Here is a 112671-nt window from a genome sequence, read left to right on the forward strand (position 1 = left end):
TAGTCCACGCACAGATCCAGCATGTGCGCGCCCTCACGGATCTGGTCCCGGGCCATCTCCACACAGTCGTCCCAGCGGGCCTCCAGCATCGCCTCACGGAACTTCTTCGACCCGTTCGCGTTCGTCCGCTCACCGATCGCCATATACGCGGTGTCCTGACGGAACGGCACCGTCTGATACAACGACGCAGCCCCCGGCTCGGGGCGCGGGTCCCGGACGGCCGGACTCAGACCACGCACCCGCTCGACGACCTGGCGCAGGTGCTCGGGCGTGGTGCCGCAGCAGCCGCCCACCAGCGACAGGCCGTACTCCCGCACGAAGGTCTCCTGCGCATCGGCCAGCTCGGTGGCCGACAGCGGGTAATGCGCCCCGTCCTTGCCCAGCACCGGCAGACCCGCATTGGGCATGCACGACAGCGGGATGCGCGCGTTGCGGGCCAGATAGCGCAGGTGCTCGCTCATCTCCGCCGGACCGGTCGCGCAGTTCAGCCCGATCATGTCGATGCCCAGCGGCTCCAGCGCCGTCAGCGCGGCGCCGATCTCCGACCCCAGCAGCATCGTCCCGGTCGTCTCCACCGTCACCGAACAGATCAACGGCACCGAAACACCCAGCGCCTCCATCGCCCGGCGGGCACCGATGATCGAGGACTTCGTCTGCAGCAGGTCCTGCGTGGTCTCCACCAGCAGCGCATCCGCACCACCCGCCAGCAGCCCCTCCGCATTGACCTGGTAGGCATCCCGGATCGTCGCGTAATCGATGTGCCCCAAAGTGGGCAGCTTCGTGCCCGGACCCATCGACCCCAGCACCCACCGCTGCCGGCCCGTCGACACCGTGAACTCGTCCGCCACCCCGCGCGCGATCCGCGCACCCGCCTGCGACAGCTCGAAATTGCGGTCGGAGATGTCGTACTCGGCCAGCGCCGCGAAGTTCGCGCCGAACGTGTTCGTCTCCACGCAGTCGACGCCGGCCGCGAAGTACTCCCGGTGCACGTTCGCCACGATGTCGGGGCGCGTCACGTTCAGGACCTCGTTGCAGCCCTCCAGCTGCTGGAAGTCCTCCAGCGTGGGGTCCTGCGCCTGGAGCATCGTCCCCATCGCCCCGTCGGCGACGACCACTCGGGTGGCCAGAGCCTCTCGGAGGGCATCGGCCCGGGTCTGGGTGTCTGCGGGCGGGTTCGGCAACGAGGCCATGGTTGAGCTCCCTGGGATGCGACGGCTGTCGGCTTTGCACCCCCTCTGTGTCAAGGGTGCACGCGGTCAGGGTAACCGCGCGGCACCGGCCCCGGTGGGGGCGTCCCACGTGGCGGACTGCATTCTGTGCGCGGGGGTCCGCAAGAGGTCTCCTGGTCGACGATGGCCTGAACGCGCGCCCAACCATGCGCAGAGTCGACATCGACCGATAGTGTTCAGCATTGTCGAACTACGTCAGCAGGAGGCTGCGCCATGGCACGGAACATCCAGTCGCTCGAACGAGCCGCTGCGATGCTGCGACTCCTGGCGGGCGGCGAACGCCGACTGGGCCTGTCGGACGTGGCCAGTGCCCTGGGCCTGGCCAAGGGCACGGCGCACGGGATCCTGCGCACCCTGCAGGCCGAGGGCTTCGTGGAGCAGGACGCCGCCTCGGGCCGCTACCAGCTGGGCGCGGAGCTGCTGCGCCTCGGCAACAGCTATCTGGACGTGCACGAGCTGCGGGCCCGCGCCCTGGTCTGGACGGACGACCTGGCCCGGGCCAGCGGCGAGAGCGTGTACGTGGGCGTGCTGCACAAGAGCGGGGTGCTGATCATGCACCACGTGTTCCGGCCCGACGACAGCCGCCAAGTGCTGGAGGTGGGGGCCATGCAGCCGCTGCACTCCACGGCCCTGGGCAAGGTGCTGTCGGCGTACGACCCCGTCGCCCACACGGAGGCGGTCGAGGTGGAGCGGGAGGCGTTCACGCCCCGCACGGTCACGGACGCCGCCGGCTTCGAAGAGGTCCTGGACCTGACCCGGGCGCGCGGCTGGGCCTCCGATGTGGAGGAGACCTGGGAGGGCGTCGCCTCGGTGGCCGCCCCCATCCACGACCGGCGGAGGATGCCGGTCGGCGCGGTGGCGGTCGCGGGGGCCGTGGAGCGGGTCTGCGGCGAGGGCGGGGAGCCCCGGGCGAGCCTGGTCGCGTCGGTGCGGGATTGCGCGCGGTCGGTTTCGCGCGACCTGGGTGCAGGCCGCTTCTGACCTTGCTTTGAGTGCATCCAGGGCGACCCTGGTCGCCATCTGGCTGCATGTGGCCATTTTTCGATCGATAGTTGGCCGGATTTGGGCGATCACACCGAGCGGTAACGATCCGGATCTGTGACCTGCCCAACCCTTGACGCGTTCTTCACCAGGGCGGAAAACTGCCGTTCATCGGTCGGCATTGTCGAACACCTACCGGCAATACGCGCTAGGGTGTGACAAGCCAAGGACCGGTGCAGCACTCACCGAGTGCGGTGGACCACCGGAGGGACCCGGTGTCCGCCCACCCCCTGGACGTAAGACAAAGGAGTCGCGGGTGTCCAGCTCCGACATCTTCATCGGCGAGACCATCGGTACCGCCCTGCTCACCCTGCTCGGCGGTGGCGTCTGCGCCGCCGTCACGCTCAAGAGCTCCAAGGCCCGCAACGCGGGATGGCTCGCGATCACCTTCGGCTGGGGTTTCGCCGTCCTGATCGCCGCGTACGTGTCCGCGCCCCTCTCCGGCGCGCACCTCAACCCCGCGGTCACCGTCGGCATAGCCGTCAAGACCGGCGAGTGGGGCGACGTGCCGGTCTACCTCGCGGCCCAGCTGCTCGGCGCCATGATCGGCGCGGTCCTGATGTGGGCCACCTACTACGGACAGTTCCGGGTGCACCTGGCGGACCCGGAGCACATCCGTGACGCCAAGCTCGGCCCCGAGGACCCGCACCCGCACGACGTGGCCGGCCCGGTGCTCGGAATCTTCTCCACCGGACCCGAGATCCGCAACGTCGTCCAGAACCTGCTCACCGAGATCATCGGCACCGCCGTCCTGATCCTGGCGATCCTCACCCAGGGGCTCCAGGACGGCGGCAAGGGCCTCGGCGTCATCGGCGTCCTGATCACCTCCTTCGTGGTCGTCGGCATCGGCCTCTCCCTCGGCGGACCGACCGGTTACGCCATCAACCCGGTGCGCGACCTCGGCCCCCGCATCGTCCACGCCCTGCTGCCGCTGCCCCATAAGGGTGGCTCGGACTGGGGATACTCCTGGATCCCGGTCGTCGGCCCGCTCGTCGGTGCCGTCCTCGCCGGCGGTCTGTACAACATCGCGTTCGCCTGATCAGAACCGGCACGATCGCAAGATCCGCACCGTCACACTGATTCCGCCTACTTCGACACCTGCCAGGAGCAGCCACCATGACCAGCAGCACCGGCCCCTTCATCGCCGCGATCGACCAGGGCACCACGTCCTCCCGCTGCATCGTCTTCGACCGCGACGGCCGCATCGTCGCCGTCGACCAGAAGGAGCACGAGCAGATCTTCCCGAAGCCGGGCTGGGTCGAGCACGACGCCACCGAGATCTGGACCAACGTCCAGGAGGTCGTCGCCGGGGCCATCGCCAAGGCCGAGATCACCGCGGCCGACGTCAAGGCCGTCGGCATCACCAACCAGCGCGAGACCACGCTCCTGTGGGACAAGAACACCGGCGAGCCGGTGCACAACGCGCTGGTCTGGCAGGACACCCGGACCGACACCCTGTGCAAGGAGCTCGGCCGCAACGTCGGCCAGGACCGCTTCCGCCGCGAGACCGGCCTGCCGCTGGCGAGCTACTTCGCCGGCCCGAAGGTCCGCTGGCTGCTCGACAACGTCGAGGGCCTGCGCGAGCGCGCCGAGGCCGGAGACATCCTCTTCGGCACCATGGACTCCTGGGTGATCTGGAACCTGACCGGTGGCGTCCAGGGCGGTGTGCACGTCACCGACGTCACCAACGCCTCGCGCACCATGCTGATGAACCTCCACACGCGGGAGTGGGACGAGCGCATCGCCGAGTCCATGGAGGTCCCGCTCAACGTCCTCCCCGAGATCCGGTCCTCCGCCGAGGTCTACGGTCACGTCAAGGACGGCGTGCTCGCCGGTGTCCCCGTCGCCTCGGCGCTCGGTGACCAGCAGGCCGCCCTGTTCGGCCAGACCTGCTTCTCCGAGGGCGAGGCGAAGTCCACGTACGGCACCGGCACGTTCATGCTGATGAACACCGGCGACAAGATCATCAACTCCTACAGCGGCCTGCTGACCACGGTCGGCTACCAGATCGGCGACGAGAAGCCGGTCTACGCCCTGGAGGGCTCCATCGCCGTCACCGGCTCGCTCGTCCAGTGGATGCGCGACCAGATGGGCCTGATCAAGTCCGCGGCCGAGATCGAGACGCTGGCCTCCTCCGTCGAGGACAACGGCGGCGCCTACTTCGTGCCCGCCTTCTCCGGCCTGTTCGCCCCGTACTGGCGCTCCGACGCCCGCGGTGTGATCGCCGGCCTGACCCGGTACGTCACCAAGGCGCACATCGCCCGTGCCGTGCTGGAGGCCACCGCCTGGCAGACCCGCGAGATCACCGACGCCATGACCAAGGACTCGGGCGTCGAGCTCACGGCCCTCAAGGTCGACGGCGGCATGACCTCCAACAACCTGCTGATGCAGACCCTCTCGGACTTCCTGGACGCCCCCGTGGTGCGCCCGATGGTCGCCGAGACCACCTGCCTCGGCGCCGCCTACGCCGCCGGCCTGGCCGTCGGCTTCTGGCCCGACACCGACGCCCTGCGCGCCAACTGGCGCCGCGCGGCGGAGTGGACCCCGCGGATGCCCGCAGAGCAGCGGGACCGCGAGTACAAGAACTGGCTCAAGGCCGTCGAGCGGTCCATGGGCTGGATCGACGACGAAGACGCCAGCTGACCGCATTCAGCTGAGTCAATCGACGAGGAGCTAAAAGATATGAGCACCCTGCAGAGCGTTCCCACACTGGGTTCGCACCCGACCGCCGGCTCGAACGCGAGCCGTGCCGAGACCCGTGAGCAGCTGGCGAAGGCCACGTACGACCTGCTGGTCATCGGCGGTGGAATCCTGGGCACCTCGGTGGCCTGGCACGCCGCGCAGTCGGGTCTGCGGGTTGCCATGGTGGACGCCGGCGACTTCGCCGGCGCCACCTCCTCGGCCTCCTCCAAGCTGGTCCACGGCGGCTTGCGCTACCTGCAGACCGGCGCGGTCAAGCTGGTCGCCGAGAACCACCACGAGCGGCGGGTGCTGGCCAAGGACGTGGCCCCGCACCTGGTCAACCCGCTCACGTTCTACCTGCCGGTCTACAAGGGCGGTCCGGTGGGTGCGGCCAAGCTGGGCGCGGGCGTCTTCGCCTACTCCGCCCTCTCGGCCTTCGGCGACGGCATGGGCAAGGTCATATCCCCGGCCCGTGCCGTCGCCGACAACCCCGGCCTGAAGACGGACAACCTGAAGGCCGTCGCGGTCTACTACGACCACCAGATGAACGACTCCCGCGTCGCCGTCATGACGGTCCGCGCGGCCGTCGAGTCGGGTGCGGTCGTCCTCAACCACGCCGAGGTCACCGGCCTGCGCATGACGCGCGGACGGGTCTCCGGCGCCGAGCTCAAGGACCGCCTGGACGGTACCGAGTTCGGGGTCGACGCGCGCGTCGTGCTCAACGCCACCGGCCCGTGGGTGGACCACCTGCGGCGCATGGAAGACAAGCACGCGCTGCCCTCGATCCGCCTGTCCAAGGGCGCGCACATCGTCATGAAGCGCAAGTCGCCGTGGAAGGCCGCCATGGCCACCCCCATCGACAAGTACCGCATCACCTTCGCCCTGCCGTGGGAGGACCAGCTCCTGCTCGGCACCACCGACGAGGTCTACGAGGGCGACCCGGCGGACGTGCGCGCCACCGAGAAGGACATCCAGCAGATCCTGGACGAGGCCGCGTTCTCCATCAAGGACGCCGACCTCGACCGCTCGCTAATGACGTACGCCTTCGCGGGCCTGCGGGTGCTGCCCGGCGGCCCCGGCGGGGTCGAGAAGGCCAAGCGCGAGACGGTCGTCTCCGAGGGCGCCGGCGGCATGCTGTCGGTGGCCGGCGGCAAGTGGACGACGTACCGCCACATCGGCCGCGTGGTCATGGACAAGCTGGCCAAGCTCCCGGGCAGCCCCCTGACCGAGGACATGGAGCCGGTGAAGTCGCTCGTACGCCGGGTGCCGCTGCCCGGTGTCGCCAACCCGAACGCCGTCGCGCACCGCCTGCTGGTGGACCGCGAGCCCGGCGCGCGCATGGACCCGCTGACCGCGCGGCACCTGGCCTCGCACTACGGTTCGCTCGCCTTCGACATCGCGCGGATGGCGAACGAGGACCCGGCGCTGGCCGAGCGGATCCACCCGGACGGGCCGGAGATCTGGGCCCAGGTCGCGTACGCCCGGGACAACGAGTGGGCCGAGACGGTCGACGACGTGCTGCGCCGCCGCACGACGGTGGTGGTCCGCGGCCTGGACGACGCCTCCGTGCGGGCCCGGGTCGAAGAGATGCTGAGCCGCAAGGCATAGCTCTCCCGCAGGTGGGGAAGAGGGGCGGTTCCGGGGGGAACCGCCCCTCTGTCGTGGGCTGTGGCTGGTGTCCCCACAAGGATTAGGCTGGCCCACGTACACAAGGGAACTTCGGAAGGAGACCTGGGTGATCGAGCTTGAGGGCGTGCCCGAGCTGATCGACCCGGTCATGGTGGCCGCGTTCGAGGGCTGGAACGACGCGGGTGACGCGGCCTCCGGTGCGGTCGCGCACCTGGACCGGGAATGGAAGGGAGAGGTCTTCGCCGCGCTGGACGCCGAGGACTACTACGACTTCCAGGTCAACCGGCCGACGGTGTGGCTGGACAACGGGGTACGGAAGATCACGTGGCCGACGACGCGCCTGTCGGTGGTCCGGATCGGCGGCGCGAAGCCGCGTGACCTCGTGCTCGTACGGGGCATCGAACCGTCCATGCGGTGGAGGTCGTTCTGCAACGAGATCCTCGGCTTCGCGCACGAACTGGGCGTGGAGATGGTGGTGATCCTGGGGGCGCTGCTGGGCGACACGCCGCACACGCGGCCGGTGCCGGTGAGCGGGGTGACCTCGGATCCGGACCTGGCGCGGACCATGGACCTGGAGGAGACCAAGTACGAGGGCCCGACGGGCATCGTGGGCATCCTCCAGGAGGCCTGTACGCATGCGGGCGTCCCGGCGGTGTCGCTGTGGGCGGCGGTCCCCCACTACGTCTCGCAGCCGCCGAACCCGAAGGCGACGCTGGCCCTGCTGAACCGGCTGGAGGACCTGATCGACCTCCGGATCCCGCTGGGTGAACTCCCGGAGGACGCACGGGCGTGGCAGCTGGGCGTGGACCAACTCGCCGCCGAGGACAGCGAGGTGGCCGAGTACGTCCAGACGCTGGAGGAGGCGCGGGACACGGCCGACCTTCCGGAGGCCTCGGGGGACGCCATCGCCCGGGAGTTCGAGCGGTACCTGCGCCGGCGCGACCCGGCCGCCGAGGCCGGTGACGGCTCGTACCTGCGGGACACCGCGAGCGGTCTGACGCGCCCTCCGAAGCGCAAGCCGGACCCCTCCGGGGAGGAGCCCGCCGCGCCGGACGAGGACGACACCCCGGAGCAGTAGCGCGGTGACGGCGTGACGATGCCCCCGGGCCCGGAAAGGGCCGCGGGGGCATCGGTGCAGTGAGCCCTAGAGGGCCACGCCCAGCAGGGCGTCGACGGTGCGGGAGACGAGGCCCGGGGCCGATTCGTCGTCGCCGCCGGAGGCGAGCTGCTGCTCGACCCAGCGGTCCACGGCCGCGAGCGCCGCCGGGGCGTCCAGGTCGTCCGAGAGCGCCGCCCGGACCTCCTCGACCAGGGCGTCGGCCGGGAGGCCGTCGGGCCGGGACACGGCCGCGCGCCAGCGGTCCAGGCGGGCCACCGCCTCTTCCAGGACGGAGTCGGTCCACTCCCAGTCGGCCCGGTAGTGGTGGGCGAGCAGGGCGAGGCGGATGGCCGCCGGGTCGACCCCGGCCCGGCGCAGCGCCGAGACGAAGACCAGGTTGCCCTTCGACTTCGACATCTTCTCGCCGTGCAGGGCGACCATGCCCGCGTGCACGTACGCCTTGGCCATCGGGTACTCGCCCGTCAGGACCTGCGCGTGCGAGGCGCCCATCTCGTGGTGCGGGAAGGCCAGGTCGGAGCCGCCGCCCTGGATGTCGAAGCCCATGCCGAGGTGGTCGAGGGCGATGGCGACGCACTCGATGTGCCAGCCGGGCCGGCCGCGGCCCAGGCTGGCTCCGTCCCAGCTCGGCTCGCCCGGGCGGGCGGCCATCCACAGCATCGGGTCCAGCGGGTTCTTCTTCCCCGGACGCTCCGGGTCGCCGCCGCGCTCGGCGGACAGCAGCCGCATCGCCTCGGCGTCGAGGCGGGAGACCGCGCCGAAGTGGGGGTCTGCCTCCACCGAGAAGTAGACGTCGCCGTCCAGCTCGTAGGCCGCTCCCGCGTCCCGCAGCCGCTCCACCAGCGGCACGATGCCCGGTATGGCCTCGACGGCGCCGATGTAGTGCTGCGGGGGCAGGATCCGCAGGGCGGTCATGTCCTCGCGGAAGAGGGCCGTCTCGCGCTCCGCGAGGGCGGTCCAGTCATGGCCGTCGCGCTGCGCCCGCTCCAGCAGCGGATCGTCCACGTCCGTGACGTTCTGGACGTAGTGGACCTGCCGCTTGGTGTCGAGCCACACGCGCTGTACGAGGTCGAACGCGTTGTAGGTCGCCGCGTGACCGATGTGGGTCGCGTCGTACGGGGTGATGCCGCAGACGTAGATACGGGCGACGGGACCGGGGTCGAGGGTGATCGTCCCCTGGGTCGCGGTGTCGTGGATCTGGAGGTCGCGGCCCTTGCCGGGCAGGGCGGGGACCTCAGAAGCGGGCCAGGCATGCATGTGTCGAGCCTAACCGGACGCGTGTTCCGGAAACGAACCGGACCAGCACTGTTGGCTTGATCAGCACTCTTGCGGTCTGGCCGGTTCTGTGCGTTCCGGCCGTGGCCGGATCAGACCGGTGGCCAGGGGATGGACGGCCACTGCCCGGAGGGCTGCGGGTGCACTCCGGTGAGCAGCAGCCGCTCCACCCGCGCCCGTACGGCGGCCAGCTCGACCGGTGTGATCAGCTGGGCCAGCCGGGTGGCGAGCGGTTCCCCTTCGGCGAGCCGGGAGCGCAGGGAGCCCAGCACCTCGCGCGCCTCGTCCGTGAGCGGTTCACCCGCCCAGCCCCACAGCAGGGTCCGCAGTTTGTCCTCCGTGTGGAAGGTCACCCCGTGGTCGATGCCGTAGAGCCGGCCGTCGGCGCCGGGCAGCAGGTGACCGCCCTTGCGGTCGCCGTTGTTGATCACGGCGTCGAGTACGGCGAGCCGGCGCAGCCGCAGGTCGTCGGCGTGCACGAGCAGGGCCGTGCGGCCGTCCCCCACCTCGGCGAGGGCGACCGCCTTCCAGCCCTCGCCGGCCTCCTCGCCCTCCACCAGCGCGAGCAGCTCCGCCCCGGGGTTCTGGCCCGCCTCGATCCACTGCTGGACCATGCCCTCGCCGTACGGCCCGTCGCGCAGCACCGTGGGAGGCACCAGGCCCCATCCGGTGGCCTCGGAGACCAGGTAGGCGGCGACCTCGCGCTGGGCGAGGCTGCCGTCGGGGAAGTCCCACAGCGGGCGCTCGCCCTTGACCGGCTTGTAGACGCAGTCGGCGCTCACGCCCTCGTACGCCACCGTGCACAGCAGCACGGCGTTGGACGCCTCGCGGATGCGGCCGACGACCGTGAGCTCACCCTTGGTGAGCAGCTCCTCGCGTTCCCCCGTCGCGGTCACACCTGGCGCCGGTAGCCGTTCTGCCGGGGGCACACGTGGCCCTCGGGGTCCAGCGGCAGACTGCACAGCGGGCACGGCGGGCGGCCGGCGTTGACGACGTCGAGGGCCCGTTTGGCGAAGGCGCGGGCCTGGGCGCCGGTGAGGCGGACCCGGAGCATCGGCGGGCCGTTCTCCTCGTCCTGGAGCAGCCGCTCCTCCGCCTCGGCGAGATCCTCCTCCGAGTCGACCTCCAGCTCGACGAGGGCCTGTGCCTCCACGATCATCCGCTGCTCCTCGCCGTCCCAGGCGAGCGCCATGGTGCCGACGCGGAACTCCTCGTCGACCGGGACGTCCAGCGGAGCGGTGTCGGTGGCCTCGGCGGGGGCGACGGCGGGGACCGGGGCGTTGCCGCCGGTGCGCCGTACGACCTCGTCCAGCAGCTCGTCCATCCGCTCGGCCAGTGCGGCGACCTGGGTCTTCTCCAGGGAGACGCTCGTGACGCGGGGGCCGGAGGAGGCCTGCAGGAAGAACGTACGGCGTCCCGGCAGACCGACCGTGCCGGCCACGAAGCGGTCCGGCGGGTCGTAGAGGAACACCTGACGGGGCACGTCCAGTCTCCAAGTCTCGGCGGCGGGTTGTGTAGGCCCATCCACCCTACTGCGCCGTTCGATCAGGCCGCGCCCGCGCCGCCTCCCACGACCGCGTTCCCGCCGTCCTCGGTCGCGCTCTCGAACGTGGCGGTGTCGGCGGCAGCGGCGTCCGGTGCGGGTGCGGGCCGCGGGGCGAGCGAGCCGAAGTCCCCCGTGTCGCCGAGGCGGAGCAGGAACGGCCGGGTCGGCGTGTAGCGGACGACGGTGACCGAGCAGGGGTCGACATGGATGCGCTGGAAGAGGTCCAGGTGCATGCCGAGGGCGTCCGCCACAAGGGACTTGATGATGTCCCCGTGCGAGCACATCAGGAAGACCGCGTCGCTGCCGTGCTCCTCCTCGATCCGGGCGTTCCACTCCCGTACGGCGTCCACCGCGCGCGCCTGCATGGCGCGCATCGACTCGCCGCCCGGGAAGGCGGCGGCCGAGGGGTGCTGCTGGACGATCTTCATCAGGGGTTCGTCGGAGAGTTCGGAGAGTTTGCGGTTCGACCAGTCGCCGTAATGGCATTCGCCGATCCGCTCGTCGGTGTGCAGCGCCAGCCCGGGCCGGGCGGCGAGCAGCGGGGCGAGGGTCTCCCGGCAGCGCTGCAGGGGGCTCGTGACGGCGGCGGCGATGGGCACCTCGGCGAGCCGTCCCGGCAGTGCGGCGGCCTGCCCGGCGCCGCGCTCGTCGAGGGCCACGCCCGGGGTCCATCCGGCGAGCAGCCCTGCGGTGTTGGCGGTGGACCGCCCGTGTCGTACGAGGATCAGCGTGGCCATGGCGCAAGCCTAACGGCGGCGGCATTGTGCGGGCGGGGTGCGGGCGGGGGAGAATGCCCGGCGTGATTGTCGACTGCGCGATGTACCGGGACGGCCGCCGCTCCCCTGCGCCCGGGGACTTCTCGGACGCCCTCGACGAGGCGCGGGCGACCGGTGACGCCTTCCTGTGGGTGGGCATGCACGAGCCGACGGAGGAGGAGTTCGAGCACGTCAGCCGGGAGTTCGGGCTGCACAAGCTGGCCGTCGAGGACGCGCTGACCGCACATCAGCGGCCCAAGCTGGAGGTGTACGACGACTCGCTGTTCGTCGTCCTGAAGCCGGTGGTGTACGACGACGACGCGGACACGGTGAGCACCGGCGAGCTGATGGTCTTCATCGGCGACTCGTTCGTGGTCACGGTCCGGCACGGCGAGGGGGCCGCGCTGGCGGCCGTGCGCCACCGGCTGGAGCAGGAGCCGGAGGTGCTGCGGCACGGCCCGACGGCGGTGCTGTACGCGGTGTCGGACGCGGTGGTCGACCACTACATCGAGGTGGCTGCCGAGCTCCAGGCGGACCTGGAGGAGCTGGAGGCGGAGGTGTTCGCCCCGCACGCCACGGACACCAAGAACACCGCCGCCCGGATCTACGGCTTCAAGCGGCAGGTGCTGGAGTTCCGCCGGGCGACGAGTCCCCTGCTCCAGCCGATGGACCGGCTGGCCTTCGGGAACGTGCCCTTCGTGCACGGACACGCCCTGCCGTTCTTCCGTGACGTCGCCGACCACCTCACCAAGGCCAACGAGTACATCGAGGGCCTGGACCGGCTGCTGTCGGACGCGCTGGCCGCGCACCTGGCGCAGATGGGCGTCCGGCAGAACGACGACATGCGCAAGATCTCGGCCTGGGCGGCCATAGCGGCGGTCCCGACGATGGTGGCGGGGATCTACGGGATGAACTTCGACCACATGCCGGAACTCCGGCACGCCTGGGGGTATCCGGGGGTGCTGGTGGTGATGGCCGCGGCGTGCCTGGGCCTGCACCGGCTGTTCAAGAGCCGCGGCTGGCTCTGAGCGCCGCCCGCGCCCGACGCCGGCTCCGGCGGGCGCTCGCGTTCAGGCGAGCCCGGGCACGCCGGTGGGCGCCCCGCTCAGGGCGCCCAGCCGCTCCGGCAGGCGCAGGCTGATCATCCGGTGCCAGCCGGCGAACCGCTCGTACGCGTACATCCCGCGGATGCCGGCGGCCAGGACGGCGGACTTGGCCGTGGGCCAGTGCAGCAGCCGGCCCATGTGGTCCATGACGGCGAGGCTGACGTCGCGGTAGATGGCGATCTCCGCGAGGGCGCTCTCGCGCAGCACCCGGTGGATGGTCCGGCCGTGCCCCTCGCGGGCGAGGCGGAGCAACTCCTCGTGGCAGTAGGAGAGGTGGTTGTCCTCGTCATGGCTGATCATGCGGATGGCCCTGCCGACGTCGGGGTGGTCCCCGAAGTGCCGCACGAGCATGGTCATCTGGTCGGCGGCGCGCTGTTCCGTGACCCGGCTGTGCGCGAGGTAGACGACGATGTCCTCCTCGGTCAGCGGCTCGTCGCGGCGCAGCTTCTCGTGCGTGAGGCCGATGCCGCGCTGCTCCAGCAGCATCGTGTAGTCGGTCTCGGGGGGTACGGGGACGGCCGGCAGGCCCCGCCTGCGCAGCAGGGCCTGGAAGATCCGGCCGTGTTTGTCCTCGTCGGCCCCGTGCCGGGTGATCTTGGGCGCGAGGTCGCGCATGCTATCGGGTACCAGGGCCGCGATCCGGGCGTTCTCCCAGCCCCCCTGCGACTCCCCGCTGGCCGCGATGGAGCAGAAGAGCTGGAAGGAGTCGTCGTGGTCGACGATCTCCTGGAACAGGCTGCGGGCAGAGAGCATGCATCGAGTCAAGTGCCGATCGCGGGAGCGGGCAACCTGATGGCGGGGCCGCTCGGCCGAATGAGCGAGTACGGCGGGCGGGGCCGCGGGCGTAACCCGGCGGGCCCCGCACGCGTTGTGCGGGGTGTCGGCCGTGGCGGGGAAGACCCCCGAGCCCCCACCACGGCCGCAGGCTTCCCGCCCGCGCGTCGGCCCCCGGTTGCGGCGGGCCCGCGGCCGGGCGCGGCCGGCGATCGGGCGAGGTCCGCGATCAGGCGAGGCCGGCGCGCTCCAGGGCCTCGGATCCGGTGCGCAGGGCGGTGATCCGCTCCTCCAGGGTGAAGCCGGCCGGGGCGAGCGTGAGCGTGGTGACCCCCGCCTCGGCGTAGGCCCGCATGCCGTCCGCGATCCGCTCGACGGAGCCGAGCAGGGTGGTCGAGTCGATCAGCGCGTGCGGGACGGCCGCGGCGGCGCCCGTCTTGTCGCCCGCCAGGTACTTGTCCTGGATCTCGGCGGCTTCCTTCTCGTAGCCCATGCGCTGGGCGAGCTGGTTGTAGAAGTTCTGCTTCCGGCTGCCCATCCCGCCGACGTACAGGGCGGTGTACGGGCGGAACATGTCGGCCAGGGCGCCCACGTCCTCGCCGACGGCCAGCGGCACGGTCGGGCAGACGTCGAAGCCGTCCATCGTCAGCCCCGCCTTCTCGCGGCCGGCCCGGATGTGGGTGAGGGCGGTGGCCTCCAGGTGCTCCGCGGCCGGGAAGATCAGCAGGGCCCCGTCGGCGATCTCGCCGGTCTGCTCCAGGTTCTTCGGGCCGATGGCCGCGATGTAGAGCGGGATGTGCTCGCGCTCGGGGTGCACGGTGAGCTTGATCGGCTTGCCGGGGCCGCCGGGCAGCGGGAGGGTCCAGTGCTCGCCCTCGTAGGTGAGCCGCTCCCGGCTCATCGCCTTGCGGACGATCTCCACGTACTCCCGGGTGCGGGCGAGCGGCTTGTCGAACTTCACGCCGTACCAGCCCTCGGACACCTGGGGGCCGGACACGCCGAGGCCGAGCCGGAAGCGGCCCTTGGTGAGCGAGTCCAGGGTGGCGGCCGTCATGGCCGTCATCGCGGGCTGGCGGGCCGGGATCTGCAGGATCGCCGAACCGACGTCGATGCGCTCGGTCTGGGCCGCGACCCAGGCCAGCACGGTGGGGGCGTCCGAGCCGTAGGCCTCGGCGGCCCAGCAGACGTCGTAGCCGAGGCGGTCGGCCTCCTGGGCGACCGCCAGGTTGTCGGCGTCCATGCCAGCGCCCCAGTAGCCGAGATTGATGCCGAGCCGCATGTGTCGTCCCCTTACCGGTTTACCGATCAGTAACGTTCGTGTGCCGGGACTGTAGCGTGCCCGGCTCCCGTGCGGCAGTGCCCCAGTAGTCTCAGCGCTCATGGAGCAGAGGCATCTCGGCCGCACCGGACTGCGCGTGTCCCGGCTCGGCCTCGGCACCCTGACCTGGGGCCGGTCCGCGGAGGGACCGGACGAGTCGGGCGCGGCCGAGCAGTTGAAGGCGTTCTGGGAGGCGGGCGGGACGCTCGTCGACACCGCCGACGTGTACGGCGGCGGGGAGGCGGAGTACATCCTCGGACAGCTCATCGGCGGGCTGGTGCCGCGCCGGGACCTGGTCATCGCGACCAAGGCGGGCAGCGTGCCGGACCCCGGACGGCGCTTCGACGGCTCGCGCGGCCATCTGCTGGCCGCGCTCGACGACTCCCTGGCCCGGCTCGGCACGGAGTACGTGGACCTGTGGCAGGTCCACGCCTTCGATCCGTCGACCCCGCTGGAGGAGACCCTCCAGGCACTGGACCTGGCGGTGAGCAGCGGCCGGGCCCGGTACGCGGGGGTGTCCGGCTTCAGCGGCTGGCAGCTGGCGAAGGCCGCGACCTGGCAGTTGGCGGCGCCGGGGGTGCGCACGCGGCTCGCCTCGACCCAGATGGAGTACTCCCTCCTCCAGCGGGGCGTGGAACGGGAGGTCCTCCCGGCCGCGCTGGACCTGGGTGTCGGCCTGCTCCCCTCCTCCCCGCTGGGCCGCGGGGTGCTGACCGGCAAGTACCGGGACGGCATCCCGGCGGACTCCCGCGGCGCCTCCGCCGCGATGGGCGGCTTCGTGGACCCGTACCTCGACGATGCGGCGAGCCGGATCGTCGACGCGGTGGCCACGGCGGCCCACGGGCTCGCGGTAACCCCGCTCCAGGTCGCCCTGGCATGGATCCGGGACCGGCCGGGGGTGGTCGCCCCGATCGTCGGTGCGCGGACGTCCGCGCAGCTCGGGGCGGCTCTGTCGGTGGAGGCCCTTAGTCTTCCTGAGGAGATCGGCCGGGCGCTGGACGATGTGTCGGCGCCCGTGCACCGCTATCCCGATCAGGACTGGAGCACGCTGTGAGTACGGACCGCCCCGCCGCTGCCGCGCAGGACCCGGCACCCGCCGACCAGCCGGCCACCCCCGCGCAGGCGGCCCCGACCGACCCCGGCCCGCAGCCGCCTGCCGACCCCGCGGCCCCGGGCCCGGAGGACACCCCCGGAGCCGACGAGGCTGCGGACGACGGGGCGGCGGCAGCGGACGGCTCCGGCGGGGACGCGGCCCCGGCCGCGCCCGTGCTCAGCGAGGCCGAGGCCGAACTGGCCGCGCAGAAGATCGAGCGGGAGCGCATCGCCCGGCGCAAGGCCGAGCGACAGGGCCCGGTCGACGCCGGCGGCAAGCTCAGCGGCAAGGCCGCCGACCTGCTGGCCGCCGTACGGGCCGTGGAGAGCGGCGAGAAGCCGGCCCCGCGGTACTTCGACGAGGCCCCCACCGCACCCCGCAAACCGGCCGCTCCCGCCCCCGCGGCCGCTCCCCCCGCCCCGGCCAGGCCCGCGCCTCCGGCGAGCGCCGGGGCCGTCGACGGCGTCCGCGCCGTGCTCGCCCGCGGCGGCGCCCCGGAGGCCCTGGCCGGCGCCGCCGCCACCGCCCTCGGCGAGGACGCCGCCGAGCAGCTCACCGAGAACCCCTGGCGGCTCCTCGCGCTCGCCGGGATCCGCCCCACCCAGGCCGACGGCTTCGCCCGCGCCCTCCTCGGCCCCGAGGCCAGACCCGGGGACGAGCGGCGCGCCGCCGCCCTCGTGGGCTGGCTCCTGGAGCAGGCCGCGCTCAAGGGGCACACCGCCCTGGAGGCCCCGGTGCTGCGCTCGGCCCTGGCCCAGTACGGCGTGCCGGATCCCGACCACGCCCTGGAGGCCGCCATCGGCGACGGCGCGGTGCTGGTCTTCCACGAACCGCTCGGCCCGCCGCCCGCCGACGGCGAGGAGGCGCCCGTACGGATCCTCGTCGGCCTTGAGGGGTACGCCCTGGCCGAGGAGAGTCTGGCCGACGGCCTGGCCCGGCTCGCCAACACCTTCGACGCCCCCGCCGACTGGGACGAGGCCGCCACCGGCCCGGCCGCCGAACTGATCCGGGCCGCCGCCGCGCACGGCCTGGTCACCCACACGGGAGGCGAGGCCGCCCGCGCCGAGCCGCTGGCCCTGGTGGCGGCCGCCCGGCAGCTGGGCCTGCGCGTCTGCCTCGCCGCGCACGTACCCGGGTCCGTGCCCGGCTCCGTCGGCGTGGCGGACCTGCTCGCCGGAACGCAGGGGCCCGGCCGGGACGCCGACGGGCAGTTCGCACTGGACCTGCTCGTCGTCCTGGACGCGCCGCAGCTGGACGTCGAGACCGCGGCCGCACTCGTCGAGTCGGTGCCCGACGGGGCCCGCCTGGTGCTGTCCGGGGACCCGGGCGTCCTCGGATCCGCCGGACCGGGCCGGGTGTTCGCCGATGTGCTCGCGGCCCGCGCCTTCCCGCAGCTGGTCTCCCGCACCCCCGACCCGGGCCCCCTCGGCGAGCTCGTCTCCGGGATCGGGATCGGCGAGCTGAACCAGGTCGACGCCCCCGGCAAGGAGGTCGTGATCGTGCCCGTCCGGGACGCCGGGGAGGCGGTGCACCGCACGGTGCAGCTCGTGGCCGAGTCGGTGCCGCGCGCGTTCGCGATCCCGGCGGAGTCGGTGCAGGTGATCACCCCGGGCCACGGCGGCTCGGCGGGCACCCGCGCCCTGAACGCGGCCCTCAAGGAACGGCTGAACCCCGGCCCCGGCCGGTTCGGCGGGTTCGACCCCGGCGACCGGGTCGTGCAGGTGCCCTCGCCCGGGCGGGCCGTGCCCGCGACGGTGGTCTCGGCCGACGCGGAGGGGCTCCACCTGGACGCCGCGGGCGGGCGGATCGTCGTACCGAGGGAGCAGGTGGAGTCACAGGTGCGGCACGGCTGGGCGGTGACGGCGCACCAGGCCGTCGGGGCGCGCTGGCCGGCCGTGGTCGTCGTCCTCCCCGGTGACGCGGCCCAGGCCCTGTCGCGGGACTGGGTGTACACCGCGTTCGGGCGGGCCGAGCGGCACCTGTCCGTGGTGCACGGCGTCGACCAGGCGCTGGCGCACGCCGTCGCGCAGGAGCTGCCGAAGCCGCGTACGACCCGGCTGACAGGCCTGCTGCGGACCCTCGTGGCGGCGGCGCAGGAGCAGCCGGAGTGACGCGCCTGCGGCCCCGCCCCCCCATGAGGGGACGGGGCCGCAGGGGCGGTGTGCGGGGCGGGTCAGGCCGGGGCCAGCCCCGGGAGCTCCGTCACCCCGTCGTCCTCCTCCTCGTCGTCGTCGACCTCGTGATCGTCGACTTCCTCGTCGTCGAAGACGGAGCTGATGTCGAAACGGTGCAGCACGTCCTGCTGGTCGATGTCGCCGAAGGGCGAGCCCAGCCACTCCCCCGGTTCCGGGACGTCCTCGGCGGCTGCGATCCAGAGGGTGGAATCCCCTTCCTCCAGGCCGAACTCCTTGTACCGGGAGGCGATCTCGTCCGGCTCGTACTCCCCGAAGAGCACGCCCAGGGCGCCCGCCGAGTCCTCCACGGGCTCGGCGTCCCGGTCGTGCGCGGCCACCCGCTGGGCCTGGGCCACCAGTCTCTGCGGTTCCACGACGGCGTAGTCGCGGCGGATGAGCACGCTGAAGGCGGTGGGCTCGGCGGGGCCGGTGTACGGGACCCCGTCCTCGGGCGTCGGGATCTCGAACGGGGTGACCTCGTCGTACCGGTCGTAGAGGAGTTCGTCGTACTCCTCGGCGGCGGCGGCGAGTTCGTTGAATGCGGCGTAGACGGCCGGGTCCTCGTCCCCGATCCTGCTCTCGACCGCGGCGAGGTGGCGGTCGAGCGCGGCCTTGACCGCCTCGGCGGCGGCGCGTACCTCGGCAACAGTGGGCAGAGCGGCATCAGACATAGTGCAGACGCTATCCGTAGCAGGCGTGTGCCCGCACAATAGATGCGATGCCGGAATACGAATTTGTCGACGTGTACGTGCCTCGCGGCGTCCCTCGCAAGGAGGCGACCCGCCTGCTGACCGACCATGCCGAGTACGGGAACTGGGAGCTCGACCGCCTGACCCTGCACCGGGACGGCAGCCGCCGCGTGCGGCTGCGCCGCCGGATCATCCGCCAGGTCCGGGCGACCTGGTGACGCGGGTCCCCGTACGGACGCGCCGTACGGGGACCCTCGCCATGACGGCCCGTCAGGCGGCGTTGCGGGCGCGGCGGTAGAGCACGGCTCCGGCCAGCAGCATGCCGCCGGCGAGCGGGACGGCCACGCCGAGGGTGTCACCGGCACCGGTCGCGGCAAGGCCCGCGCGCTGCCCCGGCGCGATGCCGGTCCCCTGGCCGGGGGTCACGGGGGTACTCGGAATGCCGGGCCGGCCCGGAGTGCCGGGCTGACCGGCCGTGCCGGGCTGGCCGGGGATGCCGGGCTGGCCGGGGATGCCGGGCTGGCCGGGATGGCCCGGAGTACCGGGCGTACCGGGGTGCTCCGGAGTCCCCGGGGTGCCGGGCAGGCCGGGGTGCTCGCCCGTGCCGGGGTGCTCCGGGGTGCCGGGGTGCCCGGGGTGGCCCGGCGTGCCCGGGTTGCCCGGATGGTCCGGGTGGTCCTCGTCGCACGGCTCGTCCGGCCCGTCGGGCCCGCCCGGCTGACCCGGGTGGCCCGGAGTACCGGGGTGTCCGGGAGTACCCGGGTTCCCCGGGTGTCCGGGAGTGCCCGGATTGCCCGGGTGGTCCGTCCGGTCCGGGCCGTGGGAGCCGTTCGAACAGTGGTTCCCGAAGGCCGGGTTCAGGCCTCCCACCACCGTCACCGAATTGCCGCAGACGTTCACCGGGGCGTCCACCGGAGCCTGCACGTTGTTCCCGGACAGCACGCCCGGGGAGTTCGAGGCATGGCCGGACGCGCCGGAATCCGCGTGGGCGTACCCTCCGCCCAGCGCCAGAACACCCCCCGCGGCCGCCATGGTGATCAGGGTCTTCCTGGTCGTGCTCGCTGCATGTCGTCGCATGTGTGTCATCCCCCTGCTGTGTAAGAACCGGGCCCCAAAGCCCGGCAGCCCCGGAGCGCTGGAACGCGCTCCGGGGCCGAAGACTTCAGGTACCTCAGCGGTTGAGGCAGGTGTTGCCGAAGGCCGGGTTCAGCAGGCCGATCACGTTCACCGTGTTGCCGCACACGTTGATCGGGATGTGGATCGGAACCTGGACGACGTTGCCGGACAGGACACCGGGGGAGCCGGCGGCGACACCCGAGGCGCCCGCGTCGGCGGCGGCGACGCCCGCACCCGCGAGAACCAGACCACCGGTGGCAGCCGCAGCAGCGACAACCTTCTTGAGCATTGTTCCTCCTAGTTGGCAATGCGGTCCCAGCCGCGGACCGCACCACCTGTAACGAGGAGGGATCACCAGGGCTACGAGCGTATGAGCGCATTCACTCTTCTCAGTGGAATGCGCACACCTTCCCGAATTTCAGCAGTTGTCAATGAATCGGTCGAGCACCCGCACGCCGAACGTGAGGCCGTCCACCGGCACCCGCTCGTCCACTCCGTGGAACATCCCGGCGAAGTCGAGCTCCGGCGGCAGCTGCAGCGGGGCGAAGCCGAAGCAGCGGATGCCCAGGTCGTCGAAGGACTTCGCGTCCGTGCCGCCGGAGAGCATGTACGGGACCGCCCGCGCGATCGGGTCCTCCGCCTTGAGGGCGCCCTGCATGGCGTCGACGAGCTTCCCGTCGAAGTCCGTCTCCAGGGCCTTGTCCCCGTGCACGTCCTCGCGCTTCACCCGCGGGCCGAGGATCCGGTCGAGGTCGGCGAAGAACTCGTCCTCGTAACCGGGCAGGAAGCGCCCGTCCACGTGCGCGGTGGCCTGGCCGGGGATGACGTTGACCTTGTAGCCCGCGCCCAGCATCGTGGGTGCGGCCGAGTTCCTCAGGGTCGCGCCGACCATCTTGGCGATGCCGCCGAGCTTGGCGAGCGTCGCGTCCATGTCGTCCGGGTCGAGCGGAGTGCCCAGCGCGTCCGAGAGCTCGTCCAGGAAGGACCGTACGGTCTTGGTCACGCGCACCGGCCACTGGTGGCGGCCGAGCCGGCCCACGGCCTCGCACAGCTCCGTGATGGCGTTGTCGTTGTTCGTCATCGAGCCGTGGCCCGCGGTGCCCTCCACCGTGAGCCGCATCCAGTGCATGCCCTTCTGGGCGGTCTCCACCAGGTAGAGCCGCAGGTTCTCGTTGACGGTGAACGAGAAGCCGCCCACCTCGCCGATCGCCTCGGTGACCCCCTCGAACAGACCGGGGTGCTTGTCCACGAGGTACCGGGCGCCGTGGATGCCGCCCGCCTCCTCGTCGGCCAGGAAGGCCAGCACGATGTCCCGGGGAGGCTTGCGCCCGCTGCGCAGCCGGTCGCGTACGACGGCCAGCGTCATCGCGTCCATGTCCTTCATGTCGACGGCGCCGCGGCCCCACACGCAGCCGTCGGCGATCTCGCCCGCGAAGGGGTCGTACGTCCAGTCGGCCGCGTTCGCCGGCACCACGTCGGTGTGCCCGTGGATGAGCAGCGCCGGACGTGAGGGGTCCTCCCCCTCGATCCGGGCCACGGTCGACGCGCGTCCCTTGTGGGACTCGAAGATCTGCGGCTCCAGCCCGACCTCGGCGAGCTTCTCGGCGACCCACTCGGCCGCCTTGCGCTCGCCCGGGCCGGAGTGGTCCCCGTAGTTGCTGGTGTCGATCCGGATGAGGTCCCGGCAGAGGTCGACGACCTCGTCCTCGCCGGAGACGGTCCTGCCCGCGCTCGAATCGCTCACGCTGCTTCCTCCCACTGATCGGTGCCGACTGCTCCATCCTCCCGCTTCGGCCCGCCGACCCCAAGGGCGTTGCCCGGCCGCAGGGGGCTGCCGGGGGCCGTGAGGGGGGTGTGATCGAGGGCCCCGGAATGTTTGGTAATGTTTTCCACGTCGGAACGGCCACGGGCCGCGAGACAGACACCTTGTCCGGGTGGCGGAATGGCAGACGCGCTAGCTTGAGGTGCTAGTGCCCTTTATCGGGCGTGGGGGTTCAAGTCCCCCCTCGGACACCAGCAGAGACCCCAGTTCATCTGGGGTTTTTTGCATGTCCGGGCTGTGGCGTGACCGACCACGCGACCACGGCCCGGCGACCACGGCCCAGCGCATACGGCCTCACTGCGCCCGACACCGGTCGCGGCGTACACGGTCCATGGCGAACGGACCATCCCGGGGGACCGGGCCTGATGCTTCCGGCCCTGGGTTCCCGCCGAACCCGATCGGAGCAACGGCCCGGCGGAACAGCTCGGGCCGACGCCCGGGGGCAGCTTGGCCGCGGCGGCGGGGCCCGCTCCGGCGCCCGGGGGCGGGTTCCGGCGCCGGATGTGTCCCTCGCCGGGCACGCCGGACGCGTGCCGCCCCCGGTGGCGAGTGATCCGTTTCGAGTGGCAACCAGGTGCCGACGAGGTAAGACTCAGGGCACGAGGACCGGACCCGGCCGCTGAGCTCGGGTTTCTTCCGGGGACAGCGTGCGGCCACACGGGGCCGGGGTGTCATCTCCTCAAGGGAGGAATTTCCTCAAGGAGCCCGCATGGAAGAAGAATCGGTCGAGGTCCTGACGCCCGGACCGGAGCTCCTCACGGAGCGCGGCAACACCGACCCGGCGGAGGACATCGAACGAGTTTTCGCCGAGGTGCTGGCCGACGTCATCGGCGTCGACCGGGTCTCGGCAGACAGCCACTTCTTCAACGATCTCGGCGCCAATTCCATGGTCATGGCACAGTTCTGCGCCCGGGTCAGGAAGCGGCCGGACCTGCCCTCGATCTCGATCAAGGACATCTACCGCGAGCCCACCGTCCGCGGCCTGGCCGCTTCGGTGGCCGGGGCCCTTGCGGCCCCCGCGGAGCAGCCACCGCTCCCGCCCGAGGCACCGACGCGGACCACCACGGCCCGCTACGTGCTGTGCGGTGTGGTGCAGTGCCTGGTCTTCCTCGGCTACTGCCTGGTCGCCGGCGCGCTGACGACCCGCGGCTACGAATGGGTCTCCGCGGCGCCGGGCACGGGCCTGCCTTCCGTCTACCTGCGCTCGCTGGTCTTCGGCGGATCCCTGTTCGTCGCGCTGTGCGTCCTGCCCATCGCGGCGAAGTGGATCCTCGTCGGCCGCTGGGAACCCCGGGAGTTCCCGGTCTGGAGCCTGGCCTACCTCCGGCTGTGGACCGTACGCGTGCTGATCCAGATGTCTCCGATGGCACTGCTGGTCGGCAACCCCCTGCACGTGCTCTACCTGCGCGCCCTGGGGGCCCGGATCGGCCCGGGAGTGACCATCCTGACCCGGACGATCCCGGTCTGCACGGATCTCCTCACGATCGGTGCGGGAACGGTGATCCGGAAGGAGTCGAACCTCCTGTGCTACCGGGCGCATGCAGGTCGGATCCAGACCGGCCGGGTGACCCTGGGCCGGGACGTGTTCGTCGGCGAGAAGACCGTCCTCGACATCGACACCGCCATGGGCGACGGGTCCCAGCTGGGCCACAGCTCCGCGCTGCTCCCGGGGCAGTCCGTCCCGGCCGGAGCCCGCTGGCACGGCGCCCCGGCCCAGCCCGCGGACGTGGACTACGTCCGGGTGCCGCCGCGCCCGTGCAGCACGCTGCGCCGCGTCGGCTACGGGCTGGCGGCCCTGCTCCAGCTGCTGGTGCTGTACGTGCCGCTGGCCGTCGGCGGGCTGTGCGTGGCGCTGAGGGAAGTGCCCGCGCTGGGTCGGGCAATGGCTCCGGGCCGCCTGGGCATCTCCTCTCCGATGCTCTACCTGGACGCCTTCGTGCTCGCCACGGTGGTCTTCTTCGGCGGTGTGGTCCTCGGCCTGAGCGTGCTCTACACGGTGCCGCGGCTGCTGAGCCGGCTGATCGAGCCGGACCGGGTGTACCCGCTGTACGGATTCCACTACGGGATCCACCGGCTGATCACCCGGATGACCAACCTCAGGTTCTTCCGCTGGCTGTGCGGTGACAGCTCGTACATCGTCCCGTACCTGCGGGGCCTGGGATACGACCTGTCCAAGGTGGTGCAGACCGGGTCGAACTTCGGCACCGAGGTGCAACACGAGACCCCGTTCCTGATCAAGGTGGGCAGCGGCACGATGGTCGCCGACGGCCTGTCGGTGCTCAACGCGGAGTTCTCCGGCTCGTCCTTCCGGGTCACCCGGGTACAGATCGGCGCGCGGAACTTCCTCGGCAACAACATCGCCTACCCCGCCGGGGGGCGCACCGGGGAGAACTGCCTGCTGGCCACGAAGGTGATGGTCCCGCTCGACGGCGAGATCCGCGAGGGCGTGGGCCTGCTCGGCTCGCCGTGCTTCGAGATCCCGCGCACGGTGGAGCGCGACACCCGCTTCGACCACCTGCGCAGTGACGGGGAGCTGGAGCGGAACCTGCGTGCCAAGAACCGCTACAACCGGCACACCATGGCCCTGTTCCTGGGCGTGCGCTGGCTGCACGTCTTCCTGTTCTCACTGATCAGCCTGCTCACGGCCGACCTCTACGAAGTGCTCGGTGCGGTCGCGCTCGCCGCCATGCTGCCGGTCGGCCTGCTCGTCACCACCCTGTACTACGTCCTGGTGGAACGGTCCTTCACCGCCTGGCGCCCGCTGCGCCCGCAGCTGTGCTCCATCTACGACCCCGCCTTCTGGCGCCATGAGCTGCTGTGGAAGATGCCCGACCACCACCTGCTGGCCTTCAACGGCACCCCGTTCAAGCCACTGGTCTGGCGGCTGCTCGGGGTCCGGATCGGACGTCGGGTCTTCGACGACGGGTTCTCGGTGACGGAGCGGACGCTGGGCTCCGTCGGTGACGACTGCACCCTCAACTTCGGCAGCCGGATGCAGTGCCATTCCCAGGAGGACGGCACCTTCAAGTCCGACCGCAGCACGTTGGGCCCCGGCTGCACGCTGGGCGTCAACTCCCACGTGCACTACGGCGTGACCATGGGCGAGGGCTCCTTCCTCGCCGCCGACTCCTTCCTGATGAAGGGCGAGGACGTCCCGGCCGGCGCCCGGTGGGGCGGCAATCCCGCCACCGAGACACGAGAGAACCCCCACCGGCCCGAAGCCTGCCGCGCTGCGGCGCGGCACAGGTGAGCGGAGGCATCATGGCAGTGCACCTGGAGGACGGCCGGGACTTCTGGCACCGCGTACTCCTGTCCGGCGGCTCCACCGCGCTGCCGCGGTGGCAGCACGGTCCGGGGGCGGATGTCGCCACCCACGAGGAGCCGGTGCCCGGGGAGGTCGCCGCCGGTCTGCACCGCCGGGCGGCAGAGCTGGCGGTGCCGCTCACGACGCTCCTGCTGGCCGCGCACGCCCGGGTGTTGGCTGCGCTCTGCGGTGAACCCGAAGTCACGGCGGGATATCGGGCGGGGCCCGGCGACCTGGTGCTGCCCTGCCGGCTGAACACCGGGTCGGGGTCGTGGCGGGAGTTGGTGGCGGAGGTCCACGCCGTCGAGTCCGCGCTGCGGGCGCACCGGGGGTACCCGCTGGAGGCGCTGCGCCGCGAGACCGGCCTGCCCGGACCGTCGTACGAGACGGTGTTCGACCCCGGTGGCGTGGACGGCGTCGACGCGGCACCGGCCGCCCCCCGGTCCGCCCCCGGGCCAGGGTCCGTGGAGCAGGCGGTGCTGGTGGTCGGCGCCACGCACCCCCCGGACCGGCTCGCCTTGCGGCTGCGCTACCGCACCGAGGCGCTGGACCCCGAATCCGCCCGCAGGATCGCCGGCTACCACCGCACCGCGCTCACCCAGCTGGCCGCCGACCCGGACGCCGCGCACCATGCGCAGAGCCTGCTCTCGGCGGAAGAACTGCACTTCCAGCTGGAGGAGCTGGCCGGCCCCCGGCGTGACCTGCCGGACCGTCGGGCGCATGAACTGTTCGAGGAGCGGGTCCGGATGCATCCGCACGCGGTGGCGGTGGTGCACGGCGCGCGCAGCTGGACGTACCGGGAAGTGAATGAACGGGCCAACCGGCTGGGTCGGGCCCTGCTCGCCCGCGGGCTGGGCCGTGAGGACCCCGTGGCGGTGGTCACGGAGCGCACCCCGGAGTGGCTGGCCGCAGTGCTGGCGGTGTTCAAGGCCGGCGGGGTGTACCTGCCGATCGAGCCGCACTTCCCGGCCGGACGCATCGCGGCCGTGCTGGAGCGCGCGCGGTGCCGGCTGGTGCTGGCCGCGGCGGACAGCACGGCCACCCTGGGGCCGGCGGCGGCCACGCTGCCCGGGACGACCGTCCTGCTCGTGGAGACGGCCCTGGCGGAGCAGACGGACGGCAGCGACCTGGGTGTGGCCGTGGCCGCCGACCAGTTGGCCTACATCTACTTCACCTCCGGTTCCACGGGCACGCCCAAGGGCGCCATGTGCGAGCACGCCGGAATGCTCAACCACCTGCGGGCGAAGATCGACGACCTGGGAGTGACCGAGTCGGCGGTGGTGGCGCAGATCGCGCCGCAGTGCTTCGACATCTCCCTGTGGCAGCTGGTCTCGGCGCTGCTGGTGGGCGGCCGGACGCTCCTGGTGGAGCAGGACGTCGTCCTGGACGCCGAACGCTTCGTCGACCGGGTCGTCGAGGGCCGGGTCTCGGTGCTCCAGGTGGTGCCCTCGTACCTGGAGGTGGTGCTGACGTCTCTGGAGCGCCGGCCGCGGGCCCTGCCCGACCTGCGCTGTGTGTCGGTCACCGGTGAGCCGCTGAAGAAGGAGCTCACCGAGCGCTGGTTCGCCGCCCAGCCGGAGATCCCGCTGGTCAACGCCTACGGGCTGACGGAGACCTCGGACGACACCAACCACGAGGTGATGCACGGGGTGCCGGAGCAGGAGCGGGTGCCGCTCGGCCGGCCGATCGCCAACGTGCACGTGTACGTCGTGGACGAACACCTCTGCCCCGTCCCCCTGGGCGCTCCGGGCGAGATCGTGTTCTCCGGTGTGTGTGTGGGCCGCGGCTACGTCAACGATCCCGAACGGACCGCGTCGGCCTTCCTGGACGATCCGCACCGGCCGGGCCGGCGGCTGTACCGCAGCGGCGACCACGGCCGCTGGCTGCCCGACGGCAAGCTGGAGTTCCTCGGCCGCCGGGACACCCAGGTGAAGATCCGCGGCTTCCGGATCGAGATCGGCGAGATCGAGAACACCCTGCTGCGGGTGCCCGGCGTACGGGACGGCGCGGTGGTGGTCACCGAGCGGGGCGACCGGGGCAAGCACCTGGTGGCCTTCTACAGCGGCCCGCAGGAGCTCGACCCGGAGCAGCTGCGGGAGCGGCTGGGTGCCTCGCTGCCCGGCTACATGGTGCCCCCGGCCTTCCAGTGGCGCGAGAGCCTGCCGCTGACGGCCAACGGCAAGATCGACCGGAAGGCGTTGACGGCACTGGCCGCGGAGCTCGCCGAGCTCGCCGACGCAGGCGGGACCGGAGAGGGGTACGCCGCGCCGGCCACGCCCACCGAGCACCGGCTGGCCGGCGCCTGGGCCCAGGTGCTGGGCGTACCGCGGGACCGGGTCGGCCGGCTCGACCACTTCTTCGACCGCGGCGGCACTTCGCTGGCCGCAGTGCGGCTGGCGATCGCCCTGGACCGGGCGGTCTCCCTGAAGGACGTCACCCGCTGCCCGGTGCTCGCCGACCTCGCCGCGCTGGTGGACGAGCGCGCCGGGCGGACGCCCGCAGGGGCCGGCCCCCCGTCCGGCGAAGGGCGGCCGCTCGGGGCACGGGCCGCCGGGATCGCGGGCGGCGGGTTGCTCCAGACGCTGTCACCGCCGGGGGACGGCCGGGCCGGGGCCCTGGTGTGCTTCCCGCACGCGGGCGGGAACGCCGTCAACTTCCTTCCCCTGGCCCGGGCGTTGCCCGGTGGCGGGCCGGTGGTGCACGCCGTGGAGCTGCCGGGGCACGATCCGGCGGCAACCGAAGCGGAGCCCTTCGTGCCGCTCTCCGCGGTGGCCGAGCAGGTGGCCGGCGAGATCGGCCGGCGCGGACTGTCCGGCGTGCTGCTGTGGGGCCACTCGTCCGGCGCGGCGCTGGCCGTGGCGGTCGCACGACTGCTGGAGGAGGCCGGCGCTCCCGCCCGGCGCCTTTTCATCGGCGCCCAGTTGCTCGGAGGCGCAGCGGAGCGACGGGCCGCCGCAGCCGAGTTGGAGCAGCAGAGTGATGCTGTCCTTGCTGCCCGGCTCGGCGCGGGCGACGCCGGCGACGCGCCCGCGCTGGACACCCGGCAGGCCGAACGTGTGGCCGCCGCCTACCGGCACGACTGCGTGAGTGCCCACCACTACTTCGCCCACCTGGTCCAGTCCCCGCCGGTCGACCGGCTGGCCACCCCGGTGACGGTGGTCGTCGCGGCTGACGACCCGTACACGGCCGGGGCCGTCCTGCGGCACCGGGACTGGGGGCTGCTGGCCCGGCAGGTGGAGCTGTACGAACTCACGGACGGCGGCCACCACTTTCCGCGTACCCGTCCCACGGAGACCGCGAAGGCCGTCCTGCACGCCACAGAATGACCGGCTTCCCCAGCCGCCACCGAAAGGAGAGCCAGATGGCGTCCTCATCCCCGACGTCACTTCCCGATCCGGAGCTGCGACCCGGCCGACCACCGGTGTTGCAGGTCGAGACCGACGACGAGGCCCCGCAGTGGGCGACCCGGCACCGGGACGCGTTGCGCGCCGCCGTCACCGAACACGGCGCACTGCTGGTCCGCGGCCTCGCGCTGCGCGAACCGGCCGTGATCGGCGCGGTGTTCCGCGGACTGACCGCGGGGCTGATGGTCGAACGTGAGGCGTTCGCGCCCCGCGAGGACCACGGCAGCGGCGTGTACTCCGCCACGCAGTGGCCGCCGAACCAGCCGATGTGCATGCATCACGAGCTCAGCTACCGGGTGGAGTTCCCGGGCCTGATGCTCTTCGCCTGCCCGACGGCGCCCGCCACCGGCGGCGCCACCGCGGTGGCTGACGGTCCGACCGTGCTCGACGCCCTGCCGGCCGAGTTGACCGAGCGGTTCGAGCGGCAGGGCTGGCTGCTCACCCGCAGCTACAACGACGAGATCGGGGCCTCGGTGGCCGAGTCCTTCGGCACCGACGACCGGGCCGCCGTGGAAGCGTACTGCCGGGCCAACGCCATCGAGTTCGCCTGGCAGCCCGACGGCGGACTGCGGACCCGGCAGCGGCGCAGCGCCGTGGTACGCCACCCGGTCAGCGGCCGGCGCTGCTGGTTCAACCAGATCGCCTTCCTCAACGAGTGGACGCTCGCCCCGGAAGTGCGCGATTACCTGGTGGACGTCTACGGCCCCGACGGCCTGCCGTTCAACACGCGCTACGGAAACGGCGACCCGATCGGCGAGGACGTGGTGCAACTCCTGAACAAGATCTACGAACAGTCCACGGTGCGTGAGCCGTGGCACTCCGGCGACCTGCTGCTGGTGGACAACATCCGCACGGCGCACAGCAGGGAGCCCTACGACGGTCCGCGCGAGGTGCTCGTCGGCCTGGCCGACCCGGTACACCTGGCCGACTGCTCCCCCACCGTGGAGGTGTCCGCACGATGACCGGTACGTCATCCCCCTCCGCTTCGCCGACACCGGCCGAGGTCAGCCTGCGTGTGCCGCCCTTCGCCGTGGTCCCCGGGATCCAGGTGGAGCAGGTGCTCCAGGGCCGCGAGAAGCAGCTCGTGGAGCTCGTCGAGGCGACCTACCTGCTGCACAGCGCCGGCCAGTCGGTGAACCCTTCCTCGTACTTCCTGCGGTTCCCCGACCGCCCCTCCTCCCGCATCATCGCCCTGCCCGCCTCCTTGGGAGGACCCGTGCAGGTGGACGGGCTGAAGTGGATCTCCAGCTTTCCGGAGAACGTGACGGCCGGCATTCCCCGCGCCTCGGCGGTGCTGATCCTCAACGACCACACCACCGGCTACCCGTTCGCCTGCATGGAGGCCTCCCTCATCAGCGCCACCCGGACCGCCGCCTCGGCGGCGCTGGCCACCGACATGCTCTGCCGGGGTCGGTCCCGCCCCACCCGGGTCGGCTTCTTCGGCGCCGGCCTCATCGCCCGCTACATCCACACCTTCCTGACGGCCACCGGCTGGTCCTTCGACGAGATCGGGATCCACGACCTGTCGCCGGACAGCTCCGCCGGGTTCCGCTGCTACCTGGAGCAGTCGCAGACGCCCGGGCGGATCACGGTGCACGACAGCCCCGAGGACCTGATCCGCTACAGCGACGTGGTGGTCTTCGCCACGGTCGCCGGCACTCCGCACGTCCACGATCCGTCGTGGTTCTCGCACAACCCCGTGGTGCTCCACGTGTCGCTGCGCGACCTCGCACCGGAGATCCTGCTCGGCTCGACCAACATCGTCGACGACGTCGAGCACTGTCTGAAGGCGGACACCTCACCCCATCTGGCCGAGCAGCTCACCGGAAGCCGCGAGTTCCTGCACGGCACGCTGACCGATGTGATGGCCGGGCACGTGGTGGTTCCCCACGACCGGCCGGTCATCTTCTCCCCCTTCGGTCTCGGGGTGCTCGACCTCGCAGTCGGCAAGTTCGTCTACGACGAACTGGAACGCTCAGGAGAACTGCACTTCAGCAAGGACTTCTTCCACGGCCTGCGCCGGTACGGATGAACCGCAACGGGACGCAGTCGGTACGCACAGGACCGCACGTCCGCTGACACAGGGTCCCCTGCTCAGGAGCTGAGCTCAGGAGACGGGGACCCTGCCGAGGATGAGGAGGGCAACCGTGCCCGTCATATCCACTCCCTACGACTTCCACGAGGAGCAGCTCTACGTCGACCTTCGGCCGATGTTCGGGCAGCCGCTCTTCCTGAAGTGCGAGGGATTCAACTTCGCCGGCTCGATCAAGCTGAAGGCCGCCGTCGAGATGGTGCAATCCGCTGAGCAGGAGGGCCTCCTGACCGAGGACTCGATCATCGTCGAGTCCTCGTCGGGGAACCTCGGAGTCGCTCTCGGCATGATCGCGGCGAGCAAGGGCTACCGGTTCCTCTGTGTGACCGACTCACGCTGCAACCTGCCCACCCGGCTGATGATGGAGGCGCTGGGCAGTGAGGTCCGCGCCATCTCCCAGGAGGGCCATCCCCAGGGGCCGCTCGGCGCCCGGTTGGACTACGTCCGGGCGCTGTGCGCCTCCGACGAGCGGTACGTGTGGCTGAGCCAGTACACCAACCCGGGCAACTGGCGGGCCCACTACCGGCGCACCGCGCCGGCGGTGGCGCGCCGGTTCCCGGCGCTGGACGTCCTGTTCGTGGGGGCCGGCACCACCGGCACCCTCATGGGCTGCGCCCGGTTCTTCCGCGAGTGGCACCGACCGGTGCGCATCGTCGCCCTGGACGCCGTGGGGTCGGTGTCCTTCGGCGGCCGGCCGGGCCGGCGGATGATCCCGGGGCTGGGCATGAGCATCCGTCCCCCGCTGCTGGACGAGTCCTTCGTGGACGAGGTGGTCAGGGTGGAGGAGGCGGACACCATCCGGGCCTGTCACCGCATGGCCCGCAAGGGCTTCCTCTTCGGCGGTTCCACCGGCACGGTGGTCAGCGGCGCCACGAGGTGGCTCGCCGAGCACGACGCCCGCGACCTCACCGCCGTGGCGCTGGCCCCCGATCTGGGCGAGCGCTACCTGAACACCGTCTACCAGCCCAGCTGGCTGCACAGCCTGTACGGCGAGGACGTACTTGAGGACGAGGGGACGCCGGCCGCCGGCGAGCTCCCGCAGGGGCTGTCCGTGGGCTCCTGAGGATGCCGGCCGGCACGGAGCCCGGAAGACCCCTGCCTTTCCAAGGGTCTTCCGGCATCCGGCTCGTCGACGGGGTCGACGGCCACGACATCGACTGCCGGACCGAGGGCTTCGGGGCGGTGCAGCTCACGTCCGGCGTGGTGAAGAAGGCCTGATCCGCGCCGCGGACCCGGAACGGCCAAGACGACGAAAAGGACCCCGCCGAGGCGGGGTCCTTTCGCAAGTCCGCGGGGGTCAGCCGCGGGCGGCGATCTCCGCCACCCGGCGGCGGACCAGGAACCAGCCGCCGACCAGTACGGCGGCGATGGCCGGGACGCACAGCACGGTGGTGCGGCCGACGCCGCCGTCGCACCACATCAGGACCAGCACGGTGAGCAGGAACACCAGCGTGATGATCTGGGTGTACGGGGCCCAGGGCAGCCGGTACGCGGGGCGCTCCACGAGGCCCTGCTGGGCTCGGCGCCAGAAGAACAGCGAACAGATCATGACCATCGCCCAGGTGCCGAGGATGCCCAGCGAGGCGAAGTTCAGGACGAGCTCGAAGGCGTCCTTCGGCATGCGGGCGTTCAGGACGACGCCGGCGAGGCCGAAGGCGGCGGTGAACAGGACGCCGCCGTAGGGGACCTTGCCCTTGTTCATGCGGGCGGTGAACTTCGGCGCGGAGCCGGACATCGCCATGGAGCGCAGGATGCGGCCGGTGGAGTAGAGCCCGGAGTTCAGGCTGGAGAGGGCCGCGGTCAGGACGACCAGGTTCATGATGCCGGCGGTGCCGGGGACGCCGAGCTTGTCGAAGACGGTGACGAAGGGGCTCTGGTCGCCGGAGTAGGCGGTGTACGGCAGGAGCATCGCGAGGAGGACGACGGAGCCGACGTAGAAGAGGCCGACGCGCCACATGATCGAGTTGATCGCCTTCGGCATGATCTTCTCGGGGTTCTCGGTCTCGCCCGCGGCGACGCCGCACAGCTCGACGGAGGCGTAGGCGAAGACGACGCCCTGGACCACCAGGAGCATCGGCAGGACGCCGGACGGGAAGATGCCGCCGTTGTCGGTGATGGTGGACAGGCCCGGGGTGTGGCCGCCGATGTCGTGGCTGGTGGCGACGAGGTAGATGGCCACGACGAGGAAGACCGCCAGGGCGGCGACCTTGACGAGGGAGAACCAGAACTCCATCTCGCCGAAGTACTTCACCGAGATCAGGTTCGCGGTGAGGACGACGGCGAGGGCGATGAGGGCCAGGACCCACTGCGGGATGCTGGTGAACATCGACCAGAAGTGCGCGTAGGTCGCGGCGGCCGTGATGTCGGCCACGGTGGTGGTCGACCAGTTCAGGAAGTACAGCCAGCCGGCCGTGTAGGCGCCCTTCTCCCCCATGAACTCGCGCGCGTACGAGACGAACGCGCCGGAGGACGGACGGTAGAGCACGAGCTCGCCCAGGGCTCGGACGACGAAGAAGGCGAAGACACCGCACACCGCGTAGGCGATCGCGAGGGAGGGGCCCGCGTTGGCGAGCCGTCCGCCCGCGCCGAGGAACAGGCCGGTGCCTATCGCTCCGCCGATCGCGATCATGTTGATGTGGCGGGACTTGAGGTCCTTGCTGTAGCCCTCGTCGCCGGCGTCGACATGCGGGGAGGACGCCGGGGCGGTGGCCTCGGTCAAGGTGCGGTCACTCATGTAGGACTTCGCCTTCGTGGGTGGGACAGGCAGGTCCGGGCCGCCGCGCAGGGGAGCTGGGTGGTGTCACCTGTGCGGGGCAGCCGGTGGTTTTGTCGACACAGGAGACCACGAGCTCCGCCACCGGCCCAAACCCGGTCTCTACGCACAGAGGCCCCCGGCGACCTTGGAAACGGGCGCCGGGGGCCTCGTACGGGCACGAAAGCGAGGGGTATCGCTCAGTCGCGCGGGCCGGTACCCGCCGCCTGATCGAGCCGGAAGGCCTCGTTCCCCAGGCCGATGCGGGCGTGCACCTCGGGACGGCTGCGGCGCAGCAGGGTCCCGTAGAGCAGACCGGCGGCGGCGGCGGCCCCGATGACCCCGGGGAGGACCCAGCTGAGGGCGGATCCCTTCTCGGCGCCGACCAGGACGCCGAAGTCCTTGACCGTGTAGACGGCGATGGCGAGCAGGGCCACGCCGGCGGCCCCGGCGGCGAGGAGCCGCCAGACCTGGGCGCCGGCCGTGCCGCGGCGCACGAAGAAGGCGATCACCGCGAAGGAGGCGGCGGCCATGAGGAGCGTCACACCGAGGGCGCCGACGCTGCCCATCCAGGTGAACAGGTGCAGGACGGGCGCGGTGGGGTCGCCGGCCGGGTGGCTGTCGGTGAGGGCGAAGGCGAGGACGACGAGGGTGGCGATGACGGTCTGGAGGAGGGAGCCGGTGGCGGGGGCGCCGGTGCCCGCGCTGGTGCGGCCGAAGGAGGCCGGGAGCAGGCCCTCGCGGCCCATGGCGAAGGCGTAGCGGGCCACGACGTTGTGGAAGCTGAGCATGGCCGCGAACATGCCGGTCACGAACAGGACGTGCAGGACGTCGGTGAAGGTGGTGCCGAGGAGCCCTGCGGTGAGCTGGAAGAGCAGCCCGGGGCCGGCTTCGGCGGAGGTCTTGACGATCTCGGAGGGGCCGGTGGCCACGGTGAGGGCCCAGGCGCTGAGGGCGAAGAAGAGGGCCACGAAGCCGACGGCGAGGAACATCACGCGGGAGACCACGATGTGCGGCTTGCTGGTCTCCTCGGCGTAGACCGGGGACTGCTCGAAGCCGACGAAGGCGGCGATGCAGAAGCAGAGCGCCGTGCCGAGTCCGGCCCCGCCGAGGGTGGCGGGGTTGAAGGCGTGCAGCGACAGGCCCTGGGGGCCGGGGTCGCCGAGGGCGGCGACGTCGAAGGCGACGACGAGCACGCATTCGATGAGGAGCAGGACGCCGAGGACCCGGGCGTTGAGGTCGATCTTGAGCCAGCCGAGGGCGCCGGTGACGGCGACCGCGATCAGGGCCGGTATCCACCAGGCGATGTCGGTGTCCAGGTAGGTGGCGAAGAGGCCGGAGATCTCGAAGCCGAGGATGCCGTACACGCCGGCCTGCATGGCGCTGTACGCGACGAGGGCGACGAACGAGGCGCCGGCGCCCGCCGTGGGGCCGAGGCCGCGGGCGATGTACGCATAGAAGGCGCCGGCGTTGTGGACGTGCCGGCTCATCTCGGCGTATCCGATGCTGAACAGCGCGAGCACGGCGCCGAGGATGACGAAGAGCAGGGGCTGGCCGACGATGCCCATCACACCGAAGGTGGTGGGCATCACGCCGGCGACCACCATCAGGGGAGCGCTGGCGGCGAGGACGGAGAGCAGCAGGCCGGCGGTGCCGAGGCGGTCGGCGCGCAGGGCCCGGTCCTGGCCCTTGTACGTACGGATCTCGGCCGGGTCCGTGAGCGTGGTGGATCTGCCCGTCGGCATGGCGGGGTGTCCTTTCGGCGAGGGTCTGCGAGCGGTGGGTCGAGCGGGGTGCGGGGCCGTGCGGTGCGGTGCGTCAGCGGTGCGGGGCCGTGCGGTGTGCGGTGCGGGGCCGTGCGTCAAGCGGTGCCGAGCGCGGCGTTGCGCGCCGCGAGGAAGGCCTTGTGCGGGTCGAGGTCCGGGTAGGACCAGGGGGCGCGGGTGGCATGGCGGCCGATGCGGTGGAAGAGGGCGGCGGCCTCGGCGGGGCGGCCCTCGCAGAGCTTGGCGTGGGCGAGGAAGTTGAGGTCCACGCGGTTGCGGGGGTGGTCCTCGCGCTCCCACTCCAGCCACCAGTCGAAGGCGGAGCGCAGGACCTGGCGGGCCCGGCGGCCGGACCAGTGGGCGGCCGCGCCGCCGGGGGTGCGGCGGCCCTCGGCGGCGGCGAGGACCCGGTAGCGCTCGGCGTGGGCGATCACGGGGAGGACGGCGAGGGGGGAGTCGGCCGGGGACTCCTCGGCGGCCCAGGCGGCGAAGTCGTAGACCTCGTGGAGCGGGTCGTGGCCGGCGGCGGGGGTGTGCTCGGCCAGCTTGGCGACCATCAGGTGGTGGGCGTGGTGGTGCTCGCGGTGGCGGGCACGGACCTGGTCGAAGTGGCGGCTGAACTCCTCCTCGGTCCCGAAGGCGCGGGAGAGCATGAGCAGGCCCAGCCAGGGCGTCGGGTCGGCGGGGAGCAGGGCGGCGGCCCGGCGGCAGGCCTCCTCGGCCGCCTCGGGCGTGCCCTTGCGGCGCAGGGCGGTGAAGACCGCCGCGCAGGCGAGGAGGGTGGCGGCGTCGGCGCTGTCGGGTTCGGCGAGCAGCCATTCTTGGGCCCAGGCGGTGGCGGCCGGGGTTTCGGCGAGGACGGTGACGCGGTGGCCGCGGCGGTCCCAGTCGTCGCCGGTGGCGACGAGCAGGGACCGGGCCCTGGCCCACCGGCCCTGGGTGAACTGGGAGCGTACGTCGACGAGTTCCACGTCGCAGAGGGCCGGGTCGAAGAGCTGGGCGTCCCGCTTGCGGGCGCGGCCGAGGGGCGGCGGAGGCGGGGACATCCGCGGGATTCCCTCCAGAACACGGGCGCGGGCGGACGGTTCGACTTGGATGATCACGCACAGCAAAGCGGTAGGCACAGCTCCGCGTCAAGGTCCAGTCCACTGCGTGGCGGGTTTCAACTGGTCGCGGTGTGAGGTGAGTTGGTCCGGTTCATCCGGTTCGGTGCCGCGGCAGGCGGGCCCGTAGGGTGGCGGGATGACCACGTACGAGGACCTCCCCCCTTATCTCCTGGGCTTCCCCGGGCCCTTGCGCGACATGCTGGTGGCAGCGGTGCTGAGCGGTGCGAAGACCGCGACCACGGGCCTGTTGCCCCAGTACGAGGCCGAGGGCGAGCCGCTGCCGGTGCCGGGTGCGCGCAGTGTGCTGGTGGACTCGCAGGAGCGGGCCGTGGCGGTGGTGGAGGTCACCGACGTACGGGTGCTGAGGCTGGCCGAGGTGGATCTGCAGCACGCGCTGGACGAGGGCGAGGGGTACGCCTCGGTGGCCGAATGGCGCGCCTCGCACGAGCGGTTCTGGCACAGCCCGCCGGTCCGGGCGGCGCTCGGCGACGCGGAGTACACGGTGGACGACGACACGCTGGTGGTGGCGGAGCGGTTCCGCGTGGTGACCGCGCTGGCGTAGCCGCCACCGTCTCCGGCCCGGCGGCCCCGCCCGAGGCCGCCGGAGCCCCTCAGACGGAGCCCGTCCGCCCAGGGTCGCTCAACCGGAGGCCCTCACCCCACCGCGCCGGCCGCCGCTCTGGCCGCCGTACGGGCCGAGAAGATGCAGCCGCCCAGGAAGGTGCCCTCCAGCGCCCGGTAGCCGTGGACCCCGCCGCCGCCGAAGCCGGCCGCCTCGCCCGCCGCGTACAGGCCCGGCAGCGGTTCCCCGGCCGCCGTCAGGACCCGGGAGGACAGGTCGGTCTCCAGGCCGCCCAGCGACTTGCGGGTCAGGATCGAGAGCCGGACCGCGACCAGCGGCCCCGCCCCCGGGTCCAGGATCCGGTGCGGGACGGCGGTGCGGATCAGCCTGTCGCCCAGGTACCGGCGGGCGCCGTGGATCGCCGTGACCTGGAGGTCCTTGGTGAAGGGGTTGGCGATCTCCCGGTCCCTGGCCACGATCTCCCGGCGGACGGTCTCCTCGTCCAGCAGGTCCTCTTTCGTGACCGCGTTCATCCCGCGCACCAGCGCGGCGAGGTCCCGCTCCACGACGAAGTCCGCACCCTGCTCCATGAAGGCCTTCACCGGTCCGGGGACCGCCTGCCGCGCCCGGTCGATGACACCGCGGACCGACTTGCCCGTCAGGTCCGGGTTCTGCTCGGAGCCCGAGAGGCCGAACTCCTTGCCGATGATCCGCTGGTTGAGGACGAACCAGGTGTGGTCGTGGCCGGTCTGCATGATGTGGTCGAGGGTGCCGAGCGTGTCGAAGCCGGGGAAGAGCGGTACGGGCAGCCGCCTGCCGGTGGCGTCCAGCCAGAGCGAGGACGGGCCGGGCAGGATGCGGATGCCGTGCCGGGCCCAGATCGGGTCCCAGTTCTCGATGCCCTCGGTGTAGTGCCACATCCGGTCCTTGTTGATGTGGCTGGCGCCCGCCTCCTCCGCGATGCCGAGCATCAGGCCGTCCACGTGCGCCGGGACCCCCGACAGCATCCGCTGCGGCGGCGTGCCGAGCCGGGCCGGCCACTGCGCGCGTACGAGGTCGTGGTTGCCGCCGATTCCCCCGCTCGTCACGATCACCGCCTGGGCGCGCAGGGTAAAGGCGCCGGTGACCTCCCGGCTGCTCGCGGTCCCCCGTACGGCGTCCGACGGTGCGAGGATCTCGCCCGTCACCGTGTCCAGTGCTCCGGCGGTGCGGGAGAGGCCGGTGACGCGGTGGCGGAACCTGAGGCCGGCCAGGCCGCGGGCCACGCCGGCGCGCACCCGCCGCTCGAAGGGTTCTACCAGGCCGGGGCCGGTCCCCCAGGTGATGTGGAAGCGGGGGACGGAGTTCCCGTGGCCGTTCGCGTCGTAGCCGCCGCGCTCGGCCCAGCCGACCACCGGGAAGAAGCGGACGCCCCGGGCGTACAGCCAGGGCCGCTTCTCGCCGGCCGCGAAGTCCACGTACGCCTCGGCCCAGCGGCGCGGCCAGGCGTCCTCCTCGCGGTCGAAGCCGGCGGTGCCGAGCCAGTCCTGGAGGGCGAGCTCGCGGCTGTCCTTGATCCGCATTCGGCGCTGTTCGGGCGAGTCGACGAAGAACAGACCGCCGAAGGACCAGTGCGCCTGCCCGCCGATCGACTGCTCGGGCTCCTGGTCGAGCAGGATGACCTTGCGGCCGCGGTCCACGAGCTCGGCGGTGGCGACGAGGCCGGCCAGCCCCGCACCGATCACGATCACGTCTGCGTCGTACGTCATGCGCTGCCCCGTCCTCGGGTCGGTGGTGGGGCAGATCCTTTGCTACGGAGCGGTAACCCGTCAACAGCGGTGGTTGGATGAGCCGTGTGAGTGCTGCGGATGAAGTACTGGACGTGGTGGACCGCGAGGACCGGGTGACGGGGCAGGCCCCGCGCGGCGAGGTGTACGCGCGCGGGCTCATCCACCGGTGTGTGTTCGTGCAGGTCAAGGACGTGCAAGGGCGGATCTTCGTCCACCGGCGGACGGCCTCGAAGCTGGTCTTCCCCTCGTACTACGACATGTTCGTCGGCGGGGTGCTGGGCGCGGGCGAGGGCTACGCCGAGGCGGCGCTGCGCGAGGCCGGCGAGGAGCTGGGGGTGACCGGGCTGGAGCAGCCGGAGCCGCTGTTCAAGTTCCTGTACGAGGGCCCCGGCGGGGCGTGGTGGTCCTACGTGCACGAGGTGCGCTGCGCGCTGCCGGTGCGGCCGCAGGAGTCCGAGGTGGCCTGGCACGCGTGGCTGGCGCAGGACGAGCTGGAGGCCCGGGTCGCGGGCGGGGAGTGGCGGTGGGTGCCGGACGGGCTGGAGGCCTGGCGGCGGCTGCGGGAGTTCCGCCGTAGATTGGCCGGGTGATCGACTTCGTCAAGGACGTGCGTCTCTGGTTCGCACCGCAGCGGCTGCGGGACGAGGGCGAGACCCCCGACTACCGCTTCTCGCTGGCCAACGAGCGGACCTTTCTGGCCTGGATCCGCACCGCGCTCGCGCTGGTGGGCGGCGGTTTCGCGGTGGACCAGTTCCTGCCGGACCTGCGGTGGGGGGTGCGGATCGGGATGGCCTTCGCGCTGCTCGCGGTGGGCGCGGCGTGTGCGCTGCGGGCGGTCAACCACTGGGTGCGGTGCGAGCGGGCGATGCGGCAGGGGGCCGATCTGCCGCTGTCCCGGTTCCCGGTGGTGCTGAGCCTCGGGGTCGGGCTGGTCGCCGCGGCGATGGTGGTGGTCGTGCTGTTCGGCTGGACCCGCGGGCGGTGACCGGCTCCCCTCGCGCCGAGCGCGACGCGGGGCTCCAGCCGGAGCGGACCCGGCTCGCGTGGCGGCGTACGACGCTGGCGTGCTCGGTGGCGGCGGTGCTGGCGCTGCGCCAGGCGGCGCGCGGCTCCGGCTCCTCGGTGGAGGTGGTCGGGGCGGCGGTGATCGCGCTGGTCTGGCTGGCCTTCCTCTGGGTGGCGCACCGCCGGCTACGCCAACTGGCCGCGCCCCGCCCCCCGGCCCTGGCCCCCCGCTCCGCCGCCGCGGCGGTGGCCTGCACGGTGGCCCTGGCGCTGTGCGCGGTGGCGGTCATCCTCTGACCCGCCGTCCGGAAGCCGGTCGGGGGCCGCCGAGCCGGCCGCCTGGCGGGCCGGCGGCCCACGGGCAGGAGCCGCCTGCACGGGAGCGCGAAGCCCAACGGGAGGGCGGGTGGAAGCCGCCCAGCCGGAAGCTCGAAATCCGCACGGGATCCGGTCAAAGCAGGCCCAGCGGCCCGCCCTCCGCGCCTTCCGACCGCCCGTCCCGGGCCCACACGCTGTTTGGGGCACCGGTCACGACGGCCAGGAGGTCCCACCGGCCGGGAAGACCTGCCCGGTCGACATCACCATCCGTCACAACAGACCGGACAAACCAACCGCCCGGCAACAGACCTGTACGCCGACCACGACACCGCTCACCACGGCCAGGAGGCCCCACCGGCCGGAAAGCCCACCAGATCGACGTCGGCGTCGGTCACGACAGCGGTCGGCCGGGGGAAGCAACCGGCAGGGCAGGTCCATGTGACGGGACGACGGTGGGGGCGTCTTGACCTGGGGGGACGACGGGCCGCAGGCCGCGTCCGGCACCAGGCCCGGCGGGCACCCGCGGCTGCAGGCCTGCCTTCGGGGCATTCCCCGCACTCTCCACCGGTACCGGCCCGCCCGAACCACCACCATCACCGCCGACCAGCACAGCACGCCACCGCCCCGCCGACGCCCGCGAACCCGCACCCCACCGCCCTCCACCCCCCAGTCGCCCCCGCCGGAGCCCCCCGACATCACCGCCCGCGCCGAACAACCACCGCCCCGCCGACGCCCGCGAACCCGCACCCCACCGCCCGCCACCCCCACTCCCCCGCGCCCCCCGCAACTGGCAGGATGCCGAGCGTCCGCAAAGCGACCCGGGGAGAGCGCAGATGACCGTCGAAGAGCCGTACCTCGTCCAGCCCGCGGACGGGGTGTACGCCTACGTCCAGCCGGACGGCGGCTGGTGCCTCAACAACGCCGGCTTCGTGAGCGACGGCGGCCGGACGCTGCTCATCGACACCGCCGCCACCGAGCGGCGCGCCCTCGCGCTGCGCGCCGCGGTCCTCGGTGCCGGGGTGCCGCTGCCGCGCACCGTGGTGAACACCCACCATCACGGCGACCACACCTACGGCAACGGCGTCTTCGCCCCCGAGGCGCTCGTCCTCGGGCACGACCGCTCGCGCGCCGAGCAGCTCGCCGCCGGGCACCAGCTCGAACTGATCTGGCCCGCCACCGACTTCGGGGCCATAGAGATCACCGCCCCGGACCTCACGTACAGCGAGCGGATGACCCTGCACCTCGGCGCGACGGAGGTCCAGGTGATCCACCCGGGCGTGGCGCACACCACCGGGGACTCCATCGTCTGGCTGCCCCGGCAGCGGGTCGTCTTCACCGGCGACCTCGTCTTCGCCGAGGGCACGCCGTTCCTCGCCATGGGCTCCCTCGCGGGCTCGCTGCGGGCGCTGGAGCTGCTGCGTTCGCTGGGCGCGGAGACCGTCGTACCCGGACACGGGCCCCTGACGGACGCGTCGGCCTACGAGTCCACCGAGCGCTACCTGCGGTATGTGCAGGAACTCGCCCGCGACGGCCGGGCGAAGGGGCTGACCCCGCTGGAGGTGGCACGCCAGGCCGACCTGGGCGAGTTCGCCGTCTGGCGGGAGAGCGAACGGCTGGTCGCGAACCTGCACCGGGCGTACGCGGAGCTCGCGGGCGAGCCGGAGGGAGCCCCGCTGGACATCCTGGCGGTGCTGCAGGACATGACGGTGATGAACGGCGGGACGCCGATCCTCTGCCACGCCTGAGGCGTGCGGGCCGATGGGGACCCCCATCGGCCCGCTTTCACCGGCCCTCCCACTGGACGACATACCGACTGGTCGGCATGATGTCTCTCGTTGCCGTCACCGCCACCACCACTGACCCCCCCCACCACTGACCCGCACCCACCACAAAACACCACAACCCCACACCCACACCCACACCCACTCCGCACGGAGGAGCGCACCATGACCTCAGCGTCAGCTTCAGCCGACCCCCGGGGCCTCGACCTGGAGCGGCTGCGCGGCCATCTCGACCGCGAGCGGCCCGGCCTCGTGGCCGGGGCGCTGAGCGGCCGGCTGATCGAGGGCGGCCGGTCGAACCTCACGTACGAGATCACCGACGGGTCCGCCCGCTGGGTGGTGCGCCGCCCGCCGCTCGGCCACGTCCTGGCCACCGCCCACGACATGCGGCGCGAGCACCGGGTCATCGAGGCGCTGCACGGTACGGCCGTGCCGGTCCCCGAGCCGGTGCTGCTGTGCGAGGACGAGGCGGTGCTCGGGGCGCCGTTCTACGTCATGGAGTACGTGGACGGCGTCCCCTACCGCAGCGCCGCCCAGCTCGCCGCGCTCGGCCCCGACCGCACCCGGCGGGCGGTGCTCGGCCTGGTGGACACGCTCGTCGACCTGCACGCGGTGGACCCGCAGGCGGTCGGCCTGGGCGACTTCGGCCGGCCGGAGGGCTTCCTCGACCGGCAGCTGCGCCGCTGGGGCAAGCAGCTCGCGGCCTCCCGGGGGCGCGAGCTCGCCGGGATCGACGAGCTGCACGGTGCGCTCGGCCGCGCCCTGCCGGAATCGCCGGCGCCCACCGTGGTGCACGGGGACTTCCGGCTGGACAACGTGCTGATCGGGGGCCCTGACGACACCATCCGGGCGGTGCTGGACTGGGAGATGTCCACCCTCGGCGACCCGCTGACCGACCTCGGGCTGCTGGTGATGTACAGCTCGGACCTGGGGCTGACGGACTCACCGGTCAGCACGACCAGCGCCGCCCCCGGCCACCCGGCGCCCGCCGAGCTGGTCGAGCGGTACGCCGCCCGCTCGGGCCGGGACACGGGGGCGATCGCCTGGTACACCGCCTTCGCCTGGTTCAAGCTCGCGGTGATCCTCGAAGGCATCCACTACCGCTACACGCTCGGGCAGACCGTCGGCGCGGGCTTCGACCGGATCGGCGAGCTGGTCCCGGTCTTCATCGAGCACGGTCTGACCACCCTCCAGGAAGGCTGAGGCACACCCGCATGGACTTCGCATTCGACGCCCGGACCGAGGAACTCCGCGAGCGGCTGCTCTCGTTCATGGAGGAGTACGTCTACCCGGCGGAGCCCCTCGCCGCCGAGCAGCGCGCACGGCTGGCCTCGCCCTGGGACACCCCGGCCGTCTTCGGTGAACTGAAGGCCGAGGCGCGCCGCCAGGGCCTGTGGAACCTCTTCCTCCCGGATGCCGAGTACGGCGCCGGGCTCACCAACCTCCAGTACGCCCCGCTGGCCGAGATCACCGGCCGCAGCCCGCACCTGGCGCCGACGGCGACCAACTGCGCGGCGCCGGACACCGGGAACATGGAGCTGCTCGCCCAGTTCGGGGACGAGCAGCAGAAGAAGCAGTGGCTGCACCCGCTGCTGGCCGGGGAGATCCGCTCCGCGTTCGCGATGACGGAGCCGGAGGTGGCCTCCTCGGACGCGACGAACATCGAGACCCGGATCGAGCGCGACGGCGACGGGTACGTGGTCACCGGCCGCAAGTGGTTCATCTCCGGGGCGATGAACCCGGACTGCAAGATCTTCATCGTGATGGGCAAGACCGATCCGGAAGGCGCCGATCCGCGCCGCCAGCAGTCGATGATCCTGGTCCCGCGCGACACCCCGGGGGTCGAGGTCCGCCGGGCCATGACCGTGTACGGGTACGAGGACCACGACCACGGCGGCCACGCCGAGGTGGTCTTCGACGGGGCCCGGGTCCCGGCGGCGAACCTGATCGGCGAGGAGGGCACGGGCTTCGCCATCGCCCAGGCCCGGCTCGGCCCGGGCCGGATCCACCACTGCATGCGGCTGATCGGCATGGCGGAGCGGGCCATCGAGCTGATGTGCCGGCGGGCGGTGGGACGTACGGCCTTCGGCAAGGAGCTGGCCGCGCAGGGCGTCGTACAGAACTGGATCGCGGACGCCCGGGTCACCGTGGAGCAGTTGCGGCTGCTGGTGCTCAAGACGGCCTGGCTGATGGACACGGTCGGCAACCGGGGTGCCCACACCGAGATCCAGGCCATCAAGATCGCGACCCCGCGGGCGGTGGTGCGCATCCTGGACGACGCGGTGCAGCTGCACGGCGCGGGCGGGGTGAGCCAGGACTTCCCGCTGGCCGAACTGTGGGCGGCGGCCCGGACCCTGCGCCTGGCGGACGGGCCGGACGAGGTGCACCAGCGCTCGCTGGCGCACCGGGAGCTGAAGCGCTACCGGTAGGCCGTCCCGTCGGGACCGGCTCCCGGGCCCTGGCGGGCCCGTGCGGAGTTACGGCCTCAGCGCGCGCAGCAGCAGGTCGGCGAGGTGGTCGGCGACCTGCTGCGGCGTGAGCGGGCCGTCCTCCCGGTACCAGGTGGACAGGTGGTGGACGGAACCGAAGTGATAGTCCACCACCAGGTCGGCGGGCGTCGCGGTGGAGAACACGCCGGCGCGCTGGCCTTCCTCGATCAGTGCCCGGAAGCGTTCGTGGTAGCGCCGGCGCTCCGCCCGGACCTGCTTGAACTTCTCCGGGCTGAGCTGGTGCATCGACCGGAAGAAGATCGCCGCGTCGTCGAGGTTCTCGATGGTGGTGACCACCACGTCGGCCGCGGCGGCGCGCAGCCGCTCCTCCACGGGGGCCTCCGAGGCGGCGACCGCGTCGAGCCGCTGCTGCTGGAGGCGCAGCATCCGCGCGTACACCTCGTGCAGCAGGTCGTCCTTGGAGCCGAAGTAGTGGTAGAGCGCGCCCTTGGTGACCCCTGCGGCCTCGACGATCTCCTGGACGGAGGTGCGGTCGTAGCCGCGCTCGGCGAAGAGCCGGGTGGCGACGGCCAGCAGCCGCTGCGGCACCGGGGTCTCGTGCGTGCCCTCGGGCTCCGTGGTCCTGGCAGCCATGGCGCTGACCTTCCCTTCCGTGTTTCCTGATCGCGCGACCGGTCGTTTTCAGCCGCGGTCGCGCAGTTCCCGCCGCAGGATCTTGCCACTCGTCGTCTTCGGGAGAACAGGCAGGATCTCCACGTGCCGCGGATATTTGTACGCGGCGAGGCGGTCGGCGCAGTACGCGGACAGCTCGCCGGGCTCGGCCAGGGCGCCGGGGCGCAGGCTCACGTACGCCTTCACGCTCTCCCCGCGGTAGGGGTCCGGGACCCCTACCACCGCCGCCTCGCGCACGGCCGGGTGGGTGTAGAGCACGTCCTCGACCTCGCGGGGCCACACCTTGAAGCCGGAGGCGTTGATCATGTCCTTCTTGCGGTCGACGACGTAGAGCCAGCCGTCCGCGTCCATGAAGCCGACGTCGCCGGTGCGCAGTTCGCCGCCGGGGAAGGCCTTGGCGGTGTCGGCGGGCAGTCCCCAGTAGCCGGGCACGACCTGGGGGCCTCGGACGGCTATCTCCCCGTTCTCGCCGAAGGGCACCTCGGCGCCGCTCTCGTCGAGGATGCGGACGACGGTGTCCGCGCCGGGCACGCCCACCGAGAGGGTGCCGGAGGCGGGGTCGACCGGCGCCTCCCGGTGCGGGGGGACGGAGGCGCAGGCGGCGGTGGACTCGGTGAGGCCGTAGCCGTTGCGCAGGTAGAAGCCGAAGCGGGCGCGGAGGCGTTCGACGAGCGCGGGCGGCAGCGGGGCCCCGCCCGAGGAGAGCACGCGGAACGAGGTGAAGTGGTCGGGGGTGGCCTCGGGGTGCGCGGCGAGCGCCATGAAGGCGGTGGCCGGGCCGACGGCGTAGGCGGGGCGGTGCTCGCGGAAGGCGTCGAGGACGACGCCGGCGTCGAAGCGGTGGGCGAGCACGAGGGTTCCGGCGTTGGCGAAGCAGGCGGCGAGCTCGCAGACCATGCCGGTGATGTGGAAGAGCGGGGCGAGGGCGAAGTAGGCGGCGCCCTCGGGGAGCGGGTGGGCGGTGACCTGGCGGACCGCGTTGTGGGTGAGCGCGCCGTGCGGGTTCATGGCGCCCTTGGGGGTGCCGCTGGTGCCGGAGGTGTAGCTGATGAGCGCGGTGTCGGCGGCGGTGAGGCCGGGGTCGGGCGGGGCCGGGTGGCCCTGGCGGGCCACGGTGGCGAGGTCTGCGGTGCCGGCCGGGTCGGGATCCGGCCCGGCCGGCAGGACCCGTAGGTCGTCGCGGGTCTGGAAGTCCGTGGCGCGGGCGGTCAGGGTGGTCCGTACGGCGCTCCCCCGCGCGGCCTCGCGCAGGTACGCGGTCCAAGCGCGGCCGTCGCAGACGAGCGCGACGGCGCCGGAGTCGCGCAGGATGTGCCCGGCCTCGCCGGCCTTGTACATCGGGTTGAGCGGGACGACGACCGCGCCGGCCTTCCACGCGGCCAGGACGGCGAGCACGAAGTGCGGGGTGTTCTGGAGCATGACGGCGACCCGGTCACCCCGGCCGACGCCCTGCCCGGCCAGATGGCCGGCGAGGGAGTCGGACAGGGCGTCGGCCTCGGCGTAGCCGATCCGGCCGTCGAAGTAGGCCAGCGCCGTGCGCCCGGGAGCCCGGGCGGCCGCCGCGCGGAAGCAGTGGAGGACGCTGGGCGGCGGGGTGACGGGCGTGCGCTGGGCCGGGCTGAGGAGCTCCAGCCACGGCTTGGCGGCGTAGCGGGAGGGGGCTGCGCTCACCTGGTCTCCCATTTCTGCTGGAGGTGGTTCATGCTGCTCAGCCAGCGGTCCGGTTCGGTGGCGCGGGCCGCGTAGTAGTCCGCCACCTCGGGGTGCGGGAGGATCAAGAACCGGCCCTTCTCCATGCCGTCGAACAGTGCGTCCGCAACCGCTTCCGGCTCGATCGCGGTCGGTGCGAGGACGAGTTCGCCCGCCGAGCCCGCGGCCGTCAGCATGTCGGTGCGCACCCCCTGCGGGCAGATGGCGTGGACCTGGACGCCGCGGTGGCGGTAGGTCAGCGAGAGCCACTCCGCGAAGGCGAGCGCACCGTGCTTGGTGACACTGTACGGCGCCGCCCCGATCATGGTCAGCAGCCCGGCGGCCGAGACGGTGGACACGAAACGCCCGCTCTCCCGCTCCAGCCAGTCCGGCAGCAGCAGCCGGGCGGCCCGGACGTGTGCCATGACGTTGACGTCCCAGGCGGCTTCCCAGACGGCCTCCTCGGCGGCCGCGTCTCCGCCCGAGGCGAGACCCGCGTTGGCGCAGTAGACGTCCACCGTCCCGCCGAGGGCCTCGCGGGCCTCCTCCACGATCGCCGACGCGTCGCCGGGGACGGGGATCGCGCGGGGCCCGATCTCGCCCGCCACGGCCGCGGCCTTGTCGGGGTCGAGGTCGTTGACCACCACCGTGGCGCCCTCGGCGGCGAAACGGTGGGCGAGGGCGGCGCCGATGCCGCCTCCCGCGCCGGTGACGACGACTCGCTGGTCCTGGTACGCGCTCACGGGAATCACCTTTCGTGGCCTGCTGCGGATCCCGGGCAGACTAACCGGTCGGTATGTCGGGGTGGAAGGGGGCCGACGGCTAGCGTGGCGCGATGGGTCTGTCGCGACGGGGGTTGCTGGGACTGGTGGGGACGGCAGGGATTGCGGGGACGGCGGACAGCCCGGCGGGTGCGGCTCCGGCCGCGGCGCCGCGCTCCGGCCGGGTGCGCACCGGTTTCGAGCAGCTCGCGGCGGACGGGTACGGGCCGCTCGCGGGACAGCGCATCGGGGTGGTCACCAACCCCACCGGGATCACCGCGGACGCCCGCCACCTGGTGGACGTCCTGCACGCGGACCGGCGGGTGGACCTGGTCGCCGTCTTCGGCCCCGAGCACGGCTTCCGCGGGACGGCCCAGGCCGGCGGCTCCGAGGGGGCCGGCCGGGACCCGGCGACCGGGCTCCCGGTGTACGACACGTACGACAAGAGCGGACAGCAGCTCGCGGACGTGTTCACCGCGGCCGGCGTCGACACCGTCGTCTTCGACATCCAGGACGTCGGAGCCCGCTTCTACACCTACATCTGGACCCTGTACGACTGCATGCAGGCGGCGGCGCTGGCCGGCAAGGCAGTGGTGGTCCTGGACCGGCCCAACCCGGTGGGCGGCAGGCGGGCCGCCGGCCCGGTGCTGGAGCGGCCGTACGCGAGTTTCGTCGGCAGGGAGCCGATCGCGCTCGCGCACGGGATGACGGCCGCCGAGCTGGCGCTGCTGTTCAACGCGGAGTTCCTCGCGGCCCGGCCCGTCCGGCTGCGCACGGTGGCGATGACCGGCTGGAGCCGGGACTGCCACTACGCCTCGACGGGCCTGCCCTGGGTGCCGCCGAGTCCGAACATGCCGACCCCCGACACGGCCATGGCCTATGCCGGGACCTGCCTGTTCGAGGGCACCAACCTGTCCGAGGGCCGCGGGACGACCACCCCGTTCGAGGTGCTCGGCGCCGAGGGGATCGACCGGCGGTGGGCGGAGGCGGCCGACGCCCTGGGGCTGCCCGGGGTGTGGATCCGGGAGGCGTACTTCACGCCGTCCTTCTCCAAGCACGCCGGGAAGGTGTGCGGCGGTGTCCGGCTGCTCGTGCACGACCGGGAGGCCTTCGATCCCGTCCTGACCGGGGTCGGCCTCCTGGTCACCGCGCGGCGGACCTGGAGCGGCTTCGCCTGGCGCGCCGACCACTGGATCGACCGGCTGACCGGCTCCGACCGGGTCCGGCGGATGGTGGACGCGGGGGCGGGGGCGCAGGAGATCGCGGCCGACTGGGCGGCGGGGCTGGCGCGGTTCGCGGCGGTACGGGAGAAGTACCTGCTGTATCCGTAGGCGCACGGGTCTGGCAGGACGGCGGGCTCGGATGGATGCTGGACGGCACCGGAAGCGCGGCACGGAGGGGGACCCCATGTCGGACGGAACGGTCGCAGGTGACGGGAGCGGGGCCGGAGGCGGTCCAGGGAGCGGGAGAGGGAGCGGTCCCGGGAACGGGAGAGCCGGCGGCGGTGGGCCCGGCGCCGCCGTCGCCGCCGGGATCGGCGTCCGGCCGTACGCGGAGCTGACCTTCGACTCCGAGGGCGACGTCGACCGCGCCACGCGGGAGGCGGTGGCCGCGATGGACGCCACCGACCTGCTGGTCTTCGCACACGGGTGGAACAGCGACCGGGCCACGTCCACCCGCCTCTTCGACCGCTTCTACGCCCCCTTCCCCCGGCTGGTGGGGCCGGGCACACGGCTCGGCTACGTGGGGGTCGTCTGGCCCTCGATCCGCTTCTCGGACGAGCCGATCCCGGACTTCGAACTGCCCGCCGAAGCGGCCGGGAACACGCCCGCGCCGGGGCTGGACACCGAGACCCGGCGGGCGCTCGGGGCGTTCTGGCCGGGGCGCGAGGAGGAGCTCGACCGGATCGCCGGACTGCTGCGGGAGCGGCCCCGTTCGACGGCTGCCCTGGTCGAATTCGGCGCACTGGTCCGGGAGGTGGCGGGGGTGGCCGTCGCCGACGGGGCGGCGGGCGCGGTGCCCTCGGCGGAGGTGCCCGCCATCTTCACGCGGGACGTGCTGGAGGTCTGCCGGGTCTTCGCCGACGCGCTCGCCCGGGCCGGCGCACCGGCGGCCGTCGGGAGTCCCGCGGACGGCGCCGGGGTGCAGGCTCCCTCCCCCGGCGCGGACGATCCGCAGTCCCTGTGGAACGGCGCCAGGGAACTGCTGCGGCAGGCCACGTACTACCAGATGAAGCGCCGCGCCGGGGTCGTCGGCGAACACGGCCTCGGGCCGGTGCTGGCGGACCTGGCCGGACGCCGGCCGGGCCTGCGGGTCCACCTGATCGGCCACAGCTTCGGCGCGCGGGTGGTGTCCTTCGCGCTGCGCGCGGTCCCGGACGGCTCCCGGTACGTGAAGTCCGTGACCCTGCTGCAAGGCGCCTTCTCGCACTACGCCTTCGCCGACCGCCTCCCCCATGCCGGGAACGGCGGCGCCCTGCGCGGGATGCAGCGCAGGGTCGACGGCCCGGTGGTGGCCTGCCATTCCCCGCACGACACGGCGCTCGCGGTCTTCTACCCGCTGGCCTCCCGGATGGCAGGGGATTCAGCCGGACTTCTCGGCTTCGACGAACGGTGGGGCGCGATCGGGCACGACGGGGTCCAGGCGGTGCCGGGCGCCGCGCGCCTGACCCTGGACGCGGCGCTGCGCGAGGGGCTCCCGGCGGCCGGTTGCGTCAGCGTGGACGCCGGATCGGTGGTGCGGCGCGGGGGTCCGCCCTCGGGGGCGCACAGCGACGTCTGCCACGAGGAGCTGGCCCGCGTCGTGGTTGCCGCGGGGCGCGTGGGGCGCTGACTTTTGGCCATGTGCCACCCGTACGCCTCGACCGCCCCCGCATGCGCCCGCACCGGGCCGGGCATGTTGGGCACATCTCACGGTGCGTCGTCGTTCGTTCCAGTACGACGCGCTGATGCCGGCGTGGCGCGACGGAGGTGAAGGTGTGATGGCGGGGTTTCGGAGTCTGGCCTACCAGGTGCGGGACGCACGCAATGACCGTGCCCTGCGGCGCCATTCGCTGCGCCGCTGCCTGGAGCGGTTCGCTCCGTACGGGCATCGGGCGACGTGGTGGCACCTGTGCGACCGGCACGGGATCGCTCCCGAGGACCGGGCGGCCGATCCGCAGCGGCTGGTCGCGGCGTTGGAGGAGCTGGAGGAGGCCCGGGCGGTCTGGCTGGAGTACGAACGGCAGTTCGCGGAGCGGCGTCGGCGCGAGAAGCACCACGGGCTGCGCCGGCCGGAGTGGGCCTGGGGCGGCAGCGGGGACGCGGTGGTGCGGTGCGCGGATCCCGGCGTGCGCCCTGACGGCACGCTGGGCGAGGTGCTGCGGCGCCTGGTGACGGCTCTGGAGTCCGAGCCGGGGACGGGCTGCCCGGTGTGCGGGGAGCAGGAGCTGCACTGGCGCACCCCGGTACCGGGCCCGAGACGGGGGCGCCGGGCGGGACACGGGCCGTGGGAGGGGGCGTGGGCCTGGGACGGGCCGGTGTGCGCGGGCTGCGGGATCGTCGTGCCCAGGCCGGCGCTGGCGGAGTCGGCCGGCTTCCCGGCGGTCTCGGCGGGGGCCGCGTGATGCCGTTCGGGGGCGCAACCGCGTGAGGCTGCTCGCGGGCGGGCCGGGGGCCGGCCGGTGCTGATCCAGGTGTCGTTGAACGGGGCGCGGGGCGCCGCGGACGGTGCCGCGGTGCCGATGAGCCCGCGGGACTTGGCGGAGGCGGCGCTGGGGGCGGTCGCCGCGGGAGCCGGGGAGGTGCTGGTGCACCCGCGGACTCCGTGTGGCCGGGAGAGCCTGTCGCCGCGGGTGGTGGGGCCGGTGCTGGAGGCGTTGCGGGGCGCGGGGGTCCCCGTACCGCTCTCGGTGTGCGCGAGCATTGCGGCCGAACCGGATCCGGCGGGGCGGGCGGCGCGGGTGCGGTCGTGGACGGTGCTGCCGGAGCGGGCGGCGGTGCACTGGGCGGAGCCGGGGGCGACGGAGCTCGTACGGGCCCTGCTGGAGCGGGGCGTTGCGGTGGACGCGGTGGTTCCGGCGGGGTGGGACGCCGGTCCGCCGCCGCGGGATCCGCGGGTGCGGCCGGTGGTGGAGGCTCCGGCGGCGGGGCCGGGGCCGGGGCGGTGGGTGCCGGGGCGGTGGGTGCCGGGGCGGGTGCTGCTGTTCGGGCGGGAGGATGCGGCCTGGCCGGTGCTGCGACTGGCGGCCCGGCGCGGTGCCGGGATGCGGATCGGGGTCGGCGACGTACTGCACCTGCCCGACGGGCGGCCGGCGCGGTCGAATGCGGAGCTGGTGGCCGCCGCCGTGCGGGAGGCGGCGGCGCAGGCGGCAGGAGCCGGCCCCGCTACAGCCGGGAGCCGGTGAGCTGTTCACCGAAGACGTCGTCCGGATTGGACAGCGCGCAGTTCTTCAGCGAGAGGCAGCCGCAGCCGATGCAGTCGCTCAAGTGGTCGCGCAGCCGCATCAGTTGGCTGATCCGCTGATCGAGCTCAGCGCGCCAGGCCTCGGAGAGCTGCGCCCAGTCCTCGCGGTTGGGGGTGCGGCCCTCGGGGAGCTGGGCCAGCGCGTCGCGGATGGCGGCGAGCGGTATGCCGACGCGCTGGGCGGCGCGCACGAAGGCGACCCGGCGCAGCGCCTCGCGGGTGTAGCGGCGCTGGTTGCCGGAGGTGCGGCGGCTGCTGATCAGGCCCTTGGCCTCGTAGAAGTGCAGCGCGGAGACGGCCGCGCCACTGCGGGCGGACAGCTGGCCGACGGTGAGCTCGTGGATGTTCTCGGGAATCTGCGGCACGAGGCCGAGGGTAGTCGGCCGGTCCGACATCCGTTGACAGACGCATAGCGCCCCAGCATGCTGAGCAAGCGCTTGTTCGTCCGGAGCGCCAGGGAGAGGGAGACGCATGGCCGAGCCGAGGATCTTCACGTCCGCCGAGGAGCTGCGCGCCGCGATCGGCAGCCCGCTCGGCCCCAGCGACTGGCTGGAGGTGGACCAGAAGCGGATCGACCTGTTCGCGGACGCGACCGGCGACCATCAGTGGATCCACGTGGACCCGGAGCGGGCGGCGGGCGGACCCTTCGGTTCCACCATTGCGCACGGCTATCTGACGCTCTCGCTGCTGCCGAGTCTGGTGCCGCAGATCATGCGGGTCGAGGGCATGCGGATGGGCATCAACTACGGGACGAACAAGGTGCGCTTCCCGGCTCCGGTGCCGGTCGGCTCGCGGCTGCGGGCCACCGCCGTGATCACGGACGTGACCGAGGCGGGGGGCGGCGTGCAGGTCACGGCCACGGTGACGGTCGAGCGCGAGGACGGCGAGAAGCCGGTGTGCGTGGCGGAGTCGGTGTCCCGGTACTACTTCTGAGCCCCGGCCTCCCGCGCCGTGCTGCCGAGTGGCGGGCCTGCCGGGCCCTGCTGCCGAGCGGCGTCCGGGGCCGGCACGGCTGCGGGGGGCGCGCCCACCATGCGGAGCACGAGGTCGGCGTAGAGCGCGCCGACCTCGTCGGGGGTGCGCCGGCCGTCGACGCTGAACCAGCGGGCCACGTCGATGCACAGGGACAGGACGGCGAGGGTGGTGCCCGGGACGTCCGGCACGTCGAACTCCCGCGCCGCGACCCCCTCGGCGAGGATGCGGCGTACGGCGGCGTCGCTCTGGCGGCGCAGCGCCACGATTTCCAAGCGGTGCTCGGGAGCGAGGGCATCGAGCTCGTACTGGACCACCCGAGCCGTGGTGTGGTGCGCCGCGTGCCAGCGCACGAAGGACCGTACGGCGGCGTCGAGCCGCTCGGCGGCACTGCCGGGGCCGGAAGCTGCGCTTTCGAGGATGTCGAGGGCCTTGTCGTGGCCGATCCGGCTGATCCGGTGGAGCAGCTCTTCCTTGGTCTTGTAGTGGATGTAGAGCGCGGCGGGACTCATACCGGCCCGCCCTGCGATGTCACGTGTGGTGGTGGCGTGGTACCCGCGCTCCGCGAACGCCTCGACCGCGGCGACGAGCAGCCGTCGCGCGGCGTCGGGGGTGACCTCCGACCACGGCTGGTAGCCGCCGGTCGCCTCTCCCGCGGTGTCCATCGCTCGCTCACCCTTTCCGTCCTGTAGGAATGCACACCTTACCGGAGGGTGAGCAAGCGCTTAGAGGACCTGGGTTCCCCTCCGGTCAGACCTTCGGCTGGAAGGGGTCGTAGTCGGCCATGATCTTCTCCATCCGGGCCTGGTCGACGCGGGAGACGATCTGGGTGAGTTCCTGACGGTCGCGGATTACCTTGGCCAGGGTGAAGGCCGAGGTCGTGAGGTAGAGGACGGCGATGCCGAGGAAGGCGCGGACCCAACCGTCCGCGTCCAACCGGTAGATCCCGAGGGCCACCGCGCCGATCGCGATGGCGAAGGAGGCCACGGCCTGGCCGTAGTACGCCCCCGTGTTCTTCTGCTTGACCGGTGTCTCGTTCATGACCCCAGCATCGGGCGGCAGTGACCGGCGCCACATCCGCGCAGATACTCAGGTGCGTACTCAGAAGGCGGAAACCCCTGTGTGGGCGCGGCCGATGAGGAGCTTCTGGATCTGGCTGGTGCCCTCGTACAGGGTCATGACGCGGGCGTCGCGCAGCAGTTTGCCGGCGGGGTACTCGTCGATGTAGCCGTAGCCGCCGTGTACCTGCAGGGCGTTGCTCGCGGCGCGCACCGCGGCCTCCGAGGCGAAGAGCTTGGCGGTGGAGGACTCGGTGGCGAAGGGCCTGCCGCGGTCGATGAGGTCGGCGACGCGCCAGGTCAGCAGCCGGGCCGCGTCCACGTCGACCGCGATGTCGGCGATCAGTTCCTGGACCAGCTGGTGGTGGGCGATGGGCTTGCCGAACTGCTCGCGCCGGGCGGCGTACGAGACGGCCGCGTCCAGTGCCGCCTGCGCGATGCCGACGCATCCGGCGGCGACCGACATGCGGCCCTTGGCGAGGGCGGACATGGCCACCGAGAAGCCCTTGCCGGCGGGGCCGAGCAGGGCGGAGGAGGGGACGCGCACGCCGTCGAGGGTGATCTCGGCGGTGGCCTGGCCGCGCAGGCCCAGTTTGCCGTGGATCTCACGGCGGAGGAGCCCCGGTGTGTCGGTGGGGACGAGGAAGGCGGAGATGCCTCGGTGGCCGGGCTCCTCGCCCGTGCGGGCGAAGAGCAGGACGACGTCGGCCCAGGTGCCGTTGGTGATGAACATCTTGCTGCCGCTGAGGACGTACGCGTCGCCCTCGCGCACGGCGCGGGTGGTGAGGCCGGCGGCGTCGGAGCCGGTACCGGGCTCGGTGAGACCGAAGCAGCCGAGCGCGTCGCCGGAGCAGAGGCGGGGCAGCCAGGCGTGCTTCTGCTCCTCGGTGCCCCAGGCCGCGATGGACTTGGCGACCAGGCCGAGGGAGACGGAGACGATGCCGCGCACGGAGGAATCGCCGCGCCCGAGCTCCTCGGTGACGAGCACGTAGGACAGGTGGTCGCCACCGGAGCCGCCGTACTCCTCGGGGACGGTCAGGCCGAGGAAGCCGAGCGCCCCGAGCTTCTTCACGATGGCCCGGTCCACGCTCTCGGCGCGGTCCCACTCGGCGGCGTACGGGGCCACCTCCCGGTCGGTGAACGCGCGGGCCAGACCACGCACGGCGGTCTGCTCCTCGCTGAGCTCCAGATTCACCGGGCACCTCCGGACGGGACGGGAAGGGACGGAACGGCGCGGTCCGGATCACGGCCGGTGCGCTGCATGCGCGGGGCTTAACTAGCACCGGTAGTTTATTGGGACCAGGCCCTACTATGTGGCGCATGGCCAGACCGCGCAAGCCCCTCCTGAGCAGAGACCGCATCGTCGAGGCGGCGGGCGTGCTGGTGGACGCGGAGGGTCTGGAGGCGGTGTCGACGCGGCGGCTGGCCGCCGCACTGGGCGTCAGCGGGCCCTCCCTCTACAACCACTTCCGCACGAAGGACGAGATCCTGGACGCGGTCGCGGACGCGGTGAGCGCGCGGGTCGACCTGTCGATGTTCGAGGCGGGTGCCGGGCGGGACTGGCGGGAAGCCCTGCACGACTGGGCGCACTCCTACCGGGACGCCCTGGCCGACCACCCGAACATCGTGCCGGTGCTGGCGCGGGGTCCAGGACGCCGGCCAGCGGGTTTGAGACTGGCCGACGCCGTGTTCGGCGCGATGACGGCGGCCGGGTGGCCTCCGGCGCAGGCGACCCGGATCGGCGCATTGATGCGGTACTTCATCCTGGGCTCGGCGGTGGGCTCGTTCGCCCGCGGTTTCGTGGACGACGAAGCGGCGTACGACCCCGCGGACTACCCGCACCTGGGCCAGGCCCACCTGCTGGCCGAGCGTCAGCGCGAGGTGGACGAAGGCGCCTTCGAGACGGGCCTGGCCGCCCTGCTGGACGGCCTGGCCCTCCAGTACGAGGCCCTGAAGGAGACGGCCTGAGCCGGGAGACGGCCTGAGCCCGCGGGCCCCCCGTCGAGGCGGCCCGCGGGCTCCCGGTCCCGGTCAGGTCGGGTCGGTCAGGTCAGGTCGGGTCGGGTCGGGTCAGAACACGACCAGGGAGCGGCCGCCCTTCCCTGCCAGCATGGCCTCGAAGGCGCCGGGGATGCCGTCCAGCGTGATGCGATCGGTGACCAGGGAGGCGAGGTCCAGGCGGCCCGCCAGGACGTGCTCCGCCAGCACCGGGAGATCCCGGGCCGGGTCGCTGTTGCCGTACACGCAGCCGGTGAGGGTGCGGGCGTAGTGGAAGATCTCCAGCGCGTGGAAGGCGACCTGCTGGTCCTTGCCGCCGATGCCGACCACCGTAATACGGCCGCCGCGCCGGGTGGAGTCCCAGGCTCCGCGGATGGACTGCGCCCGGCCGACGCACTCGACGGCCACGTCCGCGCCCTGGCCGCCGGTGAGCGCGCGGATCTGCTGGGCGGTCGTGTCGGAGGCGAGCACGAACTCGGTCGCCCCGGCCGCGCGCGCCAGGTCCTCCTTGGCCGGCGAGACGTCGACGGCCACGATCGGGCCAGCCCCGGCGATCCGCGCGGCCTGGAGGGCGGCCAGGCCCACGCCGCCGACCCCGAAGACGGCGACGGACTCGCCGGGGCGGACCTGGGCGCTGTGGTGGACGGCGCCGTAGCCGGTGAGGACCGCGCAGCCGAGCAGGGCGGCCTCGGCGAGCGGGATCCCGGCCGGCGCGGGCAGCACACAGTTGGCTGCGACCACCGTCTCCTCGGCGAACGCGGCGACGTTCAGCCCAGGGTGCAGGGGGGTGCCCTCGGCGTCGTGGGCGTAGACCGCGCCGACCCCGGTGAGGGCGTTCGCGCAGAGCCAGACCTCGCCGATCGAGCAGTGGTGGCACTGCCCGCAGGACGGGGACCAGTTGAGCACCACGCCGTCGCCGGGCGCGACGTGGGTGACGCCCTCCCCGACGGCGAGGACCGTGCCCGCGCCCTCGTGGCCGAGGACGGCGGGGACGGGGACCCGCATGGTGCCGTCGGTGAGGGAGAGGTCGGAGTGGCAGACCCCGGCTGCGGCGAGCCGCACCCGGACCTGCCCGGGGCCGGGATCGGGCAGCACGATGTCCCGTATCTCCAGCGGTGCTCCGACGGCGGGCAGAATGGCGGCGCGGACCATGGTCGTCGTCTCCGTCAACTCGGAACTCAGAACTGCAGGGACTTGGTCTGGAGGTACTCGGCGAGGCCGTGCGGCCCGAGTTCGCGGCCGACCCCGGACTGCTTGTACCCGCCGAAGGGGGCGAGCGGGTTGAAGCGGCCGCCGTTGATGTCCACCTGGCCGGTGTCCATGCGCCGGGCGAAGGCGACGGCGGTGGCCTCGTCCGCCGCCCACACCGCGCCGCCGAGCCCGTACACGGTGCCGTTGGCGATGCGCAGGGCGTCCTCCTCGTCCTCGTACGGGAGGATCGCCAGCACGGGGCCGAAGATCTCCTCCTGGGCGATGGCCATGTCGGGGGTGACGTCGGCGAACACGGTCGGGGCGATGAAGTACCCCCGCTCGTGCGGTGCGTCGGCCCCACCCGCGACCAGCCGCGCGCCCTCCTCGACTCCCTTGGCGATGTAGCCGCGCACGCGGTCGCGCTGCTTGGCGTTGACGACCGGGCCGAGGCGGGTGCCCGGGTCGCGGGGGTCGCCGGAGGGGTACTTGGCGACGGCGGCCGCCGCCAGCTCGACGGCCTCCTCGTACTGGTCGCGGTGGACGAGCATCCGGGTGAGCGCGTTGCAGCTCTGGCCGGAGTTGTTCATGACGTGGCCCACCCCTGCGGCGACGGCCTTGGGCAGGTCGGCGCCCGGCAGGATGACATTGGCCGATTTGCCGCCCAGTTCGAGGGCGACGCGCTTGACGGCGGCGCCGGCCGTGGCACCGATCTGCTTGCCGACCGCGGTGGAGCCGGTGAAGGAGACGAGGTCGACCCCTTCGTGCGCGGCCAGTGCCTGGCCGGCGACCGGGCCGGTCCCGGTCACCAGGTTGAAGACTCCGGCCGGGATACCCGCCTCGTGCACGGCTTCGGCGAAGAGCTGTGCGGTCAGCGGGGTGTCCTCGGCCGGCTTGAGGACGAGGGTGCAGCCGGCGGCGAGAGCGGGCGCCACCTTGGCAACGATCTGGTGCAGCGGGTAGTTCCAGGGCGTGATGGCCCCGACCACGCCGACCGGCTCCAGGAGCACGGTGGAGTTCCCGATCCGCTCCTCGAAGGCGTACGTGGCGCCCAGCTCGGCGAACGAGGAGGACACCGCGATCGGCGCCCCGACGTGGACCATCTCCGAGAAGCCCAGCGGGGAGCCCAGTTCCGCGGTGATGGTCTGCGCGAACTCGGACTTGCGCGCCACCAGCACGTCGCGCAGTGCGGCGATCCGGGCGGCCCGCTCGGCCGGGGCGGTGGCCGCCCAGCCGGGGAGGGCCGCGCGGGCCGCGCGTACCGCCGCGTCCACGTCGTCGACGCTGCCGGCCGGGACCCCGGCGATGACCTGCTCGTCGGCCGGGTTGACGACCTCGATCCGGTCGCGTCCGGCGGCGGGCCGCCATGCGCCGCCGATGTACATCCCGTCGTGGGCCTTCATGGCATTCCTCCCGAGCACGCACGAGCGCGTAGACCTGACCTCGCGTGGACACCCTACAAACTAGCGTCGGTAGTTTTCGGCCCGCCAGGGGGCCCCGCCATCAGATGATGCCGAAAAGCATCCCTGCCCCGAGGACGACGAGGGAGGTGAGGGCCGCCCATTTCACGGTGAAACGGGTGTGGTCACCGAACTCGACCTTGGCCGTGCCGACGAGGACGTAGACGGCCGGAACCAGCGGGCTGGACATGTGCAGGGCCTGCCCGACCAGGGACGCGCGGGCGATTTCGAGCGGGGAGACGCCGTGCGCGGCGCCCGCCTCGGCCAGGACGGGCAGCACGCCGAAGTAGAAGCCGTCGTTGGACATGAAGTAGGTGAGCGGGAGGCTGAGCAGGCCGGTGACCAGGGCCATGTGCGGGCCCATGCCGTCGGGGACGGCGCCGACGAGCCAGTCGGCCATGTGCTTGACCATGCCGGTGCCGCCGAGGACGCCGGTGAAGACGGCGGCGGCGAAGACCATGCCGGCGACGTTCAGGACGTTGTCGGCGTGGGCGGCGAGGCGGGCCTTCTGGTCGGGCATGTGGGGGAAGTTCACGGTGAGCGCGAGGGCGGCGCCGAGGAGGAACAGCACCGGGATGGGCAGCAGCTCCGTGATCATCGCGGCCAGGAGGGCGACGGTGAGGGCGGCGTTGAACCAGTAGAGCCGGGGCCGGAGCGTGGCGCGGCGGGGGTCGAGCCCCTGGAACCCCTCCCCCGCGGGCGCCGTGAAGGCGGCGGCCGGTGCGGGGTCACCGTCGGCGTGCGCGCCCGCGTCCGCAGGGGCGCCGGCGCCCGTACCGGCGCCCGAACCGGCCGCGGTCCCGGCTCCGGCTCCCGAGGCGGAGACGGGGGGCGTGCCCGTACCGGCGGCGACGAGGTGCTCCTCCGCGGGCTCCGGGGCCTGCTCCGGAAGCGCGAGTGTGCCGAGGCGGCGGCGTTCCTTGAGGCCGAGGAGGTACGCGAGGCCGAACACGAACAGCAGGCCGACCGCCAGGGCCGGGATCATCGGGACGAAGATGTCGGCGGCGTCCAGCTTGAGGGCGGTGGCGGCGCGGGCCGTGGGGCCGCCCCAGGGCAGGGTGTTCATGACGCCGTTGGCGGTGGCGGCGACTCCCGTCATCACGACGAGGCTCAAACCGAGCCGCTTGTAGAGCGGGTACATCGCGGAGACGGTGATCATGAAGGTGGTCGAGCCGTCGCCGTCGAGGGAGACGATGGCGGCGAGGATGGCGGTACCGACCACCACCCGCACCGGGTCGGCCTTGCAGAAGCGCAGGATGCCGCGCACGACCGGGTCGAAGAGACCGACGTCGATCATCACGCCGAAGTAGACGATGGCGAACATCAGCATGGCGGCGGTCGGCGCGAGTTTGCCGACCCCGTCGATGACGTAGTCGCCGAGGTGGGCGCCCTTTCCTGCGAAGACGCAGAAGAGCGCGGGGATCAGGACGAGCGCCGCGATGGGCGACATTTTCTTCATCATGATCAACACCAGGAAGGTGGCGATCATGGCGAAGCCGAGGAAGGTCAGCATGCAGGGAACGTAGGTGCCTCCACTTCGCGCCAACAAGACGTCGAGCCGTGAGCAATACGAGCAAAACCCCAGCTCAGGGCAGGGGCGTCAGCTCCACCGGGAAGCCGTTGAGCACCGCCGTGCCCGAGAGGGGGTCGAGCCGGGTGCCGTCGAGGAGCTGGTTGACGTTGACCCCGGGATCGGCGGACGCCACCGAGAGGCGGGCCCCGTCGCGGTCGTGGCCCCAGCCGTGCGGGAGGCTCACCACGCCCGTCCGGACGGTGTCGGTCACCTCGACCGGGACGTCCAGGCTGCCGCCGTCGGCGGTGATCCGGGCCCGGCCCCCCTCGGTGAGTCCGATCCGGTCCGCGTCCTCGGGATGGACCTGGAGGGTGCAGCGGTTGGAACCTCCGGTGAGGGCCGGGACGTTGTGCAACCAGCTGTTGTTGGACCGCAGGTGGCGGCGGCCCACGAGCACCAGCGAGGCGGGGCGTTCGGCGAGCGCCGCGCGCAGCCTGGGCAGCTCGGCCGCGATCGGGTCCGGCAGCAGTTCGATCCTGCCGCTGCGCGTCCTCAGCACGCCCGGGAGCCGGGGCCGCAGCGGGCCCAGGTCGATGCCGTGCGGGTGCGCGAGCAGTTGCTCCAGGCTGAGCGCCGCCCCCGCGCCCTCGGGGGCCGGTCCGGCGCCGAACTGGTCTCCGTACGGCCCGAGTCGCAGCATCAGGTCGAGTCGCCGCTCCGGGCCGCTGTCTCCGGTGAGGAGTCCGGCGAGGCGCGCCGGGTCCTGACCGTGCAGCGGGGAGTGCGGATCGGCGGTCTCCTTGGCGAGGGTGGCGTGGATGACCGATTCGTCGACGGCGGCGGCTGCCTCGGCGGTGGCGTCGTGCGTGCCGGAGACGGCCAGCAGCAGCCGGGCGTGGATCTCGCACTCGTCGAGCCGGTCGGCGTCCAGGGGCACGGCGGCGCGGGTGTAGCGCGCCTGGTTGCGGATGGCGAAGCCGTTGAAGGCGAAATCGTGGTGTGCGCTCTGCGAGGGCGGCGGCGGAGGCAGTACGACGTGGGCGTGGCGGGAGGTCTCGTTGAGGTACGGGTCGACGCTGACCATGAAGTCGAGCCCGGCCAGCGCTGCGTCGAGGCGCCGGCCGTCGGGGGCGGACAGCACCGGATTGGCCGCGATCGCGATCAGGGCGCGGATCCGCCCCTCCCCCGGGGTCTCGATCTCCTCGGCCAGGGCCGCGATGGGCAGTTCGGCCTTGGCCTCGGGGTGGCCGCCGACCCGGCTGCGCCAGCGGCCGAGGGAGAAGCCCTTGCCGGGCCCGGCGGGGCGCGGCCGCGGACCGGCGGCGGGCAGCGGGAACAGGGCTCCGCCGGGCTTGTCGAGGTTGCCGGTGAGGATGTTCAGGACGTCGACGAGCCAGCTGGCGAGGGTGCCGTACTCGACGGTGCAACTGCCGATGCGCCCGTAGACGGCGGCGGTGGGCGCGGCCGCGAGGTCGCGGGCGAGGGCGCGGATCTCGGCGGCCGGGAGGTCGCAGGCGGGTGCCACGGCCTCGGGAGTGAAACGCGCGAGGGCCTGGCCGAGTTCCTCCAGTCCTTCGGTCCGTTCCTCCAGGTGCGCGGGGGCGGCGAGTTTCTCGGCGAGCAGGGTGTGCGCCAGGGCGGCCAGCAGCAGGGCGTCGCTTCCGGGGCGCGGCGCGAGGTGGCGGTCGGCGAGGCGGGCGGTGCGGGTGCGGCGCGGATCGACGACGACCAGCGTGCCGCCGCGGGCCCGCAGCGCCTTGAGCCGGCCCGGGAAGTCGGGGGCCGTGCACAGGGAGCCGTTGGACTCGACCGGGTTGGCGCCGAGGAGCAGCAGGAAGTCGGTGTGGTCGAGGTCGGGCACCGGGACCGCGAAGGGGTCGCCGAACAGGAGCCCGCTGGAGACGTGTTTGGGCATCTGGTCGAGGGTGCTCGCGGTGAAGAGGTTGCGGGTGCCGAGGGCCTTGAGGAGCAGCGGGGGGTAGAGGGCCCCGGCCATGGTGTGGACGTTCGGATTGCCGAGGACGACGCCGACCGACTGGTTGCCGTGCTCCTGCACGAGGGCGGGCACGGCGGTGGCGATGGCCTCGTAGGCCTCCTCCCAGGTGGCTTTGCGCAGCTCGCCGTCCCGGCGGACGAGGGGGGTGCGTAGCCGGTCGGGGTCGGCGTCGAGCGCCCCGAAGGCGGCTCCCTTGGGGCAGATGAAGCCGCGGCTGAACACGTCCTGCCGGTCGCCGCGGGCGCCGGTGACGGCCGTGCCCTCGATGGTGAGGGTGAGGCCGCAGGTGGCTTCACAGAGGGGGCAGATGCGCAGGGCGGTGCGGGGCATGGGCCCTCCAGGGCGGCAGGCTGCGGCACGGACACGCGGGCGCCCCGAGCATACCGACCGGTAGGCACGGAGGGGAGGGGGTGCGGGCGTCCGTGTGCGGAGGTGGCCCTGCCGGGAGCGTGGCCGGTCAGTCGAGGACGCGGGCGAGATAGGCGTGCATCATCGCCCGCGTCTCGGCCACGATGCCGGGGTCGCCGGCCGGGTCGGCCCGGAAGGCCAGGTTCGTCAGGGCGTCGGTGGCTTCGACGGCGACCAGGACGGCGCGCTCCAGGGTGGGATCGGGGGTCAGCCCGAGGTGGGCACCGAGCAGTTCGGTGAGGCGTACGGCCACCAGCCGGTTGGGGTCTGCGCCGGGACCCTCCGGGGGCGGCGCCGGCACGCCGAAGTCGATGGAGGCGAAGCCGGGGACGGTGCGCTTCATGGCCAGGTATTCGTCGAGCACCGCGTCGACGACGGGCCGCCAGTCGGTGGCGGGGAGCGCGGCGAGGCGGTCCGTGATGCCGTCGACGTAGCGGTCGAGGTTGCGGTGGGCGAGGGCGAGGGCCATGGCCCGTTTGTTGCCGAAGAAGCGGTAGACGGAGCCGATCGGCACGCCGGCGCGCAGTGCGACGGCCCGGGTGCTGAGGTTCTCGTAGCCCGTCTCGTCGAGGAGTTCGGCGCAGGCGTCGAGGATCCGGGCGAGGCGGTCGGCGCTTCGCTGCTGGATCGGCGTACGGCGCAGGGGCTGGGCGGGGGGCACGGGGTCCATCATGCCGGTCCCGGCGTCCTGGTTCAGCAGCCGGTGTCAGTTCAGCAGGAGGCCGATGCCGCCGAGGGTGTAAGTGATCATCAACGCCAGCAGGGGCAGTTGGCTCGCGACGGCCCTGGCGGGCGGGAAGAGGCGTACACAGCGGTCGTGGGCCGCGATCACGCCCAGTACATGGCCGGTGACGACGGCGAGGACCTGGAGGGTGGCGAGACCCCCGGGACCCAGTGGTGGCAAGGATTTTGAGGCGTTGTCAGTGCCCACTGCCATGATGACTGTGCGTGGTCCTTCGGTGACGAGGAGGGAGAAGTAATGGGCGGTGAGATAGCCGAGCGCGATCGGCACGAGTGAGTGCGCGAAGGCGGTCAGCGGGCCGGGGTGCGGGCCGCAGGCGAGGCGGGTGGCCGCCGCGCACAGGCAGTACAGGGTGGCGACGAGGGCGATGGAGCCGAGGAGTCCGAGCGTGGCCGTGGGGGTGCGGCCGAGGGGGGAGGTCTGGATGGTGTTGATCCACGACGGGTTGTCGGAGTAGCCGTCGTAGGCGGTGGAGCCGAGCAGGACGCAGACGGTGGCGACGAGTCCGGGCCGCTCGGGCGTCGCGTCCAGTCCGTCGAAGGGGTTACGGAGGACGAGCCGGCCGTCGCTTCGGCGGCCGAGGGGGGAGAGCCGGGCGAAGAGGGCGGAATACGCCTCGAAGGCGTCCGCTTCGGCGAACCAGCGCTCGCCGAAGCGGGCGGCGAGGGCGAGGTGGGCGGCGGTGTAGAGGGTGAGGGCGGTCAGGAGGGTGGTGGTGGATGCGGGATCGGGGGCGACGAGCTCCAGCCAGGTGAAGGCGAACAGCCCGGCGGCGGCAGGCCACTGTCCGAGCCGGGCGGGAAGGGGGCGCGCAGCGGCGGGCCGGCGGCGGGCCGGCAGCCGGTGCAGCAGGCGGGACAAGAGGCGGTGCAGTGTCCGGAGCGGGTTGAGCAGGCGCCAGACGGGGCCGAGCAGAAGGGAGGCGGGGACGAGTCCGACCCAGAGGAGGACGTAGACGGCGCCGGGAGCGGGGTTGTGTGCGGGGTCGTCGGGACCGAGGAGGAGGTGGAGGAGGACGGCGAGCGCGGCGGCCAGGCCCAGCCCGCGCAGGGCGGTGCGGGTGGCCGGCGCGTCGGCCGCCCGCTGGATGACGGCGGGCAGGGGGCGGCCCGAGCGGTCGCCGCGGAACCGCGAGGACGACCAGAGCAGGCCGAGCGCGAGAAAGGAGACGAACAGGGCGGCGAAGGCACCGGCGAACGCATAGAAGGGGGAGATGGGCAGATCGTGCTGGGAGCCGATCCCGTGCGCGAGGACGGTGAGCGCATCGGCCAGGTGGGGGACCGCGCCCTGGCCACCGCCACCGGCCCCACTGGCCCCACCGGCCCCGGTGCCCGCGGCGGCCTCGGCGACCTCGGTGGGGACCGGCGCCGGAAGGCTCATCGGACGAGGAGCTGGGTCAGGACGAGGTGGGACTCATGGGTCTCGACCTCGAAGAGGCCCGTGCGGTCGGCCGTCAGGACCAGGGTGGCCTCCTGGCCTGCGGGCAGGGCGAGTTCCTTGTCATAGCCGTGGACGTGCAGGGTGTCGGCACGGTCGCTGGTGACGCGCAGGGCAACGCGCTCGCCGCGCTTCAGTTCGGTGCGGCCGGGGGCGGGGGTGACCTTGCCGTCGCGGACGGCGAGGGTGACCGTGCGGTCGGCTTGTGCTTCCGGGGACGGGGTCTGGGTTTCCGGGGCGCCGGGCGGGGTGTGGCCGTGGTCGGCCCCCGGGGCGGCGCCGGCGCCGGGGCCCGAACCGGCGGCGGTGCCGGTGAGCTCGGTCGCGGCTTCGACGGGCTTTCGGGCGACGGCCCAGGCGGTGTGGTCGTCCGCGTAGAGGCGGACGGTCAGGGTGTGCGCGCCCTCGGGGACCTGCGCCGCGGGCAGGTGGAACCAAGGGCCGTACAACCGGGCCAGGGTGCGGCCGTCGAGCTCCAGATGCGCGTGGCCCGCGCCGGGGAGGGCGGCGCCGCCGGTGCTGTCGGGGGTGAAGCGGAAGTTCTTCACCGTCAGCCGGAGGTTCCAGCCGTCCTCGGAGTCGGGGCGGGCGTCAAGCCGGACCTCCGGTGCGCCCTCGGCCGGGACCTCGCGGAGCCGGTGGCCGGTGCCGTCGCGGGTGTCGAGCAGGGTGCCCGCGGTGCCGGTGGCCTGTTCGTGGGTGGTGCCGGGCTTGTGGTGGGTGGTGGCCCGCCCGCCGCAGCCCGCCGCCGCGCCGCCCGCGAGCAGCAGGACGAGCCCGAGCAGGGCGGCGGTGCCGGCGGTCCGGCGGGGGCGGGGTGGCGTCGGCTTCGTCCTGCGGGTGGTGCGGTGCTCGGGCCGTCCGGTCACTGCGGGCCTCCTGCTTCGGCGTGCAGGGCCGGGGTGGGGCCGGCCGGGACGGGGCTGCGGTCGCCCGAGGGGTCGCCGGGGCGGGCCGAGGTGCCGGGGCGGGCCGAGGCGATGACGGCCCACAGGGTCCACACGACGGCCACCAGCGCGCGGATCCAGGCGGGGCCGACCGGCGTCCAGGGGATCATCAGCACCCCCTTGTCGAAGGCGTCCAGCAGCGTGAGGGCGCCCAGCAGCAGGCTCAGTCGCGCCAGCCAGGGGCGGCTGGGGCGCAGGGCGAGCCCGGCGCCTGTCCACCAGAGGCCGAGCAGCAGCAGGGCCAGCGCCGGGACCGGGCTGGCGGTCAGCGGCAGGGTGGAGCCCGCCACGTCCAGGGCCAGCCCGGCCAGGCCCAGCAGCGAGGCCGCCGTGCCCAGGCGGGAGCCGCGCAGGCGGCGCGCCCACAGCACCCCGCCCACCAGCAGCAGGACCGCCGCGACCGCCAGCGCGATCTGGGTCTCCACCCGCTCAAGACCGCGTGCGCCGTACCAGTCACAGCCGGCCGGGAGCTTGCGGGCCTGCACGTTGTAATCCGCGCACACCAGCAGCTGGGCCAGTTTCACCGGCTCGCCCACCAGGCGCGCCGAGCCGCCCGACACCGCGCCGCGGCGCTCTCCGCACTCCGGGAGGGTGGCGGGGGTGGAGCCGTCGGGTCCGTCCTGCCAGCAGTTGCCGCGCCCCTGGCCGTCCCACCACACGTCCATGCCGTTCGGGCGGGCGGCGCCGGAGCGGTCCTTGCCGAGCACGTTGCCCGCGTACCGGTTGTGGTGCGAGGTGTCCGCCTGCTTGGACCACTTCTCCTCGCCGCGGATGAAGGCGGGCACGGCCGAGAGGAAGAAGCCCGCGCGGCGGTGCCCGTACACCCAGTTGTTCTCGTAGACGTTCCAGTTGCCGCCCGCGGTGATGATGCCGGTACCCGGCGGCATGGAGATCTGCGGGCAGACCACGCCCTGCTCGTAGCCGCGCTCGATCGGCGGTTTGGCGCAGGTGCCGTCGGCGACGTGGTGGTAGTAGTCGGCGTTGTTGTCGTGGATCAGGTTGCGTTCGAACTTGGCGTGGTTCTGCGGGAGTCCGGGGTGGCCGGGGAAGGCGCTGTCCATCGAGGCGCCGCCCATGTTCTGGTCGAACTCGTTGTCGTGGACCCACACCGAGTCGCCGGCGGTGCCGGAGTAGCCGACCATGTTGTGGTGGCTGTGGCAGCCGGTGATCTCGATCGAGTAGCGGGGCACGGCGTAGCCGCGGCCGTCGTTGATGTCGGAGGCGCTGCCGGGGTAGATGCCGGAGTCGCCGTTGCCGTAGGACTCGCAGTTCTTGTAGAGCCCGTGGTCGCTGGCGAAGGTGAGGAAGCCGTACTCGTCGTTCCAGCGCGTCAGCACGTCGTCGATGACGAACCCGTCGCCGGCCAGTACGTACAGGGAGTTGAAGGTGGTGCGCTGCGCGGTGAAGTTGCGGAAGTAGATGCCGTTGGACTTGTCCGCGCGGATGGCGTTCAGCTTCTGGTACTTCGCGTCGATGACGACGTCCTGCCGGGAGGCGCCGGTGCCCTCGATCTGGAGGTCGGTCTTGCCGAGGACCGCGACGAGGTTCTGGTTGTGCCGGCACTGCACCTGCTGCTCGTAGGACAGGATCTGGTAGCCGAGCGAGGAGTTGGATGCCTTCAGCCTCGTGCAGTCCCCCGTGGGCGGCGCCAGCGAGGGCTCCTCCTCGTAGAGGCCGGGGAGGATGGCGATGTTCATACCGGGGCGGTCGACGGCGTCCACGGCCTCCTGGAGGTGCCGGTAGCCGCTCTTCTCGCAGCGTTCGTACAGGGCGAGGTTGCGCTGCCTGAGCTCCTGGGGGAAGGCGGATATCCGGTGCTCGAAGGCCGCCCGGTCGGTCTTGCAGACCAGCAGATCGGGCTCGGCCGCCCGGTAGCGGGGCACGGATCCCGAGCCGTCCGGGAGGGCCACCGGGCGCTCCTCGTGCGCGCGGGCGGCGGGCGCGCAGACGAGCAGGGACAGGAGGGCGAGGAGGGCGGCGAGGAGCGCCGCCGGCACGGCAGGGAACCTGCGGGTCCACGACATGCGCGTGAGAGTAGAGCAATGTTCATCTTTTTGGAGCCCCCGCGGCAGGGGGAATGCGCACGGGCGGCCATTGACGCGGGCCGCCCAGAATCCTACTGTCGAGCATAGGATTTCTTCGACAGAGCGGGAGCACCCCCATGAGCGAGCAGGCCAGGAAGACGGCGGAGGCGCTGGAGTACCTCACCGGCTTCGGCAACGAGCACAGCTCGGAGGCCGTCCCCGGCGCGCTCCCGCCCGGCCGCAACTCGCCCCAGCGCGCGCCCCTCGGGCTGTACGCGGAGCAGCTCAGCGGCAGCGCCTTCACCGAGCCCCGCCGCCACAACCGCCGCTCCTGGCTCTACCGGATCCGCCCCTCGGCCGCCCACCCGGCCTTCACCCGCACCGACAACGGCGCCCTGCGCACCGCGCCGTTCACCGAGGCTCCCGCCGACCCCAACCGGCTGCGCTGGAACCCGCTCCCCGACCCGGCCCCCGGCACCGACTTCCTCGCGGGCCTGTGGACCCTCGGCGGCAACGGCGACGCCACCCAGCGCGCCGGCATGGCCATCCACCTCTACACCGCCAACGCCTCCATGACCGACCGGGTGTTCAGCGACTCCGACGGCGAGCTGCTGATCGTCCCCGAGCGCGGCGGCCTGCTCCTGCGCACCGAGCTCGGCCTGCTCAGCGCCCGCCCCGGCGAGGTGGCCCTGATTCCGCGCGGGATCCGCTTCCGCGTGGAACTGCTCGACGAGGACGCCCGCGGCTACGTCTGCGAGAACTACGGCCGTCCCTTCGAGCTGCCGGACCTCGGCCCCATCGGCGCCAACGGCCTGGCCGCGGCGCGGGACTTCAAGGCGCCGGTGGCGGCGTACGAGGACCACGAGCGCCCGACCGAGGTGGTCAACAAGTTCTGCGGCAACCTCTGGTCCGCGACCTACGACCACTCCCCGCTGGACGTCGTCGCCTGGCACGGCACCCACGTCCCGTACGTGTACGACCTGCGCCGCTTCAACGTGCTCGGCTCGATCAGCTACGACCACCCCGACCCGTCGATCTTCACCGTGCTGACCTCGCCCTCCGACACCCCGGGCCTGGCCGGCGTCGACTTCGTGGTCTTCGCCCCGCGCTGGCTGGTCGGCGAGGACACCTTCCGCCCGCCGTACTTCCACCGCAACGTGATGAGCGAGTACATGGGCCTGATCGAGGGCGCCTACGACGCCAAGGCCGAGGGCTTCGTCCCCGGTGGCGGCTCCCTCCACAACATGATGTCGGCCCACGGTCCGGACCGGGAGACCTTCGACCGGGCCAGCGCCGCCGAGCTGAAGCCGCAAAAGATCGACGACGGTCTGGCCTTCATGTTCGAGACCCGCTGGCCGATCACCACCACCTCCCAGGCGGCCGGCGCCGACCACCTCCAGCGCGGATACGACGACGTCTGGCAGGGGCTCGAACGCCACTTCCGCGCCTAGGATGCGGTGGCAGCACCGCACGCCCCGCGCCTCCCGTACGGAGAACCACCCGTGACCGCCTTCGCCCCCGACTCGCTCGTACTCAACCGGAAGCTGCCGCTCTGGTACCAGGTCTCGCAGTCACTGCGCGCCTCGATACTGGGGCGCACCCCGGACGCCTCGCTGCGGCTGCCCACCGAGGAGCAGCTCGCCGAGCACTACGGGGTGAGCGTGCTGACCATGCGGCAGGCGCTGAAGGAGCTGGAGGGCGAGGGGCTGATCAGCCGGCACCGGCGGCGCGGGACGTTCATCGAGCCGGGGGCGCGGCGCGGGGCTCCGGTGCGGCTGCTGGGTTCGGTCGACGCGATCGTGGCCCAGCAGTCGGGCGAACGTACGACGATTCTCGGCCATACGCGGACGAAGGTGCCCGGGGAGCTGCTGGAGCACTTCCCGGACATCCCCGAGGTGGTCACCTACCGCAGGCTGCGCCACGACGGCGAGAGCGGCGAGCCGACCAACTGGGCGGAGAACGCCGTCCGGCCGGAGATCGCGGACGCGGTGGACCTGGCCGATCTCGCCCGCTGGCCGATGACGAAGGTGCTGCGCGACGTGGTGGGCGTGCGGATCAGCCGGATCACGGACACCGTGGAGGCGCGCCTCGCCGACCCGGAGACGGCCGAACTGCTCCAGGTGCCGCTGCTCAGCCCGATCCTGCACTACACGGGTGTGACGTACGACGAGGACGGCCGGGTCGTGGACGTGGCCCGGATCCGCTACCGCGGTGACCGGTTCTCGTTCACGGTCACCGTCGACGCCCACTGAGCCACCCGCTCGTCACTTCTTCCCGGCGTCACTTCTTCCCGTGTCACCTCTTCCCGGCATCACTTCTTCTCGTCGTCGTCCGCGCCGCGTTCTCCCTCGGCCTGGGACGGGGTGGTGCGCATCGTCTCCGCGTGACGCTGCATCTTCTCCTTCTCGTCCATGTCCTCGTCGAGCCGCTCTCCCTCGGCCTGCGACGGAGTCGAGTATTCGTCGTACTGACTCATGGCCGTCTCCTCGAATCGGTGGGCCGCGGCGACTGATCGCCGCACATACCACACGTTCCGTACATAAGGAGCGTAGCTCCGGCGCACCGTCGCTACCATCTGCCGGGTGAGCGAAGACGTACCCCTGCTGGACGATCTGATGCCCTGGGCGGTGGGCCCCCTGCGCCTGGGCCGGGCCTGGGTCGCGGCTCCCGACCCGGCCGCCCTGCGGGCCCGCTGGGCTGCCCTGGCCGGCGCCGAAGAGCCGGAGCAGGAGCGCTTGTTCCGCCCGAGCCGCGCCCGTACGCCCACTGCCGGGGCGGCCGCGCTGCCCGGCCGGCGCTCCCCGTCCACCGCCCGCTTCGCCGACGCACCGGGGCCCTGCCCGGAGCCCGTACGCGTGCTGCGCGAGCCGTTCGACGAGCAGTGGCTGCTGCCCGACCAGCGGCTCATCGACCTGGCCCGTCCGGAGCTGTGGCGGGTGCTGGACGAGCACCAGCTCTTCGCCGTCGAGACCCCCGAGCTGCTGGTCACCGCGCACCTTCCGGTGGGCCGCCTGGGCCGGATCCGCCCCCTGCACCGACGCCCCGGCGGCGCGGAGCCCAATCTCGCGCCAGGCCTGCTGCCACTGCTCGGCGAGCGCTACGGCGCCCGGGTCACCCCGCAGGACGTGCTGTGCTGGATCCTCGCCGCCGGCCGGCCGGGCCCCCGGGGGTACGAGGTCCCGCTCACCGCCGACCCCGGGCGCTGGCGGGCCGGTCTGGAACTCGGCCACCGCATCCTCGCCGTCCAGCTGCGCGGCGGCCGCGGCGGCGAGCCGCCCCGACTGCCCGGCGGGCGCCGCCCGTACGTCCGCTCGGCGGTCCCGGCCCGGCCGGAAGGGCTCGCCTACGACCCGGCCGGCGAGACGCTGAGCCTCGGCGCGGGCACCATCTCCCCGGTCCCCGCGGGAGCCTGGGAGTACGAAGCCCCGGGCGGCAGCCGGGTGCTGGAGGCGTGGTTCGCCGCCCGCGCGGCGCACCGCGCCCCGGAGGCCGAGGGGCTGGAGGCGATCGGGCCCGCGGCCTGGCCGCAGGCCTGGACCTCGGAGCTGCTGGCGCTGGTCACGACCCTTGCGCTGCTGGCCGACCTGGCGCCGCAGCGCGCGGAGTTCACGCCGGGGCCGCTGCTGCCCGCCGCCGCCCTGGGCGCCGCGGGCGTGCTGCCGCCGCCGCGCTGGTCCCGGCGTCCGGCCTCCGTACTGGACCACCAGGAGGAGGGCCCGGGCGGCCAGTTCGCCCTGCTCTGAGGCCGGCCGGCACAGGCCGCCGGAGCCCGGCCGGGGGCCAGGCCCGGGGCCGGGCGCCCCGCACCCATGCCCACGCCGGCCCGGGGGCCGCCCCCGGCCTCCACGCCGGGCCCCTCGCCAGGCCCACGCCCGCCCTCCGCGCCGGCTCTACTCCGGGTCCCAGGCGCCCAGCAGCCGGGACACCCAGCGCGCGAACACCGCGTCCGGCTCCGCGGCCGCCGCCGCGACCGGATGGCTCGCGCCGAAGGCCGCCGCCAGCCTCGGGTACCGCCCCGTCGCCAGGCACGAGCCCAGGTAGGCCGCTCGTACGTCCTGTTCGGCGGCCTCGCTCCAGGGCAGCGACCGGGCGCGCTCGGCCATGGCCAGTTCGCTCGCCACATAGGTCGCCACCGTGCCGTTCACCGCCGCGACGAGCTCCAGCTTCTCCCCGTCCGGTACGTCCAGGGGCGCCAGGCAGTCCAGGCAGTGCTCCAGGTAGCGCAGGGCGTTCGGGCTGAAGCCGTGGACGGGGGAGAGCAGCCGCGGCAGCCACGGGTGGCGGTGCATCAGCGCACGGGTCTGGAGGGCCAGCGCGAGCAGGTCGGCCCGCCAGTCGCCGGTCGGCGGGTGCAGTGCGTACTCGCCGCTGACCGCGTCGACCATCAGCTCGTACAGGTCCTCCTTGCGCGGCACGTAGTTGTAGAGGGACATCGTCCCCGCGCCGATGCCCGCCGCCACGCGTCGCATCGAGACGGCCTCGATCCCCTCCGCGTCGGCGATCCGCACGGCCTCGGCCGCGATCGACTCGCGACTGTGGGCCGGCCGGGGGCCGCGGGCGGCCCGCTGCGGGCGGGCCCAGATCACCTCGGGTTGGGCGGGTCGCCCGCTGGCTGTCATCGCTCATCACCTCGTCCTCGCCCCCATGCTAGTTACGTACACCGTACGTAGTGCGTTAGGGTGCCTCCATGACAACTACGTACGCTGTACTTAGTGAGCGGTTGGAGAAGCGTTTCGGCGAGGTGCATACGCTGCGCGGCCTCGATCTGGCCGTCCCCGAGGGCACGGTCTGCGGCCTCCTCGGCCCCAACGGCGCGGGAAAGACCACCGCGGTGCGCATCCTCACCACCCTCACCCGGCCCTCCGGCGGCCGCGCACTCGTCGCGGGCCACGACGTCACGCGCGACCCCGGCGCCGTCCGCCGCGCCATCGGGGTCACCGGCCAGTACGCCTCGGTCGACGGCGACCTGACCGGCCGTGAGAACCTGCGGCTCTTCGCGCGCCTCGCCGGACTGCGCGGACCGGGCGGCCGGGCCCGCGCCGACGAGCTGCTGGACCGCTTCCGGCTGGGCGAGGCAGCCGACCGCGTGGCCTCCACCTGGTCGGGCGGGATGCGCAGGCGCCTGGACCTGGCCGCCGGGCTGATCACCCGCCCCCGCGTGCTCTTCCTCGACGAGCCCACCACCGGCCTGGACCCGGCGGCCCGCGAGGACATCTGGACGGCGGTCCGGGCCCTGGCCGCGGAGGGCACGACCGTCCTGCTGACCACCCAGTACCTGGAGGAGGCCGACCACCTCGCCGACGACATCGTCGTGGTGGACCACGGCCGGGCCGTGGCCACCGGCACCCCCGCCGGGCTCAAGGCCCGGATCGGCGCCCACGCCGAGGTCACCGTCGCCGAGGCGGACGCGCTCGCGGGCGCGGCCGTCGTACTCGACCAGCTCACCGGCGGCCGGCCCGTGCTCGACGAGGAGCGCCTGACCGCCGGGGTGAGCGTGCTGGACACCGGGCTCACGCTGCCCCGGATCGTCCGCGCGCTCGACGCCGCCGGGGTGGCGGTCACCGATGCCGCCCTGCGCCCGCCCACCCTGGACGAGGTGTTCCTGCGGCTCACCCAGGTCCGTACCGCCACCCCGAAGGAGCACGCGGCATGAGCACCCTGCTGTCGGACGGCGGCGCCGTCTTCACCCGCCAGCTGCAGAAGGCCCGGCACGCTCCGGCGCTGCTGGTCCTGACCCAGACCATGCCGATCACCATGCTGCTGTTCTTCGGCTACGTCTTCGGCAGTGCGCTCGCCATGCCGGGCTCCGAGTACCGCGGGTTCCTGGTGCCGGGGCTGCTGGCCGCCACCGCCGCCAACGGGCTGATGACCGGCATGTTCACGGCCGCCCAGGACGCCCACCGCGGGGTGATGGACCGCTTCCGGACCCTGCCGATGAGCCGCGCGGCCGTCCCGCTCGGGCAGACCGCCGCCGACCTCCTGACGACGGCGGTGTCGATGGTGCCGCTGATGCTGGTGGGGCTGGCGATGGGCTGGCGCGTCGAAAACGGTCTGCCGGGCGCACTGGGGGCGTTGGGCGTGCTTCTGCTCTTCCGCTTCGCCACGGCGTGGGCGGGGACGTACCTGGGCCTGCTCAGCAAGAGCGAGGAGGCGGCGGGCCAGCTCGGCAGCGCCACCTTCGTCCTGCCGATGCTGTCGAGTGCGTACCTGCCGACCGCCGGGCTGCCCGGGTGGCTGCGCACGGTCGCCGAGTGGAACCCGATCAGTGCGGTCGCGACGGCGGTGCGCACGCTGTGCGGGAACGCGGGCGGCGAACCGGTCCCGGGCGCCGCCTGGCCGGCCGCGCACCCGGTCGCGGGGGCCGTGCTCTGGTCGCTGGTGCTGCTGGCGCTGTGCGCACCCCCGGCCGCCCGCCGGTTCGCGCGCGGCCGGGACTGAGCGCCCAACCGAGCGCTCGGCAGTACGGAACAGGGCAGTCGGGCCACACCCGTGATCGGAATGCGACACCGTGTCCGATGACAGGGCGGGGTGGGAACCGGTAGGCAGGCCGTATGTCTGTCACTCCTCCCGCCCCGCAGCCCGTAGAGCCCCTCCCCCTCGACGGCGTCACCGTCGTCGCGGTGGAACAGGCCGTCTCGGCCCCCTTCGCCACCCGCCAGCTCGCCGACCTGGGGGCCCGTGTCGTGAAGGTCGAGCGGCCCGACGGCGGTGACTTCGCGCGGGACTACGACACCGCCGCGCAGGGACTCGCCTCGCATTTCGTGTGGGCCAACCGGGGCAAGGAGTCGATCGCGCTCGACCTGAAGGATCCGCGCGGCCTGGAGATCCTGCACGGCCTGCTGGACGGCGCCGACGTGTTCGTGCAGAACCTCGCCCAGGGGGCGGCCGCCCGGCTCGGTCTGGACTCGGCGGCGCTGTGCGCGCGGTACCCGCGGCTGGTCGCCGTGGACATTTCCGGTTACGGGGCCGACGGCCCGTACGCCCACAAGCGCGCCTACGACATGCTCGTGCAGTGCGAGGCGGGGCTGGTGTCCGTGACCGGCACCCCGGAGCAGCCCGTCAAGGCGGGCATCCCGGCGGCCGACATCGCCGCGGCCATGTACGCCTTTTCCGGAGTGCTCGCGGCGCTGCTGCGCCGCGGCACCACGGGACGCGGCGGCCGCGTGGAGGTGTCGATGCTGGACGCGCTCGCGGAGTGGATGGGGCACCCCCTGCACCACACGATGCACGGCGGGGAGCAGCCCGTGCGCACGGGTCTCGCGCACGCCGTGATCGCCCCGTACGACGCCTATCCCACGGCGGACGGGGACCGGGTGCTGCTGTCGGTGCAGAACGACCGGGAGTGGCGGCGGCTGGCCGAACAGGTGCTGTTGCGACCCGAGTTGGCCGAGGATCCGGCGTACGCGACGAACGCGGCCCGCACCCGCGGCCGGGAGAAGACCGACGCGGTGGTCGCCGAGGCCCTGGCCCTGCTGGACGCCGGAGAGGCGATCGCCCGGCTGGAGGCTGCGGGCATCGCGTGCGCGCGGCTGAACTCCGTGGCCCAGCTCGCGGCCCATCCGCAGCTGGCGGCCCGGGACCGGTGGCGGGAGGTGGGATCACCGGCCGGTCCGCTGCGGGCGCTGCTGCCGCCGATCGGGCTGCCGGGTGGCGCGGCGCCGAGGATGGGCGCGGTGCCCGCGCTCGGTGAACACACCGAGGCCCTGCTGCGCGCCCTGGGGATGACGGGCGCGCAGATCACGACACTGCGCCGGGATGGTGTGGTTGCGTAGGGCCGGGGGCGAAACTTCCGGGGGGTCGGGGACGTTTTACGAGCGGCGGCTGCCGAAGAGCGTGCGACGCAGACGGCGCAGGGGCGCGAAGAGCGAGACGCGCGCGCTCCGGCTCCGCAGGCGGTGCGTGTGGTCGCGGGAGGTGAGCTCGCGCATCAGCAGGGTCGCCTCGGCGACCTCACGGTGCGGGACGGCGGGTCCGCCCAGCACGGCGAGATGGCGGTCGAGGCGCGAGCTGGTCGCACTGCTGCCGCAGGTGATGGCAGGCACGCGGGGCGGCCTGCTGCGCATTGCTATCTGTTCCATGATCTCTCCCCACCCGTACGAGGGCACCCGGCCCGGGCAGGGTAACCCTATCGCCCCCGTATCGTCCTCGGGTATCCCGGTGGTGTGAATTACCCCTATGGCGACGGGGAGTTGACGGTTACTCAGCGGAGTCGACCGTCACTCTCCGCACGGATCGCGGGGGTTGGGGAGGCCCCGGCGGCGGTTCTGCCGCTGCAGGGGCCACGCGAGGCGCGCTGCGCTAACGTGGAGTGATCGCCCGGTAACACGCCGATGCGCCTGGGGGGCTCGTATGAGTGACGACACGCGTGGCAGGGACGGGGAAACGGACGCCGGCCCCGGGCGTGTCCTGGCGGACCGCTACCGGTTGCTCGGTCCGCTCGGCCGGGGCGGCATGGGCATCGTGTGGCGGGCCCGGGACGAGCTGCTGGGCCGCGAGGTGGCGGTCAAGGAGGTACGGGCGCCGGCCGGACTGGACGGGGCCGAGGTGGGCCGGATGTACCGGCGCCTGGAGCGGGAGGCCTGGGCCGCTGCCCGGGTCTCGCACCGCGGGGTCGTCACGGTCTACGACGTGGCCACCGAGGACGGCCGGCCGTGGATCGTGATGGAGCTGGTGCGCGGGCTGTCGCTGGCCGACGTGCTGGAGGCCGAGGGGCCGCTCACCCCGCAGCGGACCGCGCACCTCGGCGAGCAGGTGCTGGCCGCGCTGCGTTCCGCGCACGAGGCGGGGGTGCTGCACCGGGACGTGAAGCCCGGCAACGTGCTGGTGGCCAACGACGGGCGGGTGGTGCTGAGCGACTTCGGGATCGCGCGGCTGGAGGGCTCCGCGGCGATCACCATGACGGGCGAGGTGGTGGGCTCCCCCGAGTTCCTCGCACCGGAGCGGGCCGCGGGCCGTGAGCCGGGCCCCGCATCGGACCTGTGGTCGCTCGGGGTGATGCTCTACGCGGCCGTCGAGGGGGTCTCGCCCTTCCGGCGCGGTACGGCGTTGGCGACCCTGCGGGCGGCGGCGGAGGAGGAGCTGCCGCCGCCGCGCCGGGCGGGGCCGCTGACGCCCGTGCTGGAGGGGCTGCTCCGCAAGGATCCCGACGAGCGGCTCTCCGCGGCGGAGGCGGCCCGGATGCTGCGGATCATCGGCGCGGGCGGGACCGTACGGGACGCCGGGGGGCCGGTGTCGGGGCCGGACGCCCCCACTGCCGTCCTGCCGCACCGGCAGGAGGGGGCGCAGGGCACGCGGCGGACGGCGCCCCTGCCGGCTCCGGTGCCGGGCGCGGGCCCGGCGGCGGCCGGGCCTGCCCCGCTCTCCGGCCCCGCCCGGCAGGGGCAGGGGCAGGCCGGCATGGTGCTGGTCCTCGGGATCGTGGTGCTGTTGCTGGCGCTGGCCGCGCTGGGCTGGCTGCTGCTGAGGGACCGGGACACCGCGGCCCGGGGAGAGGGGCGGCCTGCGGGCGGGGGCTCCGCGTCCACGGGCGCGGCGGGACCGGCCTCGCCCTCGGCGCCCCCGACGGTGTCGGCATCCGCCCCGGCTTCGGCTTCGGCTTCGGCCTCCGTGTCCCCTTCGGCCACGCCCGTCCCGCATGCCACCGCAGCCGTCCGTGCCGTACGCGACGGCTACAGCGGGAGCTGCCCGCCGGCCGCCTCCGCGGCCCCCGCCTTCACCGCCGACCTCACGGTGGACCGTACGCCCGCCACCCTGGAGTACCGGTGGGCGACGCGCAGCGGCCTCACCTCCGGCCCCGGCTGGCAGACCGTCACGTACGGGGCTCAGGAGACGGCCGCGCGCCGGCTCGACCACACCGAGCTCACCCACTTCCCGAACGCGACCTTCCGCGACGCGATCCGGCTGGAGGTGCGGGGACCGGCGGCGACGGCCTCGGACTGGGTGGAGTTCTCCGTGACGTGCGGGAAGGAGGCCCCGACGGGCGGGGCCTCCCCCGGTCCGAGCACGTCGCCGGGCACCTCGCCGGGTACGGCCGCGCCGGACCCGGCGCATGCTCCCGAGCAGTGACGCCAGGTCAGGCGGCGTTGGTCAGGACCGGCAGGTAGCCGCCGGACTGTCCGGCGGCGGTCGGGTGGTACGACTCGCCTATGTTGAGCCAGTTGACGCTGTGCAGCCACGCGTCGCCGGAGCAGATCTCGTGGCCGGTGAAGGCGCCGGCGACCGAGGCGAAGGCGAACCCGTGGTCGGCGGCGCGTTTGGCGATGGCGGCGTTGAGGTAGTCGGCGGCGCCGTTGATGGCGGAGCGCTCACCCTCGGTGAGGCCGGTGACGCAGGTTCCGTTGAGCTTGTAGAAGCGGGGGTAGCCGAGGACCACCACGCGGGCGGCCGGCGCCCTGCCGTGGATGGCGTTGTAGACCTGGTCGAGCTGGCCGGGCAGGGTGGAGTCGACGTACGCCTTGGCCTGGTTGACCCGGCTGATGCAGGTGGCTTCGGACTGGAGCACACAGGTCGTCATGACGTCGGAGAAACCGGCGTCATTGCCGCCGATGGTGATGCTGACGAGGTCGGTGCCGGAGTTCAGCGGACCGAGCTGCCCGGAGAGGACGTCGCCCGTACGGGCGCCCGAGCAGGCGGTGAAGGAGAAGGTCTGCGGGGAGTGGGCGGCGGCCCAGAGGGCGGGATAGGCGCGGGTGGTCCGCTTGCAGGATCCGCTCGCGCTGTCGTAGTTGCCGGCGCCGACGCCCGAGGAGTACGAGTCTCCGAGGGCGACGTAGCCGAAGTCGGCCGAGGCGGCGGCCGCCTGTCCGGCGCCGAACAGGGCGGCGCCTGCGGCGAGTAACAGGGAGGAGGTGAGGGCAGCGAAGCGACGCGACATTCTCATGCTCATGTGTGCGGCTCCTTGTGGGGGTTACTCCTGAGTCCGTGGTACAAGGAGCCGAGGGTGGCTGGAAGTGTCCATGCCAAGAATATTCAGGGCAGGGTTACCTCCCGAACCTTCACCGGCAGGGGGTTTGAAGAGGGAACCCGGGCACCCGATCCGGCGAAACACAGGTGCACGGGGCCACTTCGTGCCGGATCATGGGCGCCATGCCATCCCAGCCGCACGACGCACTGCCGATCCGGCTCAACGTCGACGACAGCGATTCCCCGTCGGATGTCGTGGACGCCCTGTTCCTCGGCCGGTTCGCGTCCGGCGAGCAGCCCTACTCGCACAGCGTCACGATCGAGCGGGTGAAGGCCGAGGCGACCCTGCTGCCGCCGTCGGCCACCGTGCTGCGCTCGGCGCGCGACTCCGACCGCAGTGCCGTCCTCGCGGAGGGCGAGGGCTGGACCGTGCTCGTGTCCCGCTGGAGCCGGGGCGCGGACGTGACGGTGACGGCCGTGAGCGAGGAGCTCGCCGTGGGCGTGCTGGGCGAGGCCACCGACGGCGCGCAGGACGAGCCCGAACCGCAGCCGGAGAACGTCACCATGGGGTTCTGGTACGTCTCGCCGCGCCGCGGCCCGTACCGGACGACCCGCCAGATCGCGGCCGGCACCTGGGCGGAGGTACGGCAGAACTACACCGCGCCGGTGGCCGGGGCGATGGACCGCCTGATGAAGGTCACCCCCGACGACATCGCCGGCCGGCTGCTCCTGCTCCATGGTCCGCCGGGCACCGGGAAGACCTCGGCGCTGCGGACCCTGGCCCGGTCCTGGCGGGACTGGTGCCAGGTGGACTGCGTCCTGGACCCGGAGCGGCTGTTCAACGACGTGGGCTACCTGATGGACATCGCGATCGGCGAGGACGAGGGGACCTCGAAGGGCCGGTGGCGGCTGCTGCTGCTGGAGGACTGCGACGAGCTGATCCGCGGCGAGGCCCGCCACACCGCCGGACAGGCGCTGTCCCGGCTGCTCAACCTGACGGACGGTCTGCTCGGGCAGGGCCGCAACGTGCTGGTGGGGGTGACGACCAACGAGGACCTGGAGCGGCTGCACCCCGCGGTGGTCCGCCCGGGGCGGTGCCTGGCCCGGATCGAGGTCGGGCGGCTGACGCACGGGGAGGCGGTGGAGTGGCTCGGCTCCGAGGAGGGCGTCTCCCGCGAGGGCGCCACGCTGGCCGAGCTCTTCGCCCTGCGCCGGGGCGCCGGCCCGGCGTCCCTGCTGCCGCCGCAGGGCCAGGACGCGGAGGCGGGCCTGTACCTGTGACCGCACGCGACAATGGGGGCCCGACGAAGCCCCCGGGGCGTGCGCGTGGCCGGGCGGCCGCGACCGCCGCGCCGCGGGGGCGCACCGAACAGGAGAGCGCCCCGTGCCCGGACCGGCCCCGCAGGACCATCCGTACCCCGACAGCCTCGTCCCCGGCGAGGGGCCCGAGCCGCACCCGCAGCTGGAGCCGGTCCTGCCCCTCCTCGGCCGCTGGCGCGGCCGAGGCCGCGGTGAATACCCCACCCTTGAGCAGGACTTCCGGTACGAACAGGAGATCACCTTCAGCCACGACGGCAGGCCCTTCCTGCGCTACGAGTCGCGCGCCTGGCTGATCGACGGCTCCGGTACGCCGCTGCGCCCCTCGGGCCGCGAGTCGGGCTGGTGGCGGGTCATGCCCGACGCCACCCTGGAGGTGGTCCTCTCCCATCCGACGGGGATCGTGGAGACGTACGCCGGCCGGGTGTCCGGCCCGGAGATCGAGCTCACGACCGACCACGTGGCGCGTACCCCGCAGGCCAAGAAGGTGACCGGCATGCGGCGCCGGTACACCCTGCGCGACGGGGAGCTGCAGATCGCCCAGGACATGGCGGCGATGGGACAGCCCCTGCAGCACCACCTCGGTGCCCGGCTGCGCCGGTACCCCGCCTGAACCGGAGGGCCGGCCGGTACGGGCCTGCGCGGACCGCGGCCGGGCCGGGCTACGCGCCGAAGCGGGCCCGCAGGGCGTCGAGCACCGCCGCCGTCGCCTCGTCGGCGGTCAGGCCCAGCCGCTGCGCCCGCTCCGCGTAGGCCTGGGCGGCGGCGGCCGCCTCCCGGGCGGCCCCTTCGCCGGCCGCGGCGACGAAGGTGCCGTTGCGGCCGCGGGTCTCGATCACCCCGTCCGCCTCCAGCGCCCGGTACGCCTTCGCGACGGTGTTCGCGGCCAGCCCCAGCTCCTCCGCCAGCCCGCGCACCGTCGGCAGCTTGTAGCCCACCGGGAGCGTGCCCGTCCTCGCCGCCTGCGCGATCTGCGTGCGCACCTGCTCGTACGGGGCGTCCGCACCGGCCGCGCCGTCAATCCGGATCTTCAGGTTCGTCGAGGTCACGCCGCCGATTCTCCCCCATCGTGCGGGAAATTCGCAGGCGTCCGCCCCCGCCCCGCGCCTACGGTCGGCCCATGACCGCATTGATCCGCGACCTGCGCCGGGGCGACCCCTCGGATGCGGAGTCCGTCGTACGGGTACGCCGCGCGGCGCTGCCCTTCATGATCACCACCAGCGCCGGCGTGTCCTTCGAACTGGACTCCGCCCCTCCGGCGAAGCACTACCGGATCCTCCTCGCCGAGGACTCCGACGGCCGTGTCGTCGGCACCGCCCAGGTCGGTGTCGCCCACGACGCCCTCCAGCCGGGGCAGGCCTTCGTCAACGCCTGCGTGGACCCCGCGCACCGCCGCCGCGGCGCGGGCACGGCCCTGCTGCGTGCGGCCGAGGAGCACCTGGCCGCGCAGGGCGCGGTGCAGGTGTACGCCTGGGTCCTCGACGAGCCCGCCCACCGCGCGTTCGCCGTACGGCACGGCTACCGTCCCAGCCGTTCGGCGCACTTCCTGCGCCTGGACCTGGCCGCGGCCGCGCTGCCGCCGTACCCGGCCGCCCTCCCCTCCGGTGTGGAGCTCCGCCCCGGCTCCGCCTTCGCGGCGGACCCGCGCCCGCTGTACGAGGCCGACGCGGCGGTCAGCGCCGACGAGCCGGGCGACGTACCGGCGGCACTCGACGACTACGGGGACTGGCTGCGCGGCATCTGGCACGACCCCCAGATCGACAAGGACCTGACCACCGTGGTCCTCGTCGACGGGGCGGTCGCCGCCTTCACCGCCGCCCGGACCGACGGCGCCACGCGGTACGGCTCGGCGATGACCGGCACCCTGGAGGCCTTCCGCGGCCGCGGCCTGGCCCGGCTCGCCAAGACGGTGTCCCTGCACCGGGCGCGCGCCGCGGGGTACACCGAGGCCTTCACCGGCAACGACACCGGGAACGGACCGATGCTCGCCGTCAACCGGAAGTTCGGGTACGCGATCTGCGCGACCGAGACCCGTTACACCAAGGCACTGGAGCAGACCCGATGACCGACCGCCCCGCCGACCGCCCCGCCGGCCGGCTGACCGTGGTCCTGACCAAGGCCGGCCGCACCAAGATCCGCTACCCGGCCACCCTGGTCGCCGACACCGGCGACCGCATCAGCGTCCGGGCCCCCTGGGCGGCCGAGGGCGTCCGGGACTTCGGCTTCGTGCGCTTCGAGCCGGGTGACGTGTTCACCGAGCACTTCTGGCGCGAACGCTGGTACGCGGTCAAGGAGGTCCGTACGGGTGAGGGCGTCCTCAAGGGCTGGTACTGCGACGTCACGCGCCCGGCGGTGGTGCGGGACGGCGAGATCCTGGTGGAGGACCTCGACCTCGACCTGTGGGTCTCCTCGGACGGCAGCCGCGTACTGCGCCTGGACGAGGACGAGTTCGCGGCGAGCGGCCTCGCACGGTCCGACCCGCGCGCGGCGGCCGAGGCGCTCCGCGCCCTGGACGCCCTGTCCGCCCAGGCCCACTCCCCCGCAGGCCTGACCGGCCTCCTGACCTGAGCCGCGCCTCTTTCTGTCGGCCCGCTTAGTGGTTCCTTAAGAGGAGCCTAAAGAGGAATCGCGGCTTGCAGCGGAGTTCCAGCAGGTCAGCGGCCTAGCGGAACTGCACAGCCCGTACGAGGGAGCCAAACAGGGAGCCAGGCCGCAGAATTCAGCGGCTTAGGAAGCCGGCGGCCCTTCGCCGCGGCCGGGATCGAAGATCTCGTCCATGGCTTCGGCGCCTTTGGTGATCACCGGCCGGATCTGCTTCCTGTACACCCGCTTCGTGGTCTGGGTTCCGCTGTGCCCGACCAGCCTAGCGATGTCCTTGATCCGGAGACCGTAGTCAGACAGCAGCGAAACGAAGCTCGTCCGGAGCTCCCGCGTGGTCGACACCTGGGGATTCGGGAACCCCGCCTCCCTGAGCAACGCGCGGAGGTTGCGCCGCACATCGAGCGCGGTCCGGAGGCCTCCCGATTCATGCGGGAAGACGAGTCCTGCCGTCGACCACTCTCGGCCGGCCCTCTGGTACTCCGCCTGCTGGCGAGCTCTGTGGGCCCGCATCACGTCAGCCGCGCGCCGGGGCATAGCGAGCGAGCGACGGCTCTTCAGGGTCTTCGTCTCCCCGTGCCGGCGGACGGAGCGCCACACGTCGACGTGAGCCTCGCTTCCGTCCTCCGGATCGGTATGAACGTGATCCCACGTCAGGGGCCTGGTCTCCTCCGTCCGGGTCCCGACGAGCAAGGCGAGCACCACGTAGGCATGGATCCAACTCCCCTCATTGGTGCTCAAGACCGCCATGCCCTGTTCCACGGACAACGACTTGCTCTGGCGGCCGGCCTTGCCGTCCGGCACTTCAACCAACTCGGTGACGTTCTGCGCGGCCTTCCCTCGACGCTGCGCGTGCGTGACGGAGCGGCTCAGCACCGAGAACATCAAGCGCAGGGAAGTTGTGGCGAGGACTTCCTTCCGACCCTCCAGCCATTCATCAAGATGGTCTGCTTCCAGTTCGCGCAGCTTTAACGAACCCAGGTAGGGATAGATGTGCGTGGTGGCCAGGCTCCGGTAGGTGGACCGGCTCGACTCGGTTTTGCCCTTCATCCCCTGCGCCAACCAGTCCTCCACAGCCTGCTGCACCGTGTATCGGGCGGGTGCAGGCTTCCCCTTCTCCAACGCTGCGCGGAGATCGCGCAGCTTTTTGCGCACCTCCGTCTTGGTGCGACCAGATACCTTCGGGAGGTTCCGCTTCCCCGAAGCGGTGTAGCCCCAGGAAATCGCCCCGATGTACCGGTTTTTGGACGCGTCCCAGTAGATCGAATCCTCTCCGTGTCCGGCTCTGCGGTTCGCGGGTTCCTGATCCGACATCGCTTCCTGCCTATGCGAAGGGCCGCCTCATTGTGAGGCGGCCCCAGTTCCGGGACTTGAGCTAGCGGGTGGCTTCCTCGCGCTCCAAGAGGGCGAGGTACTCGTGAATGGCCGCGGTCGGAACCAGCCGGGCTCGCCCCTCTTTGACAGCGCGGAGACGCCCCGTACGAATCAGTTCGAAGACGACCGTGCGGCTCATGCTGAGCAGGCGACTGGCTTCCCTGACCGGCACGAGCAAGGGCTCACCTGATGTGATCGCGGTTGTCACTCTTCGCTCCTTGTGGGTTCGGGCGCCTCCGCGCCTGTCCGAGGCTCGAATTTCTGCGTCATCGCGTCACTTACGTCACTCGCGCGGGTGACCTGCGGTTTTGGGTGACGTAGGGGGTGGGCGTGTGTCACCGCTCTGCGTCACCTGTGTCATCGGGTGACGCAGCCGTGGGCCGTCTACGTCACCCGTGTATCTGCAGGTCATGGGCTGTTTCTGGGTTGCTGGTGACGCGGGTCACGCGGGTGACGCAGCGTCTCTTCTCTTAGGAAAAAGAAGGGGGTTCTGTTGTGGTGCGTTGCGTCTTCAAGCGCGAGGAGAGGGCCGCTGCGCGGCACGTCCCTTGCAGCGGCGGCAAGCCGCCGGACAAGCAAGAGAAGCACGCGGGCGGCCCCGCCGGGGTGCTCTTCTTGCTTGGTGCGGGAGCCGCGTGATCGCGGTGATTAGAACGCCGCCGCCTGCTCGTGGGGCTCCAGGGCGGCGGGCCGGGTTCAATGTAGCGGGCGGTTTTGGTGCGGCCCCAGTCGATGAGGACGCCGCGTGCGGCGAGGGTGGGCTGGAGCCGCTTGAGACGGTCGGAGAGGACCTTTCCGGTGGTGGGCCACCCCTTGGGCAGCGGCCGGAAATCCTCGCCGGTGTAGAGCTGAGTGAGGGCGTGTAGCCACTCGGCTGAGGTCATCCGGACCTCATTGCCCGGGTCGAGGCCGGCAGCGTGCTTGAGGACGGTCTGCGCGAGGAGGTCGCCCTCGAAGCTTCTGGTCCCTTCGAGAGGAGGCGGTGGCTCCAACGGCGTGACTGAGCAACTTGGTTGTACTGCCCGCTGCCCGACCAGACCGCCTTCAAGACTATGGAATCGCGATGCAGACGGCAGCGGTTGGAGACCGTGCGAGCGCGCTCAAGTGCTGGGTACTGCGTTGCGCCCCCGAAGTGCTCCTGCCGCGCTCGTCATACAGCTGCCGCTCACGGCACCCCTGGCAACACCCTGTCCTGAGGACCACCGGGGTCAGTGAGGGGGCAGCATGGCGAAGCGCCGACGACCGCAACCCAAGGACAACCGAGGTCGGTACACGAAGACGGGCATACCTCTATGGTTCGGTGCCGCAGCGGTGGTGCTGCTTGTCGCCTACGTCCGTTAGGTGATGCCGAACGGCTCGGTGCGATGAAGGCAGACCGCGAGGTGCGGATGGCCAGTACGCGCAGACTGGCCTCAAGCCACGGCTAGTGGAGGTAGGCGGGCCGAGGGAGATCAGCCGGCCGGGGAGACATGAGGTGGGCCACTACCTCCGGAGCGGCGGCCAACACGGCAACAGCATCGCAATTCTCTCCCGGCCCCGTCCCGCGCAAGCTCACCGCTGTGAGGCGTGTGCCGTCGGCGATCACCTTGGACCAGTGACGAGCCTGCTGCCTGTTCACGTAGCCGATGGGCTCCTTGCCGTAGTTGGGATACACCGCCACGGCGAAGGGGTCATGGGGATTGTCCGGCTCCCGTACCAGCCGCAAGGGGCGTCCTGGGCTCAGATCGGCCCGGCGCACTGCCTCCGCGTAGTAGTTGAGCCCTCGCACGTTCGTCACGTAGAGCCCAGCACGTTGAAGCCGTCGATCAGTCGGGCCAACCAGCAGCCCCGTCTCGTCTTCACAGAGCCGCAGGCCCCCTGCGTATTCGACGAGGTGCAGCCGATGAAGGCAGCCGGGCGCCGGCACGAATCGGTCTGTGGGCCCGTCCGACGGAACGTACACGGCTTCCCCCTTCGGTGCGGAGTCGCTTCACCCTTCCATGGCCGGGCGTACCTTGTTGGGCGTTCGGTCTAGCGTGTCGGCAATACCTGACGGCAAGGTAGCCAAACGATTGCTGCCCTTGACCAATGTGAGGCACGGCTGGCGCTCCGCGTATCGGTGAGTTGCGTGCCCCACGGCGTGTTCCTAGACGAGCTCCGGGTGCAGGACCCTCACGTTCCTAGGCTTCCCGCTTCAGTTGGGGGCCAGATACTCCATCAAGGCACCCGCGGCGCACGGCGAGGCGAGCGCGCCCGTCGCCCGGGCCCACGCTCCTGTCTACGCCCCGCTCCAGCCCGGCCGTGGGCCGCGCGCCAGGCGGCGTGGGTTTGATGAGATAACGCCGCGACTCCGCCTGGCCCCATCAACTTCACGGTTCAGTTCGCTCCGCTCGCGGCTCCAAGCCGAGCAAGGCTTGGCCCGGCCCCCGGTCGGGACGTATTGGAACCGCCTGTACGCAATCAATCATCCTTTTGATCCATGAGCTCCTTCAGTGACTTTTCGGCGTATCCAGTAAACGACCACCCCAATCCATACCTCTCTTGGATCCGGCGCATGTGAGTCTCACTCAGTAGCTGTAGCCTAAAGTTCCTTTCGCTTTCGGGTGCAATTTCGGCCGACAGGTAGGACCAGGAAGATTTAGCCTCCCTCCCCCCGGTTACCCACCAGACTGACGCATATTGGGGGGATCGGGTAAGTTCAAGCACTGCCGAGCTTTCATAGATGCGGGCTGTGCGCCCGACGCGCATACGGTCGGCATCGTCTGGCGGTGAATCTAGCGGAAATGGCTCTCTAACGCTGACAATCGTCCCGCGATCTTTTCGCAAAAAGATAACATTCCCGATGACGCTGATCGAGTCATATCGACTATCTGCCGGAAATTGAATTACTCTTTCGGTGACAACTTCCGCCCCGGGTTCTAGCGTGCTTCCCTCTCCGATGAACGCCCCCTGGGCCACCGCATCCCGTGTCTCTTTGGGTGTGTACAAAGAGAGTTCCCTATTTCCCCGATCTAGATCCTTCTTCCAGTCCTGAAGGGTTCGGCGTTGATTGCTGAACGAGGCCTTTTGGCCTGCGACAACGTAGAGCGAGCCGAGAATATAGACGCCGACCCTGCCCGTGTTCTTGGTGCGCAGTCGAATGGAGGCGGCTGCAGCGCCGCCTTCCTTCAAAGTGATCACCTTGCCAAATTCCGCCGTCGTGGTAACAAGGGCAGGTGAAGTGTACGGTTGATAGATCTGGGTGTATGTGAAATTGGCTACCGCGAGCAAGCTCGTGGCGACCGCGCCAACGGCAATGCCCTGGGTGCGCGGGAGGGTGCTCCAAACGCCGCTGCAGTGGATTCGCCAGAGGGCCCAGCAGGACCACGGAAATAGTGTGACCCAAACCCAAACAAGGTGGGTATAGCTCCGGCTGTCCAATTGCAGGGCGAGTAGTGTCAGGTTTATTGTCAGTGAGATCAGGACGCCGGTAAGGATGAGTAGGCCGGAGTGCTTGGCTGGTCTTGGGCTCAGCTGGTCGCGAAACGCGATGATCGCGGCGATCTCCGTCAGTGCTGCCACTAGAAAAATGACCCCACTGATCCGACCAGAAAGGGTCAGTGCGCCGCCGGCGTCTGCAATTCCGAACGCGGCCAACTCGAGCGCAGTCAATGCCAGGCCTGCGCCGAACAGCACTCGCCGCACCCGCAGCCTCCACTGTGCCATGCACTCAGGGTGGCTGCCGCGCCATGGTGACGCACGCCGGGTTGCCCCATCCGATGGAGAGTCCTCGATTGCGTCCTGAACTGACGGCCGAAGCCGGTGGAGCCACGGGTCCGGGAAGCGCCGTCCCTGGTGGAAAGCCTCTGACGGCAGTCGTTGACGGCAACGTGCACGCACCTCGCAGGACCCGGGCTGACCGCGCCAATGTTCTTTCCGCTGTGAGTGGTGGTCGATCCTGTCGCGCCGTCTGTGGCCGGGCGAGCTTACGAAGCAGTGTTCGTTCAGGTCGTCGGCATGGCGATGGCAGCGTGCAGCCAGCTGGAGAGTGAAGGATCAATCAGTCGGAGTAAGTAGTCATGCAAAGCACCACATGATCGCTTAGCGTGATCGTATGAGCCTCGATGGCAATACAGGCCACAGTCGAGTCGACGAAGCTGCCTTGGGATCGGCTGCCGTGGCAGCTGTGGTGACGCTGGCTCTGGGGGAAGGCCCCTATGGTTGGCTGAGCACAGGAGTCGGCATCACGTTAGCCCTGCTCCTCGCAGCGTATTACCGGCCGAGAAACACGCCTCCCCGCACCAAACCGGACGCCTACAGCCGGGCATTTGCTTTCGGCGCCATCGCTGGGCTGCTGGCTGCAATGACCTTGGCATGGGCGGTCCAGAAGGGCCTGAGCCTCCAAGGCCTCCGTTACCGCAGCGGGGAGGATAATCCGGCTAATCCATGGGTGGCCTCGATCTGGCTCGTGGGCGGCTTTTCCCTAGCGATTGCCCACCGAGTGATGGTGCCGCCGCCGAAACGGCGGCCGCGTCGCAGCCGACTCCCGGTCCTGTCCCGCGGTCCTGTCCCCCGCAGGCTCACCGCCGTGAGGCGTGCGCCTTCGGCGATCAATTTGGACCAGTAACGGGCCTTCTGCTGGTTCACGTAGCCGATCGGTTCCTTTCCGTAGTTGGGGTGCACGGCCACCGCGAACGGGTCGTGAGGGTTATCGGGCTCACGAACCAGCCGCAGTGGGCGGCCGGGCCCGAGATCGGCCCGGTGGGCCGCCTCGGGGTAGTAGCTCACCCCTCGCACGTTGGTCACGTAGAGCCCGGCTCGCTGCAGCCGTCGATCCGTCGGGCCGACCAAAAGACCGGTCTCGTCTTCGCAGAGACGTAGCCCGCCGACGTACTCGACGAGGTGCAGCCGATGAAGGCCACCAGGTGCCGGCACGAATCGATCTGCGGGTCGGTCCGACGGGACGTACATGGCTTCCCCCTTTGCTACGAAGCGGCTCCACCCTTCCACTTCAGAGCGGGTCTTGTGGTTCATTCGTTCCGAGTAGGCGGCAACCATCTGTGCGTACAGAGGAGCCCTCGGGGAGCCATCCCCAGCAGTCCGCGGCGGACTCCCCCGGACTCTGGCGGACGCTGGACGCCTTCACCTCAGTGCTCACTGAGCAGTTGGGAGCTGCTACCTGATGCCCCTCGTAGCCCCGCCTTAAGAGGAGCCTAAGGATCTCCGCCAGGGGGCCCGATCGGGCGGAACCGCCGGTGGGGGGGGGCTAGTTTGGCGGGGCCAGGGAGGGCCTGGCGCGGCGCCGGACCTACGGGGGGTCGGCGCCGCGCAGGCTGATTCCGCCGGTGCGCGCCGTGACCAGGTGCCCCGGCCCGCCGCCGAAGGAGATCCGCCCATGTCCGTACGCCGTCGCTCCGTGACCCGTATCGCCGCAGTCGGCCTCGCCCCGCTGGCGGTGGCCGCGTACGCGGTCGCGCCGGCGGCCGCCCACGGCTCGATGACGGACCCGGTCAGCCGGGTGGCGGCCTGCTACGCGGAAGGGCCGGAGGCGCCGAAGTCCGCGGCGTGCAAGGCGGCGGTGGCGGCGAGCGGTGCGCAGGCGTTCTACGACTGGAACGCGGTGAACATCGCCAATGCGGCCGGGAACCACCGGGCGCTGATCCCGAACGGGCAGCTGTGCTCCGCCGGGAACGACAAGTACCGGGGTCTGGACCTGGCCCGGGCCGACTGGCCCGCCGGCCCGATGACCTCCGGCCCGCACACGTTCCGGTACAAGGGGACCGCCCCGCACAAGGGCTCCTTCGAGCTGTACGTCACGAAGGACGGCTACGACCCGGCCAAGCCGCTGAAGTGGTCCGACCTGGAGCCCGAGCCGTTCGCGAAGGCCACCGACCCGGGCATGCAGAACGGCGAGTACGTCTTCTCCGGCACGGTCCCGGCGAAGTCCGGCCGCCACCTGATCTACAGCATCTGGCAGCGCTCGGACAGCCCGGAGGCCTTCTACACCTGCTCGGACGTGGTGTTCGGCAAGGACAGCGGGGGCGGCAGCGGCGGGAGCGCCGGCGGGAGCACCGTGCCGACCGCGAAGCCGAGCGGCAAGCCGTCGGCGCAGCCCACGCAGACGCCGCCCAAGGCCCCGACGGACCAGCAGATCGCCGACGGCGAGAGCAAGTCCACCGTGGAGCACAACGGCCACGGCGACAACGACCCGAAGACCAACGGCAGCACCGACCTCGCCCCGGTGTCCTCCTCGCCGGCCCGGACGGCCGCCGACCTCGCCGAGACGGGCGCCGACAGCGCCACTCCGGCGATCGCGATCACCGGGGCCGGCGTCCTGGCCGCCGGTTCGGCCGTGCTGTTCGCGGTGGCCCGGCGCCGCGCGACGGCGCCAGGCCGCCACGGCCGCTGATCAGCGGCCGCCGATGCCCTCCGGACCGGCTGCGCCTACTCGAAGACCGAGGCGCAGGTGGTCCGTTCGGCGTGCGCGGGGTCGAGCGCGTTCAGCGCCTCGTGCCAGGCGATGCGGTCGGTGAGTCCGATGGCGACGTGCTCGGAGAGGTCCAGGGGGCACAGGTCCTGGAGCACGACGTTGCGCACGTTGGAGCCGGTGCCCTGGAGGAACGCGGTCCGGTACGGCGTGACCACCTCGTCGTACTTCGTCGCGATCACCGTGTACTGCACCCCGGGGACGGTGTCCCCGCCCGCGTTCAGCTTGGTGACGAAGGGGGATCCGGCGATCTGGTCGGCCAGGCCCGGGGTCGCGGAACTGATCAGGTCCTCGGCGCCGGGGAAGTACGGGAGCAGCTGGGTGAGCCCGGCCAGGGTGGTGCCGTGGTTGTCGGGGGCGAGGCCGATCAGGGCGTTGACCTTGGAAGCGCCGCCGAGGAACTTGAGGTAGTAGTTCGGCATCATGCCGCCCTGCGAGTGCCCGATGATGTCGGTCTCCGGGGCCCCGGTGGAGGCCAGCACCTTGTCGACGAAGACGCTCAGCTGGCCGGCCGACTTGTCGATGGGGCCGAGCCCGTTGAAGAAGGGCACGCCGGGCAGCTGCCCGTAGTCGAGCGAGTAGACGCAGTACCCGCGGTGGACGAGGTAGGGCGCGAGGCCGAGCCAGTTGTCGACGGAGTTCCCGAAGGTGCCGTGCACGAGGACGACCGGGCGGGGATGGGCGGTCGAGGGTTTGCAGGACCAGTTGTTCCAGCCGCTGCTGGGTGCGGTAGCGGCCTGCGCCGCGCCGGTGGGGGCGACGAGGGCGGCGGCGGTGAGGGTGAGGACGGCCAGCGGGCGGAGCAGGCGTCGCCAGGGCAGCATCGAGTGATCTCCTTGCGGGTCATGGGGGATGCGTGGGGGTTCGTCCCGTGATCCGGATCACAAGGGGGGTGCTGCTGCCGCCAAATTACGGGCGAGTAGCAAGACAGGGAAGTTACGCGTCGGTAAAAACTGCCGTGTCGCTATGCCGCGAGGGTCCCTCTGGCGATGACGTGGGGGCCGAAGCGCGCCCGTACCCGGTCCGTGACGGCCTCCAGCCGTCGGGCCTTGTCGTCCTGCGGGTCGAAACTCAGCTGGTGCGCGGCCCGTTCGGCCGGGGTGAGGTCCTCCAGGCGCAGCGCCAGCGCGCGCACCCGCGCCCGCTGGAGACCGAGGCCCGCGTAGAGCCGGTACGCCGCGGAGGTCAGGGCTGCCGAGTGCGCGGTGGGTTCTGCCAGGGTCCTGGTACGGGTGAGCGTGCTGCGGTCGGCGCAGCGGACGGTGAGGGAGACGACCCGGCAGACCTGCTGCTGGGTACGGAGCCGGGCGCCGAGCTCCTCCGTCAGCGAGAGCAGCGCACGGCGGTGCCGTACGGGATCCAGCTCGTCGAGGCCGAAGGCCCGTTCGGCGGCCAGTGAGCGCGCCGCGGCGCCCGGCCGGACCGGGCTCCGGTCGATGCCGAGGGCGCGCTCGTGCACCTCGCGCCCGGCCCGGGCTCCGAGGATGCGGCGCAGGGTGGCCGGCGGGGCGGCGGCCACCCGGCCGACCGAGTCGAGGCCGTACGAGCACAGCGTCCGGGCGGCCTTGGGGCCGACCCCGTCCAGGGCGGCCACGGGCTTGGCGGCCAGGAACTCCCGTACGGCGGCGGGCTCGTCCGGGATGACCAGGGTGTGCCCGGGCCGTGCCTCGCGGACCGCCATCCGGGCCAGCAGGGGGTTCCCGGCGGCGCCGACGGCGCAGTCCACCCCGTACAGCGCGAGGCAGCGGACCCGGATCAGGGCCGCCAGCCGGGCCGGACCGCAGCCGAAGTAGCGCAGGGCGCCGCGGACATCGGCGAGGACGGTGTCCGGCGGGAGGGCCTGCACCACGGGTGTGAACCCGCCGAGCAGCGTGAGCACGCCCGCGTACGCCTGCGCGTCGGGCGGTTCCCCGTCGGGGCGTCGCAGCCGCAGGCACAGCACCGTGGAGACGGCGGGGGCGTTCATCCCGCGCTCCCCGGACTGGAGTGCCACAGCTTGCGGCCGGTCGCGGCCCGGTCACCGGCCGGCTGGAGGTCGGCCCATGGGTTCAGCTCGTACCCGGTGGGCAGGTGGATGCGGCGGCCGGAGTCCCCGCGGGCCTCCGGTGCGCCGGAGGCAGGCCCCGGCTCCGATCCCGGCCCCGTTCCCGATCCCGGCATCGGCTCCGTCAGCCGCGCCGCGACCGCGTCCAGGCCGCCCGCCGCCCGCAGTTCCACCAGCTCCGCCAGGTCCCAGGCCGCCGCGCCGACCACGCTCAGGCTCTGCGGTCCGCGCCGCTGCACGACCCCTCGCACCAGCAGCAGGAACGAGTGGAAGACGGTGTGCGCGCACGCCTCGTGGCTGTCGTCGAAGAAGGCCAGGTCGACCAGGCCGGTCCCGTCGTCCAGCGTCGTGAAGATGACCCGCCTGCCCGACCGGACCGGCGGGGTCTGGGTGGCCGCCTTGGCCCCCGCGACCAGCACCGTCCGGCCGTGCTCGACCTCGCGCAGCCGACGGGCCGGGGTCACCCCCAGCTCCGCCAGGAAGTCGTGGTGGTCCGCCATCAGGTGCCGCGAGGCGTCCATGCCGAGGACGCCCAGCTCGGCGCTGAGCCGTTCCGCCTCGTTCAGGTCGGGCAGGCCGACCGAGGCCGTGGACCGGCCTCCGTCCAGCGGGAGTTGGGGGGTGCCGCGGACGCCCGCCGCGCGCTGGGCGCCGTGCAGCTCGGAGACGTGCAGCAGCAGGTCCCGCCGGTTGGCGCCGAAGGCGTCCAGGGCGCCCACCTGCGCGAGCCGCTCCGCCACCGGCCGGCCCGGCCGGGCCCGGTCCCAGAAGTCGCGCAGCGATCCGTACGGCTGCCCCTGCTCGATCCGGGCCGCCTCCGCCTCGCTGATGCCGTGGACGTCGGCCAGGGCGAGCCGGAGCCCCCACACCGCAGGATCCTCGGACACCAGTTCGATGCGGTGGGCGACCGCCGAACGGTTCACGTCCAGCGGCAGCACCGGCACCCCCCGCCGCCGCGCGTCCGCCAGCAGCAGCCGCTTCGGGTACATCCCGGGGTCGTGCGTGAGCAGTCCGGCGTAGAAGGCCGCCGGGTGGTGCGCCTTGAGCCATGCCGACTGGTAGGTGGGGACGGCAAAGGCCACCGCGTGCGCCTTGCAGAAGCCGTACGAGCCGAACGCCTCCACGATCTCCCAGGTCCGGCCGATCACCTCCGCCGCATAACCCCGGGCGGCGGCCTTCGCCGCGAACCACACCTTGATCCGCGCCTGCGACTCCGGGTCGGACAGTCCGCGCCGCACCCGGTCCGCCTCGTCGCGCCCGCAGCCGGTCATGACGTGCACGATCTCGATGATCTGCTCGTGGAAGACCACCACCCCGTACGTCTCTCGCAGCGCGGGCTCCAGGTCCGGGTGCGGGAAGCGGACCGGGACCCGGCCGTGCCGGGCCTCGATGAACGGACGCACCATGTCGGCGGCCACCGGCCCCGGCCGGAACAGCGAAATGTCGACGACCAGGTCGTGGAAGGTCGACGGCTGCAGCCGCCCCACCAGGTCCCGCTGACCCGGGGACTCGATCTGGAAGCAGCCCAGCGTCTCGGCCGAGCGGATGAGCTCGTACGCCGCCCGGTCGCCCGGCGGCACCTGCGCCGGGTCGTCGAGGTCGAGCTCCTGCCCCGTGCCCCGCCGGATCTCCGCGACCGCGTGCGCCATCGCGGACTGCATCCGCACGCCCAGCACGTCGAGTTTGAGCAGCCCGAGCTCCTCCACGTCGTCCTTGTCGAACTGCGACATGGGGAAGCCCTCCCCGCTGGTGGGCACCACAGGGGTGCGCTCCAGCAGCGAGGCATCGGAGAGCAGCACCCCGCACGGGTGCATGGCGATCCCGCGCGGCAGCCCGTCCAGCGCCTCCACCAGCTCCCACAGCCGGCCGTGCTCCTCCTCGCGCACACCGCGCAGCTCGGGCAGCTCCGCCAGGGCCGCACGGGCGTCGCGGGCCCGGATGTGCGGGAAGGCCTTGGCGAGCCGGTCGACGACGGCCGGGTCCATGGACAGGGCGGCGCCGACGTCGCGGACGGCGTGCCGGACCCGGTAGGTCTCGGGCATGGAGACGGTGGCGACCCGCTCGGTGCCGAACCGGTCGATGATCCGCCGGTAGACCTCCAGCCGGCGGGCCGACTCCACGTCGACGTCGATGTCGGGCAGGACGCGGCGGCGCTTGGACAGGAAGCGCTCCATCAGCAGGCCGTTCGCGACGGGGTCGGCGTGGGCGATGCCGAGCAGGTGGTTGACGAGGGAGCCGGCGCCGGAGCCGCGGGCGGTCACGCGGATGCCCATCTCCCGTACGTCGTCCACGACCTGGGCGACCGTCAGGAAGTACGAGGCGAAGCCGTGGTAGGCGATGATGTCGAGCTCGTGCTGCATCCGCTCCCAGTACGCGGCGTCGCCGGCGTAGCCGCGCAGCACCATGGCGGCGGTGGCGCGGGAGGCGAGGACCCGCTGCGCGGTGCGGTGGGCCGCACCGACCAGGTGCGCCTCGGGGAAGTGCACGGAGCCCATGCCGAGGTCGTCCTCGGCGTCCACCGTGCAGGCCTCGGCGGTGTTCCGGGTCTCGGCGAGCAGCCGGCGCGCATCGGCCGGGCGCAGCCCCGCGGCCTGGGCGATCCGGTCGGCGGCCGCGGCCATGGCGGCCGGGTCCTTGAGCCAGCGTTCGCCGCTGTCGAGGGGTCTGCGCGGGTCGAGGGGGACCAGGCGGCGGGCCGCGTCGAGGATGTCGGCGACCGGGCCCTGCCCGGGGTCGGCGTACCGGACGGCGTTGGTCAGCACGGCCGGGATCCCCTGCTCGGCGGCGAAGCCGAGGGTACGGGCGGCCAGCCGCAGCGAGCCGGGGCCGGTGCCGGTGCGGCCGTGGTGGACGGCCTCCAGGCGCAGGGAGTTCCCGTAGACCTCCCGCCAGGGCGCGAGCAGCCGGGCCGCCCGGTCGGGGCGTCCGGCGGCCAGCGCCCGCCCGACTTCGGAGCCGGGCCCGAGCAGGACGTACACCCCTTCACCGCGCAGGTCGGCCCAGGGCAGCACGGGCAGGCCGTCCCGGCCGGCCCCGGCCCCCGCGTGGGCCGCGGTGACCATCCGGCACAGCTCGGCCCAGCCGGTGGCCCCGTCGCGGGCCAGGAAGACGGCCCGGGGCGCGGACTCGTCCACGAAGGCGCCGCCCTTGACGGGGGTCCGCCGCCGGTGGGACGCCTCGCCGGAGCCGTGACCGGAGCCCGAGCCGTGACCGAAGCCCGAGCCGTTACCGGAGCCCGAGCCGGAGGAGCCTGAACCGGAGGAGCCGAAGGCAGAGGAGCCCCCTGCGGAGGAGCCGGGTCCGTCCGGCCGGGCCGCGCCCGCCGGGGACGCCACCGCCAGGTCCACCCCGAACAGGGGGCGGATCCCCGCCTCCGCGCACGCCTTGGCGAACCGCACGGTCCCGGCCAGGCTGTCGCGGTCGGTCAGCGCCAGGGCGTCCATGCCCCGCTCGGCGGCACGCTCCGCCAGCCGTTCCGGGTGCGAGCCTCCGTAGCGCATGGAGAACCCCGAAACGGTGTGCAGATGCGTAAACCCAGGCACCCGCGGCCTCCTGCTTCGCTCGATTCGCCCAAGACTCCTTCGACCTCCCCTGTCACCACCATAAAGCAATTCGAATACTCGTGCGAAACGTTTGTTCGATCATCCATTCGGTCCTCCCCTGCTGCGTCGGACCCCCGGTCCGCCGAGCGTGTGAGACATGACCCAGACCACCAGCCCAGGTCCCTCCGGCGGCTTCCACGCCGGGCTCGCCGAGGTCAAGGACGCCGTGACCCTCCGGGCCGCCCTGCTGGTCCTCGGGGTACTGGCGCTCCAGCTCGCCTTCATCACCTCGTACATCGGGGCCTTCCACCACCCCAGGCCCAGCGGGGTCGCGCTCGCCGTGACCGCCCCCGCCGCGCCGGCCGCCGGGCAGGCCGTGCAGCAGCTGCGGGCCCTGCCAGGTGAGCCGCTCGACCCGCGCGCGGTCAAGGACGAGGCCACGGCGCTCGCCCAGGTCAGGGACCGGACCGTGGACGGGGCACTGGTCATCGACCCGTCCGGCCGGACCGACCGGCTGCTCGTCGCGAGCGGTTCCGGGGCCTCGCTCTCGCAGGCCCTCGAACAGGTCGTCGGCCTCGCCGAGAAGGCCCGGGGCCGGGACGTCCAGGTCACCGACGTGGCACCGGCCGACGCGGGCGACGCCCGCGGGCTGAGCTCCTTCTACCTCGTCGTCGGCTGGTGCGTCGGCGGCTACCTGTGCGCCGCGATCCTCGCCGTCAGTGCCGGCGCCCGGCCCGCCAACGCCGCCCGCGCCGTCGTCCGGCTGGGGGCGCTGCTGCTGTACGCGATCGCCGCCGGGCTGCTCGGCACGGTGATCGCGGGCCCGGTCCTGGGCGCGCTGCCCGGCAGCATCATGGGCCTGTGGGGCCTGGGGACGCTGGTCGTCTTCGCCGTCGGGGCGATCACCCTGGCCTTCCAGGGGCTGGCGGGGGTGGTGGGCATCGGCCTGGCGATCCTGCTGGTGGTGGTGTTCGGCAACCCGAGCGCGGGAGGGGCCTACCCCTACCCGCTGCTGCCGCCGTTCTGGAAGGCCATCGGCCCGGCCCTGCCGCCGGGTGCGGGGACGTACGCCGCGCGCTCGATCACGTACTTCCGGGGCAACGGCCTGACCGGCCCGATGCTGGTGCTGGCCGCATGGGCCGCCCTCGGCTCGGCGGTGACCCTGGCCTGCGCGGTCTTCCGCCGGGGCCGCCCGGGACCCTTCGAAGAACCGGGACCGGGGCCGGAACCGAAACCGGAACCGGAGCCGGGCCGGGAGGCGGCGGGCCTGTGAGGACGCCCGGACTCCCGCCCGGCGGTTCGGGCGGGAGTCCGGACCGTGCCGTGCGGCCGGGCGGTCACCGCCCGGCCGGTGGCGTCAGTAGACGCTCACCCCGTAGGCGTTGAGGGCTTCGACGACGGGCTGGAAGAAGGTGGTTCCGCCCGAGGTGCAGTTGCCGCTGCCGCCGGAGGTGAGGCCGATGGCGCGGGTGCCGGAGTACAGCGGGCCGCCGCTGTCGCCGGGCTCGGCGCAGACGTTGGTGCGGATCATGCCGTACACGATGTCCCCGCCGCCGTAGTTGACGGTGGCGTTCAGGCCGGTCACCGAGCCGCTGTGGGTGCCGGTGGTGGAGCCGCGCCGGGTCACGGACATGCCGACGGTGGCATTGGCGGCGCTGGTGATGTCCTGGCTGCCCACGGTCCCCGCGTGGGCGAGGGAGGTGTTGTCGTAGCGGATCAGGCCGTAGTCGTTGGTGGGGAAGCTGGAGCCCACGGTGGCTCCGATGGTGGTGCTGTGCGAGGAGTTGGTCCACCAGGTGCCGGCGCCGTCGGTGCAGTGGCCGGCGGTCAGCACGTAGTAGGTGGTCCCGCTGCGCACGTTGAAGCCGAGCGAGCAGCGCCAGCCGGAGGCGTAGATGGCGTCGCCGCCGGAGATCAGCTTCCTGAGCTTGCCGGGGATGCGCTCGATGCGCAGGGCCGCGGCGTCCGCTCCGGCCTCGCGCTTGATCTTGGCGATGTCGGTGGCGGAGACCGTGGAGTCGGCCGTGACCACGAGGGTTCCGCTGGCGGGGTCGGTGTACCAGGCGGTGCCGGCGACGTCGGCACGCTGGACGGAGGCGCCGGCCGCGGCCAGCCGGGCCGCGCTGAAGCCGCTGTCCGCGCTGGCGGCGGTGGGGGCGGCGAGCCCGGCGACGGCGGCCAGGCCGGCTGCCACCGCGAGCAGCCTGGTACGGGTAACGCTCTTGATCCTCACTTCTCGTCCTCCCGGGAGGGATCGGGGGCCCGGCGGACGTGGGGGCGCCGGAGCCCGTGAGGCGCAGCCGGGGGTACGGCGGGCGCACTGGAATTTCGTCGTGCTCCTGACAAGCCCCCGAATGGCGCTGTCGGGAGTGTCCCGGCGTCAGGTACGGGCGGCAAGGGCATCTTTCAGCCTCCGCTCGCCCGCTTCCACCGGAAACGGCAAGGTGTTCCCGGGCGGCGGGAACGGGCAGGTGAAGTGGTCCGCGAAGGCGCAGGGCGGCAGGAACACCCGGTTCAGGTCGACGGTGAGCGAACCGTCCCCGGGATCGGGAACACCCGGCTTCAGGAACCGGAAACGGTAACTGGAATGCCCCGCCGTGGCATCGGCGAGGACGGCCCACAGGCTGCCGTCCCCGGCGTCGACGGCGACCCGGAGCCGGTGCTCGGTGCCCCGGTGGGCGAAGCTGAGCTCACCGCCGAGGCCGAACCCGCGCTTTCGGCCGTCGGCGTTCTCCACCTGGACGGTCCGGCTCTCGCCGTACGGGCGAAAGCGCCCCGGCAGCACGACGTCGGGGTCGTACGGGGTGGCCTCGATGCCGGCGAAGGCGCGGCGGGCCGCGGAGCCCGGATCGAAGACCCGCACCGCCCATTCGCCCTCGCGCCGGATCAGCACGAGCCGTACGCCGGCGGCGGTGGTGATCCGTGAGCGCGCGGCGGGGCCCTCGTCCTCGGACAGCACGACCTCACCCGTGAAGGGCTCCCCGTCCAGGCGGAGGCCGTCCTCGGCGCGCGCGGTCAGCCGCACGCCGGCAGCGGTGGCGCGCCAACGCCCCCGAACGGCCGGAATTCGCCCCTCCGGGTGATCGGCGAGCCAGTTGGTGCCGGTGAGGGAGAGCGGGCCGTACGGGGCGGACACGGCCGCCTCCCGATGCTCGTGCCAGGCCTGCCACGCGGTCTTCGGATCGTCTGCGTCATCGCTGGAATCGCTCATATCGCTCATGCCGCTCAACCCTTCCACAACGGTCCGGACCGGAACCGTTCAGTAGGCCGTCCGGACGTGCGGGTGACTGACAGGAGCTCAGCAGCCGTCGCAGGGACAGCAGCAGCAGCCGTCGCACCCGCAGTCGCAGTTGCCGCAGCCGGGGTCGCCGCAGTCGCACGCATCGCACCAGGGGTCCCGCTTCTTGCGGGACCACGGGCCCTCGTGCTCCGTGCAGCACAGCTGGCACGTACAGAACAGCCCGAGGGCCACCGCGCAGCCCGCGAGCAGCCCGCGGCGCGGCTTCTGCGGGGGCAGCCCGCCGCCCGGGCCCATGGGCGGCGGCATCCCGGGGCCGCCGGGCCCGCCCGCGCCGCCCCCGTACGGGTTCCCGCCGTACGGATTCCCGCCGTACGGGCCCGAGCCGTGGGGCGCCGAGCCGTACGGGCCCGATCCGTACGGGGCCGATCCGTACGGGCCGCCCTGCCCCGGGCCGTAGCCCTGCGGCGGGGCACCGTAACCGCCCTGCCCGGCGGCGTTCGCCCCCGCGTGCCCGCAAGCGGAGACCCCGAAGGCCCGGTCCACCGAGGTGCGCAGCTCGTGCACCAGCAGCCGGTGGGCCAGCCCCGCGTCGGTGAACTCGACCTCCCGCAGCGCCAGCCGGATCCCCTGCAGGGCGTCGTCGCACAGCCGCCGGGCCTCGGCGAGCGGGGTCCCGGTGGCCGTCAGCGGGTTCCAGGCACCCGCCGCGGCGTCGGCGGCCTGGTCCTCCACGGCGTCGAGCAGGTGCGCGAGCCGCCCGAAGTACCGGCCCGCCTCGGCGAGCGGGGCGGCGTTGCCTGGACGTCCGGCCAGCTGCGCGGTATGGGCGAAGGCCGCGGCCGTCGCCGTCTCCGTGGGCTCGGTCACCACGAGCACCGGGGTGCCGGGGCCGGCGAGCGTCTCGATGCCCGCCTGCCGGTCCACCGCGTCGACGAGGACCGCCGTGTCGAAGCCGAGCGAGGCCCCGGTGCGGGAGCCGGCCCGGTCCCAGCCGCGGGCCACCCGCCGGGCGGCGGCGGCCACCGGGGCACGGCCCAACAGCCCGTCGCCGTCGGCGACGTGGTCCCGTACCTTCGCGGAGGCCAGGACCAGCGAGACGGCGGCCGCGAGCCGCGCCCCCTCCCCGTTGGCCACCGAAGCCGTCCGCATCCCGCGCAGCGGGCAGGGCCCGGCGGTGCGCCGGGAGCGCGGCGACGGCCCGGACTGAGCGTCCGTCAGAACGGAGACGAGCAGCCCGTCGTAGTTGGTGACGATCCTCGCGAACTGGCCGTGGTCCCCGCGAAGTGCCAGGCAGAGCCCGCACAGATGAGCCATCCACTCCGTCTTGAACCGCTCCCCCAACCGGTGCGTGCAAGGCCTGACGATGCCGAACAATCTGGCTCCCCCGTGTGTCGTGCGCGTACTGGACGGGCATCGTATCCAGCCCGCTCGTTCACCCGTACGCCTCCACTGCTCACCCGGAAGACGGCACCGGTCGTATTTTCACTCAGTCAGCAGCCGTAGACATCAGGATCCTTGACCGTGCAACGGATGTTCTGCACCAGTACCGTCACGAAACCCTTGCGCGGCGGCTATCCACTTGGCGCGTTGTCAGCATCATGGACGACCATAGGGGCAGCGGAGAGAAGACGACTGACCGCGGTGAAAGGAGGCGACCATGGGTTCGGTACGCAAGGCGAGTGCCTGGTTGGGTCTCGTGGAGGACAGCGACGACGAGCGGTACTACGACGACGACTACGCGGAGACCGCCCAGGGTTCCGTCGCGGGGCCGGGCGACCAGTGGGCCACCGACCCCCGGGTCAGGGTGGCCTCGGAGTCGGCCGTCGAGCAGGGCCGGCGGATCGCGACGGTCACCCCGGACGGCTTCCGTGACGCGCGCGGCATCGGCGAGCTGTTCCGCGAGGGCGTCCCGGTGATCGTGAACCTGTCGTCGATGGAGCCCGCCGACGCCAAGCGCGTCGTCGACTTCGCCGCGGGTCTGACCTTCGGCCTGCGCGGCTCGATCGAGCGGGTGGCGACCAGGGTCTTCCTGCTGACCCCGGCCGACACCCAGATCGTGAGCGGCGAGCCCGCCGGCCGCTCGCGCGACTTCTTCAACCAGAGCTGAGCAGGGCCCTTACCGGAAGGCATCGAGTCCGGTGAGCGCCTTGCCCAGCACCAACTGGTGCATCTCGACGGTGCCCTCGTAGGTGAGGACCGATTCGAGGTTGGTGGCGTGCCGCATGACGGGGTATTCGAGCGAGATCCCGTTGGCGCCGAGGACGGTCCGCGCGGTGCGGCAGATCTCGATCGCCTCGCGGACGTTGTTGAGCTTGCCGAAACTGATCTGCTCCGGCCGCAGGGTGCCCGCGTCCATCCGCCGGCCCAGGTGGTGGGCGAGCAGGATGCCCTTGTGGAGCTCCAGCGCCATGTCGGCGAGCTTCGCCTGGGTGAGCTGGAAGCCGCCGATCGGCTTGCCGAACTGCTCCCGCGTCTTCGCGTAGTCGAGCGCGGACTCGAAACTGGCGCGCGCCGCGCCCATCGCCCCCCAGACGATCCCGTACCGGGCGTGGCTGAGACAGCCCAGCGGTCCCTTGAGCCCGCAGACGCCCGGAAGCACCGCGTCCGCGGGCAGGCGTACGTCGTCCATCACCAGCTCGCTGGTCACCGAGGCCCGCAGCGACCACTTGTGCTTGATCTCCGGCGCCGAGAAACCGGCGGAATCCGTGGGGACGGCGAAGCCGCGGATCCCCTCGTCGGTCTGCGCCCAGACCACGGCCACCGAGGCCACGGATCCGTTGGTGATCCACATCTTGCGGCCGCTCAGGACCCAGTCGCCGCCGTCGCGCTTGGCGTACGTGCGCATGGCGGCGGGGTCGGAGCCGATGTCGGGCTCGGTGAGGCCGAAGCAGCCGATCAGCTCGCCCGCAGCCATGCCCGGGAGCCAGCGCTGCTTCTGCTCCTCGGAGCCGTACTTCCAGATCGCGTACATGGCGAGCGAGCCCTGTACGGAGACCAGGGACCGGATGCCGGAATCGGCGGCCTCCAGCTCCAGGCAGGCGAGCCCGTACTGCACGGCGGTGGCGCCGGCGCAGCCGTAGCCCTGGAGGGACATCCCGAGCGCCCCGAGCGTGCCGAGCTCGCGCGCGATCTCCCGGATCCCGGGGAGCTCGCCGCGCTCGTACCAGTCGGCGATGTGCGGCAGGATCCGGTCGGCGGCCCAGGTGCGGACGGTGTCGCGGATGGCGAGGTCCTCGGGGCTGAGGAGCTCGTCGAGCCCGAGCGGATCGGTGGGTACGAAGGACACGGGGCCTCCCGGCGGGCCTGAGCGGTAAACCTAGCGGTGCAAGTTTGTCGGTGGCGCAGCTCCTGGTCCACCCCTGCCGGGTCGCCCGGGCGGAGGTCAGCCGGCGCGGCTGCCGAGCGCCGGGTTGCGTTCCGGCTGCGCCGCGGCCGGGATCCGGGACGCGTCGGGGCCCGCCTGGGCCGGGAGCCGGACCGGCTCGCAGTCGGAGCCGGGCTCCGCGCACTCCATGACGCGCGGCAGCCTCAGCGCCATCACCGCGCCCGCCAGCAGCAGCCCCGCACTCACCACGAGCGTGACGTGCAGGCCGTGCACGAAGGAGTGCCGCGCCGCCGCATGCAGCGACGCGCCCGCGGCGCCGCCGAGGGACCGCGCGATCTGGTAGGCCTCGCCCAGGGAGTTCGCGGCACCCGCCGCATCCGCGGGCGACACTCCGGGAACGTGCCGCAGCCCCGGGGCGTAGGCGGCGTTCATGACACTGCCGAGCAGCGCGATGCCCATGCCCGCGCCCAGCTGGTACGAGGTCTCGCCTATGGAGGCCGCGCCGCCGGCGGTGGCCGCCGGAGCCTCGCTCAGCATCGACTCGTACGCCGCGAACAGCGTGGTCTGGAGGCCGAAGCCGAGCACGACGAAGCCCACCGTGAGCAGCACCGGCCGGTCTTGCTGCCCCATGAAGGTCAGCAGCAGCACGGCGAAGGCCGTCAGCAGGAAGCCGAGCGAGACCATCGTGCGCGGCCCGATCCGGGCCAGCGTGTACGAACCGGTGGCGCCCGCGGCCATCGCGGCGAAGGTCAGCGGCAGCAGCCGCAGGCCCGTCTCCAGCGGGCTGAGGTCCAGCACCAGCTGGAGGTACTGGACCGCGATCAGCTCCAGGCCGACCAGGGCCAGCATGGCGAGCACGATGCACCCGACGGACGTCGAGAAGGCCGCCCTGGCGAACATCCGCATGTCGATGAGGGGGTGGGTGCGCCGCTTCTGCCGCCGCACGAACAGGACCAGCAGCGCCGTGCCGAGCGCCAGCGGCACCAGCGCGTACGGGTCGAGGAGCACGCGCTCCGCGCCGAGCCGCTTGACCCCGAGGACCACACCGAGGATGCCGCCGGCCGCCGTCAGGGCGCCGAGCACGTCCCACGGCCCGTCGCAGGAGCCCTTGGACTCCGGCAGCAGCCAGCGGCCCACCGGGAGGATCAGCGCCATCAGCGGGATGTTGATGAGGAAGACCGACCCCCACCAGAAGTGCTGGACGAGGAAGCCGCCGAGCACGGGTCCGCTCGCCGCGCCGATGGCGGCGACGGCGGTCCAGATGCCGATGGCCAGGGCCCGCTCGCGCCGGTCGGGGAAGACCTGGCGCAGGATCGACAGGGTGGCGGGCATGATCATGGCGCCGCCGATGCCGAGCAGCGCACGGGCGGCGATGAGGACCTGGGCGCTGTCGGCGAGGGCGGCGACGGCCGAGGCCGCGCCGAACAGTCCGTAGCCGAGCAGGAGTATCCGGCGGCGGCCGACCCGGTCGCCGAGGGTGCCGAAGAGGATCAGCAGCGCGGCGCAGACGAGCGGGTAGGCGTCGACCACCCACAGGAGCTCGATCGGGCCGGGGCGCAGGTCCTCGGTGATGGAGGGGACGGCGACGTGCAGGATCGTCGCGTCGAGCGCGACGAGGACCAGGCTGACGCAGAGGACCGCGAGGACGACCCAGCGGTTGGCCCCGCCGGACATCGTGATCAGCCTCCCCCGGACTCCGTCCGGGGCCGCCGACAGCCGGAGGGAGGCCGCGTCGCTGCCGGCGGTCCTGCGGCCGGACGCGTTCGTCCCCGACATGCATGTACCTCCAGATGATCGCTCGCACTCGGCGGACCAGCGTCTTGTGAGCCACGGTGATGGTGCGCCGTGCGGCTTCCTGCGGGGTCCGGCATCGACACGCGAGTGAAGAGCCAGCGTACGCGAGTCCGCCTGCCCGGCACGTGGTCAAGCTCTCATCGCGGCGGCGGCCGCACTGTGGTGTACGCCACTCGCCCACCCCTCCTCCGCCGTTCGCGCGTCTCCGACGGCGTACACGCGGGAGCGGAGGCCGTGGTTCTGGCCCCGTGGTCCGCTGCGCCGCCACCGATAATCATTCCTGTGGAAGATCTTGGATTTCGCCGGGCCGCGCCCGCCCTCGCCGTCTTCGCGGGCGTCCGGCTGCTCGGGCTGGCGGTGCTCGCGGGGTGGGGTGCGGCCGTCGGCAGCAGCCCGCACACGCTTCTTTCGGCGCGCTGGGACTCGCTCTGGTACGCCGGGATCGCCGCGCGGGGGTACGGCTACGAGGTGGTCCTCCCGAACGGGGACGTCCACTCGAACCTGGCCTTCTTCCCGCTGCTGCCCTGGCTGGAGCGGCTGGTGGCGGCGCCGACCGGGCTGTCGTACGGCTCCGCGGGCCTGGTGGTCTCGGCCGTGGCGGGGCTCGCCGCGGCCTGGGGGATCTTCGCGGTGGCCGGGCTCGTCCACGGCCGCCGGGCCGGGGTGTGGGCCGTGGCGCTGTGGGCGGCGCTGCCCGTCGCCGTCGTGCAGTCCATGGCGTACAGCGAGTCGCTGTTCACCGCCCTGGCCGCCTGGGCCCTGTACGCGGCGCTGCGCGGGCGGTGGCTGACGGCGGGCCTGCTCGCGGCGGGCGCGGGGCTGACCCGCCCGGTCGGCGTGGCGGTGGTGGCGGCGGTCTGGGTGGCGGCCGCCCTGGCCCGGCGGCGCGGTGAGCGGTCGTGGCGGGCGGCGGCGGGGGCCCTGCTGGCCCCGCTGGGCGCGGCGGCGTACGTGCTGTGGGTCGGGGCGCGGACCGGTGGCGGCCTGCTGGGCTACCTGGACGTGCAGGGGGGCTGGGGCAACGGCTTCGACGGCGGCCGGGCCTTCGCCCTGTTCATCGGGGCGAAGCTCGGCTCGGGCTCCCCCGGCGGCGTCGCCGCCGGGATCGGGCTGATCGCGGGCGTCGCCCTGGTGCTGTGGCTGTACGGGCTGTGCGTACGGCAGCGGCAGCCCGCCGCACTGCTCGTGTACGGGGGGATCGTGCTGGCGCTGGCGCTGTGCGCGTCGGCGTACTTCGGCTCCAAGCCGCGGCTGCTGCTGCCCGCGTTCACGCTGCTGCTGCCGCCGGCGGTGGGACTGGCCCGGTGGCGGACGGGGCGGGCGTCGGCGCTGCTGGGGGCGGTGGCCCTGGCCTCGGCGGGGTACGGGGCGTTCTGGCTGAACGGCTCGGGGCCCCCGTAGGCCGTCGCAGGTCCCGGCGGGCCCCACCGGCTTCGCCGGGCGCCGCATCACGGAATGGATCATTCCGATCCATCTTTGAGCAAAGTAATTGGGTCGGAGCGATAAACCCCGGGTGAGTGTGCGAAACAATGGCCAGGCCAATGGAACACGCCGCTCCAATTCATGCTCAAATCCCGGGAATTAGCGCCGCGTGAGACCAACTCCACATCACATGGTCATCACAAACCCCGCGATTCGACCGGGCCGCCCATCGACGCGCGGTAACGTCGATTGAGTGCGTACCGACCAAATCCTGACCCGTCTGGAGCGGGTCTTCGCCCGGCTGGACCGGGAACCAGAGCGACCGGCTCATCTGCAAACGCCGCGGATGAGCCGGCACCGCATCGTGCTCCTGGGATCGACCCTCGCCTTCTACCTGGCGATCGTGGTGGCCGTGCTGACCACGTCCTGGCTTGTCCGCCTGGACTGGCAGGTCATGTTCTTCCGGCCCTACGAGCAGTGGCCGCAGCTGCACGCCTTCCTCGACTACCTGGTGGTCCTGGGCCAGCGCGGGCCCACCGCGGTCATGGTCGCCGCATGGCTCGGCTGGCGCTCCTGGCGGCAGCACACCCTGCGCCCGCTGATCACCCTCGGCGTGTCGCTGCTCCTCCTCAACATCACGGTGGGCTCCGTCAAGCTCGGCCTCGGCCGGCTCGGCCCGCACTACGCCACCCGCATCGGCTCCGCCGAGCTCTTCGCGGGCGGCGATATATTTCCTTCCGGCCACACCGCCAACGCCGTCGTGACCTGGGGCATCCTGGCGTACCTGGCCTCCACGGTGAGGACCCGGCGGGTGCTGTCCGTCTTCTCCGCGGTCGTCTCGCTGAGCGTCGGCGCCACCACCGTCTACCTGGGCACCCACTGGGTCAGCGACGTGCTGCTCGGCTGGTCCGCGGGTCTGCTGATCATGCTGGCGCTGCCCTGGTTCGAGCCGCTCATCGCCGGGGTGGAGGCGTGGGTGTTCGAGATGCGCGAGCGCCAGCGCCGCCGGCTGGAGGCCGGCACCGTGCCCGCGCCGGTCGCCGCCCTGCTCACCCCGCTGCTCTCGGCGGGCGGCAAGTGGCAGCTGCGGCCCGCCGCCGCGGCTGCCGGGGCCGGCGCGGACCCGGAGCCCCTCGCGGTGCCCGCCACGGCGTCCGCACCGGCAACGGCGGCCCTGGCCGGCCACGCCCCGACGCCCCGGCCGGCCGCACACCTGCCCGTCCGGCCGCACCTGATCCGGTCCGAGCGGACGCCGGTCACCCCGGTCGGCAGCCGCCGACCGGCCCACACGGAGCGGGCCGCGGCCGCCGCCCGCGGGACGGCCGCCCGTCCGGCGACCGGGGGCTGAACCGCTCCCGTACGGGAGCGCGCGGGGCCGGTACGCACAGCCTCTCCCCGCACACCGCACCCACCGAGGCGGGCCGGGCCACCACCCGGCCCGCCTCGGCCGTCCGTGCCCCGAAAACACCGGAACGTCAGCGCCGCGCCCGGACGTTCCTCCGTACCGGGTCACGCTTGGGTCACGGAATGTCGACAGTTCTTTGACAGGCCCGACTTCGGCCGGCCGGCCCGGAAGGACGGCGGAAGCCGCCCCGCCGCATTCTTTTTCCGGCCGCGACACGCCCGACGGAGATACCGTTTTCGTATTCCGTCCCGAAGCCCGGGAATTCCTCCCGGGGATTGCCGTGGCCCATCGTCCGCACCCCCCGTGAGTCCCCCTCGGTTTCCTTACATCTTCTCCACGGCGCGCCCGAGAAGGTCCCGGGCGGCCCGGATCCGATCGGTCAGCTCCGGCGGCTCCACCACCTCGAACTCACACCCGAGCAGCATCACGTGAATGACGAGTACGTCCAGGTTCACTGCGCCGGTGCGCAGCAGGCAGCTCTCCGCGTCGAGCAGCTCGACGGCGCCGTCGCTCGGCCCGATGATCCGGGCCGCCTGCTGTGCGGGGACCTTCAGCCGCAGCACGGCCCGGGCGGCGTAGGCCGTTTGCGCCACGCCGCGCGAGACGTACGCGGCGAGGTCCTGGGCCGGCGCCGGGCGCGGGGGGAAGCGGGGCCCGTGCGGGGGTCTCGGCTCGATCCGGTCGGCGCGGAAGGTACGCCAGTCCTCCCGGTCCAGGTCCCAGGCCACCAGGTACCAGCGCCGCTCGGTGCAGACCAGCCGATGCGGCTCCACCACCCGGCGGCTGACCCGGCCCTCGTGGTCCCGGTACCCGAAGCGGAGCCGCTCGCCGTCCCGGCACACGGCGGCGAGCTCGGTCAGCACGGACGGGTCGACCCCGGCCGGTGCCGGGTCGCGCAGCATCGGCACGGTGAACTCGTTGAGCGCCGACACCCGCCGCCGCAGCCGGCCCGGAAGCACCTGCTCCAGTTTGGCGAGCGCCCGTACGGAAGCCTCGCCGATCCCCTCGACTCCGTTCCCCGCGGCCGTCCGCAGGCCGACCGCGACGGCCACGGCCTCGTCGTCGTCGAGCAGCAGCGGCGGCAGCTCGGCCCCGGCGCCCAGCTGGTAGCCGCCGCCGGTGCCGGGGCTGGCGTTCACCGGATAGCCGAGCTCCCGCAGTCGGTCCACGTCCCGGCGCACCGTCCGCGGGGTGACGCCGAGCCGCTCCGCGAGGTCGGCCCCGGTCCATTCGCGGTGGGCCTGCAGGAGGGACAGGAGACGCAGCAGCCGCGCGGAGGTATCCAGCATGCCGAGCAGTCTGCCAGCGCCCCCCGCCCCGTCGACCGGGCCCGGCCCCCACTGGCTGCGCGGCCGCAGCCCCCGCTCTCACCGGAACCAGGAGACCCACCGGAGCACCGGACCCACCGGCTTCAAGGGCCTCGCGGGGGCGGCCGCGCCCGGCGGCTGCGCCGCGCCGGCTTCGGCGGACGGCTTGGCCGCCTCCGGGACCGGCGGCCGGGCCGGAGACGCCGGAGCCGGAGACGCCGGAGCCGGAGACGCCGGGGCCGGGCCCTCCGGAGCCGGGCCCGCCGGGGCCGACGGCGGGGTCGGTGGTGTCGGTGGAGGCGGCCGGGGGGAGGGTGAGCAGGGTGCCCACCGTGAGCGACTGCGGCTCCGGGCCGATCAGCTCCCGGTTCGCCTCGTACAGCGCCTGCCGGCCGCCCGGGACCCGGCGGCGGCGGGCGATGCCGTCCAGGGTGTCCCCGGCCCGGACCACGTGCATCCGCCCCGCCAGCCCGTACCGCTTCGAGCAGACCGGCCACGCGTCCCACCCCTGGAGCCCCAGCACCTCCTCCCCGACCCGGATCTGCTGCTCCCGGGTCGCAAGGTCGGCCCGCGCCGCGAAGAGCAGTCCCCCGTGCGCCTCCCACGTCGGCTGCCGGAACTGCAGGCCCCCGTAGAAGCCGTTGCCGGTGTTGACCGCCCAGCGGCCGCTGCTCTCGCAGTCGGCCACGCAGTCCCAGGGCCACTCCCCGCCCGGGCCGCAGTCCCCCGGCCCGCTCCCGACGAGCCCCGGGGAGCCGGGATGCGCCGCCCCCGCGGGCCCGGGCGCCGGGGGCGGCGGAGCCGCGCCGGCGCCCGACGGGAGTACGAGGACGAGCGCCAGCGCGGCAGCGGCAGCGGCGGCCGCCGGGACGGCCCGCCGGATCCGGAGGTCGGGCATCGCGTCACGCTACGCAGCCGCGTGCCACCCGCCCTCTCCTGCCACGCGGCCCGCCGCGCGGCCCACCCGGTCGGCCCACCCTTGGCCGTCCTCCACCGGCCCCCCGCCCCCTCCAAACGGCCAGCACCGGGCACCAACTGCGCACAAGAGGAAAACAGTTGGAACGAAAACAACGCACCGGTCGGACCGTTCACTCCTCCGGGGGCCAGGTTCGATTCCGTTCCCTCAAACGGCGTGACCCCGGCCGCCGCTGCGCCGTTGAGCCCGGCGAGCCGGGAACCGCCCGGCCGCCCCCGCTCGCCTAGTCCGAGGAGCCACCCCGTGCCCCGCATGCTCGACGTCAGTGATGAGGTACGTGCCGAGATCGGTGACGAAGAAGCCGAGAGGCTGCTCACCGGCGACGACGCACCGCGCAGCTACGACTGCACCTCCTGCCGCACCCCGGGGGACCCCGAGACCGACCGCACCAGCACGGTGCTGTTCGTCGGCGAGGAGACCGCCGTCCTCGCCTTCGCACACGCCGGCTGCATTCCTTCGCAGGTGGTCTCCGTCTCCGAGGAGCAGCTGCAGGGCGCCGTCCGGAGCATCACCGGTGACAGCCCGGCCGCCGCGGGTGAGGCGCCCGCCGGCGGCGCCCCGCAGAACGTCCCCGGCGGCCAGGCCGTGCTCGGCATCACCAGCGGTCTGGTCCTGATCGGCGGCGAGCTCCACCCGGCCCTCGTGGTCGAGCCGACCGCGCCGATCGCCCGCCCGGGCACCACCGGCCCCGGCGACGACTTCCTGCCGCTCCTGATCGAGCAGGGGTTCATCCCCGTCACCGACACCACCGAGCTGCCCTCTCCGCTCGGCGGCTGGTCGATCCTGCTCGCCGCGGGACAGCTGCACGCCGTCCTGCAGCCCGGCACCGAGGGCGGCGGCCAGGTCGCCTGGTGGCAGGCCCACCAGGCGCTGTCGGTGACCGACGGCTGGCGGGCCGCCGTGAACAAGACGCAGCGCGTCCTCGTCTACGCCGCCCCGGTGGGCTCCATCGGCCAGCAGCCCCGCGAGGACCTGCTGCGCGACGCCCTGGACAAGGCCGCGGCGGCCGGCAAGCTGGTGGCCGCCTCCATGCCGCTGGCAGGCACCCCGGGAGCCTGACCCCCGCTGCTCCGGGCCCCGCTCCCCGACGGCCGCCCCGCCCCCTGACGAGGGGGCGGGGCGGCGTGCGTCGGGGAGCGGGGCCCGTCCCGTGCTCCCCCGGCGGCCGCCGGGACACGCCCCGGCCATCTGCGTTTTCTGCTGCCCGCCCCGCATCCGCGGGGCGCCGGGTTCGTTGGCTGATACGTGCATTCATACGACCCCTCCCGCGCCCCTGCCCATCCGAGCACCGTCTCCCCGATGCGCTCCGCACGGGACCGGGACACCGCTCCGGCCGCCGTCTCGCACACCCCGATCTACGACACGCTGTACTCGGAGTACCTGCGGGCCTTCCGGGCCCTGCCGGGCGACCGCACGGGCGAGGAGGACCTCGGCTTCACCGCGTTCTCCTACGGGGGCGCGTACGGCGGCGCAGCCGGCATCGCCCCCTCCCACGGCAGTGGTGCGTACGGGAGCGGATGGAGCGGCTCCGGGGGCTCCGGCTCCCTCGGCTCGGGCAGTTCCCCGTGGCAGCCGGAGCCCTGGCAGCCCGCGTACGCGCCCGTACCTCAGCCCTCGTACGCCTACGCGGGCAGCACGACGAACGGGCGGCAGCACCAGACCGGGATGCAGCACATCCCGGCGGCCCTGCCGCCCGCTCCGCGCCGGGGCTACTGACCCCGGACCGCCCTGCCGCACGACGGCGTCACCGCCGTCCCGCGCGCTACTTCTTCTTGTACTGCGCGCCGCGCTTCTCGCGCACCCGTACCGAGATGTGGATCGGGGTGCCGTCGAAGCCGAACTCCTCGCGCAGGCGGCGCTCGATGAAGCGCCGGTAGCCGTGCTCCAGGAAGCCGGAGGCGAAGAGGACGAACCGCGGCGGCTTGCTTCCCGCCTGGGTGCCGAACAGGATGCGGGGCTGCTTGCCGCCGCGGATCGGGTGCGGATGGGCGGCGACGACCTCGCCGAGGAAGGCGTTCAGCCGGCCGGTGGGCACGCGCGTCTCCCAGCCGGCGAGAGCGGTCTCGATGGCGGGGACCAGCTTCTCCATGTGACGGCCGGTCTTCGCCGAGACGTTCACCCGGGGCGCCCAGGAGACCTGCTGCATCTCGGTCTCGATCTCGCGCTCAAGGTAGTAGCGGCGCTCCTCGTCGAGCTCGTCCCACTTGTTGTAGGCGATCACGATGGCGCGGCCGGCCTCGACGGCCATGGTGATGATGCGCTGGTCCTGGACGCTGATCTTCTCGGTCGTGTCGATCAGGATGACCGCGACCTCCGCCTTCTCGACGGCGGCGGCGGTGCGCAGGGAGGCGTAGTAGTCCGAGCCCGTCTGGAGGTGGACCTTCTTGCGGATGCCGGCGGTGTCGATGAACTTCCAGGTGACGCCGCCGAGCTCGATCAGCTCGTCGACCGGGTCGCGGGTGGTGCCGGCCAGCTCGTTGACGACGACCCGCTCCTCCTTCGCGACCTTGTTGAGCAACGAGGACTTGCCGACATTGGGGCGGCCGATGAGCGCGATCCGGCGCGGACCGCCGACGGGCGTGCCGCCGAAGGTCTGCTCGGGCGCCTCCGGCAGCGCTTCGAGGACGGCGTCGAGCATGTCGCCCGTACCGCGGCCGTGGAGGGAGGAGACCGGGTGCGGCATGCCGAGGCCCAGCGACCACAGGGCGGCCGCGTCGGACTCGCCGCTCTGGCCGTCGACCTTGTTCGCGCACAGGACGACGGGCTTGCCGGCCTTGCGCAGCAGCTTGACGACGGCCTCGTCGGTGTCGGTGGCGCCGACCTTGGCGTCGACGACGAAGACGACCGCGTCGGCCGTCTGGATGGCGTACTCGGCCTGGGCTGCGACGGAGGCGTCGAGGCCGAGGACGTCCTGCTCCCAGCCGCCGGTGTCGACGACCTTGAAGCGGCGGCCGGCCCACTCGGCCTCGTAGGTGACGCGGTCGCGGGTGACGCCGGGCTTGTCCTCGACGACCGCCTCGCGGCGGCCGATGATCCGGTTCACCAGGGTCGACTTGCCGACGTTGGGGCGGCCGACGACGGCGAGCACGGGGAGCGGCCCGTGGCCGGCCTCCGCGATCGCGCCCTCGACGTCCTCAAGGTCGAAGCCTTCCTCCGCGGCGAGCTCCATGAACTCCGCGTACTCGGCATCGCCAAGCGCTCCGTGGTCGTGCTGGTCGTTCATGAAGTCCGTTCCTCGTCGTTCGTGGTGGTCGGTGGTGCCCGCGCAGCGCGGTTCCACTACTGGGTTACTGGGTCAAGTCTCGCTCAGCGCCCGGTGAGGCGCTTGGCGTCGGCCAGGTGGGCCGTCAGCCGGCTCTGGATGCGTACGGTGGCCTCGTCCAGGGCGGTACGGGTGCGGCGGCCGGTGCCGTCGCCCGCGTCGAAGGCGGAGCCGAAGACGACGTCCACCCGGCTCTTGAAGGGCGGCAGCCCCCGTACGAGCCGTCCGCGGCGCTCGGTGCTGCCGAGGACGGCGACCGGCACGACGGGGGCGCCGCTGCGGACCGCGAAGTAGGCGAGGCCGGCGCGCAGCGAGGCGAAGTCGCCCTCGCCGCGGGTGCCCTCGGGGAAGATCCCCAGGGCGCCGCCGTTCTCCAGGACCGCGAGCGCGCGGGTGATGGCGGTCCGGTCGGCCCCGGAGCGGTCCACCTTGACCTGCCCGATTCCCTCCAGGAAGGGACCGAGCGGGCCTATGAAGGCTTCCTTCTTGATCAGGAAGTGCAGCGGCCGGGGCGCGGTCCCCATGAGCATGGGCCCGTCGATGTTGTGTGCGTGGTTCACCGCGAGGATGACGGGGCCCGAGGCGGGGACGCGCCAGGCGCCGAGCACCCGGGGCTTCCACAGCCCGTACATGAGCCCGATGCCGATCCGCCGGCCGACCGCCGCACCCTTGGGGGAGGGCGTTGCGCTCACGAGCGCTCCGCCCGCTTCTCCTCCACCAGGGTGACCACGCAC

The 112671-nt window shown here is 72.7% G+C and carries 97 protein-coding genes, 1 tRNA gene and 3 pseudogenes (1 of these 101 only partly in view); 47 read left to right on the forward strand and 54 right to left on the reverse strand.

The annotated features are described in order from the left end of the window. Positions 1 to 1190 (reverse strand): homocysteine S-methyltransferase family protein (locus tag ABZ128_RS19095; protein ID WP_356849677.1); only part of this gene is annotated, 1190 nt, incomplete at its 3' end. A gap of 252 nt (positions 1191 to 1442) precedes the next feature. On the opposite strand from ABZ128_RS19095, the gene ABZ128_RS19100 reads away from it, so the two are divergent. From ABZ128_RS19100 to ABZ128_RS19120, 5 genes are all read left to right on the forward strand, one after another. Beyond that, on the forward strand, positions 1443 to 2210 hold the full coding sequence (locus ABZ128_RS19100) for an IclR family transcriptional regulator (protein WP_356849679.1): 768 nt from the start codon (positions 1443 to 1445) through the stop codon (positions 2208 to 2210). Positions 2211 to 2526: 316 nt separating this feature from the next. Then, positions 2527 to 3309 carry an MIP/aquaporin family protein gene (locus tag ABZ128_RS19105; RefSeq protein WP_356849681.1) on the forward strand — a complete coding sequence of 261 codons (783 nt, stop codon included), beginning with the start codon at positions 2527 to 2529 and terminating at the stop codon, positions 3307 to 3309. 77 nt (positions 3310 to 3386) lie between these two features. Continuing rightward, positions 3387 to 4913, forward strand: coding sequence for a glycerol kinase GlpK (gene glpK, locus ABZ128_RS19110; protein ID WP_356849683.1), 1527 nt, complete (start codon positions 3387 to 3389; stop codon positions 4911 to 4913). Between the two features lie 39 nt (positions 4914 to 4952). Beyond that, positions 4953 to 6560 carry a glycerol-3-phosphate dehydrogenase/oxidase gene (locus ABZ128_RS19115; protein ID WP_356849685.1) on the forward strand — a complete coding sequence of 536 codons (1608 nt, stop codon included), beginning with the start codon at positions 4953 to 4955 and terminating at the stop codon, positions 6558 to 6560. A 127-nt stretch (positions 6561 to 6687) separates the two neighbouring features. Further along, positions 6688 to 7659, forward strand: a complete 972-nt coding sequence (locus ABZ128_RS19120) for a PAC2 family protein (RefSeq protein WP_356849687.1) — start codon at positions 6688 to 6690, stop codon at positions 7657 to 7659. A 66-nt stretch (positions 7660 to 7725) separates the two neighbouring features. Here ABZ128_RS19120 and mshC read toward each other — a convergent pair whose 3' ends face one another. The 4 genes from mshC to ABZ128_RS19140 form a co-directional block, all read right to left on the reverse strand. Further along, positions 7726 to 8955, reverse strand: coding sequence for a cysteine--1-D-myo-inosityl 2-amino-2-deoxy-alpha-D-glucopyranoside ligase (gene mshC, locus ABZ128_RS19125; protein ID WP_356849688.1), 1230 nt, complete (start codon positions 8953 to 8955; stop codon positions 7726 to 7728). Between the two features lie 110 nt (positions 8956 to 9065). Next, positions 9066 to 9869 (reverse strand): SCO1664 family protein, encoded by an 804-nt coding sequence (locus tag ABZ128_RS19130; RefSeq protein WP_356849689.1) that lies wholly within the window; start codon positions 9867 to 9869, stop codon positions 9066 to 9068. Next, on the reverse strand, positions 9866 to 10456 hold the full coding sequence (locus tag ABZ128_RS19135) for a DUF3090 domain-containing protein (RefSeq protein ID WP_356849691.1): 591 nt from the start codon (positions 10454 to 10456) through the stop codon (positions 9866 to 9868). The genes ABZ128_RS19130 and ABZ128_RS19135 overlap by 4 nt, the downstream gene beginning before the upstream one ends. 62 nt (positions 10457 to 10518) lie before the next feature. Beyond that, positions 10519 to 11256, reverse strand: coding sequence for a histidine phosphatase family protein (locus tag ABZ128_RS19140; RefSeq protein WP_356849693.1), 738 nt, complete (start codon positions 11254 to 11256; stop codon positions 10519 to 10521). A gap of 53 nt (positions 11257 to 11309) precedes the next feature. Here ABZ128_RS19140 and ABZ128_RS19145 point away from each other — a divergent pair, with 53 nt between their 5' ends. Continuing rightward, entirely contained in the window at positions 11310 to 12302 is a 993-nt protein-coding gene (locus ABZ128_RS19145; RefSeq protein WP_356849694.1) for a magnesium and cobalt transport protein CorA, read from the forward strand. 42 nt (positions 12303 to 12344) lie between these two features. On the opposite strand, the gene ABZ128_RS19150 is transcribed toward ABZ128_RS19145, so the two are convergent. Further along, positions 12345 to 13133 carry a ferritin-like domain-containing protein gene (locus ABZ128_RS19150; RefSeq protein WP_356849696.1) on the reverse strand — a complete coding sequence of 263 codons (789 nt, stop codon included), beginning with the start codon at positions 13131 to 13133 and terminating at the stop codon, positions 12345 to 12347. 250 nt (positions 13134 to 13383) lie between these two features. Then, positions 13384 to 14433 carry an LLM class F420-dependent oxidoreductase gene (locus ABZ128_RS19155; protein WP_356849697.1) on the reverse strand — a complete coding sequence of 350 codons (1050 nt, stop codon included), beginning with the start codon at positions 14431 to 14433 and terminating at the stop codon, positions 13384 to 13386. Positions 14434 to 14533: 100 nt separating this feature from the next. Here ABZ128_RS19155 and ABZ128_RS19160 point away from each other — a divergent pair, with 100 nt between their 5' ends. Then, entirely contained in the window at positions 14534 to 15526 is a 993-nt protein-coding gene (locus ABZ128_RS19160) for an aldo/keto reductase (RefSeq protein ID WP_356849698.1), read from the forward strand. After that, a complete protein-coding gene (locus ABZ128_RS19165; protein WP_356849699.1) occupies positions 15523 to 17676 on the forward strand; it encodes a helix-hairpin-helix domain-containing protein in 2154 nt (717 codons plus the stop codon). The genes ABZ128_RS19160 and ABZ128_RS19165 overlap by 4 nt, the downstream gene beginning before the upstream one ends. A gap of 62 nt (positions 17677 to 17738) precedes the next feature. Here the strand turns inward: ABZ128_RS19165 and ABZ128_RS19170 are convergent, their stop codons facing one another. Continuing rightward, entirely contained in the window at positions 17739 to 18410 is a 672-nt protein-coding gene (locus ABZ128_RS19170) for a hypothetical protein (protein ID WP_356849700.1), read from the reverse strand. A gap of 47 nt (positions 18411 to 18457) precedes the next feature. Here ABZ128_RS19170 and ABZ128_RS19175 point away from each other — a divergent pair, with 47 nt between their 5' ends. After that, positions 18458 to 18646 carry a DUF5703 family protein gene (locus ABZ128_RS19175; protein ID WP_031146791.1) on the forward strand — a complete coding sequence of 63 codons (189 nt, stop codon included), beginning with the start codon at positions 18458 to 18460 and terminating at the stop codon, positions 18644 to 18646. A 52-nt stretch (positions 18647 to 18698) separates the two neighbouring features. On the opposite strand, the gene ABZ128_RS19180 is transcribed toward ABZ128_RS19175, so the two are convergent. From ABZ128_RS19180 to ABZ128_RS19190, 3 genes are all read right to left on the reverse strand, one after another. Next, positions 18699 to 19505, reverse strand: coding sequence for a chaplin family protein (locus tag ABZ128_RS19180; RefSeq protein WP_356849702.1), 807 nt, complete (start codon positions 19503 to 19505; stop codon positions 18699 to 18701). Between the two features lie 94 nt (positions 19506 to 19599). Further along, complete coding sequence (locus tag ABZ128_RS19185; protein WP_356849703.1) at positions 19600 to 19833, reverse strand: chaplin; 234 nt, start codon at positions 19831 to 19833, stop codon at positions 19600 to 19602. A gap of 129 nt (positions 19834 to 19962) precedes the next feature. After that, on the reverse strand, positions 19963 to 21288 hold the full coding sequence (locus ABZ128_RS19190) for a M20/M25/M40 family metallo-hydrolase (RefSeq protein ID WP_356849705.1): 1326 nt from the start codon (positions 21286 to 21288) through the stop codon (positions 19963 to 19965). Between the two features lie 184 nt (positions 21289 to 21472). Here ABZ128_RS19190 and ABZ128_RS19195 point away from each other — a divergent pair. The 7 genes and pseudogenes from ABZ128_RS19195 to ABZ128_RS19225 all read left to right on the forward strand — a co-directional run. Then, positions 21473 to 21560 (forward strand) — tRNA-Leu (locus ABZ128_RS19195). A gap of 515 nt (positions 21561 to 22075) precedes the next feature. After that, positions 22076 to 24616 carry a Pls/PosA family non-ribosomal peptide synthetase gene (locus tag ABZ128_RS19200; protein WP_356849707.1) on the forward strand — a complete coding sequence of 847 codons (2541 nt, stop codon included), beginning with the start codon at positions 22076 to 22078 and terminating at the stop codon, positions 24614 to 24616. A gap of 11 nt (positions 24617 to 24627) precedes the next feature. After that, positions 24628 to 27996, forward strand: coding sequence for an amino acid adenylation domain-containing protein (locus ABZ128_RS19205; RefSeq protein ID WP_356849708.1), 3369 nt, complete (start codon positions 24628 to 24630; stop codon positions 27994 to 27996). A 35-nt stretch (positions 27997 to 28031) separates the two neighbouring features. After that, on the forward strand, positions 28032 to 29036 hold the full coding sequence (locus ABZ128_RS19210) for a TauD/TfdA family dioxygenase (protein ID WP_356849709.1): 1005 nt from the start codon (positions 28032 to 28034) through the stop codon (positions 29034 to 29036). Next, positions 29033 to 30106, forward strand: a complete 1074-nt coding sequence (sbnB, locus tag ABZ128_RS19215) for a 2,3-diaminopropionate biosynthesis protein SbnB (RefSeq protein ID WP_356849711.1) — start codon at positions 29033 to 29035, stop codon at positions 30104 to 30106. The genes ABZ128_RS19210 and sbnB overlap by 4 nt, the downstream gene beginning before the upstream one ends. Before the next feature lie 115 nt (positions 30107 to 30221). Continuing rightward, on the forward strand, positions 30222 to 31229 hold the full coding sequence (gene sbnA, locus ABZ128_RS19220; RefSeq protein ID WP_356849713.1) for a 2,3-diaminopropionate biosynthesis protein SbnA: 1008 nt from the start codon (positions 30222 to 30224) through the stop codon (positions 31227 to 31229). Between the two features lie 56 nt (positions 31230 to 31285). Then, a pseudogene (locus ABZ128_RS19225) lies at positions 31286 to 31384 on the forward strand (PhnA domain-containing protein); the annotation flags it as partial. Between the two features lie 79 nt (positions 31385 to 31463). Here ABZ128_RS19225 and ABZ128_RS19230 read toward each other — a convergent pair. From ABZ128_RS19230 to ABZ128_RS19240, 3 genes are all read right to left on the reverse strand, one after another. Next, entirely contained in the window at positions 31464 to 32900 is a 1437-nt protein-coding gene (locus tag ABZ128_RS19230; protein WP_356849714.1) for an amino acid permease, read from the reverse strand. Positions 32901 to 33118: 218 nt separating this feature from the next. Beyond that, the gene (locus ABZ128_RS19235; RefSeq protein WP_356849715.1) at positions 33119 to 34663 is read right to left on the reverse strand and encodes an APC family permease; all 1545 of its coding nucleotides are present in this window, start codon (positions 34661 to 34663) and stop codon (positions 33119 to 33121) included. A 116-nt stretch (positions 34664 to 34779) separates the two neighbouring features. Continuing rightward, positions 34780 to 35730, reverse strand: a complete 951-nt coding sequence (locus ABZ128_RS19240) for a hypothetical protein (RefSeq protein WP_356849716.1) — start codon at positions 35728 to 35730, stop codon at positions 34780 to 34782. Between the two features lie 196 nt (positions 35731 to 35926). Here ABZ128_RS19240 and ABZ128_RS19245 point away from each other — a divergent pair, with 196 nt between their 5' ends. Next, positions 35927 to 36352 carry an ASCH domain-containing protein gene (locus ABZ128_RS19245; RefSeq protein ID WP_356849718.1) on the forward strand — a complete coding sequence of 142 codons (426 nt, stop codon included), beginning with the start codon at positions 35927 to 35929 and terminating at the stop codon, positions 36350 to 36352. Positions 36353 to 36444: 92 nt separating this feature from the next. On the opposite strand, the gene ABZ128_RS19250 is transcribed toward ABZ128_RS19245, so the two are convergent. Beyond that, entirely contained in the window at positions 36445 to 38100 is a 1656-nt protein-coding gene (locus tag ABZ128_RS19250; RefSeq protein WP_356849719.1) for an FAD-binding dehydrogenase, read from the reverse strand. A gap of 86 nt (positions 38101 to 38186) precedes the next feature. On the opposite strand from ABZ128_RS19250, the gene ABZ128_RS19255 reads away from it, so the two are divergent. The 6 genes from ABZ128_RS19255 (at position 38187) to ABZ128_RS19280 (ending at position 43654) form a co-directional block, all read left to right on the forward strand. Next, complete coding sequence (locus tag ABZ128_RS19255; protein WP_356849721.1) at positions 38187 to 38711, forward strand: NUDIX domain-containing protein; 525 nt, start codon at positions 38187 to 38189, stop codon at positions 38709 to 38711. Beyond that, positions 38708 to 39106: a DUF202 domain-containing protein gene (locus ABZ128_RS19260; RefSeq protein ID WP_356849722.1), complete on the forward strand. Its 399-nt coding sequence runs from the start codon at positions 38708 to 38710 to the stop codon at positions 39104 to 39106. The genes ABZ128_RS19255 and ABZ128_RS19260 overlap by 4 nt, the downstream gene beginning before the upstream one ends. Next, a complete protein-coding gene (locus tag ABZ128_RS19265) occupies positions 39103 to 39423 on the forward strand; it encodes a DUF202 domain-containing protein (protein WP_356849724.1) in 321 nt (106 codons plus the stop codon). Before ABZ128_RS19260 ends, ABZ128_RS19265 begins: the two co-directional genes overlap by 4 nt. A gap of 854 nt (positions 39424 to 40277) precedes the next feature. Further along, on the forward strand, positions 40278 to 41189 hold the full coding sequence (locus tag ABZ128_RS19270; protein WP_356849725.1) for an MBL fold metallo-hydrolase: 912 nt from the start codon (positions 40278 to 40280) through the stop codon (positions 41187 to 41189). Positions 41190 to 41390: 201 nt separating this feature from the next. Beyond that, the gene (locus tag ABZ128_RS19275) at positions 41391 to 42428 is read left to right on the forward strand and encodes a phosphotransferase family protein (protein ID WP_356849726.1); all 1038 of its coding nucleotides are present in this window, start codon (positions 41391 to 41393) and stop codon (positions 42426 to 42428) included. An 11-nt stretch (positions 42429 to 42439) separates the two neighbouring features. Continuing rightward, entirely contained in the window at positions 42440 to 43654 is a 1215-nt protein-coding gene (locus tag ABZ128_RS19280) for an acyl-CoA dehydrogenase family protein (protein ID WP_356849728.1), read from the forward strand. 48 nt (positions 43655 to 43702) lie between these two features. Here ABZ128_RS19280 and ABZ128_RS19285 read toward each other — a convergent pair whose 3' ends face one another. The 3 genes from ABZ128_RS19285 to ABZ128_RS19295 are packed head-to-tail and all read right to left on the reverse strand — an operon-like array spanning position 43703 to position 46779. Further along, on the reverse strand, positions 43703 to 44308 hold the full coding sequence (locus tag ABZ128_RS19285) for a TetR/AcrR family transcriptional regulator (protein ID WP_356849729.1): 606 nt from the start codon (positions 44306 to 44308) through the stop codon (positions 43703 to 43705). Positions 44309 to 44356: 48 nt separating this feature from the next. Beyond that, complete coding sequence (locus ABZ128_RS19290; RefSeq protein WP_356849731.1) at positions 44357 to 46030, reverse strand: AMP-binding protein; 1674 nt, start codon at positions 46028 to 46030, stop codon at positions 44357 to 44359. Continuing rightward, the gene (locus tag ABZ128_RS19295) at positions 46015 to 46779 is read right to left on the reverse strand and encodes an SDR family NAD(P)-dependent oxidoreductase (RefSeq protein WP_356849732.1); all 765 of its coding nucleotides are present in this window, start codon (positions 46777 to 46779) and stop codon (positions 46015 to 46017) included. The genes ABZ128_RS19290 and ABZ128_RS19295 overlap by 16 nt, the downstream gene beginning before the upstream one ends. Before the next feature lie 92 nt (positions 46780 to 46871). Here ABZ128_RS19295 and ABZ128_RS19300 point away from each other — a divergent pair, with 92 nt between their 5' ends. From ABZ128_RS19300 to ABZ128_RS19315, 4 genes are all read left to right on the forward strand, one after another. Beyond that, positions 46872 to 48128, forward strand: a complete 1257-nt coding sequence (locus ABZ128_RS19300; protein WP_356849733.1) for a DUF1343 domain-containing protein — start codon at positions 46872 to 46874, stop codon at positions 48126 to 48128. Between the two features lie 76 nt (positions 48129 to 48204). Continuing rightward, complete coding sequence (locus tag ABZ128_RS19305; protein WP_356849735.1) at positions 48205 to 49629, forward strand: serine-threonine protein kinase; 1425 nt, start codon at positions 48205 to 48207, stop codon at positions 49627 to 49629. Positions 49630 to 49777: 148 nt separating this feature from the next. After that, positions 49778 to 50401 (forward strand): hypothetical protein, encoded by a 624-nt coding sequence (locus ABZ128_RS19310; RefSeq protein ID WP_356849736.1) that lies wholly within the window; start codon positions 49778 to 49780, stop codon positions 50399 to 50401. A 60-nt stretch (positions 50402 to 50461) separates the two neighbouring features. Further along, positions 50462 to 51181, forward strand: a complete 720-nt coding sequence (locus ABZ128_RS19315; protein WP_356849805.1) for a 3-keto-5-aminohexanoate cleavage protein — start codon at positions 50462 to 50464, stop codon at positions 51179 to 51181. On the opposite strand, the gene soxR is transcribed toward ABZ128_RS19315, so the two are convergent. Further along, a complete protein-coding gene (gene soxR / locus ABZ128_RS19320; protein ID WP_356849737.1) occupies positions 51162 to 51605 on the reverse strand; it encodes a redox-sensitive transcriptional activator SoxR in 444 nt (147 codons plus the stop codon). The two genes, ABZ128_RS19315 and soxR, sit on opposite strands and share 20 nt — an antisense overlap. Positions 51606 to 51711: 106 nt before the next feature. Between soxR and ABZ128_RS19325 the strand changes: the two genes are divergently transcribed. Further along, positions 51712 to 52173, forward strand: a complete 462-nt coding sequence (locus tag ABZ128_RS19325) for a MaoC family dehydratase (RefSeq protein WP_356849738.1) — start codon at positions 51712 to 51714, stop codon at positions 52171 to 52173. Here ABZ128_RS19325 and ABZ128_RS19330 read toward each other — a convergent pair. From ABZ128_RS19330 to ABZ128_RS19340, 3 genes are all read right to left on the reverse strand, one after another. Next, positions 52164 to 52877 carry a TetR/AcrR family transcriptional regulator gene (locus ABZ128_RS19330; protein WP_356849739.1) on the reverse strand — a complete coding sequence of 238 codons (714 nt, stop codon included), beginning with the start codon at positions 52875 to 52877 and terminating at the stop codon, positions 52164 to 52166. The genes ABZ128_RS19325 and ABZ128_RS19330 overlap by 10 nt on opposite strands. 85 nt (positions 52878 to 52962) lie before the next feature. Then, complete coding sequence (locus tag ABZ128_RS19335) at positions 52963 to 53253, reverse strand: YiaA/YiaB family inner membrane protein (RefSeq protein ID WP_356849740.1); 291 nt, start codon at positions 53251 to 53253, stop codon at positions 52963 to 52965. Positions 53254 to 53313: 60 nt separating this feature from the next. Beyond that, positions 53314 to 54465 (reverse strand): acyl-CoA dehydrogenase family protein, encoded by a 1152-nt coding sequence (locus tag ABZ128_RS19340; RefSeq protein WP_356849741.1) that lies wholly within the window; start codon positions 54463 to 54465, stop codon positions 53314 to 53316. A 125-nt stretch (positions 54466 to 54590) separates the two neighbouring features. Here ABZ128_RS19340 and ABZ128_RS19345 point away from each other — a divergent pair, with 125 nt between their 5' ends. After that, positions 54591 to 55238, forward strand: coding sequence for a TetR/AcrR family transcriptional regulator C-terminal domain-containing protein (locus tag ABZ128_RS19345; protein WP_356849742.1), 648 nt, complete (start codon positions 54591 to 54593; stop codon positions 55236 to 55238). Between the two features lie 102 nt (positions 55239 to 55340). Here ABZ128_RS19345 and ABZ128_RS19350 read toward each other — a convergent pair whose 3' ends face one another. The 8 genes from ABZ128_RS19350 to ABZ128_RS19385 all read right to left on the reverse strand — a co-directional run bounded on the left by ABZ128_RS19350 (position 55341) and on the right by ABZ128_RS19385 (position 66983). Beyond that, positions 55341 to 56420 (reverse strand): Zn-dependent alcohol dehydrogenase, encoded by a 1080-nt coding sequence (locus ABZ128_RS19350; protein WP_356849806.1) that lies wholly within the window; start codon positions 56418 to 56420, stop codon positions 55341 to 55343. A gap of 26 nt (positions 56421 to 56446) precedes the next feature. After that, positions 56447 to 57859: an aldehyde dehydrogenase family protein gene (locus tag ABZ128_RS19355; RefSeq protein WP_356849743.1), complete on the reverse strand. Its 1413-nt coding sequence runs from the start codon at positions 57857 to 57859 to the stop codon at positions 56447 to 56449. A gap of 100 nt (positions 57860 to 57959) precedes the next feature. Next, positions 57960 to 59429 carry a citrate:proton symporter gene (locus ABZ128_RS19360; protein WP_356849744.1) on the reverse strand — a complete coding sequence of 490 codons (1470 nt, stop codon included), beginning with the start codon at positions 59427 to 59429 and terminating at the stop codon, positions 57960 to 57962. A 73-nt stretch (positions 59430 to 59502) separates the two neighbouring features. Continuing rightward, positions 59503 to 61755, reverse strand: coding sequence for a molybdopterin-dependent oxidoreductase (locus tag ABZ128_RS19365; protein ID WP_356849746.1), 2253 nt, complete (start codon positions 61753 to 61755; stop codon positions 59503 to 59505). 127 nt (positions 61756 to 61882) lie between these two features. After that, entirely contained in the window at positions 61883 to 62503 is a 621-nt protein-coding gene (locus ABZ128_RS19370; RefSeq protein ID WP_356849808.1) for a TetR/AcrR family transcriptional regulator, read from the reverse strand. Positions 62504 to 62539: 36 nt separating this feature from the next. Then, on the reverse strand, positions 62540 to 63847 hold the full coding sequence (locus ABZ128_RS19375; RefSeq protein ID WP_356849809.1) for a hypothetical protein: 1308 nt from the start codon (positions 63845 to 63847) through the stop codon (positions 62540 to 62542). 104 nt (positions 63848 to 63951) lie between these two features. Continuing rightward, complete coding sequence (locus ABZ128_RS19380; protein ID WP_356849811.1) at positions 63952 to 64797, reverse strand: hypothetical protein; 846 nt, start codon at positions 64795 to 64797, stop codon at positions 63952 to 63954. An 80-nt stretch (positions 64798 to 64877) separates the two neighbouring features. Further along, positions 64878 to 66983, reverse strand: coding sequence for a right-handed parallel beta-helix repeat-containing protein (locus ABZ128_RS19385; protein WP_356849747.1), 2106 nt, complete (start codon positions 66981 to 66983; stop codon positions 64878 to 64880). A gap of 137 nt (positions 66984 to 67120) precedes the next feature. Here ABZ128_RS19385 and hmgA point away from each other — a divergent pair, with 137 nt between their 5' ends. Further along, positions 67121 to 68434 carry a homogentisate 1,2-dioxygenase gene (gene hmgA, locus ABZ128_RS19390; RefSeq protein ID WP_356849748.1) on the forward strand — a complete coding sequence of 438 codons (1314 nt, stop codon included), beginning with the start codon at positions 67121 to 67123 and terminating at the stop codon, positions 68432 to 68434. A 51-nt stretch (positions 68435 to 68485) separates the two neighbouring features. Further along, entirely contained in the window at positions 68486 to 69235 is a 750-nt protein-coding gene (locus ABZ128_RS19395) for a GntR family transcriptional regulator (RefSeq protein WP_356849750.1), read from the forward strand. Between the two features lie 59 nt (positions 69236 to 69294). On the opposite strand, the gene ABZ128_RS19400 is transcribed toward ABZ128_RS19395, so the two are convergent. Next, on the reverse strand, positions 69295 to 69459 hold the full coding sequence (locus ABZ128_RS19400; RefSeq protein ID WP_356849751.1) for a hypothetical protein: 165 nt from the start codon (positions 69457 to 69459) through the stop codon (positions 69295 to 69297). 139 nt (positions 69460 to 69598) lie between these two features. Here ABZ128_RS19400 and ABZ128_RS19405 point away from each other — a divergent pair, with 139 nt between their 5' ends. Continuing rightward, positions 69599 to 70726, forward strand: coding sequence for a type ISP restriction/modification enzyme (locus tag ABZ128_RS19405; RefSeq protein WP_356849813.1), 1128 nt, complete (start codon positions 69599 to 69601; stop codon positions 70724 to 70726). Between the two features lie 147 nt (positions 70727 to 70873). Here ABZ128_RS19405 and ABZ128_RS19410 read toward each other — a convergent pair whose 3' ends face one another. Further along, entirely contained in the window at positions 70874 to 71602 is a 729-nt protein-coding gene (locus ABZ128_RS19410; RefSeq protein WP_356849753.1) for a TetR/AcrR family transcriptional regulator, read from the reverse strand. A 68-nt stretch (positions 71603 to 71670) separates the two neighbouring features. Between ABZ128_RS19410 and ABZ128_RS19415 the strand changes: the two genes are divergently transcribed. The 3 genes from ABZ128_RS19415 (at position 71671) to ABZ128_RS19425 (ending at position 74755) form a co-directional block, all read left to right on the forward strand. Further along, positions 71671 to 72636 (forward strand): ATP-binding cassette domain-containing protein, encoded by a 966-nt coding sequence (locus ABZ128_RS19415; protein WP_356849754.1) that lies wholly within the window; start codon positions 71671 to 71673, stop codon positions 72634 to 72636. Then, entirely contained in the window at positions 72633 to 73421 is a 789-nt protein-coding gene (locus tag ABZ128_RS19420; protein WP_356849755.1) for an ABC transporter permease, read from the forward strand. Before ABZ128_RS19415 ends, ABZ128_RS19420 begins: the two co-directional genes overlap by 4 nt. 113 nt (positions 73422 to 73534) lie before the next feature. Then, positions 73535 to 74755 (forward strand): CaiB/BaiF CoA-transferase family protein, encoded by a 1221-nt coding sequence (locus ABZ128_RS19425; protein ID WP_356849757.1) that lies wholly within the window; start codon positions 73535 to 73537, stop codon positions 74753 to 74755. A 36-nt stretch (positions 74756 to 74791) separates the two neighbouring features. Here ABZ128_RS19425 and ABZ128_RS19430 read toward each other — a convergent pair whose 3' ends face one another. After that, on the reverse strand, positions 74792 to 75061 hold the full coding sequence (locus ABZ128_RS19430) for a hypothetical protein (protein WP_030870537.1): 270 nt from the start codon (positions 75059 to 75061) through the stop codon (positions 74792 to 74794). Positions 75062 to 75332: 271 nt separating this feature from the next. Here ABZ128_RS19430 and ABZ128_RS19435 point away from each other — a divergent pair, with 271 nt between their 5' ends. Next, complete coding sequence (locus tag ABZ128_RS19435) at positions 75333 to 77048, forward strand: serine/threonine-protein kinase (RefSeq protein WP_356849759.1); 1716 nt, start codon at positions 75333 to 75335, stop codon at positions 77046 to 77048. A gap of 7 nt (positions 77049 to 77055) precedes the next feature. Here ABZ128_RS19435 and ABZ128_RS19440 read toward each other — a convergent pair whose 3' ends face one another. After that, on the reverse strand, positions 77056 to 77862 hold the full coding sequence (locus ABZ128_RS19440; RefSeq protein ID WP_356849814.1) for an SGNH/GDSL hydrolase family protein: 807 nt from the start codon (positions 77860 to 77862) through the stop codon (positions 77056 to 77058). 197 nt (positions 77863 to 78059) lie between these two features. Between ABZ128_RS19440 and ABZ128_RS19445 the strand changes: the two genes are divergently transcribed. Further along, a complete protein-coding gene (locus tag ABZ128_RS19445; protein ID WP_356849760.1) occupies positions 78060 to 79166 on the forward strand; it encodes a DUF5925 domain-containing protein in 1107 nt (368 codons plus the stop codon). Between the two features lie 103 nt (positions 79167 to 79269). Beyond that, positions 79270 to 79815, forward strand: coding sequence for an FABP family protein (locus ABZ128_RS19450; protein WP_356849762.1), 546 nt, complete (start codon positions 79270 to 79272; stop codon positions 79813 to 79815). Positions 79816 to 79864: 49 nt separating this feature from the next. Here ABZ128_RS19450 and ABZ128_RS19455 read toward each other — a convergent pair whose 3' ends face one another. Then, positions 79865 to 80251: a GntR family transcriptional regulator gene (locus ABZ128_RS19455; protein ID WP_356849763.1), complete on the reverse strand. Its 387-nt coding sequence runs from the start codon at positions 80249 to 80251 to the stop codon at positions 79865 to 79867. 71 nt (positions 80252 to 80322) lie between these two features. Between ABZ128_RS19455 and ABZ128_RS19460 the strand changes: the two genes are divergently transcribed. Next, positions 80323 to 81267, forward strand: coding sequence for a GNAT family N-acetyltransferase (locus tag ABZ128_RS19460; RefSeq protein WP_356849764.1), 945 nt, complete (start codon positions 80323 to 80325; stop codon positions 81265 to 81267). Then, positions 81264 to 81770, forward strand: coding sequence for a DUF402 domain-containing protein (locus ABZ128_RS19465; RefSeq protein WP_356849765.1), 507 nt, complete (start codon positions 81264 to 81266; stop codon positions 81768 to 81770). The genes ABZ128_RS19460 and ABZ128_RS19465 overlap by 4 nt, the downstream gene beginning before the upstream one ends. Before the next feature lie 159 nt (positions 81771 to 81929). Here ABZ128_RS19465 and ABZ128_RS19470 read toward each other — a convergent pair whose 3' ends face one another. The 6 genes and pseudogenes from ABZ128_RS19470 to ABZ128_RS19495 form a co-directional block, all read right to left on the reverse strand. Further along, positions 81930 to 83114, reverse strand: coding sequence for a tyrosine-type recombinase/integrase (locus ABZ128_RS19470; RefSeq protein ID WP_356849767.1), 1185 nt, complete (start codon positions 83112 to 83114; stop codon positions 81930 to 81932). A 61-nt stretch (positions 83115 to 83175) separates the two neighbouring features. Next, entirely contained in the window at positions 83176 to 83382 is a 207-nt protein-coding gene (locus ABZ128_RS19475) for a helix-turn-helix domain-containing protein (protein ID WP_356849768.1), read from the reverse strand. A gap of 440 nt (positions 83383 to 83822) precedes the next feature. After that, a pseudogene (locus ABZ128_RS19480) lies at positions 83823 to 84127 on the reverse strand (ATP-binding protein); the annotation flags it as partial. A gap of 470 nt (positions 84128 to 84597) precedes the next feature. Then, positions 84598 to 85116, reverse strand: a complete 519-nt coding sequence (locus tag ABZ128_RS19485) for an HIRAN domain-containing protein (RefSeq protein ID WP_356849769.1) — start codon at positions 85114 to 85116, stop codon at positions 84598 to 84600. A 497-nt stretch (positions 85117 to 85613) separates the two neighbouring features. After that, positions 85614 to 86858: a hypothetical protein gene (locus tag ABZ128_RS19490; RefSeq protein WP_356849770.1), complete on the reverse strand. Its 1245-nt coding sequence runs from the start codon at positions 86856 to 86858 to the stop codon at positions 85614 to 85616. A 687-nt stretch (positions 86859 to 87545) separates the two neighbouring features. Next, positions 87546 to 88166, reverse strand: a complete 621-nt coding sequence (locus tag ABZ128_RS19495; RefSeq protein WP_356849772.1) for an HIRAN domain-containing protein — start codon at positions 88164 to 88166, stop codon at positions 87546 to 87548. Positions 88167 to 88527: 361 nt separating this feature from the next. Between ABZ128_RS19495 and ABZ128_RS19500 the strand changes: the two genes are divergently transcribed. Further along, positions 88528 to 89541, forward strand: a complete 1014-nt coding sequence (locus ABZ128_RS19500; protein WP_356849774.1) for a lytic polysaccharide monooxygenase — start codon at positions 88528 to 88530, stop codon at positions 89539 to 89541. A gap of 35 nt (positions 89542 to 89576) precedes the next feature. On the opposite strand, the gene ABZ128_RS19505 is transcribed toward ABZ128_RS19500, so the two are convergent. The 3 genes from ABZ128_RS19505 to dnaE all read right to left on the reverse strand — a co-directional run bounded on the left by ABZ128_RS19505 (position 89577) and on the right by dnaE (position 95163). Beyond that, positions 89577 to 90443 carry an alpha/beta fold hydrolase gene (locus ABZ128_RS19505; RefSeq protein WP_356849775.1) on the reverse strand — a complete coding sequence of 289 codons (867 nt, stop codon included), beginning with the start codon at positions 90441 to 90443 and terminating at the stop codon, positions 89577 to 89579. Positions 90444 to 90583: 140 nt separating this feature from the next. Beyond that, positions 90584 to 91585 (reverse strand): hypothetical protein, encoded by a 1002-nt coding sequence (locus tag ABZ128_RS19510; RefSeq protein ID WP_356849777.1) that lies wholly within the window; start codon positions 91583 to 91585, stop codon positions 90584 to 90586. Continuing rightward, entirely contained in the window at positions 91582 to 95163 is a 3582-nt protein-coding gene (dnaE, locus tag ABZ128_RS19515) for a DNA polymerase III subunit alpha (RefSeq protein ID WP_356849779.1), read from the reverse strand. Before dnaE ends, ABZ128_RS19510 begins: the two co-directional genes overlap by 4 nt. 199 nt (positions 95164 to 95362) lie before the next feature. Here dnaE and ABZ128_RS19520 point away from each other — a divergent pair, with 199 nt between their 5' ends. Further along, the gene (locus ABZ128_RS19520; RefSeq protein ID WP_356849780.1) at positions 95363 to 96478 is read left to right on the forward strand and encodes a DUF3533 domain-containing protein; all 1116 of its coding nucleotides are present in this window, start codon (positions 95363 to 95365) and stop codon (positions 96476 to 96478) included. Between the two features lie 84 nt (positions 96479 to 96562). On the opposite strand, the gene ABZ128_RS19525 is transcribed toward ABZ128_RS19520, so the two are convergent. The 3 genes from ABZ128_RS19525 to ABZ128_RS19535 all read right to left on the reverse strand — a co-directional run bounded on the left by ABZ128_RS19525 (position 96563) and on the right by ABZ128_RS19535 (position 99820). Next, positions 96563 to 97438 (reverse strand): S1 family peptidase, encoded by an 876-nt coding sequence (locus ABZ128_RS19525; protein ID WP_356849781.1) that lies wholly within the window; start codon positions 97436 to 97438, stop codon positions 96563 to 96565. 147 nt (positions 97439 to 97585) lie between these two features. Further along, positions 97586 to 98425, reverse strand: coding sequence for a DUF1684 domain-containing protein (locus ABZ128_RS19530; RefSeq protein ID WP_356849782.1), 840 nt, complete (start codon positions 98423 to 98425; stop codon positions 97586 to 97588). A 78-nt stretch (positions 98426 to 98503) separates the two neighbouring features. Next, on the reverse strand, positions 98504 to 99820 hold the full coding sequence (locus tag ABZ128_RS19535) for a DUF5685 family protein (RefSeq protein ID WP_356849784.1): 1317 nt from the start codon (positions 99818 to 99820) through the stop codon (positions 98504 to 98506). Positions 99821 to 100103: 283 nt separating this feature from the next. On the opposite strand from ABZ128_RS19535, the gene sepF reads away from it, so the two are divergent. Next, positions 100104 to 100553: a cell division protein SepF gene (sepF, locus tag ABZ128_RS19540; RefSeq protein WP_356849785.1), complete on the forward strand. Its 450-nt coding sequence runs from the start codon at positions 100104 to 100106 to the stop codon at positions 100551 to 100553. Between the two features lie 9 nt (positions 100554 to 100562). Here sepF and ABZ128_RS19545 read toward each other — a convergent pair whose 3' ends face one another. Beyond that, positions 100563 to 101732, reverse strand: a complete 1170-nt coding sequence (locus tag ABZ128_RS19545) for an acyl-CoA dehydrogenase family protein (protein ID WP_356849787.1) — start codon at positions 101730 to 101732, stop codon at positions 100563 to 100565. A 96-nt stretch (positions 101733 to 101828) separates the two neighbouring features. After that, positions 101829 to 103445, reverse strand: a complete 1617-nt coding sequence (locus ABZ128_RS19550) for an MFS transporter (RefSeq protein ID WP_356849815.1) — start codon at positions 103443 to 103445, stop codon at positions 101829 to 101831. A gap of 402 nt (positions 103446 to 103847) precedes the next feature. On the opposite strand from ABZ128_RS19550, the gene ABZ128_RS19555 reads away from it, so the two are divergent. Together ABZ128_RS19555 and ABZ128_RS19560 are read left to right on the forward strand one after the other, a co-directional pair. Further along, on the forward strand, positions 103848 to 104966 hold the full coding sequence (locus tag ABZ128_RS19555; RefSeq protein WP_356849789.1) for a hypothetical protein: 1119 nt from the start codon (positions 103848 to 103850) through the stop codon (positions 104964 to 104966). A gap of 274 nt (positions 104967 to 105240) precedes the next feature. Beyond that, positions 105241 to 106335: a phosphatase PAP2 family protein gene (locus tag ABZ128_RS19560; RefSeq protein WP_356849791.1), complete on the forward strand. Its 1095-nt coding sequence runs from the start codon at positions 105241 to 105243 to the stop codon at positions 106333 to 106335. A 380-nt stretch (positions 106336 to 106715) separates the two neighbouring features. Here the strand turns inward: ABZ128_RS19560 and ABZ128_RS19565 are convergent, their stop codons facing one another. Next, the gene (locus tag ABZ128_RS19565) at positions 106716 to 107681 is read right to left on the reverse strand and encodes a YafY family protein (protein WP_356849793.1); all 966 of its coding nucleotides are present in this window, start codon (positions 107679 to 107681) and stop codon (positions 106716 to 106718) included. Positions 107682 to 108003: 322 nt separating this feature from the next. Next, positions 108004 to 108597 (reverse strand): annotated as a pseudogene (locus tag ABZ128_RS19570) (transglycosylase family protein); the annotation flags it as partial. A gap of 330 nt (positions 108598 to 108927) precedes the next feature. Between ABZ128_RS19570 and ABZ128_RS19575 the strand changes: the two are divergent. Both ABZ128_RS19575 and ABZ128_RS19580 read left to right on the forward strand, forming a co-directional pair. Next, positions 108928 to 109734 carry a hypothetical protein gene (locus ABZ128_RS19575; protein ID WP_356849817.1) on the forward strand — a complete coding sequence of 269 codons (807 nt, stop codon included), beginning with the start codon at positions 108928 to 108930 and terminating at the stop codon, positions 109732 to 109734. Between the two features lie 240 nt (positions 109735 to 109974). Continuing rightward, complete coding sequence (locus tag ABZ128_RS19580; protein ID WP_356849794.1) at positions 109975 to 110391, forward strand: hypothetical protein; 417 nt, start codon at positions 109975 to 109977, stop codon at positions 110389 to 110391. A gap of 46 nt (positions 110392 to 110437) precedes the next feature. Here ABZ128_RS19580 and der read toward each other — a convergent pair whose 3' ends face one another. The 3 genes from der to cmk all read right to left on the reverse strand — a co-directional run. Next, positions 110438 to 111898 (reverse strand): ribosome biogenesis GTPase Der, encoded by a 1461-nt coding sequence (der, locus tag ABZ128_RS19585; RefSeq protein WP_356849795.1) that lies wholly within the window; start codon positions 111896 to 111898, stop codon positions 110438 to 110440. 83 nt (positions 111899 to 111981) lie between these two features. Further along, the gene (locus ABZ128_RS19590; RefSeq protein ID WP_356849819.1) at positions 111982 to 112569 is read right to left on the reverse strand and encodes a lysophospholipid acyltransferase family protein; all 588 of its coding nucleotides are present in this window, start codon (positions 112567 to 112569) and stop codon (positions 111982 to 111984) included. Between the two features lie 56 nt (positions 112570 to 112625). Continuing rightward, on the reverse strand, positions 112626 to 112671 hold the end of the coding sequence (gene cmk / locus ABZ128_RS19595; protein WP_356849796.1) for a (d)CMP kinase. It continues 653 nt past the right edge of the window; the window shows 46 of its 699 coding nt (coding positions 654–699); the start codon falls outside the window, past its right edge; it ends in the stop codon at positions 112626 to 112628.

This window comes from Streptomyces sp. NPDC006326, assembly GCF_040612915.1.
Classification (GTDB): domain Bacteria; phylum Actinomycetota; class Actinomycetes; order Streptomycetales; family Streptomycetaceae; genus Streptomyces.

What these genes read in the sequence shown, in the direction of transcription:
- ABZ128_RS19100 (WP_356849679.1), top strand. Translation starts at nt 1,443, where the DNA reads ATGGCACGGAACATCCAGTCGCTCGAACGAGCCGCTGCGATGCTGCGA.
- glpK (WP_356849683.1), top strand. Translation starts at nt 3,387, where the DNA reads ATGACCAGCAGCACCGGCCCCTTCATCGCCGCGATCGACCAGGGCACC.
- ABZ128_RS19115 (WP_356849685.1), top strand. Translation starts at nt 4,953, where the DNA reads ATGAGCACCCTGCAGAGCGTTCCCACACTGGGTTCGCACCCGACCGCC.
- mshC (WP_356849688.1), bottom strand. Translation starts at nt 8,955, where the DNA reads ATGCATGCCTGGCCCGCTTCTGAGGTCCCCGCCCTGCCCGGCAAGGGC.
- ABZ128_RS19140 (WP_356849693.1), bottom strand. Translation starts at nt 11,256, where the DNA reads ATGGCCACGCTGATCCTCGTACGACACGGGCGGTCCACCGCCAACACC.
- ABZ128_RS19145 (WP_356849694.1), top strand. Translation starts at nt 11,310, where the DNA reads ATGCCCGGCGTGATTGTCGACTGCGCGATGTACCGGGACGGCCGCCGC.
- ABZ128_RS19150 (WP_356849696.1), bottom strand. Translation starts at nt 13,133, where the DNA reads ATGCTCTCTGCCCGCAGCCTGTTCCAGGAGATCGTCGACCACGACGAC.
- ABZ128_RS19155 (WP_356849697.1), bottom strand. Translation starts at nt 14,433, where the DNA reads ATGCGGCTCGGCATCAATCTCGGCTACTGGGGCGCTGGCATGGACGCC.
- ABZ128_RS19160 (WP_356849698.1), top strand. Translation starts at nt 14,534, where the DNA reads ATGGAGCAGAGGCATCTCGGCCGCACCGGACTGCGCGTGTCCCGGCTC.
- ABZ128_RS19170 (WP_356849700.1), bottom strand. Translation starts at nt 18,410, where the DNA reads ATGTCTGATGCCGCTCTGCCCACTGTTGCCGAGGTACGCGCCGCCGCC.
- ABZ128_RS19175 (WP_031146791.1), top strand. Translation starts at nt 18,458, where the DNA reads ATGCCGGAATACGAATTTGTCGACGTGTACGTGCCTCGCGGCGTCCCT.
- ABZ128_RS19180 (WP_356849702.1), bottom strand. Translation starts at nt 19,505, where the DNA reads ATGCGACGACATGCAGCGAGCACGACCAGGAAGACCCTGATCACCATG.
- ABZ128_RS19185 (WP_356849703.1), bottom strand. Translation starts at nt 19,833, where the DNA reads ATGCTCAAGAAGGTTGTCGCTGCTGCGGCTGCCACCGGTGGTCTGGTT.
- ABZ128_RS19200 (WP_356849707.1), top strand. Translation starts at nt 22,076, where the DNA reads ATGGAAGAAGAATCGGTCGAGGTCCTGACGCCCGGACCGGAGCTCCTC.
- ABZ128_RS19205 (WP_356849708.1), top strand. Translation starts at nt 24,628, where the DNA reads ATGGCAGTGCACCTGGAGGACGGCCGGGACTTCTGGCACCGCGTACTC.
- ABZ128_RS19210 (WP_356849709.1), top strand. Translation starts at nt 28,032, where the DNA reads ATGGCGTCCTCATCCCCGACGTCACTTCCCGATCCGGAGCTGCGACCC.
- sbnB (WP_356849711.1), top strand. Translation starts at nt 29,033, where the DNA reads ATGACCGGTACGTCATCCCCCTCCGCTTCGCCGACACCGGCCGAGGTC.
- ABZ128_RS19230 (WP_356849714.1), bottom strand. Translation starts at nt 32,900, where the DNA reads ATGAGTGACCGCACCTTGACCGAGGCCACCGCCCCGGCGTCCTCCCCG.
- ABZ128_RS19235 (WP_356849715.1), bottom strand. Translation starts at nt 34,663, where the DNA reads ATGCCGACGGGCAGATCCACCACGCTCACGGACCCGGCCGAGATCCGT.
- ABZ128_RS19240 (WP_356849716.1), bottom strand. Translation starts at nt 35,730, where the DNA reads ATGTCCCCGCCTCCGCCGCCCCTCGGCCGCGCCCGCAAGCGGGACGCC.
- ABZ128_RS19245 (WP_356849718.1), top strand. Translation starts at nt 35,927, where the DNA reads ATGACCACGTACGAGGACCTCCCCCCTTATCTCCTGGGCTTCCCCGGG.
- ABZ128_RS19250 (WP_356849719.1), bottom strand. Translation starts at nt 38,100, where the DNA reads ATGACGTACGACGCAGACGTGATCGTGATCGGTGCGGGGCTGGCCGGC.
- ABZ128_RS19270 (WP_356849725.1), top strand. Translation starts at nt 40,278, where the DNA reads ATGACCGTCGAAGAGCCGTACCTCGTCCAGCCCGCGGACGGGGTGTAC.
- ABZ128_RS19275 (WP_356849726.1), top strand. Translation starts at nt 41,391, where the DNA reads ATGACCTCAGCGTCAGCTTCAGCCGACCCCCGGGGCCTCGACCTGGAG.
- ABZ128_RS19280 (WP_356849728.1), top strand. Translation starts at nt 42,440, where the DNA reads ATGGACTTCGCATTCGACGCCCGGACCGAGGAACTCCGCGAGCGGCTG.
- ABZ128_RS19285 (WP_356849729.1), bottom strand. Translation starts at nt 44,308, where the DNA reads ATGGCTGCCAGGACCACGGAGCCCGAGGGCACGCACGAGACCCCGGTG.
- ABZ128_RS19290 (WP_356849731.1), bottom strand. Translation starts at nt 46,030, where the DNA reads ATGGGAGACCAGGTGAGCGCAGCCCCCTCCCGCTACGCCGCCAAGCCG.
- ABZ128_RS19300 (WP_356849733.1), top strand. Translation starts at nt 46,872, where the DNA reads ATGGGTCTGTCGCGACGGGGGTTGCTGGGACTGGTGGGGACGGCAGGG.
- ABZ128_RS19305 (WP_356849735.1), top strand. Translation starts at nt 48,205, where the DNA reads ATGTCGGACGGAACGGTCGCAGGTGACGGGAGCGGGGCCGGAGGCGGT.
- ABZ128_RS19310 (WP_356849736.1), top strand. Translation starts at nt 49,778, where the DNA reads ATGGCGGGGTTTCGGAGTCTGGCCTACCAGGTGCGGGACGCACGCAAT.
- ABZ128_RS19325 (WP_356849738.1), top strand. Translation starts at nt 51,712, where the DNA reads ATGGCCGAGCCGAGGATCTTCACGTCCGCCGAGGAGCTGCGCGCCGCG.
- ABZ128_RS19330 (WP_356849739.1), bottom strand. Translation starts at nt 52,877, where the DNA reads ATGGACACCGCGGGAGAGGCGACCGGCGGCTACCAGCCGTGGTCGGAG.
- ABZ128_RS19335 (WP_356849740.1), bottom strand. Translation starts at nt 53,253, where the DNA reads ATGAACGAGACACCGGTCAAGCAGAAGAACACGGGGGCGTACTACGGC.
- ABZ128_RS19345 (WP_356849742.1), top strand. Translation starts at nt 54,591, where the DNA reads ATGGCCAGACCGCGCAAGCCCCTCCTGAGCAGAGACCGCATCGTCGAG.
- ABZ128_RS19350 (WP_356849806.1), bottom strand. Translation starts at nt 56,420, where the DNA reads ATGGTCCGCGCCGCCATTCTGCCCGCCGTCGGAGCACCGCTGGAGATA.
- ABZ128_RS19355 (WP_356849743.1), bottom strand. Translation starts at nt 57,859, where the DNA reads ATGAAGGCCCACGACGGGATGTACATCGGCGGCGCATGGCGGCCCGCC.
- ABZ128_RS19360 (WP_356849744.1), bottom strand. Translation starts at nt 59,429, where the DNA reads ATGCTGACCTTCCTCGGCTTCGCCATGATCGCCACCTTCCTGGTGTTG.
- ABZ128_RS19365 (WP_356849746.1), bottom strand. Translation starts at nt 61,755, where the DNA reads ATGCCCCGCACCGCCCTGCGCATCTGCCCCCTCTGTGAAGCCACCTGC.
- ABZ128_RS19370 (WP_356849808.1), bottom strand. Translation starts at nt 62,503, where the DNA reads ATGGACCCCGTGCCCCCCGCCCAGCCCCTGCGCCGTACGCCGATCCAG.
- ABZ128_RS19385 (WP_356849747.1), bottom strand. Translation starts at nt 66,983, where the DNA reads ATGTCGTGGACCCGCAGGTTCCCTGCCGTGCCGGCGGCGCTCCTCGCC.
- hmgA (WP_356849748.1), top strand. Translation starts at nt 67,121, where the DNA reads ATGAGCGAGCAGGCCAGGAAGACGGCGGAGGCGCTGGAGTACCTCACC.
- ABZ128_RS19400 (WP_356849751.1), bottom strand. Translation starts at nt 69,459, where the DNA reads ATGAGTCAGTACGACGAATACTCGACTCCGTCGCAGGCCGAGGGAGAG.
- ABZ128_RS19405 (WP_356849813.1), top strand. Translation starts at nt 69,599, where the DNA reads ATGCCCTGGGCGGTGGGCCCCCTGCGCCTGGGCCGGGCCTGGGTCGCG.
- ABZ128_RS19410 (WP_356849753.1), bottom strand. Translation starts at nt 71,602, where the DNA reads ATGACAGCCAGCGGGCGACCCGCCCAACCCGAGGTGATCTGGGCCCGC.
- ABZ128_RS19415 (WP_356849754.1), top strand. Translation starts at nt 71,671, where the DNA reads ATGACAACTACGTACGCTGTACTTAGTGAGCGGTTGGAGAAGCGTTTC.
- ABZ128_RS19420 (WP_356849755.1), top strand. Translation starts at nt 72,633, where the DNA reads ATGAGCACCCTGCTGTCGGACGGCGGCGCCGTCTTCACCCGCCAGCTG.
- ABZ128_RS19425 (WP_356849757.1), top strand. Translation starts at nt 73,535, where the DNA reads ATGTCTGTCACTCCTCCCGCCCCGCAGCCCGTAGAGCCCCTCCCCCTC.
- ABZ128_RS19430 (WP_030870537.1), bottom strand. Translation starts at nt 75,061, where the DNA reads ATGGAACAGATAGCAATGCGCAGCAGGCCGCCCCGCGTGCCTGCCATC.
- ABZ128_RS19435 (WP_356849759.1), top strand. Translation starts at nt 75,333, where the DNA reads ATGAGTGACGACACGCGTGGCAGGGACGGGGAAACGGACGCCGGCCCC.
- ABZ128_RS19440 (WP_356849814.1), bottom strand. Translation starts at nt 77,862, where the DNA reads ATGAGAATGTCGCGTCGCTTCGCTGCCCTCACCTCCTCCCTGTTACTC.
- ABZ128_RS19445 (WP_356849760.1), top strand. Translation starts at nt 78,060, where the DNA reads ATGGGCGCCATGCCATCCCAGCCGCACGACGCACTGCCGATCCGGCTC.
- ABZ128_RS19460 (WP_356849764.1), top strand. Translation starts at nt 80,323, where the DNA reads ATGACCGCATTGATCCGCGACCTGCGCCGGGGCGACCCCTCGGATGCG.
- ABZ128_RS19465 (WP_356849765.1), top strand. Translation starts at nt 81,264, where the DNA reads ATGACCGACCGCCCCGCCGACCGCCCCGCCGGCCGGCTGACCGTGGTC.
- ABZ128_RS19470 (WP_356849767.1), bottom strand. Translation starts at nt 83,114, where the DNA reads ATGTCGGATCAGGAACCCGCGAACCGCAGAGCCGGACACGGAGAGGAT.
- ABZ128_RS19490 (WP_356849770.1), bottom strand. Translation starts at nt 86,858, where the DNA reads ATGGCACAGTGGAGGCTGCGGGTGCGGCGAGTGCTGTTCGGCGCAGGC.
- ABZ128_RS19495 (WP_356849772.1), bottom strand. Translation starts at nt 88,166, where the DNA reads ATGAACCACAAGACCCGCTCTGAAGTGGAAGGGTGGAGCCGCTTCGTA.
- ABZ128_RS19500 (WP_356849774.1), top strand. Translation starts at nt 88,528, where the DNA reads ATGTCCGTACGCCGTCGCTCCGTGACCCGTATCGCCGCAGTCGGCCTC.
- ABZ128_RS19505 (WP_356849775.1), bottom strand. Translation starts at nt 90,443, where the DNA reads ATGCTGCCCTGGCGACGCCTGCTCCGCCCGCTGGCCGTCCTCACCCTC.
- ABZ128_RS19510 (WP_356849777.1), bottom strand. Translation starts at nt 91,585, where the DNA reads ATGAACGCCCCCGCCGTCTCCACGGTGCTGTGCCTGCGGCTGCGACGC.
- dnaE (WP_356849779.1), bottom strand. Translation starts at nt 95,163, where the DNA reads ATGCGCTACGGAGGCTCGCACCCGGAACGGCTGGCGGAGCGTGCCGCC.
- ABZ128_RS19520 (WP_356849780.1), top strand. Translation starts at nt 95,363, where the DNA reads ATGACCCAGACCACCAGCCCAGGTCCCTCCGGCGGCTTCCACGCCGGG.
- ABZ128_RS19530 (WP_356849782.1), bottom strand. Translation starts at nt 98,425, where the DNA reads ATGAGCGATATGAGCGATTCCAGCGATGACGCAGACGATCCGAAGACC.
- sepF (WP_356849785.1), top strand. Translation starts at nt 100,104, where the DNA reads ATGGGTTCGGTACGCAAGGCGAGTGCCTGGTTGGGTCTCGTGGAGGAC.
- ABZ128_RS19550 (WP_356849815.1), bottom strand. Translation starts at nt 103,445, where the DNA reads ATGTCCGGCGGGGCCAACCGCTGGGTCGTCCTCGCGGTCCTCTGCGTC.
- ABZ128_RS19565 (WP_356849793.1), bottom strand. Translation starts at nt 107,681, where the DNA reads ATGCTGGATACCTCCGCGCGGCTGCTGCGTCTCCTGTCCCTCCTGCAG.
- ABZ128_RS19575 (WP_356849817.1), top strand. Translation starts at nt 108,928, where the DNA reads ATGCTCGACGTCAGTGATGAGGTACGTGCCGAGATCGGTGACGAAGAA.
- ABZ128_RS19580 (WP_356849794.1), top strand. Translation starts at nt 109,975, where the DNA reads ATGCGCTCCGCACGGGACCGGGACACCGCTCCGGCCGCCGTCTCGCAC.
- der (WP_356849795.1), bottom strand. Translation starts at nt 111,898, where the DNA reads ATGAACGACCAGCACGACCACGGAGCGCTTGGCGATGCCGAGTACGCG.
- ABZ128_RS19590 (WP_356849819.1), bottom strand. Translation starts at nt 112,569, where the DNA reads ATGTACGGGCTGTGGAAGCCCCGGGTGCTCGGCGCCTGGCGCGTCCCC.